This window comes from Streptomyces sp. NRRL F-5135 (genome assembly GCF_000719775.1).
GTDB lineage: Bacteria > Actinomycetota > Actinomycetes > Streptomycetales > Streptomycetaceae > Streptomyces > Streptomyces hebeiensis.
This window is the reverse complement of sequence record NZ_JOHR01000025.1, coordinates 1-113,784: the sequence shown is the minus strand read 5'-3', so window position 1 is coordinate 113,784 and position 113,784 is coordinate 1. Positions and strand designations below refer to the sequence as shown.

Sequence of the window (113,784 nt, the reverse complement as noted above, 5' to 3'; positions counted from 1 at the left end):
CATGTCGAGTCCGCTGCCGCCGGTGTTGGGGTACATGAACAGCTTGCCCGTCGACACCTGTACGGCCAGCAGGTCGTTCTTGCCGCCGCCGCTGAACTCACCCGCCGCCAGCTCCGTCATCCCCGGATCCGCGGGGCCGTCCTCGACGACCGACTTGTTGCGGACCGGGACGAAGGTGCCGTAGCCCGAGTAGTAGGGGTACGGGATCTCGCGGTGGTGCACCCCGGAGGAGGTGAACTCGTAACCCATGTACGTGGAGTGGTCCGAGTCGCTCCACTTCTCGAAGAGGACCACGTGGCCGGAGGCGCCGCTGGCCTTGTTCAAGAGCGCGTCACCCGGCTTCAGTTCGCTCTTGCCGATCCCCTCGGTGACACCGCGCGGGCCGAAGGTGTCCGTGGTGAGCGACGCGTCGAGCTTCCAGGCCATGGACACGTAGCCGGAACAGTCGGTGCGGTAACCCTGGTACGAGCCGCCCCAGTCGTAGTCGAGGCCGATGCCCACCCAGGCCTTGGCCCGCGCTATCACCTGGCTCCGGGTGATCTTCGGGGCGAGCGCCTGGATGCCCTGCTCGGCGACTTCCTGTCTGGATGGGTCGACCGGTGTGACCGGGCCCTGGCCGTTGCTTCCGTGGTCGTTGTCGGAAGCGGCAGCCGAGACCGTGGCCGTGGCCGGTACGGGGGCAGGCGCGGCCGACGCCGACGTGGCCGCGAGCGTGCCGCCCGTGACCGCGCAGACCAGAGCGACGGATATCGCGGAGGAGCGCAGCATGACGTTATGGGACACAGAGTTCTCCTGTGGTGTTCTCCGGCATGGCGAACAGGGTTGTCCGGCCTGTTGGCCAGCGGAACTGATGGTGTGTCAGGGGTATGGACAGGTGAATAGGCGGCCCTCGTCGGGCAGTGCCCAGGGGTGTCGGCCGACCAATGCGGAGCCCGTGAATCCGGGCTTCGCCTCGCATCGCGCGCGCCACCGGCCGGAGCCGGTATGGCGGAACGGAAGCCTTCTGTTTCCAAGGAGGCCCGCCCTGAATGGTTCGAAATCTAAGGCGGATGCGGTGTGTTGGTCGCGGTCACGGCCATAGCCTCCGCGATCTACCCGCGTTGAGCGTCATCCTTGAGGAGGGGGTGATCTCCAACCACCGGACGAGTCGTTGTCGTGCGTTTGGAGCACATGGCTGATTCTCGCTGTACCGTCAGGCGTAGGCGGAAAAGGTAAAGAGTGGGAAAGCGGAAGTGGAATGCCAACTCATGGAATTCGTCACTCCGGTGACACGCGTACCGTGTGTTCCGCGTGACGCGTCGGCCTCATTGATTTCCGGGCGTGTCGGTTCCGCGGGCAGCGGAATGCGCCTGGAGGGTGGAGTACACAGTCAATCGGACGCATGTGTTCCGCTCCGTGACGGACGGGTCCGCGTTCACCGCGCCGTGATGTGATGTGTGCCACTCCGCCATGCCGGTGGACGTGGTGCCGTCGTTGGCTGTGGGCGCGGCTAAACGTCTTGATTTACTTGAGTAAAGCAAGTAGCTGGTAGGGTGGTGTGCATGCCGACACCGCCACAAGCAGCCGCCCCCGTCTCGTCGCACGTGGTCGAGATCGAGCGGGCTCTGAACCGTATCGCCTATCTGACCAACCGGGTCAGGCAGCACGAACGGCTCATGGCGCTGGCCGGAGTACCGCTGGACCGGGCCGCCGTGGCGCTGCTGCGGCGGATCGCCGACGCGGACCCTCTGCGCCCCGGTGAGCTGGCCGTTCAACTGGGCGTGGAGGCGTCGCACGTCACCCGGCAGGTGCAGCAGTTGCAGAAGGCGGGTTATGTGTCCCGGGTCCCGGACCCGGACGACCGCCGTGCGCAGCGCATCCAGCTGGCGCAGGCCGGCCGGGACGCGGTCGACCGCATCAGCGAGGCGAGCTGCCGGGGGATGCAACTGGCCCTGTCGGAGTGGTCACCCGAGGAACTCCAGCAGCTCGCGACTCTGTTCCACCGGATGGTCGACGACTTCCTCCGCCACGCCGTCGACGACGAGGACACCGGGGCCCCGACCGGCGGCCCCGCACCCGAACGGCCGGTGGCCGGCGGTTGACCGGTTGACCCACCTGGCCCGCGCCCTCACCCCCTGTTGTGGGAATGCGGTGGCCGTGTCCGCTACGGCCGGTGTCGGTCGGGTAGTCCACCTGCGGTGGGCGGTGGCCCCAGCCGACGCGGACAAGGGGGCGGACAAGGGGAGCGTGGCCGATGCTGTTCCGGAAACGGCAGGCGAGGGCCGAGGCACGGGCGCGTCGGGCGGCGGTCACCGGATTCGTCGCGCTGGACCGCCGACTGCCGGTTTCCGAGGCCGTTCGGACGCTGCTGCGGAAGGCGTTTCCCGATCACTGGTCCTTTCTGCTGGGCGAGCTCGCCCTTTACAGCTTCCTGGTCCTGGTGGTGACGGGCAGCTACCTCACCCTGTTCTTCCGGCCCGGTACGGCGCAGGTGGTCTACCACGGCTCCTACGTCCCGTTGCAGGGCCTGCCGATGTCCGAGGCCTACGCCTCCACCCTGGACATCAGCTTCGCCGTGCGCGGCGGGCTGCTGATCCGTCAGATGCACCACTGGGCGGCCCTGATGTTCGTCGCGGCCCTGACGGTGCACATGCTCCGGGTCTTCTTCACGGGGGCGTTCCGCCGCCCGCGCGAGGCCAACTGGACGGTCGGGGTGACGCTCTTCCTCCTCGCGCTGCTGGAGGGTTTCGCGGGCTACTCGCTGCCGGACGACCTCCTGTCCGGCACGGGCCTGCGCACCGCTCACACGATCGTGCTCTCCATTCCCGTCGTCGGAACGTACCTGAGCGATTTCATGTGGGGCGGGGTCTATCCCGGGCAACTGCTCATTCCCCGGCTGTACATCCTGCACGTCCTGTTCGTGCCGGGGATACTCATCGCGCTGATCGGCGCGCATCTCGCTCTGGTCGTGTATCTCAAGCACACCCAGTGGGCGTTCCGGGGCAGGACGAACACGAACGTGGTCGGGCAGCCCATGTTCCCGCAGTTCACGGCGAAGTCCATGGGGCTGAGCGCGATGGTCTTCGGTGTGGTCGCCCTCATCAGCGGCCTCGCCCAGATCAATCCGATCTGGACCTACGGTCCTTACCGCACCGACCAGGTCGCCACGGACGCGCAGCCCGACTGGTACGTGGGCTTCCTCGAGGGGGCGCTGCGCCTGATGCCCCCGTGGGAGAGCGCGGTGGCGGGGCACACCTTCATGTGGAACGTCCTGATCCCGGCGGTGATCCTGCCGGGGCTCGTCTTCACGGTGCTCTACCTGTATCCGTACGTCGAGAAATGGGCGACCGGGGACCTGCGGGAGCACCACCTGTGCGACCGGCCCCGCGACAATCCGACCCGTACGGGCCTGGGTGTGGCGGCGATCGTCTTCTACGCCGTCCTCCTGCTGGCCGGGGGCAACGACGTCATCGCCTACTCCTTCCACGTGTCCGTCAACGCGCTCACCTGGATCTTCCGCGTGACGGTCGTCGTCGGACCGGTCGTCTCCTACGCGGTCACCAAACGCCTCTGCCTCGCCCTGCAGGCACACGACCGGCGCCTGCTGGAGGAGGGGACACCGACGGGCAAGGTCGTGCAGAGCGTCTACGGCGAGATCGGCACGGGGCACGCACCGGTCCCGGCCGAGCAGCGCTACCGCGTGCTGGTCCGTGACATCCCCGTACCGTTGGAGAGACCGGGCACCGAGGCGTCCCGTGGCGACCGGCTCCGGGCCGCGCTGAACCGCTGGTACTACGGGGAGCGCGTCGACATGCCGGTGTCGGACGAGGAGCGCGGCCAGATCGCGCGCCGGACACTGGACCCCGCGTCCCGGGCGGAGGTGACCGCCCGGCAGGAGACCACCGCCTCCTCGCCGGAAGCCGCCTCCTCGCGGAAGACCGCGTCCCCGACGGATACCGTCACCCGGCCGGACGAGGAGTAGCGGGGCGGAGCAGGCGGGGTGGCGGCGGGACCCGCAGGTCATCCCACGTATTTGCGCGCCGTGGACGTGCGCCGCGACCGCTCCAGGAGTGCCAGTCGGGCCTCGAGCCACGGCGGGACGGGGTCCCGCTGCCTGAGCACCCACGGCAGGCCCGCCAGCGCCCGGCCGAACGCCCGCGCCGACGCCAGGTCCCGGGGGACCGTCCGCGACAGATGACAGGTGCGGCGCAGGGCCGGTACGAGGGGACGGCGCAGCCACGTGAACCACAGGGTGTTGCGCAGCCCCAGGACGCGCCGCGCCGTGCTGTCCCGGACGGTGGAGGCGTGGTGGTGGATCGTCAGCCCCGGCACATAGCTCAGCCACCACCCCCGCCGCTGGAGGTCGGTGGCCAGCAGTTCCTCCTCGCCACCGAGCCAGAGTCCGGGGTGGAACCCGCCCGCTTCGACGAAGGCGTCCGTACGCATCACCGTCGCCGCCGCGAGGAACGAACCGAGCGCCGGTCCCGGCAGCCAGGCCGGGCCGGACAGCGGCGAGTCGCGCAACTCCGCGACGACCGGGTCCTCCTCCCCGGACGGCTGGACGACGATGCGCGCGGTGACGGCGGCCAGTGCGGGGCGCCGGTCGAGGAGGTCGGCGGCCAGCCGCAGCGAACCCGGCTCCCAACGGGTGTCGTCGTCGCAGAAGGCCACGTACGGGGTTCGGACGCGGCCCACGGCGAGATTGCGGCCGACCGCGCCGAGGTTCAGGGCGGCCCTGAGCAGTTCGACCTCGGGGAAGTCGCGGGCGACGGCCGCCGCGGTGCCGTCCCCGGAGGCGTTGTCCGTGACGATCACGTGCGGGCGCTCCGGGAGGTCGCGCAGGGCGCTCAGCGTTCGGAGCACCTCGGGGCGGCGGTCATGGGTGATGACCACGACGGTGACCCGGTCGTCCGGCCCGTCGCCGCCGGGCGCCGGACCGGACCCGGGTGACGACGGGTACGGGTGCGGGGCGCGGGCGGTCGTGCGTACGGCAGCCGCGCCCGCGAGGGGTGCGGCCGTGTCGGCGCGGCGCGCCCTGCCCTTCATCCTCGGCCCCTCACGCCTTCTCCCTCATGCCTCGTATCCCGTCGCACGTGACCCCTTCACCGTTGTCCGACGGCCGGCCTCCAGCAGCCGGACCGAGTGCTCCACTCGGGGCGGGAGCGGCCTTCGCCGGGCCAGCGCCGCCGGGAGCCGCGCCAGCGCGCCGCGCAGCGCCGCCGCGGCTGCGGGCTCCGCGTGCGCCGCCTCGGCGGCGAGGCGCGCCGTGTGGCGCAGGGCCACGGGCAGGGGCCGCCGGAGCCAGTCGGTGAGCAGCGCGTTGCGCCGTACGACGGACGTCCGGCCCGGGCGGTGGCCCGCTGCCGGGTGGTGATGGGCGATCAGCGCCGGTACGTACGCCAGGCCCCAGTCGGCCGCCGCGAGGTCGTAGGCCAGCAGTGTCTCCTCGGCCCCGAAGAAGAGCAGCCGGTGGTAGCCGCCCACGCCGAGGAAGGCGCGGCGGCGGACCACCGCGGCGCAGCCCAGGAACCCGAGGACCGGACGGCCGGGCAGATCGGGCTCGGGCGGCAGGGGCGAGTCGGCCAGCACCGCGTTCAGTGGATCGTCCAACCGCTCGGGACCGACCAGGGTGCGGGCCGCCAGCAGCCCGAGACGGGGGTGAGCGTCGAAGAGGTCGGCCGCGGTCGCGAGCGCGCCGGGTGCCCACCACGAGTCGTCGTCACTGAAGGCGACGTAGGGGGTGATGGCCTGCCGGACGGCGAGATTGCGGCCCAGCGCACCGGTGTTGCGCCCGGGGCACAGGGCTCGCGCGCCCACCGGATGGGCGCGTGCCGCGGCGGAGGTGGCGTCGGTGGAGCCGTTGTCGACGACGACGACCGCCGGCCGTTCGGGCAGGGCGGCCAGTCGGTCGAGCGTCCGCAGCAGGCTTGCCCGGCGGTCCCGGGTGATCACGGCGACGGTGACCCGTCCGTCCGGCTCGGGCGTGGCTCCGGCGCCGACGCCGGACCGTGCCTCACACGCGGGCAGGGAGTCGGTGGGCTCGGTGGAACCGGCGGGCGCGGCAGGCCCGGGAGATCCGGTGGGGCCGGCGGAGCCGGCGGGGGTGGTACGAGCGGCGGGCTCGGACCGATCAGCGGACATGGCCGAGGACCTCCGCCGCACCAGGCACTGTTCGGGTGTGGGACGTACCGCCTCCGGACGTACCGCCTCCGGACGCACCGTGTCGGGGTGTGCCGCCCTGTCCCGCGCGGTGGTCCAGCAGCCGGCTCACGGCGGCGTGGACCTCGGCGGCCCGGATACGCGACAGCAGAGGATCGGGGACGGTGGCGTGCGGATCGCCGGGCGGGCCCGGATGCCACAGGGCGACATGCCGCTCGTCCGGCGGCGGACCCCACAGGCGCGGCGGCACCGGGCCGAAGAGCGTCACCGACGAAGTCCCCAGCGCGACGGCCAGATGCGCGGGCCCGGTGTCCCCGCTGACGAAGACGGCGGCCCGGGCGATCAGGGCCGAGAACTCCTCGAAGGGCAGGCCACCGCACCGGACGTCGCAGCGGTCGAGCCCCGCGCTGTCCGCGATACCGGCCAGCAGGCCGTCCTCGCCCGGGCCGCCGGTCAGGACGGTCCGTACCCCCGTCGCGACGAGGCCGGCGACGACCTCCGCGTACCGGTCCGCGGGCCATCTGCGGGCGGCGGAGTCGGCTCCGGGGTGCACCACGACGGCTCCGGCCGCGGCCGACGGGCGGAGCGGGGGAGCGAGTCGCAGGTCGGCGGGGTCCGCCGGGATCCCGTACGCCCGCAGGAAGCGGCACCAGCGGTCACGCTCGTGCTCGTCGGCCCGCCACTCGGGCGGTGGCTCCCCCCGTTCACCCGGGGCCGCGAACGCCAGGAGCCGGCCGGGCCGCAGTTCGGCGAGCGCGTCCCGGCTCTCCGGGCCGTTGCCGTGCAGGTCGACGGCGACCTCCGGCGGATCGCCGGTCCAGTGTCGCAACGAGGGGACGGCACGGCCGGACGCCCGGGTCGGCAGGAGCGAGTCCACGGCACCGGTCGCCCGGGCCGCGTCGTACAGGGAGGCGGGCGCGGCGAGCACGATCTCATGCCCGGGGAAGGCGCGGCGCACCCCGCGCAGGGCGGGGACACCGGCGAGCAGGTCCCCGAGTCCGAGTGCGCGCAGCACCAGGACACGGGGCCGTCGCCGCGATGTCACGTGGCCGGACACCCCGTCACCTCCGCACGCTCGCGGGCGAGGTGCCGGGAACGCCCGCGGACGCGGCGTCCCGTCGCCCGGCCGCCCGCCGCGCCAGTGCCGTGGTGGAGCGGCCGTCCAGGTACGGCAGCAACACCACCTGGCCTCCCCAGCTCTCCACCAGGGCCGCCTCGGGCAGCTCGGCCAGGGCGTAGTCGCCGCCCTTGACCCAGATGTGCGGGCGGAGTTCGGCCAGCAGCCGCTCCGGAGTGTCGTCGTCGAAGACGGCCACGGCGTCGACACACTCCAGCGCCCGCAGGATCCGCACCCGGTCGGCCGCCGGGACCAGGGGACGGCCACCGCCCTTGCGCCGCCGCACGGAGGCGTCGGAGTTGACGCACACGAGCAGGCAGTCGCCGGTGCGCCGGGCGGCTTCGAGGAGCGCGACATGGCCCGCGTGCAGCAGGTCGAAGCAGCCGCCCGCCGCGACGACGGTGCCGCCCGCCGCACGCACCCGGGATGCGAGTCCGGCCGCGTCCGTCTCCCGGACGGCGACGGGCCGCCCGGTGACGCCCGTGGGCCCGGCGGGTCCGGCGGGCCCGGCTCCGGCTTCCGGGGCGCCGGCCGGGGCGAGACCTGCCGTCAGGCCGTGCGCGCCGCCGTCCGCCACGTAGCGCGTGGCGGCGTGCACGGCCCCCTGGACGGCGTCCTCGGGAAGCGCCTCGTCCGCCAGCAGCCCGGCGGCGGTGGCGGCGAAGCGGTCACCGGCACCGCAGGCGTCACCCTCCGCCCGCCAGGGCGTGGGTACCAGGAGCGGGGCCTCGCCGTGCGAGAGGAGGGCGCCGTGCCGGCCGAGTGTGACGACGACCGAGGTGACGTCCCAGGCCCGGATCAGCGCACGGGCGTCCCGGGCCGCGACGGCGAGTTCCCCGCCGGGCCCTTCGGGCGCTCCGGCCGTCCCGGTGGGCCGACGTCCACCGTCCACGGCAGCGGCCCCGGAACTCGGCCCGGGGACACTGCCCGGTTCGGCCGCGTCCGGTGCCGCGTCGGGCGGGGGGCCGTCGGCGGGGGCGCCGTCGGGCGAGGTGCCGTTCTCGTGGCCCGGACCGGGGTCCGCACCCGGCCCGCCGCCGTCCTCGTCCCGGGCGCCGGTATCCCTCTTCGGTACGCCGCCTTCGTATCCCCTGGTGCCCTGCCACGCGGCGACGAACCAGCGGGCCTCCGAGGCGGACGGGGTGGCGAGCCGGGCCCCGCGCACCGGCGGCCCGCCACGCGGATGCGGGTCCCAGACGACGGGCACCCGCGCGGCGGCCGCGGTGAGCGCCGCGCGCAGGACGTCCGCGGTGCCGCGCCCGTAGTCGGAGACGAGGACCGCGCGCGCGGTGGCCAGCGTCTCCTCGGCCTCCCGCGTCGCCCCGGCCGCCCGGCCGTCCCCGTCGTCGAGCCTGAGCAGCGGTCGGCCCTGGACCATGACCCGGGTCTTGGCCGGCATGCTTCCGGCCAACGGCAACTCCACCAGCCGTACGCGCCCGGCGAGCAGGGCGCGCAGTTCGGCGTCCGCCGGGCCGTCGCCGAGCGCCGTGACGAGGGTGACCGCGCGGCCGTCGAGGGCGGCCAGATACGCGGCGAGTGCGGCCCCGCCGGGCCGGGCCGTGCGCTGGAGGTGACTGACCACCGGCACGGGTGCGTCGGGCGCCAGCCGTTCGGCCCGGCCGGCCAGATCTTGGTCCAGCAGCGCGTCGCCGACCACCACCAAAGGCGTCAGCCCGCTCATGTGCCGTCCCTCTCCCTCACCGGTGCGCCGTTCACGGCCCCGTCGCCCGCCGTGTGACCCACTCGGTCGCTCACCGCGCCCGGCTGCCCGGTCCCGTCTCCCACCGCGCGCCCCACTCCGTCGTCCGCCGCGTCCCGCGCCGTATCCGCCGCCGACCGTCCCGCCGAGCCCGCCGCCACCGCCTGGTCGAACGCCTCGCAGAGCACGTGCACGGCCACCAGGTGGAGTTCCTGCACCGTGGCGGCGGCCGGGGCCCGTACGCACAGCGCCCGGTCGCTGATCGCCTCCAGCGGGTTGGGCGGCGGCCCGGTCAGGGACCAGACCGCCATGCCGATCCGGCGGGCCTGTGTGGCCGCGGTCAGCAGATTGGCGCTCGCGCCGCTGGTGGACAGCAGCATCAGCACGTCTCCGGGCCGGCCGTGCGCGCACACCTGCCGGGCGAACACCTCGTGCACGCCGTAGTCGTTGGCGATGGCCGTGGTGGACGAGGTGTCGGCGTGCAGCGCCAGCGCCGAGAACGGTGGCCGGTCGTCGCGGTAACGCCCCACCAGTTCGGCCGTCAGGTGCTGCGCCTGGGCCGCGCTGCCGCCGTTGCCCGCGACCAGCAGCCGGGCGCCCGCGCCCAGCGAGCCGGCCAGCCGCGTACCCCAGTCCTGGAGCACCGGGGCGGACTCGCGGAATCCGACGAGGGCCGCCGTCAGGTCGTCGCAGTGCCGGTCGGGGGAGCCGTCGCGGCATCGTCCGGGGGAGAGGAGTGTCATCGGGCACCTCCCGGGAGGGGGGAGAAGACGGGAGCGAGTTCGCGGTACACCCGTTCCACTCCGTCGGCCACCCGGTCCCAGGTGTAGAGGGCGAGGGCCCTCCTCCGGCCGGCGGCTCCGTACCGCTCCAGCCGGTCCGGGTCGTCCAGCAGCGCGCGGACGACGGCGCCCAGGCCGGAGCCACCGTCGTCCGGGTCCACCAGCGCGCCCGTCACCCCGTCCACGACCGTGTCGAGATGCCCGCCGACGGCGGTGGCGACCACCGGCGTGCGGCACGCCATCGCCTCGATCGGGACGATGCCGAACGGCTCGTAGTACGGGAGCGAGAGCACGAGGTCGGCACCGGACATCAGGCGGGGCATATCGGCGTGCGGCACACCGCCCAGCAGCCGCACCCGGTCCGCGACGCCGTACTCGGCGGCCGTCTTCCGCAGCCGCTCCGCCTCCGGGTCGGCCAGCAGCGGGTCACCGGGCGCGGGCCCGCCGGCGATGAGCAGTTCGGCGTCCGGCACCTCGGCCAGGGCGCGGACGGCGCGGTCGAAGCCTTTGCGCGGGACGAGCCGGCCGACGGCCAGCAGACGCCGCGGAGCTCCCGGGCGCCCGGGGGAGCGGGCGGTGCCCGGTACGGGTGCGAAGTGGGCGGGGTCCACACCGCACGGCACGATCGAGACCCGGTCGCGCCCCACGCCCATCGCGGCCAGTTCCGCCGCCTCCTCCGCGCAGGTGGCCAGGACCCGCGCGCACTCGCGGCCGATCCTCGCCTCGATGCCGACGCGCTCGGGCGGGCTGGTGTCGTCAGCCCCCTGATGACGCCTCTTCACCGTGCCCAGCGCGTGGTACGTCTGCACCACCGGCACCCCGAGGCCCCGGACGCCGTCGAGAGCGGCGAGGCCGGACATCCAGAAGTGCGCGTGCACGACGTGCGGCGGGGCGGCGCGCCAGGCGCGGGCGAGAAACGCGCCGAACTCCGGCATGTGGCAGAGCAGCCGGTCCTTCGGCACGAAGCCGGGCGGCCCGGCGGGAACGTGGACGACACGCACCCCGTCGGGTGTCGTCACCAGGTCGGGCGGGTCGGGGCTGTCCCGCCGGGTGTAGACGGTGACCTCATGACCCCTGCGGGCCAGTTGACGGGCCAGCTGCGCCACGTAGACGTTCTGTCCGCCGGCGTCGGGCCCGCCCAGGGCTGCCAGCGGACCGGCGTGTTCGGAGACCATGGCGACGCGCCCCTGGACGTGTTCCGCGTGCTTCATCGCGTGACCTCATCCCTCATCAGGTGTTCCCAGTCGTCCAGGAATCGGTTCACCCCGTACCGGGCCCGCGCGGCGGCCCGGGCCCGCTCGCCGGTCCGCCTGGCGTGCTCCTCGTCCTTGAGGAAGCCGCGCACCGCCTCCTCCAGGACGTCGAGCCGGTTGGAGACCACCCCCGCCCCCGGCGGCACGGCCTCGACGACCTCGGTGGTGGCCAGCGCGACCACGGGCATGCCCAGGAACATCGCCTCCAGCAGCGACAGGCCGAGCGACGTCCAGCGGACCGGGTGCAGATACAGCCTGCACCGGGCCATGGCCCGGTGCAGTTCGGCCTGCGGCAGGTCACGCGTGCGGCATCGGTCGCGAGAGAGCCCCAGGTGCGCGGCGAGTCCCTCGGTGCCCATGCCGAAGACGTCCAGCGCGGCGGTGCCCGCGAACCGTTCGAGCAGGTCGGTGCCGGTGGTACGGCCGCGCCGCAACGGCTCGTTGACCACGACCGCCGCCCGTGGTTCCGCCCCCGTCCACAGGGCGCCCGGATCGATGACGCCGTGTTCGATCACGGCCGTGGGGGCCCGGCCGTTGTCCCACATCAGGCGGTTGAAGTGGGTGACGTGGACGATCGGGATGTCGTCGCGGTCGGCCAGCGGGTGCCGGGTGCCCTCCGGGGTGCCGTGCGGGCTGTTGTGCTCGACGTAGACGGCCGGCACGTCCCGGCCGGGCCGGCGCCCGCTCCACTCCTCGGCGAGGCCCAGTTCGTGGGGCCGTTGCAGCACCATCACGTCGATGTCGTGGCCGCGCAGCTCGCCGGGAGCGACCTCCCGCACGGAGGCGGGCCAGTCCCAGGTCCTGGCGCGTCCGAGACCGTCGGGCCCCCGGCCGGGGAGGACCGGGACGAGACAGGTGTGCGGCCCCTGGACGAACGCGGTGAGCCATGAGCCGTGCACATGCCAGATCAGGACGTTCACGCGCACTCCTTCGTCAGCTTCTGCACGGCGCGCACCACGTCCTGGGCCGTGACCTCGTCCAGACACGGGTGCCCGGGCACCGGGCAGTTCCGGGCGCGGCTGCCCGCGCAGGCCGCCCGCTGGTCGCCCAGCAGGATGGCCGGCACGCCGTACGGACCCCAGCGCCCGGCCGGCACCACCGGCGCGAAGAGCGAGACGACCGGGGTGCCGACCGCCGCCGCGAGATGCGCGGGGCCGGTGTTGCCCGAGACCAGGACCTCGGCGCCGCGCAGCACTCCGGCCAGCCGCCGGGGGTCGGTCCGGCCGCCCAGGTCGACTCCGGTCTCCCCGCTGACGTACCGGGTCAGGGGCCGCTCCTCGGGTCTGCCCGTGACCACGACCCGGTGGCCCGCGTCGGAGAGCAGGGTCACCGCCTCGGCGCACCGGTCGGGGCTCCAGGCCCGGGCGGGGGCGCTGGCCCCGGGATGGACCACGGTGTAGGGGCCGTCGCCCGTCAGTCCCACCGTGTCGGGGGTGGGCAGGATCCGCAGCCGTCCGTCGTCCCCGGGCGCCGGGGTGAAACCCAGGGCGGCGGCCGTGTCGAGCGCGGCCTCGGCCTCGTGGCGGCCGGGCCGCCGCCGGTGCCGCACGTCCAGGAGCCGGCCCGGGTGATCGGTGCTGTCGGCCCCGATCCGGGCCACCCCGGCCATCCGCAGCAGCAGCGCCGTCGGCAGCGGGCTCTGGTGGAAGGAGGTGAGGACGAGCGCGACGTCGTACGCGCCGGCGCGCAGCCGCCGGACCGTGCCGTCGATGTCGGCCGCCTCGACCGGGGGCGGATCGACGCCCTCCCACGGCGCCTCCCACACCAGCACCGCGTCGACCCCGGGCAGCAGCCGGGCGGCGGGCTCGCCACGCGGCCCGCACACCATCGTCACGTGCCCGGCGTGCGCGGCGACGGCCCGTACGGCGGGCCCCGCCAGGATGACGTCGCCGAAGCTGTCGAGACGTACGACCAGTGCCCTCATGCCGACCGTTCCCTCCTGCCCGCCGCCCCGGCGGGCGCCGCGCCCCCGGCGCCGGACGGGCTCCCGGGCCCGTCCGGAGCGCTCGCCGGCCCGCCTGCCGCGCCGGCCGTTCGCACGGGCCGCCGAAGGGTCCCTCCATCAGACCGGCGGAACCTCCGGCCGGGCCGGCCGCCATGGACGCCAGCAGGCCTTCGACGGCGGTCAGCAGGTCGGGGGCCACCCGGGGCGCCGCCGCGATCTCCTCGGCCAGCGTCGCCTCCGTCGGCACCAGCACGCCCCGGGCTCCGGCCGCGTAGGCGGCCAGGACGTCGGCGCCGATGTCGCCGATCACGACGCAGTCGCGGACGGTCACCCCGAGCCGTCGCGCCGCCTCGACCACCAGCCCCGGCCGGGGTTTGCGGCACGCGCAGTCCGCGTCGGGGTGGTGCGGGCATACGGCCCAGACGTCGAAGGGGCCCAGGAGTTCGTCCACGCGCGCGTTGACCCGCCGCACCTGATCTTCCGTCAGGATCCCCCTCCCGATGCCCGACTGGTTGCTGACCACGCCGGTGGGGACACCCGCCTCCCGCAGCAGCCGCACCGCGTCCGCCGCGCCCGGCAGGGCCCGGACCCGGCCCGGGTCCCCGTTGTACGGCACGTCCTCGACGAGTGTCCCGTCCCGGTCGAAGAGCACCGCCGCGATCCGCCCGCTCACCGGGCACCTCGCCAGGCCATGGCCCCGCGGTGCCGGACCAGGCCCGCGAGCCGGTGCCCCACCGCCAGCGGCGGGATGAGAACGCTGGTACACAGCATGGTGGAGACCTCGGCCGTCGTACGCGGTCCCGGCGCGATGCGCGCGCGGGCGAACTCGGCGGTGCCCAGCACCCAGAGCGCGCCCGCGACGGCGGCGGCGCCCCGGCGGCCTGTGACCGCGAGGACCGGCGCGGCCACGGCCGCGCCCGTCACCACCAGGTGGGCGGGGAGCCGGCCGCGCGGCGCCCGGGCCCTGGCCCACCAGCCGGGCCCGTGCAGACGGGCCATCAACGCGTCGTCGGCGTTGCCGCGTTGGGCGCGCAGCGACACCCAGCGATCCACGGCCCTGACCGGGTGGTAGGTGACCCGGCTCCCGGTCCGCAGGGTCCAGCCCGCGTCCTGTACGCGCAGCGCCACGTCGGCGTCCTCGCGGAACGCGCGTCGGAAGCGTTCGTCGAAACCGCCCACCTCCTCGAGCGCGCGGACCCGGTAGGCCATGTCGGCGGTGGCCCACGCGGCGTGCTCCAGCCCCGCGGTGCCCCGCTCCCAGTCGGTGGGCCTGCGGTGAGCGGGCAATGGCACCCGTAGCCGGCCCTGGACGCCGGCGGTGCGCGCGGGCGCCGTGGTGAGGTCGGCGGCGAGCGCGTGCCCCCAGTCACCGCGTACCCGTACGTCGTCGTCCAGGAAGACCACCCAGGGCGTACCGGCCGTCCGTAGCCCCGCGTTGCGGGCGGCGGCCGGGCCGTGCCCCCACGTGGTGAGCGTACGGACCCGGGTGCGCAGCGCGCCCGCGGCGGCGAGCGGCAGCGCGGGCCAGGGCAGCGGGCGGTCGTCCACCACCACGACCTCGCGGGGCGGCGGCCCCTCGGCGGCGGCGAGGGCGCGCAGGCAGTCCGCCAGGCAGTCGCGGCCGAGGGTGGCGACGACGACGGTGTACTCGGCGTCGGCCGCGGGCCCCGCGGGCACGCCCCGGTCACCCGCGGGGCCGGGGCCGGGGCCGCCCGGCCGGCCGGGGGTGCCGGAGCCGTCGGGGGAGGTCATGCGAAGACCTTTCCCCGGCGTACCGCGAACGGTCCGAGGGCGAGCAGGTCGACGGGCGCCGAGGCGAAGCACTCCAGTGCGTCGCGTGGGTCGTCGGCCATGGGCCTGCCCGCGGTGTTGAGGCTGGTGTTGACGACGACGGGGAGCCCGGTGCGCCGCTCGAAGGCGCCGAGCATGCGGGCGACCAGCGGCTCCACCGCCGGATCCACGGTCTGGACGCGGGCCGTGCCGTCCACGTGGACGACGGCGGGGACGCGCTCGCGCCAGTGCCCGGCCACGTCGTGCACGAAGAGCATGTACGGGCTGGGCAGCGGGCCGTCGAAGATCTCCGCCGCCCGTTCGGCCAGCACCATGGGGGCGACCGGGCGGAACTCCTCCCGGCCCTTCACCGCGTTCAGCCGGTCCAGGTTCTCCGCCCGGCCCGGGTGGGCCAGCAGCGAACGGTGACCGAGCGCGCGGGGACCGAACTCCCCGCGCCCCTGGAACCAGGCGACGATCCCGTCCCGCGCGAGTTCCTCCGCCACGGTCTCCGCGATGTCCTCGGGCTCCTCGTACGGCACGGCGGCGCGCTCCAGCCAGCCGCGCAGCTCCTCGTCGCGCCAGCCGCGCCCGAGCGCCGGTGTGGGCATCGGTGTGGTCGGCTCCTTCTCGCCCGCGACATGCAGGGCCGCGCCGAGTGCCGTGCCCGCGTCGCCCGCGGCGGGCTGGACCCAGACCGTCCGGAACGGGCCCTCCCGGTGCAGCCGGGTATTGGCCACGCAGTTCAGGGCGACCCCGCCGGCGAGGCTCAGCACGGGCTCACCGGTACGGGCGTGCAGCCAGCGCGCGAGGCCGAGCACGACCTCCTCCAGGCACGCCTGGGCGCTGGCGGCGAGATCCGCGTGGTCCCGGTGCCACGGGGTGTCCGCCACGCGCGCCGGCACCAGGGACGCCCAGGGCACCACGTCCGCCCGGAACCCGCCGTCCTGCCGCACGTGCACGAACTCCCGGAGCCGGTCGAGGAAGCGCGGTGTGCCGTAGGACGCCAGCGCCATGACCTTGTACTCGTCGCTGCTGCGCCGGAAGCCGAGGTGTGCGGTGAGGTCTTCGTAGAACAGGCCCAGGGAGTCGGGGAGTTCCTGGGTGGCGAGCACGGTGAGCTTGCGGTCCACGTAGCGTCCCGCGAGGTGCGAGGCGCATTCGCCCCTGCCGTCGAGGACGAGTACCGCGCAGTCGGGATGAGGGGAGGCCGGTCCGGCCGACGCGGCGTGCGCCACATGGTGGGCGACGAACCGCACCTTCTCCGGCACGAGGCCGGGCAGGGCCTCGGCGAGGAATTCCGGGGCGCGTCGCGCGTACTCCTGGCGCAACCCGTCCCACGGGTCGTGCAGGCCCATCTCCGCAGTGGGGCGGGCGAGTTCGGGATCGTAGGAGTAGGCCACCACATCGAGGTCCGCGGGGCTCAGCCCGGCCTGGTCCAGGCACCAGCGGGCGGAGAGCTCGGGCAGCTCCCACGCGGAGAAGGGAAGCGGGCGTTTGCCGTGTTTGCGGCGGCTGAACCGTTCCTCCTCCGCCGCCGCCACCACCTGCCCGTCGATGACCAGCGCCGCCGCGGGGTCGTGGAAGAGGGCGTTGACACCGAGAACGCGCATGGGTCATACCTCCGGGCAGGTCTGCGGGGCCGGCTCTTCGGACAGGGCGACCGGGTGCGCCACGCCCGACGGCTGCGGGGCCGGTGCCCGCCGCCCGGGGGAGGACCGGGGCGCGAAGTGGGCGATGGTGCGCTTGAGGCCTTCCTCCCACGGCACCCGGGGCTCCCAGCCCAGGAGTTCCCGGGCGAGCGTCGTGTCGGGTCTGCGCCGCCCGGGATCGTCGACGGGGCGTTCCACGAAGTGGATCGGGGAGCGCGAACCGGTCAGCTCCAGCACCCGGCGCGCGATCTGGAGCACGGACACCTCGTCGGTGCCGCCGATGTTCACGGGCCGCACCGAACGACCGGCCGCCACCAGCAGTACACCGTCGACGGTGTCGTCGACGTAACAGAGGGAGCGGGTCTGCGTGCCGTCTCCCGCGACGGTCAACGGCTCACCGGCGAGCGCCTGGCAGACGAACGTGGGCACCGCCCGGCCGTCGTGCGCGCGCATGCGCGGACCGTAGGTGTTGAAGATCCGTACGATACCGGCGTCGGTGCCGTTGTGGGTCGCGTGCGCGGTGACCAACGCCTCGGAGAAGCGCTTGGACTCGTCGTACACACTGCGTGGCCCCACCGGGTTGACGTTGCCCCAGTAGTTCTCGTGCTGCGGGTGCACCAGCGGATCGCCGTAGACCTCGGAGGTGGAGGCGAGCAGAAGGCGGGCGCCGTCGCGACGCGCGACGGCCAGCGCGTTGCGCGTTCCGAGACTGCCCACGTCCAGGGTCTGCAGCGGCAGGCGCAGGTAGTCGGCCGGTGAGGCGGGACACGCGAAGTGCAGGACCAGGTCGTAAGGGCCGGGGAGGCTGTCCACGCACCCGGGCGCGCAGACGTCGTGCTCCAGGAACCGGAAACCCGGTCTCCCGGCCAACTGCGCCACATTGGCGGTCGCCCCGGACACCAGGTTGTCCACGCAGTCGACGTCGGTTCCCGCGTCGAGCAGCCGCTCGCACAGGTGGGAACCGAGGAAGCCGGCGCCTCCGGTCACCACGGCTCGTCGCCAGGCGGGTCGCGTCGTCGTGGGCGTCATGGGGCCGGCCTGCCTTCCCTCACGTCGAGTGACCGCGTGTGCCGTCGGGCCCCGTCGTGTGCCCGCCCTCGTGCCGAGTGGCGCACGGGGCGCGTGCGTGCCCTCCCCCGTGCACGGTGAGGGCCCGTGACGTGGCGCGGGACCGGGCGAACGCCGATCACACTCCCCGTTATAACGTCGGCCGACCGGTCCCGCGCGACGTGGCGGCCCGGCCCGCGCCGGGGCACGATGTCGGCGGGACCGCGGCGGCCCCGCCCGCACGGCCGGGGCGGACAAGCGTCCTCCGTCCCGTCCACCGGCGTCGAGGAGGCCCCGTGCACGGCATGCTGGAGCGGGCCATGGCCGAGCTGGGAAGGCCGCACGGCGGGGCGGGACGCATCCTGCTGACCGGCTGGTTCAGCTTCCGCGACGGCGAGGTGACGGCCGGAGACGCACTGGCGGCCCGGCAGCTGTCCGCCGCGTTGGACCGTTCGGGTCTCGCCCATGACACGGCGTGGAGCCCGGGCTTCGCGCCCGGGGAGATGTCCCTGGAGCGCGCCGACCCCACCCGCTACGCCCAACTCCTGTTCGTCTGTGGCCCGGCGCACGGTGCGCAGGTCGCGCGGCTGCACGAGCGTTTCGCCCACTGCCGCCGCCTGGCCGTCGGCGTCAGCGTCGTCGATCCCGCGGACCCCGCCGTCACCGGGTTCCACCGGGTCCTCGCCCGGGACGGCACGGCGGAGCCCCCGTGCGTCGACCTGTCCGCGACGGCGCCGCTGGGCCCCGGGCCGCCGCTGGCGGTCGTGGTGCTGACGCGGGGACAGGGCGAGTACGGCGTACGGCGGTGCCACGCCGAGGTGAGCGAGTCCCTGACGCGGTGGATCCGCGGCAAGGACTGCGCCCGCGCCGAGGCGGACACCCGGCTGGCCGTCGACGACTGGCGGCGGTGCGCCACTCCGGAACAGTTCCTGTCCCTGGTCGCACGGGCCGACGTGGTCCTCACCACGCGTCTGCACGGACTCGTGCTGTCCCTGCGGGCGGGCACGCCGGTGGTCGCCGTGGACCCGGTGCGGGGCGGCGCGAAGGTCTCGGCCCAGGGCCGTGCCCTGCGCTGGCCCGCCGTCGTGGCCGCAGAGGGGGTGGCGCCGGACACACTGGACCGGTGGTGGGGCTGGTGCCTGTCCGGGACGGGCAGGTCCGCCGCGGCACGCCGCGCCCGCCTGATGGGGAACCACGCCGCGTAGCGTCCCGTCCGTCGGTACGACCCGGCTCCCCGCCCGGGCACGTCCCTACCCGCCGGGCGGCCCGGCGGCCCCGAAGGGCCTGCCGCCGAGGGGGCGGCGCCTACCGGCGCGGCCCCCTCGTGAGGCGCCCGTGCCCGGGGCCGTGAAGCGAACCGTCACGGGTGCCCCGCCCTTGAGGAGAACCTTCACGGGCGCCTGTGAGCAGAGCCGCCACGGGCGCCCGTGGGGAGAGCGGTCACCGACCGGTTCCGTCTCACACGCCCGCGGGGAAGCGTTCCCACACCCGGTGGCTGCCCAGCAGCTCGGTGATCCCCGCCAGTACGTCGGTCCCGCCGGTCCCGGTCACGACACCGGGCGCGCCGGTGGAGATGCCCGCTGTTTCGAGGACCGTCTCGGCGCCGGCCCAGCCGCCGAGGGCCTTGCCGTGCCGGAACGCCTCGGCGAGCATCAGCAGGACCCGCGGGTCGGTGGCCGTGCCCGACGCCGGCGTACCGTTGCCGGCCTTGGCGTCCCGCGCGCCGTACGCGTCACTGCCCGGCCCGGGGACGCCGGCCAGCAGGATGGCGTCGTACTCGATGGAGCGGGCGGTGGCGAACGTGCGCTGCACCGTGATCGGCGAACCGTCCGCGTCGAGTTCGCCCCCGGACGGCGCGATCACCAACGGCACCATCCCCGCGTCGAGGACCGCCTGCCGTACGGACCGCACACCGCCCAGATCGCCGTCCCCGTCGGTGACGATCCCGATGACCCGTCCGTCCAGCGGCCAGGTCCGGCCCAGCTGGGAGAGCGCGGGGCTCGGGTCCAGGGCCAGCAGGGGCACGGTGGCCTCCGGCGCGGGCAGCCCGAGTCCCTTGGCGACCTGTTCGCACAGCTCGGGGTCGATGTTGGCGAGCACCCTCAGCGCCCGTTCCTTGATCGCCTGCTCGTAGCACTTGCCCAGCTCGAAGGTGTAGGCCGCGATGATGTGCTCGCGCTCGACAGGCGTCATGCTCAGCCAGAACAGCCGCGGCTGGGTGAAGTGGTCGGCGAAGGAGGCGGGCGCGTCACGGACCTTCCTGGCCTCCGGCACCTCGACCGGTACCTCGATGTACGCGCTCGTGTCGGCCCCCGCCTTGAACGGGCAGCCGCCGTCGAGGGAGTTGGGGCGGTACGGCGCGGCGCCCGCGTGCACGGCGGTCTGGTGCATGCCGTCCCGGAGCATGTCGTTGACCGGCGCGTGCGTCCGGTTGACCGGGATCTGGGCGAAGTTGGGGCCGCCGAGACGGCTGATCTGCGTGTCCAGGTACGAGAACAGCCGTCCCGACAGCAGTGGGTCGTCGGTGATGTCGATGCCGGGAACGAGGTGGCCGGGGTGGAACGCGACCTGCTCGGTCTCGGCGAAGTAGTTCGACGGGTTGGCGTTCAGCGTCAGCAGCCCGACCGGCTGAACGGGCGCCAGCTCCTCGGGGACGATGTTCGTCGGGTCGAGCAGGTCGATGCCCTCGAAGGTCTGCTCGGGTGTGTCGGGGAAGGTCTGGATGCCCAGCTCCCACTGCGGGAAGGCGCCGGCCTCGATCGCGTCGGCGAGGTCCCGGCGGTGGAAGTCGGGGTCCATCCCGTTGATGATCTGGGCCTCTTCCCACACCAGCGAATGCACCCCGAGCTTGGGCTTCCAGTGGAATTTGACCAGGGTGGTGGCACCTTCGGCGTTGACGAGGCGGAAGGTGTGGATGCCGAAGCCCTCCATCGTCCGGTAGGAGCGCGGGATGCCCCGGTCGGACATGTTCCACAGGGTGTGGTGGGTCGCCTCCGTGTGCAGGGTGACGAAGTCCCAGAACGTGTCGTGGGCGCTCTGGGCCTGCGGGATCTCCCGGTCCGGATGCGGCTTCGCGGCGTGGATGATGTCGGGGAACTTGATCGCGTCCTGGATGAAGAACACCGGGATGTTGTTCCCCACCAGGTCGAACGTGCCCTCGGAGGTGTAGAACTTCGTCGCGAAACCGCGCGTGTCCCGTACGGTGTCCGACGATCCGCGGGAGCCGAGCACCGTCGAGAAACGTACGAAGACGGGGGTGGTGGCCTCCTTGCCGAGGAAGGCCGCCTTGGTGACCTCGGAGGCCGTGCCGTACGCGTGGAAGACACCGTGCGCGGCGGCGCCCCGGGCGTGCACCACCCGCTCCGGGATCCGCTCGTGGTCGAAGTGGGTGATCTTCTCCCGCAGATGGTGGTCCTGGAGGAGAACGGGGCCCCGCGCACCGGCCTTGAGGGAGTGGTCGCTGTCGTACAGCCGAGCGCCCTGCGCGGTGGTCAGATACGGGCCGTGCTGCGCCACGCTCGCCCGGTCGACACCCGTGGCGGCGCCGGTGGGGGTGACGGTGTCGGGGCCGCTCTGGTCCGGTTTGGGCGGCAGCGGGTCGTGCGGCTCGACCGGCTCCTCGAGCGGCGGCGACTGCGCCGCCGGCTTGCCGGGGATCCCGTCCGTCGGGCCGGTGTCACGGCGCAGCGCGGCGGCTACCTTCTCGGCAGCGGCCGCGAGCGGATTGTTCTCAGCCATTACCTCTCCAACCAGGGGGCGACAACAACGCCACAGCCATGACCCCGGCACCGGGCATTGAAACGGGCCCGCGCCCCGCCATGGCCTCGGCGGTCCGGCCCCGGCCGCGCCTCCACGCGGCCAGGACGCTCCGCGTACCCGGGCCCCCGGGAGGGAAACAGACCGCTCCGGTCCACTCCACCGGCCTACCGCGCCCCGTCCCACCCCCCGGAGCCTGTCGCGGGAGCGGTCCGGCGGGAGCGCGAGCCTGTCGACAGTCCGGTCCGGTGGCGGGCTCGCGTGATCCGGGGGACGTTGGGCATACGCGTGCCTGGGCGTGCCGGACCGCCGGCACGCTCGCGGGACTCGGGACGGAGGGCGAGGATGACGACGGAGCCGGACCAGAAGGACGGCACATCCCGGGCACCGGTCGCCGTGATCACCGGCGCGGACTCCGGGATCGGCCGCGCCACCGCCGTACGGCTGGCCCGCGCCGGCATGGACATCGGAATCACCTGGCACGGCGACGAGGCGGGCGCACGCGGCACGGCGGACGAGGTACGGAGTCTGGGCCGGCGGGCCGCCCTCGCGCGGCTGGACCTCACCGAACTGCCGGACGCCGCGGGGGTGGTCGACACGCTGGCCGCGGAACTGGGCGCGATCGACGTCCTGGTGAACAACGCCGGCACCGGCACGTCCACCCCGTTCCTCGACATCGACCCCGCGACCCTGCGCGGCGTCGTCGACGTGGACCTGATCGGTCCGTTCCTCTGCTCCCAGCGGGCCGCGCGCAGGATGATCTCCCAAGGGACCGGGGGCCGCATCGTGAACATCACCTCCGTTCACGAGCACCAGCCCCGTGTGGGGGCCGCGCCCTACTGCGCGGCCAAGGGCGGTCTCGGGCTGCTCACCCAGGTGATGGCACTGGAACTCGCGGAGCACGGCATCACCGTCAACGCGGTCGCGCCGGGCGAGATCGCCACGCCCATGACGGGCCAGGAGGACGCCGACGTCCACGCGGCCCGCCGGCCCGGCATTCCACTCGGCCGTCCGGGGGACGCGCGGGAGGTCGCGGCCGTCGTCGCCTTCCTCGCCGGCCCGGAGGCCTCGTACACCACCGGCGCCTCCTGGGCCGTGGACGGCGGAATGCTCAGGATGGGACCCCAGGCCGGCTCCCACCTCACGAGCGACGACTGGCGGCGTCCCTGACCCTTGGCCGGTCGCCGGTCGCCGGTCGCCGGTCGCCGGTCGTCGGTCGCCGGTCGCCGGTCGTCGTCAGTCGTCGCGGCCCGCGAACTGGAAGACCATCCCCGTGACGCCCGCGACGGTGACGCCGAGGCCGATGAGGAACAGCCACAGACCGTAGACGACACCCAGCCCGAGGAAGGCCGCGCCGAGGGCCGTCATGGGCGGGTACGCGCTGTACGGCGGGAAGAAGTCCAGCGGCCCTGTCCGGTCCTTGACGTCGGCGTCGCGCCGGTCCTCGGGCCGCTCGCCCCTGCGACGGTGGTTCGCGGCGCAGAAGAACGAGATGACCGCCGCCATCAGGAAGGACACGGCCAGCGCGGCGGAGCCGGCGGGCTCCCGGGCGAACCAGATGTAGAACGTGTCCGTCACCAGGAAGAACAGGGCGACTCCCGCGAACAGACGGGCCTCGGTCTTCACGCGCTCTGCTTTCCGTGCGTGTCCGGTGTCGGCCTCTCGGCGCCCCGCTCTCCCCGTGGCAGGCTCATGAATTCCGGGTGGTGCAGGTCGAAGGCGGGGGAGTCCGAGCGAATCCGGGGCAGGGCGTGGAAGTTGTGCCGCGGTGGCGGGCAGGAGGTGGCCCACTCCAGCGACCGCCCGTATCCCCAGGGGTCGTGGACGTCCACCGTGGGCGCGTAACGAGCCGTTTTCCAGACGTTGTACAGGAACGGCAGCGTGGACAGGCCCAGCAGGAACGCGCCCATCGACGAGATGGTGTTGAGCGTGGTGAACCCGTCCGCCGCGAGGTAGTCCGCGTACCGGCGGGGCATCCCGCCCTCGCCGAGCCAGTGCTGGACCAGGAACGTCGCCTGGAAGCCCGCGAAGAGCGTCCAGAAGTGGATCCGGCCGAGGCGTTCGTCCAGCATGCGGCCGGTCCACTTCGGCCACCAGAAGTAGAATCCGGCGAACGTGGCGAAGACGATCGTTCCGAAGAGCACATAGTGCAGATGGGCCACGACGAAGTAGGTGTCGGTGACCTGGAAGTCCAGTGGCGGCGAGGCGAGCAGCACCCCGCTCAGGCCGCCGAGCAGGAACGTCACCATAAAGCCGGTCGACCACAGCATCGGAGTCTCGAAGGAGACGCTGCCGTGCCACATCGTGCCGATCCAGTTGAAGAACTTCACCCCGGTCGGTACCGCGATCAGGAACGACATCATGGAGAAGAACGGGAGGAACACCGCGCCGGTGGCGAACATGTGGTGCGCCCACACCGACGCCGACAGCATGGTGATGGCGATCGTGGCGCCCACCATGCCCATGTAACCGAAGGTCGGCTTGCGGCTGAAGACGGGCACGATCTCCGTGATCACGCCGAAGAAGGGCAGCGCGACGATGTACACCTCGGGATGACCGAAGAACCAGAACAGGTGCTGCCAGAGGAGCGCGCCGCCATTGGCCGGGTCGAAGATGTGCGCGCCGAACTTCCGGTCCGCCTCCAGGGCCAGCAGTGCGGCGGTGAGCACGGGAAAGGCCAGCAGGGCCAGGATGGAGGTGAAGAGGATGTTCCAGGTGAAGATCGGCATCCGGAACATCGTCATGCCCGGGGCACGCAGCGAGACGATGGTCGCGATGAAGTTCACCGAGCCCAGCGTGGTGCTCAGGCCGGCCAGGACGAGCCCCGTCGCCCACAGGTCGCCGCCCGCCCCCGGCGTGCGGACCGCGCTGTTCAACGGCGCGTAGGCGAACCAGCCGAACGACGCCGCGCCCCCGGGGACGACGAAGCCGGAGACGACCATCAGCCCGCCGAAGAGGAACAGCCAGTAGGTCAGCGCGTTGAGCCGGGGAAAGGCCACGTCCGGCGCCCCGATCTGCAGGGGCATGATCGCGTTGGCGAACCCGGCGAAGGTCGGCGTGGCGAAGAGCAGCATCATGATCGTGCCGTGAATGGTGAACAACTGGTTGTACTGCTCGTTGCTGACGACCTGGAGGCCGGGGCGCGCCAGTTCCGCCCGCATGAGCATCGCGAGCGCGCCCGCCAGCAGGAAGAACCCGAACGACGTCACCAGGTACATGCTGCCGATCGTCTTGTGATCGGTGGTGGTCAGATAGTTCCTGAGCCGGCTGCCCATGCTGATCCGGGTGTTGGCCGTGAGGGCCGGCGGCTCTCCCCGCAGGTCCTTCTCCAACTGCGACACGGCCCCTCCCGAGACGTACGACGACAGGCGACGGGACGCCGGGTGACGCCCCTGGCACAGGGCCCGGACCGCGTCGCACCGCCGCTGCTCTGTAGCCAGCCGGGCCGGTACGCAAACCGGCGCTGGGCCGAACGGCGGCCCGGTGGCGCGGCGCACCCCGCCGTACCGCGCCGGACGGCGCACGGCGTCCGCCGCGCCACCGGGCACGGCCCCTCAGGATCCCCGCGCACGGCCGGACCACGCCGAGGCCGCGGCGAGGTCGCGGGGATAGGTACGCAGTGCCGCCAGGCCGAGCAGCCCCGCCCCCACGAGCGGTGCCAGGCAGACGAGGAAGGCCCACTTCAGGCCGTCGTGGGTGAAGACGTCGGCGGCCAGGTACCCGAAGACGAGGGGAGCGGAGAACTCCCCAAGGGTGCGCAGCGTGGTCCTGACCGCCTCGGCCCGCCCCCAGATCCCCGGCGGGACGACATCGAGCCGGGCGGCGTCCAGGGGCGGGTTCGGGGCGGTGAGCAGTGCGGTGCCCAGCGCCAGCAGTGGTGCCGCGGCGAGCGCGGAGGTGGAGACGATGGCGGGTGCGAGAGCCAGCGGCGCCGCCAGGGAGGCCAGCACGGGCACGATGATCCGCGCGTTCACGTATCCGCGGTCCAGCAGCCGGTCGGCGGTGCGGCCGCCCAGGAACAGTCCGCCGACGCCCGCCACCCCGACGACCAGGATGAACAGCCCGGCCGAGGCCCGGCCGAGGCCGTAGTGCTGGGTCGCGAACAGGACGGCGAAGGTGCGCACGCCGGCGAAGAAGAAGTAGCCGAGGGCGGAGGCGGTGATGATGACGATGACGGTTCTGATCCGCAGCACCATGAGCACCGCCTGCCAGAACGACAGCGCGGCGGGGTCCGCGACTGGCGGTGCGCCGGGCCTCGGCCGGGCGCTCCCCGTGCCGGTCCCGGGGTGCGGCCGGGCGCCCGCCGGGCCGTGGCCGTTCCCGGGCGCGGCCCGTCCTCCGATGTACGGCGGCTGCCCGCCCCGGGCGGGTTCCCTGGCGCGCCGGACGACATGGGCGAGGACCAGGGCGGGAAGGGCGGGCCAGGCCAGGGACAGCCGCCACGAGCCCAGGGCCGCGACACCGCTGGAGACGAGGTAGCCGGCACCGGTGCCCAGCAGCTCTCCCGCGAGGACGTATCCGTACAGCCGGGCGCGTTCGGCCGCCGGGAAGTAGTCGCCGACGAGCGAGGCGACGGTGGGTCCGGCGGTGACGGTGACCGCGCTGAGCAGCACCCGCGCGGCGAGCAGCCAGGCGAAGGACGAGACCGCCCCGGACAGCGCCGTCGCCACCGCCCACAACAGGATGCTGGTGCCGAGCAGACGGACGCGGTTCACCCGGTCGGTCAGCGCGCCGACCGGGAGGGTGAAGACGGCCCCGGTGAGCGCCGTGGCGGACGCCAGCAGACCGATGCCCGCGTGACTGACGCCGAAGGCGTGCTCCAGGCTGCCCGCGTTCACCGCCAGGGTCGCCTTGTCCGCGCCGTCGAGACTCGTCACCGCGGCGAGCAGCGCGACACTCCTGAGCCGTTCCGCCCCGCCCACCTGGCGCCTGAGCGGAGCCAGTGGCTCGCGAAGCCACCGAGCGGCCCGGCCGGGCAGTTTCGGCCGGATCCTCGGAGACTTCGGGTTCTTCGGGTTCTTCGAGTACTTCGGGCCGCGTTCCCCGCTCTCCGCCACTCGCCCGCCCGCCCGTCCGGCAGTCGCTCAGGAGCCGTGCACGCGGTACGGCTCGGCGTCGGCCCACTTGACCTCCAGGCCGAGACCGGGGCGAGCGGGATCCGGTCGCAGGACGCCGGCGTCGGGGGACAGGGTTCCGTCGAACAGCAGTCGCTCGACGCGGACGTGGTCGTGGAAGTACTCCAGGTGGCGCAGCCTCTCGACCGCGCAGAACCCGTGGGCGGCGGGCAGCGTACGGAACAGGGGGAGGCCGAGCACGAGGGTCGTCGCCCCCCACTCCAGCGTGCCGTCCTGCTCCCTGCCGTCCGGGCCGTCGGTGGGCACCTCGAACGCGTGTACCCGTACCGACTCGACGGTCCGCCCGCGGCCCACGTCCGGGCTCCCCGTCCGCGCCATCGGACCTCCCTCACGGTGGGATGCTTCGGCTCCACCTGAGTGACCTGCGACGCGGCGCGGTAAACGGACCGCGGCCAGGGACCACCCGCCCGGACCGCCTCCCTCCGCGCCGTGGATCCGCCGTCGGCGCGTAAGCCCCCGCGAAAAGGGAAATGAATATCACTTGGAACGAGGACGGAAGATCGCGTACTCGAACGGAGGAGGGGCCTTGAGTGCAGCACTGCCTCTGTACCTGGAGCCGCGAACGGCGCCGCGCATGGCGGCGTTGCTCCGGGCGGAGGACTTCCTGCGCGGGCTCGTGGACGCGCTCGGGTCACCGCTGAACGTGGTGCTCCCCGACCAGATCGCCGACAACGTGACGGCCTTCCGGGCGATGTACGCCAAGCACCGGCTGGGCGGCCAGATCTGGTTCGCGCACAAGACGAACCGTTCCGCCGCCTTGATGCGCCGGCTCGCGGCCACCGGCGCCGGCGCCGATGTGGCATCGCTCGGCGAGTTGCAGCACGCTCTCGGGGCCGGGTTCACCCCGGACCGGATCATGGCCACCGGCCCGAAGACGCCGGAGTTCCTGTGGCTCGCGGCCCGTACGGGAGCGACGGTCCATGTCGACGGCCGTGCCGAACTGGACGACCTGGCGGAGCTCGTGCGCGTGTACGCATTACCCCGGGTACGAATTCTCCTGCGGCTGTCGGCGTTCGAGGCGCCCGGGGCCCGGGTGCTGAGCCGCACCAGCAGGTTCGGTTCGCCGGCCGGGGAACTGGACGGCCTGCTGAAGGCGGTGGCGGAGCACCACCAGGCCGTCGATCTGATCGGCGTGGGCTTCCACCTGGACACCACCAGCGTCGCGGAGAAGGCCGTGGCGCTCGAAGGAAGCGTCCGGGCCCTGGACGCGGTACGGGAGCGGGGACTGCGGCCCCGTGTCGTGGACATCGGGGGCGGGTTCGGCGTCAACTACCTCGCGCGGCGCGAGCAGTGGGAGCGCTACACGACCGAACTCACCAAGGCGGTCCTCGGGCAGCGCCCCGAACTGACGTGGCGCGGACACGGCTACGGACTGCGCGCCGAGGCCGGGACCGTGCGTGGTGCGCTCGGGCTCTATCCCGCGTACCGGCCGGCCGCGGGCGAGGAGTACCTCGACGAACTGCTGTCGGCCCCGGCGTCCTCCCTCGGCGGCCGTCCGCTGTCCGCGCTGCTCCTGGAGAACCTGTACGACCTCTATACGGAGCCCGGCCGCGCGCTGGCGGACCAGTGCGGGCTGACGCTCGCCCGGGTGCTGGAGGTGCGTCGCACGGAACGGGGGGACCACCTCGTACGCCTGGCGGCCAAGGCGGACGACATCGGCCTCGAGGACCACGGTGTCCTCATGGACCCGGTCGTGCTCGGGGACGGCGGGACCCGCCCCGCCGGGAGTGATCCGGCGGCCGGGGTCTACCTGGCGGGTGGCCTCTGTCTGGAAGCGGATCTCATATCGCGGAGGAAGGTCCACCTGCCGCGCCTGCCGGTCCCGGGCGACCTGCTGGGCTTTGTGAATACCGCCGGCTACTGCATGGACTTCCAGGCCAGTCGCGCCCAGCAACTGCCGGCCGCGCGGAAGGCCGCGGTGTGGCGGGACGGCGAGAGCTGGCGCTGGTGTCTGGACGAGCAGTACTGGCCGACGCTGTGTCGGGAGGGGAGCGCATGAGGTACGACAGCATCACCCAGGTCATCGGCAACACTCCGCTGGTGCGGATCGATCCGGCGGTGCACGGTCTGCGGCACATCGACCTGTACGCCAAGCTGGAGATGTTCAATCCCTTCGGCTCGGTCAAGGACCGGGCCGCCTGGAACATGGTCCGCCCGGGCCTGGCCGCCGCCAAGGAGCGGGGCAGCCAGATCGTGGAGCTGTCCAGCGGCAACACGGCGAAGGCCCTGTCGGTCCTCGCCGGTATGCACGGCCTGTCGTTCAAGAGCGTCACCAACAGGATGCGGGTGCCCGAGATCAAGGAACTGCTCCTGCTGCTCGGCGCCGAGATAGAGGAACTGCCGGGGCGGAGCGAGTGCCTGGACCCGACCGACACCGAGGACCCGCTCACCCTCTTCCACCGGGCCCTCTCCGATCCGGACAGCGCCTACCTGCACACCGATCAGTACTACAACGACCGCAACACGGAGGCACACGCCCTGGGGACGGGACCGGAGATCGTGAAGGACCTGGACGGGCGCGTGCCGGACTGGTTCGTCGCGTGCGTGGGCACCGCCGGCTCCTCCACCGGTGTCGCCAGGGCCCTGCGCGAGCAGGATTCCCGGGTGCGGGTCGTCGGACTGGTCGCGGACAAGTCCGACTTCATCCCGGGCATCCGTACCATCGACGAAGTGCACGAGGTCGGCCTGTTCGACCCGGCCACCTACGACACGATGGAGCAGGTGACCTCGGACGAGGCCATCGACGGGATGCTCACCCTGGCCCGCCGCTGCGGCATACTCGCCGGGCCCACCGGAGGTGCCGCGTACTTCGGTACGGTGCGGCAACTTCGCGCGGCGGACGAGGAACTGACGGCCGACGGGGAACGCCGGTCCGCCGTCTTCATCGTCTGCGACCGCATCGAGAGCTACCTCAGCTACGTCAAGCGGCGCCGTCCCGAACTGACCGGGCGGCCCGCCCGCAAGAACTCGCTGCTGGACGTGGCAGAGGCCGACGTCGCGGCCGTCACGACCGTGGGGGTGCCCGAGGCACGGGAGTGGATATCGCGGGAGCAACCCCTGGTGATCGACCTGCGCGGGCCGTCCGCGTACGCCGCCCTGCACATCGAGCACGCGATCAACATCACCGACGAACTGTTCGGGGAACTCGTGCGGGGCGGGCTGCCGTTCAGCAGGACGAAACCGGTGCTGCTGGCCTGCCCCGTCGGGGACAGATCGGCGCGCTACGCGGCCCTGCTGACCCGTATGGGACACACCGACGCCCGCAGCCTCGACGGTGGCATCATCGCCTGGCGCGATGCTGGCGCCCCCCTGGTCCGGGACTGACGAGATGACCGAGGAGGACGTCTCCCTGATCCGCGAGGAATCGTTCCCGGAGGACCTGAGCCGATGGCAACGCCCCCTGCGCGCCATGTTCCCGATCATCGCGGAGCATCCCGAACTCGTCTACCTGGACAGCGCCGCGACGTCCCAGAAGCCACGCGCGGTCCTGGACGCCGTCCAGACGTACCTGACCACCGTCAACGCCAACGCGGGCCGTGGTACCTATCCCTGGGCCAACGCGTCGACCGCACTGCTGGAGGACACGCGCGCCAGGATCAAGTCCTTCTTCGCAGACCCGGCGCCGGAGCGGTCGGACGTCTTCTTCACCAGCGGAACCACCGCGGGGCTGCGCTCGGTCGCGCTCGACTGGCTGCCCGGTGTCCTGACCGACGGTGACGAGATCGTCGTGCCGTTCGCCGATCATCAGGCGAATCTGGTCCCCTGGCTGGACCTCCAGAAGCTGCTGGCCGCCAGGGGAGTGCGCGTGACGGTGCGCGAGATGCCGTACCAGGCGGCCTCCGGCGACTACGACCCGGCGGCCCTCGCCGAGACGGTCGGGCCCCGGACCCGCTTCGTCGCGGCGACCCATGTGCACCACGTCTACGGTGCGGACATGAACGTCCAGCGCATTCGGCGGGCCGTCGGGCCGGAGATACCCATCTGCCTCGACGCCGCGCAGAGCGTGGGGCACCTGCCGGTGTCCGTCGCCGACCTCGACGTGGATTTCGTGGTGTTCTCCGGGCACAAGGCCTTGGCGCTGCCGGGCTCGGGCGCCGTCTGGGCGCGTCAGGCGCGCGGGCCCCGGTTCGCCCCCGGCGGATGGGACGGCACCCCCAACACGGCGGGCGCCGCCGGGCTGTCCGCCGCTCTCGACTGGCTGGAGGCGGCCGGGACGGACCGGATCGAGCGCTGGACCACGGCCCTCGCGCTCCGGCTCACCGACGGCCTGCGGAAGCTGGCCCCGTACCAGGTGCTGGGCTGTCAGAAGAGCCTGGACCCGGGCAGCGGGGTACAGCCGCGCTGCGGCATCGTGACCTTCCGGCACCGCGACATCGGCGCGCACGACATGGGCTTCATCCTCTTCAGCCACGGCTTCATGGTCCGTACCGACGACCACTGCCAGTCGGGTGCGGGCGAGAAGACCAGTTCCGTGCGGGTCAGTGTGCACGTCTACAACACACCGGAGGAGATCGACCGGCTCCTCGACGTCCTGCGCACGCTGGAGTGACCCACTCGGAGAACGCGCTCGCGATGCACAGCGCGTAACGGGAACCGTTTTCAGTTACGGTAGATTGGGGTCACCGGTCGGGTACGGGAACGAGTGAGGGCGGCACGGTCGATGGGGCTGAGCATGGCGGCGGCTGAATCGTGGGTGCGAAGGTGGGAGCGGCAGCAACTGCGCTACGCCGTCGACCGCGAGGAGCGGTTCACGGTGATCGCCGATGTCGTCGAGCACGTGACGGAGGGGCAGCCGTGCCCGCAGATCCTCGATCTCGGGTGCGGCCCCGGGTCCCTGGCGGCCCGGCTGGCCGCGCGCCTGCCGCGGGCGGAGATCGTGGCGGTCGACATGGACCCGCTGCTCCTGGAACTGGCCCGTACCCACCGCTCGGACGCCGCCCGCTATGTCGACGCCGAGATCGGCGCGGCAGGATGGACCGACGCCCTGGGGCTGCGGCGGCCCGTCGACGCGGCTGTCTCCACGACGGCCCTGCACTACCTCTCCGAGGCGGCGCTGCGGCCCACCTACGCCCAACTGGCCGCGATGCTGCGCCCGGGCGGCGTGCTGATCAACGCCGACCACCTGTGCCAGACCGGCGCCCGGCACGCCCGGATCGCCGCACACGTGGGCCGCTGCCGCGCCCGGCGGCAAGGGGTCTCCGCCCACGAGGACTGGGACACCTGGTGGGCGGCGGTGGGCGAGGACCCGGAACTCGCGGACCTGCTGGAGGAGCGCGAGCGGCGGGGCCCGATCACGGAGGCGGGCGAGGCGATCTCCCTGCCCCGCCACGTGGAGCTGCTGCGCCGGGCGGGCTTCGAACACGCGGCGCCAGTCTGGCAGTTCGGCGACAGCCATGTACTGGTGGCGACCCGAGCGGGCTGACGGCGCCGACGCCGCGGGGGCAGCCCCGAGCGCGGCGGTTCCCGCCGGGGCGCAGGGCTCGGTGGCCGACGCGCGCAACGCGCCCGAATCGCACGGGAGCGCGCGTCGCGGGACGCCCTGCCACACGCCGTTCACACTGCCGCAGCACTACGGCCCTACGGTCGTGGGCGGTACACCCGTGCCACGGACCGTGTGGTCGCGCGTCGGCCCGGCGGAGGAGAGGAAAGGCCATCATGAGAGACGTCTCCCGACCCGGCCCGGCCGATGAAGTCGCCTACGACCGGCTGCGGTCGGGGCAGTGGCTCGCCGGCGCGGCCAGGGCGGACGGGATGTCCCGCCGTCACCTGCTGGCCCTGCTCGCCACCGTAGCCACGGCAGCGGCTCTGCCGTCCGCGTCACGGGCCGTCGCCGCGTCGACAGCCGGCTCCGGCGCCGCGTCCACCATCACGTCCGCCACCGTGTCCGCCGGCGGAATCGTCAAGCCGCTGCCCGCCGAGTGGTTCACCGTACGCGGGACCAACGCCGAGACGCGATGGCAGGCGCTGCGGGAGACCGGCTATCTGACGCCCGCCGACCGTTTCTTCGTCCGCAACCACACCACCACTCCCGTCATCGATCCGGCGCGGTGGCGTCTGAAGCTGTGGGGAAGCGGATTGCGCGGCGCGCCCGGCCTCGACCGGGCCGTCGAGTTCGGCCTCGACGACCTGCGGGCGCTGCCTGCCGTCCGGCACACGGCCTTCGTCGAATGCGCGGGCAACGGCCGTTCGCTGTACGCCACTCAGCAGGGGCAGTCCGTCTCCGGCACGGCGTGGACCCTGGGCGCCGTCGGTGTCGCGCGGTGGGGCGGTGTCCGGCTGTCGGAGGTGCTGCGGCGGGCCGGGCTCGACCGCAGGGCGGTGGACGTCATGCCGCGTGGCCTGGACGACGAGTATGTGACGGAGGGGGTGAACCTGGGGCGGGTGCGCCGTCCCCTGCCGGTCGCCAAGGCGCTGGACGACGTGATCCTGGCGTACGAGATGAACGGCGAGCCGCTGCCGTACGACCACGGTCACCCGGTGCGGGTGCTGGTTCCCTCCTGGGTGGGCATCTCCTCGGTCAAGTGGGTCGGCGACATCGAGGTCTCCGCCGAACCGCTGTACTCGCCCTGGAACACCGACTTCTACCGGCTGTTCGGCCCCGCTCACCCGGAAGGGGGCGGGCCACCGCTGACCCGGCAGACGCTCAAGAGCGCCTTCGAACTCGCGAGCGGGGAGACGTTCGACGCGGGCCGCGAGTACGTTCTGCACGGCAGGTCGTGGTCCGGCGCCGGGGGAGTACGGGAGGTGTCGGTCAGCACCGACGCGGGTGCCACCTGGCGCCCGGCCCGTGCGCACGACGCCCCGCGCCGGGACGGCTGGACACGCTGGAGCGTCCCCTGGCGCCCCGGCACACCGGGCAGGACCGAACTGCTGGCACGCGCCACGGACACGGTCGGCCGGACGCAGCCCGTCGAGGCCACGCACAACACGCAGGGCTACTTCTTCGACGCCGTCGTCCGGCACCCGGTCACCGTCGTGTGAGCGCCACGGCGCGCCGACGACCGCGACAGAGGGCCGTGGCCGAAGCCGGCCGGTGGCCGAGCGCGCGGCTCAGCCGCCGGCACCGGCCGCGTCGAGAAGGATCCGCGCCAGCTCGCGTGGGCGGGAGAACATCGGCCAGTGGCCGGTGTCCATCTCGACCAGGCGCCAGCGCTCCCCGGTCAGCAGCGCGGCCACGTCCGCGCCCGGCTCCGGGCCGTCGAGCAGGCACTTGACGTACGTCGCCGGAATCTCGCCGAGCGGGCGCGCCAGGACGGCCGGCTCGGTCAGCGTGGCGCCCGGGTGGGGTGTCGCTCCGCCGACGATCCGCCCGATCTGCTCGTCACTCAGGCCCTGGCCCTCGTAGTCGGACGCGGACAGCGGGGGCCAGAAGCCCCCGTTCTCGGCTATCGACGCCTCCACCATCGCCCGGCCGTCCGGCCAGCCGGACACGAACGACTCACCGTCCGCCGGGATGTTCGAGTCCACGAAGACCACGCGGGCCAGCCGGTCACCGATGCCGGCCGCGGCCTGACCGACCGGAATGCCCGCGTAGCTGTGCCCGACCAGGACGACCTCGCGCAGATCACGGCGCTCGATCTCCTGGACGATGTCCCGCACATGGGTCTGCTGTCCGGCGGGCGCGTCCCGCTTCTCGCCGAGGCCCGACAGCGTCAGCGGATGAGCGTCGTGCCCGGCCGCACGCAGCTCGTCCACCACGTCGTCCCACGCCCACGCCCCGAGCCACGCGCCTGCCACCAGTACGAAGGAAGTCATGGCGCCAACGTAACCGAGAGGTCGGACAGTCGCGCCGGGGCCGTCGCCGGGGCCCCCGGCGGGTCGGCGAAGGCGTCACCGGACGGGTCATCGACGGCGTCCGGCCGCACCGCCGTCGCCGTCATCCGGTGGGCAGCCGTACGCCGACGGGGAGCCAGGACGACGCCCCCGCCGTACCGCCGCGCCGCTCGATCCGTTCGACGAGACGTTCCGCGGCCACCCGGCCGAGCAGTTCGCCGTCCACGTCGATGGCGGGTACCCGGGTCATGCCGAGCGCGTCGAGGACCGAACGCTCCGCGCTGACGAGCACCTGGCCCGGCACGTCGACCCCGCGCCGGGCCAGGGCCGCCATCAGGCCCAGCGCCACCGACGTCGCGTACGGGACCACCGCGCTCGCCCCGCTGTCGAGGACCGCGTCGACGCTCTCCACACCGGCGGTGAACGTGGCCGGCACCGGTCCCAGCATGCTGAGTTCGGCCCGCCCGAGCGCGGCGCGGTGCACCGCCTCGGAGCGCCGCAGGCTCTGCCACGAGCCGTGCGGCCCCCCGAGGTAGGCGATGCGCCGGTGCCTCGCCCCGGCCAGGTGCCCGACGACCTCGCCGAAGGCGCGGGCCACATCGGCGGAGACCGAGGTGATCCCCTCCACCTCGCGGTCGATGAGCACCGTGGGAGCGAGCCGGGCGACGGCCCGGACGCTGTCGTCGTCGCCGCGTGGCGCGGTGAGGAGGAAACCGTCGACCTGGCGGGCGAGGCGGGCCAGGGCCGGGTGGTCGTCCGGTTCGTGCACCGCCACCGTCAGCTGCGATCCGGCCTCGGCGGCACGCGCCTGGGCGCCGTTGATGATGGGCGTGAAGAAGGTGTTCTCCAGCGTGGGCACGACGAGCGCGATCAGGCCGGTACGGCCGTGGGCCAGGGCGCGCGCCACCCGGCTGGGCTCGAAACCCAGTCCGACGGCGGCGTCGTGGACCCGGGCGATGGTGGCCGGGGCGACGAGATCGGGACGGCTCAGCGCCCGGGACGCAGTCGACTTCGACACGCCGGCGCGCCGGGCGACATCGTCGAGCGTGGGCACGGGCCGGCCGTCGGGACGCTCGTCGTCGGTGGGTTTCACGTCACCCTTTCCTTTCCGCCTTACCGGCGGGGTCCGCTTTCCGTCGGCTGGACGGATCAGGATTTACGCGATGTTTACATATGGGCCTGTGGCGCTCGGCCCGCTACGATCTAAGCTCCCTGGAACCGGTTGCACAACCGGTTGCAGCGATGATCTTCGTCGCTCGGCCCAAAGAATCGAACTACCCATTGATGAACAATCGTCCGCGCGCCGGCGCGCTCCTCCTGCTCCCGGGGCTGCTCCTCATCGTGTTCGGCTTCGCCGTGCCTTCCGCGGTGATGCTCTTCTCACCCCCGGGAGTGACCCCGTCCGACGTGTTCGTACGGCTCGGCGAGATGCTCTCCGACCCGTACGACCTCGGCATCATCGGCCGCACCCTCGGCCTGGGGCTCGTCGTCACCGCGCTGTGCATCGTCCTCGCCTTTCCCATCGCCTGCCTGCTGGCCCGCTCCACCTCCCGCTGGGCCGGCATCTGGCTGGCGCTCGCGGTCTTCCCGCTGCTCCTCAGCAATGTCGTACGCACCTTCGGCTGGCTGGTGATCCTCGGCTCCAACGGCTTCGCCGGCCGGCTGATCACGGGGCTCGGGTTCGCCGACGAGGCGCCCCAGCTGCTGTACACCCCGCTCGCCGTCGTGCTCGGCCTGGTCCAGCTCTTCCTCCCGCTCGCCGTCGTGGCCTGCTACTCGGCGGTCGCCCAGGTCGACGCGGGACTCGACGACGCCGCCCGCGGACTCGGCGCGAGCCGCCTGCGCACCCTGTGGAGCGTGGTCGTACCGCTGTCCCTGCCGGGTGTCGTCGTCGCCGCCACCCTGGTCTTCGCCGGCAGCATCACCGCGTACACCACCCCGTACCTCCTCGGCGGATCCTCCCAACGCATGCTGGCCACCCAGTTGTTCTCCTATTCGAGCGTCACCGTCAACTGGGCCGCGGCCTCCGCGACGGCGCTCGTCATGACCGTGCTCGTCTTCCTGGTCTCCGGGCTCAGCTCGGCCGTCGCGCGGGCGAAAGGACGAGTGCAGTGAAAGCACGCCCGATCGCAGCGGCCCTGGCCGTGCTCGGCTATGTGGTCATGCTCGTACCGATCCTCTTCGTGGTCGGCGGAGCGTTCACCGCCGGCAGCACCCTGAAATTCCCGCCCGAGGGATTCTCCGTGCGGTGGTTCGGCGAAGCCGTCGCCAACGAGAGCTTCAGCCAGGCGCTCACCTCCAGCCTGCTGCTCGCCGTCGTCTCGACGGCACTGGCGCTCGCCGTCGGCGTGCCCGTCGCCCTGGCGCTGCACCGCGGCCACATCCCCGGCCGTTCGCTGCTCGAAGGACTGTTCCTCTCGCCGCTCGTCATCCCCGAACTCGTCATCGGGCTCGCGCTGTACCAGCAGCTGATGATCGGGCTCAAGCAGACGTCCTTCCTCGCCCTGCTCGTCGGGCACACCGTGCTGCTGATGCCGTACGCCGTGCGCGTCACCGGCGCGTCGCTGGCGCTCGCCGACCAGTCCCTCGAAGAGGCCGCGCGCGGCCTCGGCTCCTCGCCGTGGCACGCCTTCCGCACGGTCACCCTGCCGTTGCTGCGCCCCGGCGTGATGTCCGCCGGGCTGCTCGGCTTCATCACCTCGTTCAACAACGTGCCGCTCTCGCTGCTCCTGCAGAGCCGGGACTTCGGCACCCTGCCGGTGACGATGCTCGACTACATCCAGCAGTCGTACGACCCCGTCATCGCCGCCATGTCCACACTCATCCTGGCCGGAACCGTCGTCATCGCCGTCATAGCGGAACGGACCGTCGGATTCACCAAGATCTTCGGGGGGATCAACTGATGACCGCCGCCTCACCGACCGCCGCGCCGTCCACCGCATCGACCACCGCCGCCGCCGCCGAATTCATCGACATACGCCAGACCTTCGGGGACTTCACCGCGGTCGACGGCCTCAACCTCACCGTCGAACAGGGGAAGATCACGACCCTGCTCGGTCCGAGCGGATGCGGCAAGACGACCACCCTGCGCATGCTGGCGGGCTACACCACCCCGACCTCGGGAACCATCCGCATCGCCGGCGAGGACGCCACCCGGCTCCCGCCCGAGAAGCGCAACCTCGGCATGGTCTTCCAGTCCTACGCGCTCTTCCCGCACATGACGGTGGCGGACAACGTCGGGTTCGGGCTGAAACTGCGCCGCGTCCCGGTGGAGGAACGCCGCAAGCGCGTGGCCGACACCCTCGACCTCGTCGGACTCGGCCACCTCGCCGGGCAGCGCCCCAAGAAGCTGTCCGGCGGGCAGCAACAGCGAGTGGCGCTCGCCCGCGCCATCGCGATCCGCCCCTCACTGCTCCTCCTCGACGAGCCGCTCTCCAACCTCGACGCCCGCCTGCGGGTGCAGATGCGCGCGGAGATCCGCCGTATCCAGGCCGAGACGGGACTGACCGTCGTCCTCGTGACCCACGACCAGGACGAGGCCCTGGAGATGTCGGACGCGATGGTGCTCATGCGCGCGGGGCGCGTCATGCAGAGCGGTTCACCCGCCGAGGTGTTCCCGCGCCCCGCCAACCGCTTCGTCGCCGAATTCCTCGGATACGAGAACTTCGTCGAGCGGGACGGCCGCCTGCTGACCGTGCGCCCCGAGCACCTGGAGATCTCCACCGGGCCCGCGACGGAGGGCGCCCGGCTCGCGCTGCCCGCCACCGTCACCCGCGTCGCCTACCGCGGTGTCGACCGGCACATCGCCCTGACGACCCAGGGCACCGGCGACGAGCCCGTACCGCTCATCGCCGCGCTGCGCGCCGACGAGACCGGCCCGGACCCGCGCCCCGGGGACCAGGTCACCGTCGTCGCCCGTCCCGACCGCGTCGTGGAACTGGCCGGCTGACCCCGGCGGAGACACGCACCCCCCGCACCCCGTCCCCCGTACCCCCCCCGTACCCGTCCCGGCCCACGCCCCGTCGGCACCGACCGTGCTCTCGCCCACCGCGGGTACGAAACGGTCGTGCGCCCATCCGGCCCCGACCCCCTACGTTCCCACCCGCGTCGCGTACGCGGACGTCACCGCTCCCGGAAGGAGCCCCTCGTGCCCACCACCGTCCAACGGCGGCACCGCGCACTCGCCACCGTCGTCGCCACCGTGCTCGGCGCGGCCCTCGCCGGCTGTTCGGCCGGCGACAGCGCCGACGACAAGAACACCCTCGTCGTCAGCACCTTCCCGTTCGGCTCCAAGGAGCTGACGAAGGCCGTGATCGAGCCCTTCGAGAAGAAGACCGGCTACAAGGTCAAGCTCGACACGGGCAGCAACTCGGACCGGCTGACCCGGCTCCAGCTCGCGGGCGGCGACCCCGGTGTGGACGTCATGCTCATCTCCGACTACTACGCCGCGCTCGGCCAGTCCAAGGGCCTCTTCCAGCCCGTTCAGGCCAAGGACGTGCCCAACCTGGACAAGCTCAGGGACTTCGCGGTCGACGACAAGTACGCCGGCCCGGCCTACACGTACCAGCTCAACGGCACCCTCTACCGAACCGACAAGCTCGACGCGAAGGCCGCCGCCGACTGGTCGGTCTACGGGGACAAGAAGTACGCCAAGAAGACCGCCCTCCCCGACATCTCCGTCACCGCGGGGCAGCTGACCGTCTCCGGCATCGGGAACGTCTACGGCAGCGGCCCGTTCGACATCGACAAGGCCTACGGCAAGCTCGGCTCCTGGGCGCCGAACACGCTCCAGTTCTACACCTCCTCGACCGAGGTGACGAACCTCCTGACGCAGGGCGAGATCGTCGCCGCTCCCGGGATCAGCGCCTTCGCCACCCAGCTGATCGAGTCGGGCGAACCGGTCAGCTGGGTCGCGCCGGCCAAGGGCAAGTACATGGCGACCAACCGCATGATGATCCCCAAGGGTGCCAAGAACCAGAAGGCCGCCAACGAGTTCATCGACTACTACCTGTCGGCCGAGGCCCAGACCAAGGCCGCCGAGGTCATCGGCGACATGCCCGTCAACCCGGACGCCAAGGTCCCCGACGTGCTCGGAAAGGTGGCGGGCAAGGCCGCGACCGACCCGGTGGCCGCCGGCTACGAGACCCTCGACCCCGGCCCGGTGGTCGAGGGCCGTGACGAGTGGGTGGACCGGTTCGCCCGCGAGGTCAGCTCGAAGTGACCGACGCGCGCCGGGGGGCGGCCGGCTTCGCCTCCGCCCCCCGGCGCGCCCGCCGATCCCGTATCCGCCACCACCCGCATCGGACACCATGACCAGCACCATCAGCACCACCAGCACCACCAGCACTGTTGACCTCACCGGCACCGACGGCTATCTCCAGCGGCTGCCGAAGACCGACCTCCACTGCCACCTCATCGGCACCGTACGGGCCACCACCTTCGCCGAACTCGCCGGCCGTGCCGGACTCGACCTCCCCGCGAGCCCCGAGACGATCTACCGCGACGTCAATTCGCTCCCGCCGGACCCGAAGCTCTACGAGAACACCCGTATCCCGGTCCCGCGGGGGCGCGCCGCCGACGAGCCCGAGGTCTCCTACTCGCTCTTCCAGGTGTCCCGGTGGATCGTCGACGCCCTGCGCGACGCCGACGACCTCACCCGCATCACCTACGAAGCCTTCGAAGCGGCCCACCGCACCAGTTCCGTACGGCATTTGGAAGTGTCCTTCGACGGCGTCCCCCCGCACCTGAGCACCCTCGGCTACCGGGGCGCGGTCGAGGCGTACGCCGAGGGCATCCGCCTCGCCGAGCGCGACTTCGGCATGAGCGGGCGTCTGATCGCCGCCGTGGACCGCAGCACCTCGGCCGACGAGGCGCTCGCGAGGGTGCGCGAAGTGGCCGACAACCCCCACGAGTACGTCGCGGGCATCGGCCTCGACAACCTGGAGACCGCCGGGCCTCCGGAGCGCTTCGCCGACGCCTACCGGCTGGCCGGGGCGGCGGGGCTGCGCCGCACCGCGCACTCGTCCGAGCACGCGCCGGTCGCCCACAACACCATCACCTGCCTCGACCTGCTCGGCTGCGACCGTATCGACCACGGCTACTACGTCCTGGAGGACGACGCGGTGGTGGCACGCTGCCGGGAGGAGCGTGTGCCCTTCCTGGTCGCGTTCACCACCTCGCGCCGCTCCTGGCGGCCGTGGCGGCGGGCGTCGATCGCCGCGATGATCGACGCCGGGCTCAATGTCGTCCTCGCCGACGACGACCCGGGGCTGTTCCCGACCACGCTCACCGACGAGTACCGGATCGCGGCGGACGACCTCGGCCTCGGCCGGGCGAAGCTGCGCGCGATGGCGCTCGCGGGGGTCGACGCCTGCTGGCTGCCGGACGGCGAGAAGGCGGCGCTGCGCGACCGGTTCGTCGCCGAACTCGACGCGCTGGACGCGGAGGGGGCGGGGGAGACGGCCGCCCGTACGGACGCCGCGGTCGACGGGGACGCGACGGCCTGACCTGACCTGGCCCGAACCGGCCCGGCTCGGCCCGAGCCGGGGCAACGGGTGAGCAAGGAGCAGTTCGGTACGGCCTACCGCGGCCTCCTGCGCACTGTCCGCGCCGCGTACCCCCAGGCGTGGATCTTCGCGCTGGGGACCTTCCGGGGGAGGTTCGTGCCGGAGACCGAGGCCGCGGTCAGGGCCGCGGCCGACGGCGGGGACGCCCGGGTGCCCTTCGTCGACACCACGGGCCGGCTGGCGGCGGGCGACCTGTCGGACGCGGTCCACCCCAACGACCAGGGGCACCGGGCCATCGCCGACCGGCTGGCCCCGGTCATCGCCGCCAGGATCGGCGGGGCCTGACGAGCCGGGCGCCGTCACGGGGCCGTCCCCCGTCCGTGCCCCGTCGGTCCGCGCCGTGCCGCCGGGGCCTGACTCCCGCCGTCACCGAGCGGGGCGGGCGGCGCTGATGGCCTGGACGGGGCAGGACGCGACCGCGGTGCGGACCGCCTCGTCGTGCCCGGCGCCCGGCTCGTTCTCCAGGAGCACCACCTTCCCCTCGTCGTCCTGGTCGAAGACCTCCTCGTCGGTCATGACGCAGTTGCCGGAGCCGATGCACCGGTCGCGGTCGACGTGGACGCGCATGACGGGATTCCCTTCTGCCGTCACCAGGTCACGGGGAGGGACTCGAGGCCGTGGACGACGGAGTACATACGGAAGCGGATCTCCTCGAACGGGACCGCCGGACGCAGGGCGGGGAATCGGCGCAGCAGCGCCGGGTAGGCGATGCGCATCTCCATGCGGGCCAGGGGTGCCCCGAGGCAGTGGTGGATGCCGTGGCCGAAGGCCAGGTGCGAGACCTTGCGGCCGGGGTCGAAGCGGTCCGGGTCGGCCGTGAGAGCGGGGTCGCGGTTGGCGGCGGGCAGCGAGCAGACCACCAGATCGCCCGCTTTCAGCGGCTGCCCGGAGATCACCGTGTCCGCGCGGACGACGCGGGGGATGACCGTGTGGACGATGGACAGGTGGCGCAGCAACTCCTCGACCACCGCGTCGATGTGCTCGTCCTGGCGTGCCCAGGCCAGGTGGCCGGGGTTGCGCAGCAGGAAGAGCGTGCCCAGGCCCAGCATGTTGGACGTGGTCTCGTGCCCGGCGATCAGCAGCAGATCGGCCAGCCCGGTCAGCTCCTCGTCGCTGATCTCGTCGCCGTGCTCGCGCACCAGCATGCCGAGCATGTCCTCGCCCGGCCGCTTCCGCTGGGCGGCGACGAGACCGGCCATGTATTCCTGGGCCTCCCGCATCGCCGCCACGCGCCGGTCGAGACCGAGCGACAGGTCGAGGCGGATGTTGCTGCGGTGCTGGAAGTCGGCCCGGTCGGTGTAGGGGACGCCGAGCAGTTCGCAGATCACCAGGGAAGGGATCGGCAGCGCGAACGACTGCACCAGGTCCACGGGCGGTCCGGACCGCTCCATGGCGTCCAGGTGCTCGGTCACGATGGCCTCGATACGGGGCCGGAGCCGGCGCATCCGCTTGACGGTGAACTCCCCGGTGACAAGACGCCGCAGCCGGGTGTGGTCCGGGGGGTCGTAGGCGAGGAGGTTGCCCGGGCTCCACAGTCGGGGCACCTCGGCCTCCGCGTCCGGGACGCGCAGGGGCGGGGCGCCGGCGGGCCGGCCGTCCTCGCTGTTGCCGAACCGCCCGGAGTCCCCGAGCACCTCGCGCACGTCCTCGTAGCGGGTGACGAGCCAGGCCGGGGCGCCGGTGACGAGTCGGACCCGGGAGACGGGCTGCTCCGTCCGCAGGCGGCCGAGTTCGGGGGCCGGTTCGAACCGGTCGCGGCGGATGTGCACCGGCATGTCGGGCGTCCGCGTCATCACTTCCTGCCTCTCGTCGCGGTCGCGGACATCCCCGTCGACGTCCGCTCACCACGGTCAGGTCATCACGCCTCTACCGCCATCATCGTCCACCACGTCCGTGATCGCGCCCTTCTCCACGATCGAATGACCCTTTGTCCCGTTCGCGCGCTGAATAATCACCCCATGGAGAATCCCGAACCCACCGTGACGGCGTCCGGGACGGTCATCCGTGGCGCGCGCCCCGCGGACCTGAAGGCCGTCGGCGAGATCTACGCCCACTACGTCCACCACACCGTCGTCACCTTCGACGAGAGCCCGCCGGCCGGCGAGGAGTGGCGGCGCCGGCTGGACGACCTCACGGGCCGCGGCCTGCCCTTCCTGATCGCGGAGGTGGACGCGGACGTGGCCGGATACGCCTACGCCGCCCCCTGGCGCCCGAAGCCCGCCTACCGGTACACGGTGGAGGACTCGGTCTACCTGGCCCCCGAGCACACGGGCCGGGGGCTGGGCGGCGCACTGCTGGGCGCCCTCCTCGACAGCTGTGGCCGGGCAGGGGTACGTCAGGTGATCGCGGTCATCGCCGACACCGGCAGCGACACGTCGGCCGCGCTGCACCGGCGTTTCGGCTTCACCGACGCCGGCCGGCTGGCCGGCGTGGGGCACAAGCACGGACGCCGGATCGACACCGTACTGATGCAGCGGTCCCTGACGGACCCGGCCGGTTCCCCGCGAGTTTCCCCGTAACTCACTCCCGGCCTCGAGGACTTGGCCTTTTACACTCCCCACAGGTGATTGACGCCTAAACTTCGCCGAGGGTCGACCGGCACCCGGGATCCGGGCGGGGACCGCTCGCGCGAACGCACGTACCGGGAGGAGAGATGGTGGCATCACAGGACGGCTCGCCACAGAACCGCATCAACACGGGGACGGCCCACTCGGCCCGTGTCTACGACTACATCCTGGGCGGCAAGGACAACTATCCGGTGGATCAGGAAGCCGGTGACGCGATGTGCCGCTCGTGGCCGGCGCTGCCCGTCCATATGCGTGCGAACAGGAAGTTCATGCACCGGGCGGCCCGTCATCTCGCCCGGGAGCAGGGCATCCGGCAGTTCCTGGACATCGGCACCGGCCTGCCGACGCCACCCAACGTGCACGATGTCGTCCAGGGTGTCCGTCCCGACTCCCGGGTCGTCTACGTCGACAACGACCCGATCGTGCTGGCCCACGCGCGGGCCCTGCTGACCAGCGCGCCCGAGGGCCGCACCGCCTACGTCGACGCCGATATGCGGGACCCCGACGCGATCATCAGCTCCCCCGAGTTCAAGGAGCTGCTGGACCTGCGGCAACCGGTCGGCCTGATGGTCATCGGCATCCTCCACTTCATCCTGGACGGCGACGACGGCCACGGCCTCGTGCGGCGGCTGCTCGATCCGCTGCCCGCGGGCAGCTTCCTGGCCATGACGATCGGCACCGCCGACTTCGCCCCCGAGGAGGTCGGCCGCGTGGCGCGGGAGTACGCCGCGCGCGGTATGCCCATGCGTCTGCGCACCCACGCGGAGGCGCTGACGTTCTTCGACGGCCTGGAGCTGGTCGAGCCGGGACTGACCCAGGTCCACCGCTGGCGACCCGACGCGGATCAGGAGCCGGTGGACGACCGGGACATCGCCATGTACGGGGCGGTCGCCCGGAAGACGGCCTGACACGCGGGTCCACCGCTCCCGGCCGGGCCGGTGACACGCGGGCTCACCGCTCCCGGCCGGGCCGACTCCCGGTCAGTGGCGCCAGTGGCCCCCGCGCCTGCCGTCGGTGGCGGCCCGGACCGCGACGCCGAGCAGCCACAGCACGACGATGACCACCCCCAGCCACCACAGGGCGTGCAGAACGAAGCCCAGCCCGAAAACGATCAACACGAGAAGAAGAATGAGCAGAAGGGCGCCCATGGCTCTCAGCCTCCAGCCGATCGCGCCTTGAGACCGCGCGGTGTGCGTCGTGCGTGCAAGCAGGTGCGCAGGGGCCGCCTGCTTTTCATGCTACGCCCGCGCGCCGGGCCCGGGACGGGGGCCCGCACACCCGCTCGGCGCCTGCCGGAGCGGCCCGGAGCGGCCCGGCCCAGGCCGTACCCGGATGCGCGGCGCCCCTGCCCACGCCGTACCCGGACGCGCGGCGCCCCGGTACGGCGCGGTCACTCCGCCGACTCGGACGTCGCCGCCTGCCTGGCGATCTGGCCCAGCACGTCCTTGGGGCTCTGGCCCGGCTCGACCGCCTTGCCGATGTTCCGCTTGATGCTCTCGCTCACGCTCGCCCAGGACGTCTTGCCGTACGGGAAGAGCTCCGACTCGGCCAGCGCGGAGCGGAACACGCTCACGTTCTCGTAGGCCGCGTTCGCGGCCATCTTCTCGGTCGCGGTGTAGGTGACAGGCAGCTGGTCGTAGTTCCCGACGAAGGTCATCATGTTCTCGTCCTGGAACACGAAGTCCAGGAATTTCCCGATCTCCGCCCGGTGGCCGTTCTGCTTGAACGCCATCATCCAGTCGGCCGACCCCATGGACGCCTCGGCCTTGCCGTCCACCCCGGGCAGCTTCACCGTTCCGACGTCGATGCCCTGGTCCTGCGCCACGGTCAGCAGCCCCGGATGGCCGTTGAGCATGCCGACCTTGCCGGCGGCGAAGGCCTTGTACGCGGCGGCCCGGTCCAGCTTCCCCGGCGCGACCGGGCCCGTGAGACCCTGGGCGACGAGGTCCTTGAGCCACGCGAACGTCTTGACGTTCGCGGACGAGTCGATGTTGTACGACTCGTCCGCCGTGTCCGTGTAGCCGCCCCCGCCGCTCAGCAGCCACATCAGCGTCTCGCTCTGCGCCTCCTCGGGCCCCAGCGGCAGCGCCAGCGGCGTCGTCACGCCCTGCTCCTTGAGCGCCTGCGCGTCCCCCTTGAGGTCGGCCCAGTCCTTGGGGGCGCCGATGCCGGCCTGGTCGAACAGGTCCTTGTTGTAGAAGAGCAGCCGGGTGGAGGCGGCGAAGGGCACACCGTACTGGATGCGGTTGACCTTGCCCGCGTCCGACAGCTGCGAGAGGAAATTCGCCTGCGTCGGTACGGACATGATCTCGTCGGCGGTGTAGAGCTGGTCCCGCTTCGCGTAGTCGGCGTACGAGCCGCCCTGCGCGAGGTCCGGCGCCTTGCCCTCCTCGACCATCGCGGCGACATCGCTGTCGATGGTCTTCTGCGGACGTATGTCGATGTCGATCTTGACACCCGGGTGCTTGGACTCGAACTCGGTGGCGAGCGCCAGCCAGTACCGCTCCGAGCTGGATTCCGGGGTCGTGCCGTATTCGGCGGCAACGAGTCTGAGTGTGACCTTTCCGGACGAAGCTGTGCTGCCGCAACCGGACAGCGCAATCGTCATACTCAGGGCGGCTATCGCCGCCGTCCCACCCAGATACCGCTTTCGCACAGCTCAGCTCCCCGTCCTGGACGACAATGTGATCAAGCTGCGATTCTGCCCACTCGGCACGGCCGAGGTCCATGCCGGGCCGGTTTCGCTTCAGCAACGCCCGTCGCGGCCCCAGTGTGCCCGAGGCCGTCCGCGCGACGCGTACGAGGGGTGGAGCCGGCGGGGGATGCGGAGCGGGCTCAGTCGGGCTCGGCCGCGGGAGCCGCCGACGCCCGTGTGAAACCGGAGTCCGTGGCGAAGTCGCCTGTGTAGCCTAGCCCCCACGACATCGTGCGGGCGGCCCGCAGCACGATCTCGGTGGCACGTGTCCGCTCCAGCGGATCGCGCATGCGGTGGCCGGCCGCGGCGAGCGTGACGCTGGAAACGGTCCGTGAGGTGGAGGTGAACACGGGAGCCGACACCGCCCACACGTGATCGTCCAGTTCGTCGTCGCACACGTCGTACCCCCGCGACCGCACCTCCGCGAGATGGGCCGGCACCTGGTCCGCCGTGTGCGGGGTCTGCGGGGTGTAGGCGGTCAGATCGTGGTCGCCGAGCACGAGGCCGACGGTCTCCGGCGGCTGGTACGCGAGGATGGCGCGGGCCGAGGCCGCCGCGTGCGGAGGCATGTTCTGGCCCACCCGTACGAACAGGCGCAGCGGGTGGCGCGACTCGACCAGCGCGACACAGACCAGGCGCAGACCGATCAGTTCCGTCAGGAACACGGTCTCGCCGCTCGCACGCGCCGCCTCCTCCATCGGGGCGGGCGGGGCGAGGACGCTGCCGAGGGGAACCGAGGAGACCGCGGCCAGTTCGGCGGCCGCCGGGCCGAGGAAGTAACGGCGGTTGACGGGCGACCTGGTGACGTACCGCTCCTCGGTCAGCGCGGCGAGCACGCGGTGCATGCTGCCGATGGGCACCGAGAGTTCCTCGTGCAGCTGTTGCAGGGTCATGCCCTGGCGGCTGGCCGCCAGGGTCCGGATGACCCGGAGACCCCGTGAAAGTACCTGCATCGCTCAGCAGTCCGTCCCTTGAACCGAGTTGTCGTTGCGTGACCCGCGCCCGCGCCCCGGACAGGCCGGGGTCGTCAGGTCCGGGCCTGTCGTGGTGTGCCGGCCGGCAGCCGACGACACCGCGGACGACGGCCCGTCACGGCCTGTGCCGTCAGCGCCTGCCTTTCCCCGGGCCCCTCGTCACATCCGGCTCCGGTGTGGCCGAGAGCGCCGCCGCGCTGCGCACCGCCAGTCGCAACATGGCGAGTTGCGCGGGCCGGTAGTCCTCCAGCCAGTCGTCCGTGGCGCGGTTGGCGTGCGCCACCAGGACGGCCCCGGCCCGGATCCCCATGGCCCCGGCCACCGCCAGGACGGTCTCCGTCTCCATCTCCACCCCGTCCGCGCCGAGTTGCCGGAGCTCGGCCATCCGGGCGGCGGCCCGCCCCTCATGCCCCGGCAGCGGCCGGCCCTGACCGAGATAGTACGAATCGGTCGTGGCGACGGTGATCTCGGTGAGTTCGATGCCGAGGGCCGCGGCCCCCTCGCGCAGGCCGGCCAGCACCGCACCGTCCGCCTCGCGCCCGCCCGTCGGGGCGGCGTAGTGCGCGGCGGCCCCGCTGCCGGGCAGGGCCCGCGTGACGGCGCACACGGAGCCGGGCGCGATCCGCTCGGACAGGGCGCCCATGCCGCCGGTCCGCAGCACCGTCGTCACGCCGAGCCGCGCCAGCTCCACGACGGCGATCTCGGTGGACGGGCCGCCGATACCGGTCGAGCAGACCGCGACCGGAACGCCACCATTTGCCCGGCCCACTCCGATCCTGAACTCTCTGTTCTGGCCAACTATCTCGAAATCGCCGAGCACTTCGGAGGCGAGATCAACCCGGGCCGGGTCACCGGGGAGCAGGCAGACCGGCGGCAACGTGCCCACTTTGGCCGGAAGATGTGGAGGTGTGCCGTCCTGCCAGGGGTCCTGGGCGCTTCGGGCCATCGGGGAAACCTCCATATGTGGATTGCCACTTTCCGGATGTGGAAGTCTCCATCACCCGCGAATGCTCCGTCAACCACCCGGTACCTGACTGGTTCTTGCCATTTGTCGAGCGGGTTTTCGCGGCAAATAACGCGTCATATCCGGAATGCAAGATACCTACGAGATCTTGACTGTGGCCGAAAAGCGGTTCAGGCTACGACCCTCATCGCCGGAATGTGGATTTCCATCTCTGGAAACCGAACGCGGTGCCGTCGTGACGGTCCGTGTCAACTCCGGCGTGGATACGGCCCGGACCGGGATCCGTAGCGATCTAGGAGTTCTTCGTGCAAGACCACCCCATACGCGTCGGCGACGGCCGGCGCCGGTGGACCGGAACCTCCCGGTCCGAAGCGGCGGGAGCGATCACCGCATGAGCGCGTTCCTGTCAGTGCGCGGCATCAGCAAGACCTACACCGCCGCGAACGGGTCGAAGGTGGTGGCCCTGGACGACGTGGACCTGGACGTGGCGGAAGGTGAGATCGTCGCCCTCATCGGCCCCTCGGGCTGCGGCAAATCGACACTTCTGCGCATGGTCGCCGGGCTCGACACCGATTTCGGCGGTGAGCTCGCCTGGACCGTCGAGCCGCGGCCCGGCAAGGACATCGGCTTCGTCTTCCAGGAGCCGGCGCTGCTGCCGTGGCGGACGGTGCGGCGCAATGTGTCCCTCGGCCTGGAGGCCCAGGGGGACAAGTCGCCGAAGGGCCGTGAGCGGGTGGGTGAACTGCTCGACCTCGTCGGCCTCACGGACTTCGCCGGCTCGTTCCCGAAGGAGCTCTCCGGCGGCATGCGCCAGCGCGCGGCCATCGCCCGCGCCCTGGCCTACGACCCGCGGATCCTGCTCATGGACGAACCGTTCGGGGCACTGGACGCGATCACCAGGGACCGGCTGCACGACGACCTGCTGCGCATCTGGGCGACGACGCGCAAGACCATCATCCTGGTCACCCACAGCGTGGAGGAAGCCACCTACCTCGCCGACAAGGTGGCCGTCATGACGGCACGCCCGGGCCGGATCAAGGCCGTGCACGAGGTGCCGCTCGACCGGGACCGCACGCCGAGGACCAGACAACTGCCGCGGTTCGCGGAGTTCGCCGGCATGCTCCGCCAGGAGCTGGAATGAGCACGGGCACGGTGACCCGCGGCCCGGCGCCCCGCGAGGAGCGGGACCGGGCGGGCGGCGGCGCCCGAGCGCGGAACCGGCCCGCCCGCGGATTCGCGGTACGGATCCTGACCACGGCCGCCTACCTGGCCGTCATCCTCGCCGCCTGGTACCTGTACGTGACCCTGGCGGACGTGCCGAGCTTCCTGCTGCCCGAGCCGGGCGAGGTCTGGGACGCCGGGCGCGAGCTGGTGACGGAGGGTCAGCTCTGGCCCCACCTCGGCTACACGCTGCGCAACATCGCGCTGGGCTTCGTCGGCGGCTCCCTGGTCGGCATCCTGCTGGGCTGGGTCCTGTGGGCGTCACGCACCGTCCGTGAGATCTTCGCGCCCTACATGGTCCTGCTCCAGGCCGCCCCCAAGATCGCGGTAGCCCCGCTGCTGGTGCTCTGGTTCGGCCTCAGCCTGACGTCGCAGTACGCGCTGATCCTGCTGCTCGTGTTCTTCCCGATGACTGCGGCCACGATGCTGGGCCTGCGCGACGTTCCCGCGGACGTCTCCACCCTGGGGCGGCTGCTGCACCTGTCCCGGTGGCGGTACCTGCGGACGATCCAGCTTCCCGCGGCCATGCCCGCCCTGCTGGCGGGCGCCAAGATCGCCGTCATCGACGCCATGACCGGCGCGTTCCTCGCCGAGTACCTCTCGGCCGACCGCGGCCTCGGCTACCTCATGGTGCTCGGCAACACCCAGAACGACACACCCCTGCTGATCGCCGCCGTCGTCCTCACGGTGGCGGTGGGCCTCCTCGGCTTCGGTCTCGTCTCGCTGGCCGAACGCCGGCTCCTGCGCTGGAGCCGGTGACCTCGTGCACGTATTAACCGTTCATTCCCTCACTAGGAGAAGCATGAAGAAGCTCAACCGTTCCGCGGCCTGCCTGGGTTCCGCCGCGCTGGTCGTGAGCCTGGTCAACGCGTGCAGCCCCGCCGACTCCGCGAAGTCGGAGTCGTCCGGGCCCAAGAAGGTCACCATCCAGATCGACGGCGCCGCGGTCCCGTACTACGCACCGCTCTACGCCGCCAAGGAGCAGGGGTACTTCGCCAAAGAGGGCCTGGACGTGAACTTCACGTACGCCCAGGGGTCCGACATCGTCAAGAACGTCGCGGCCGGCAACATCGACTTCGGTTTCCCGAACGGTGACTCCGTCGTCACCGCCTACGGCCAGGGCATCAAGACCAAGGTGGTCCACACCACCTACCAGCAGGGCATCGGCGCCCTGCTCTCCTCCGCGGACGCCAAGATCGAGTCCCCGGCCGACCTGAAGGGCAAGACCGTCGCGGTCACCGACCTCGGCAGCCCCAACTACATCCAGCTCCAGGCCATGCTCAAGAGCGCCAACCTGACGACCAACGACCTGAAGGTCAGGACCCTGGGCACCGGGGTGATCGTCGACGCGCTGAAGAACGGTCAGGTCGACGCGATCGTCTTCTCGCGGCTGCGCTACTACGCGCTGAAGTCCGCGGGCGTGGACGTCAAGCAGCTGCTCAGCGACTCGTACCTGCCGTCCTTCGGCAACGTCGTCGTCGCGAGCGAGGACACCGTCAACGACGACCCGGACACGGTCAAGGGGTTCGACAAGGCCCTCAACCAGGGGATCGAGTACACGATCAAGAACCCGGACGCCGCGGTCAAGATGTCGGTGGAGAAGTACGCCCCGTCGTTCAAGGGGCAGGAGGCGGACATCACGACCGTCATCAACGACCTCTTCGCCAAGAGCCTGTGGCAGTCGGACACGACCAAGAAGGACGGCCTCGGCGCGCCGGACGTGGCCCGCTGGCAGAAGGCGATCGACTCGCAGAAGGACTTCAAGCTGCTGGACTCCTCCTACAAGGCGGACGACCTGGTGGTGAAGCCGAATGACCTCGGCTAGCGTGTCCGCGCGCCCGGAGGAGGGCGTGGCCAGGACCGTCAGACCGCTGGTCGTCGGCGCGCTCTCGCTGCTCGGCGGGTTGGTGCTGTGGTGGCTGGTGACGGTGCTGTTCGACGTTCCCGCCTACAAGCTGCCGAGCCCGGGCGCCGTGGCGGCCCATGGCTGGACGCTGTGGCAGAACGGCGCGCTCACCGTGCACATCCAGCAGACGCTCGCCGAGGTGGTGCAAGGCGTACTGATCGGAAGCGTGGCCGGGGTGGTCCTCGCCATCGTCTTCGCCCGACTGCCCTGGGCGGAACGGGTGCTGATGCCCGTCATCGTGGTCGCACAGGTGACCCCGAAGATCTCCATCGCGCCCCTGATCGTGCTGTGGCTCGGACTCGGCATCGGCTCCAAGATCGCGCTCGTCGCGCTGGTGTCCTTCTACCCGGTCCTGATCAACATGATCACGCGGCTGCGCTCCGTCCCCACCGGCGTCGACGACCTGGCCAGGCTGCTGAAGATCGGTCCGGTGGCCCGCGCCATCAAGATCGACCTGCCGTACAGCCTGCCCGCCATCGCCGTCGGGCTGCGGCTCGGGGTGCTCCAGGCGGTGACGGCCGCGGTCATCGGCGAGTTCATCGGCGCCGAGGCCGGCCTCGGCTACCTGGAGAAGCAGGCGCAGGACAACGACGACATCCGGCTCGTCATGATCTCGCTGGGCCTGCTCTGCCTGCTGGCCTGGGCGCTGTACGCCCTGGTCGGACTGGTCGAGCGCAAGCTCACCGCCCGTTTCGGCGGCTGAGACCTTCGCGGCCGTACCGGGCATACGCCCCCGTACCGGGGATGCCGGTCACCGCACGGTGACCGGCACCCCCGGCCGACGTACCCGGGCGTGACCGACGCCGCGTGACCGGAGCCGCGGACGCGGCCCGTTCGTACCGTACGGGCCGCGTCGCCGTCCGCCGGTGCTCTTATGATCACGCCATGACCGACGCGGACCAGACCGGCCGACGGCACGCCGCTCCCTCGTCCCACTCGTACGCGGCGAACACCCCGACTGGCCGGGGGAACTGGTCGCCGAGTTCCACGGCCACCATTTCCCCTACCCGCAACGGATGATCCGGGACGACCGCTACAAGCTGGTGGTCAACCCCGAGTCGGTGAACGAGCTCTACGACCTGCTCGCCGACCCCCCATGAACTCAGCAACCGCCACGAGCACCCCGAACTCCGAGGCGGACCTCAAAGTGACCGGATCCACCGGCGCGGCGGGCCACGTGGTGGCCTGGCTCGACGTGTCCTGGCCCACCCAGGACGCCGAACCGCACCTCGGCGACAACACGGCCTCCGTGCTCGTACGGGACGCCCCGCGCGACGACTACACGGTCGAGACCAAACTCCGGTTCACCCCCGGCAAGGCCGCACAACAGGCGGGCATCGTCCTGTACGAGAACGACGACCGCCGGCTGAAACTCGTCCAGGCGGGGCTGCCGTTGGCAGGCGGGGACGGGACGCTCCTGCGCCTGTACGGACCTACGCCGGGCGCGGCGGCTGACACCGGGCCGGGGAACGGGCCGTCACGACCCGCCCGCTCCCCGGGCGTCGCCGCAGCCGAGGCCGGCCGGGCCGTCCAGGCTGTCCAGGTCGTCCAGCAGTTCGCCGGCCGTCGGGGTCGCGCGGGTTTCCGCCCCGAGACGCGCGGCCGCCGTCCGGTACGACGGCTCCTTGAGCACCGCCTCGACGGCCTCCCGGATCCGGGGGATGTCCGCCGGGCCGAGCGGCGCCGCCTCGGCCTCCGCGCTGCCCGTGGGCTCGACGGCCACTCCAGCGCCCGCCTCGGCCACCAGCCGGGCGTTCGTGGGCTGGTCCGCGAAGAGAGGGACGCAGACCAGCGGCACCCCGGCCGACAGGGCGCCGAAGACCGTTCCCGAACCGCCGTGGCAGACCACGGCGGAGGCGCCCGCGAGCACCTCGGCCTGCGGGACCCAGCGCTCCACCCGGACCTGGGGCGGGAGGGGCCCGAGTCGCGACACGTCGGTGCCGGAACCCACCGTGACGAGCACGCGCACGGGCAGTGTGCCGACCGCGTCCAGCGCCGCCCGGTACAGCGCGGGCGCGTTCGGCATGCCGCCCGCCTCGGTGCCGAGGGTGAGGTAGACCAGCGGGTCCCCGTCGCCGCCCCACCGGTCAGCGGACGGCTCCGTGCCGGGGGCCGCGGGCTCGTGGTAGCGCCGGGTCACCGCGTACGCCGAGGGGTCCACCGACGCCGGAAAGCGGGTCAGATACGGCGAGGCCCGCAGCTTCTCCAGCAGGTCCGCGCCGTACGGCTCGAGCACGGACGGCAGCACGGCATCGGTGAACAGCGAGAACCGCGCCGCCGTGACCGCGACGCGGGCATGCGGTATCCCATGGCGTTCCGCGGCCACCACCGAGGCGTACTCGTACGACTCGTGGAGCACGAGGTCCGGCCGCCAGCTCCGGCACGCCTCCTCCACCACCGGCAGCATCGAGGTCAGGTGCAGGCCCCCGAACACCTCCCGGGTGGCCACGATCACACCGGGGTTCACGGGGAGTGTCAACACGCGGGTCATCACGGGGCCCAGCACGGCCGGAGGCGGCTCCGGGCAGACACGGTAGGGCTGTTCACGGGCGGCCAGCACCGCTTCGAGCCGCGCCTGCGCGACGACGAGAACCTCGTCCCCGCGCGCCGCCAGCGCGTCGATGAAGGGTACGAGAGGAGTGAAGTGGCCCGAACCACCGGTGGACGCTAAAAGTACACGCATGGGCCGGAGGGTATGGGATCGGCCGTGCGGCCACAGGGCCGCATTCCGCCGAATTCCCGCGCCCCGGAGCCGGCCGCAACGCCCGGGCCCCGGGCGGCGCGTTCCCACCGCGGAGACGCGCCGCCCCGCGGCCCGGTGACGACCGGCGGCGTCAGTGCGCGAGCCGCTCGTTCATGAGCAGGAAGGCGCCGAGGCCGTGCAGGTCGTTGGTGTTGCGCCGACGGCCGAAGTAGTAGGCCAGGTCACCGACGTTGGTGCCTTCGCTGATGTCGGTGATGTCGGTCAGCCCGTCCGGGCCCGTGGTCACCTTCTCGAGGACGCCCGCGTAGCCGTCGCGTACCGCTCTCTTGTAGTGCCGCCCCGAGACGTACCCGTGCCGCAGCGCCGCGTGCAGCATCAGGGTGTACATGCTGGAGGCGGACGTCTCGGTCCAGTTGCCGGGGTCGGATCCACGGTCCACGACCTGGAACCAGCGGCCGCTGGACGGGTCCTGGTAGCGGACGAACCCCCGCGCCAGGTGCCGTACGTGGGAGACGAGCCCGGCCCGGGCGGGATGGCCGGCGGGCAGCAGTTCCAGCACCTCCACATGGGTCAGGGCGGTCCAGCCGATGGCCCGCGCCCAGAAGAAGGCGGAGGTCCCGGTGGCCGGATCGGGCTTCCACGGAGCGTCGCCGTCCGCGTCGTAGGCGTGGTACAGGAGCCCGTTCGAGGCCTTGAGGCGCGTGAAGTACACCGCGAGGTTCCGGGCCACCTCCTCGTAGGCGTAGTCCTCGTCCCCGTACGCGATGCCGTGGCGCAGCAGGAACGGCTGGGCCATGAAGACGCCGTCCGCCCACAGCTCGTTGGTCTTGCTCGTCGCATGCCACATGCCGCCGTCCGACGTGCGCGGATACGTGGTGATCCGGTCCCGTATCCGGTCGGCCGCCGTCCGGTACCGCGGATCGCCGGTCTCCCTGTGGAGGATCAGCAGCAGATTCCCGGCCTGCATCGCGTCCAGGTTGTTGAAGGTGCGGTCCATACCGCCGTCCTCGTCGACGAACCGGTCGACCCAGCGCTTGATGTAGGCCAGGTACGAAGGGTCCCCGACCCGCTGGTACACCCGGTACACGCCGTAAAGGAACAGCCCGCACGTGTAGCCCCAGCCACCGAGCGTCGCGGGGTCGGGATGCCGGGCGATGGCGGAGTCCACCACCGCCCGGGACAGGTCGGCGACGGCTCCCGCCGCGCGGACGGCGTCCGGGCCGTCCGCGCGCGTGGCGTCCCGCACGCCCTGGGCGTGCGCGGCGGCCAGCGGTGGCAGGAGGGCGCCGGTGAGGCCCAGCGTGCTCGCGATGACGGTTCTGCGTCCGATCACTGGATCTCTCCTTGGGGATCAACGCTCATGTGGATGGTGCCCGTGGGCCGGTGGCACCGGCCGGTGTCCGTGGTGCGGCGGTACGGCGTTACGGAGGTACGGCTTTTGTGACAGCGCGACGACGCGGACATCGGCCCGTGTGCCGTCGGCGCGTCGACGGCGGGCACGACAGGTGTGCAGCGGCCCCACCGGCCGGTGGGGCGGCCGGTGCACGCATGGCCCATAGCGTAGGGATCTCCGAGCACGGGCACAGGGGCGCGTTTCCGCCTAACTTCGCGCGCTTCCCCGCGGGCGGCGGAGGGCGGTGGGCACGAGGCCGGCGGACGGTGGGGCAACGCTCCGGGAGCGCGCTCTCGCGGCACAGCCACTGCCGCCCGCCGACCCCACGCAACCGGGCCACCGGTGAACTCTCCGTACAGTGCCGTCTCACACGTTCGGCACCTTCAGCTTCTCCCAACTCGCCTTGCCCGGAATCCCGTCCGCGTCGCCTCCCGAGTAGCCGAGCTTGCGCTGCCACGCGGCGTACGACGTACGGTCGGCCTCCGTCCACTCCGGGCCGGGACCGACCTGGTAGCGGCCGCAGCCCTCGGCGACCAGCCGCTTGCCCATCGCCGTGATGACGGCACTGCGCCGGCCGGTTGCGAAGAACGCGGCTCCCGGGAACGGCTCGTACCGCGCCGGGGGCTTCGGCCCGGCCGGCGGCGGGCCGTCCGGCCTGCGACCGAGGCGCCCCGCGATTCTGGCGCGCATCGAGTCCATGGTGAAGCCACGCGGATCGATCTTCCCGGGCTGCCATTCCTTGTGACCGATCACCGAGCGCTGGGTCCAGCCGTGTGCGCGGCAGACCGCCGCGGCGGCCTTCTCGATCGCCAGCAGCTGGGCGGCCGGCCACGGGTCCTTGCCGTCGCCCAGGTTGACGCACTCGAAACCGTAGAAGTGGCGATTGCCGTCGGTGTTGGCCTCGTTGTCCGCCGGCAGCGCCGATTCGTTGATCACCGCGCGCAGGACGTCGTCGTCGCCGAGGCCGGCGTGGTTGGCCCGTCCGTTGCCGACGAGATGGACCGATCCGTCCTTGACGATCACGCCGTGGCACAGCGGGCCCGGCAGAGTGGAATGGCCGTTGTAGCAGAGTTCCACCGAACTCCGGGTGCCCGAGGACACGGTGTGATGGATCATCACACCGTTCACCGGCCCCCACGCACCCTTGTGGTTGCGGTTGTGGGTGCGCCAGCTTCGGTGCTCGACGACCCTGAGCCCCTCGTCGCGCAGGGCTTTGAGCAGTTTGTCGGCGGTCAGGGGCGTTGCCATCGTGGTGGCTCCTTCCGAGCGTACGGTGCTGTGTCAGTTCGCGGGCCGCTGTCCGTGCCGTTCGCCTCCGGGGACGGCCGGCTCGGAGTACACGAGGACACCGTCCTCCAGCGGCAGCCACCGGCCCTCCACGACGCGCGCCGCGCCGTCCCACCGGCGGATCGGGCTCTCCGATGAGCCGCACGCGCCGCCCCCGGCGGTCGAATTTCGACCCGCGGCAGCGGCAGCGGCTCGCCCCGGCTCAGGGAGGCCGTGTCGGCGGACCCGGCCAGGTCGCCCACGTTCAGGTACGGATTGTCGTCACTGCCGAGGGGAGCCAACTCCTGCCGGGTGACGCCGAGTTCGTATCCGGAGAAGGTCACCGACCCGTTCGGCCGCCGGGAGCGCGCCGCCATCCGCGCCGTCGGGGCGTGCGCCGTGACCCGGGCGTCGAACGCGACGCGGACCTGGTCCTGCGGCGGGCCGGCCGACTCGTGAGCGCCTCCCGCGAGTCTGTTCTCGAGTCAAGGAAGGGTCAAGGTGTCAATCTGGTCATTGAGTGATCACTTGTTCCGAGATGCCGGGGAAAGGCGTTCGGTAGGGTCGACGCATGTGCTGCCCGGGGGCGGGGCGCGGGCGAAGACGGGGTTCCCGGAGTGCCCCGAGGGCCGCGTCCGACGCTCCGGCCCCACGGATATGCTGGTGGTCGCCGCCGTCCGGTGACGGCTCGTCGGCGGCCGGCAGTCGTAGGGGAGAGGACCGTCGAGCGCATGAGGACCGACGAGGACGAGCGCCGGGCGCACGCCGTCTACCGGCACATGGCACTGGTCGACTTCGCCGACGACCTCCGGCTCGGACTGAACCTGGGCTTCTACCGCACCTTCGCCGTACCGTCCATCGCCGCCGTGCTGACGGGCACCGGCAAGATGGTCTCCCGGCCCCGGGTGCGGGCCAAGGCCACCGGCGAGCTGATGTACACCCTGATCGAGCACGGCCTGGACACACTGCGGGGCCGCGCCGCGATCGACGCGCTGAACCGGCTGCACGCGCGGCTCCCGGTGGGTCAGGAGGAGTTCGTCTACGTCCTCGCGGCGTTCTGCGTCGCCCCACTGCGGTGGATCGACGGCCACAGCTGGCGCCGCACCACCGAGGAGGAGAAGGACGCGGCCCACCGTTTCTACGCCGGACTGGCCGAACGGATGGAACTGACGGGGGTGCCCGGTTCGTACGCGGACTTCGCCCGGTGGATGGACGACTACGAAGAACGCGTCTTCGCCCGCACCGAGGACGGACAGCGGCTGTACGGCGCGACACAGGCACTGCTGACCGACCGGTTCCCCGGCGCGCTGGCACCCGTGGTGCGGATGGCCTCGAACGCGCTGCTGGACGACCGGCTGCGCGCGGCCTTCGCCGCCCGGCGGCCCGCCTGGCCGGTACGGGGCCTCGTCGGCGTGGGCCTGGCCCTGCGCCGGGCCGGGCTGCGGCGCGCGGCACGCGCGACGGCCCACCGGAGGCCGACGATTGATCCGGCGGCTCCTTCCTCCACGGACAAGGCCGCCTCGGACAGGGCCTGATGGCCGTCGGCCCGGCACACCGAAGCGGAGCGGTGTGCCGGGCCGACGTGTGCCGGGCCGACGGGCCGCCACCGGGACCACCGACGGCCTGACGCGCGTGGTCCGGGCCGTGGCGCAGGAACCGGGAACCGGCGCGGACGTTCGGGCAAGGGCCTGTGGGCTCCCTCCTGCGAAGCCCCGTCACACGGACCGGTTCGACGCCGAATCCCCTGACGGGGCCCCGTCCTACGAGGTCTCGTCCTTCCGGTCGCTCTTCCGGTCGCTCTTCCGGTCGCTCTTCCGGCCGGCGCTCGGCGCGCCGTCCTGACTCGTGTCCTGATCGGCGGACTGGTCGTCGCCCCGTCCGTCGTCCCGTTCGCCGTCCTCTCAGTCGTCCTCGAAGTAGGCGTCGAGAACCGCGTCCAGGTCCGCCGTCCATTCCTTGAGCAGACGCCTGGCCGGTGCCTCGACATCGGCCTCGTACCACCGGCGGGGCCCGGTGTAGACCGTGACGGCGAACCGGCGCCCGAATCTGGGCGTGTCGACCTCGACCGCGCCGATCTCGTCCCAGCCGAACTCGGCCTCCTCGCCGTCCAGCCGGAAGGTGACGCCGGTCCGGTCCGCGATGATCGCGGCGCGCCGGTCGGAGACCTCGAAGGCGGGCCCGGTGCCCTCTTCCGCGCCGGATTCCTCGCCGCGGGACTTCTTCCCGTCCGGCTCGGGCTCCCCGGGCTCCTGTCCGGGGCCGTCCGCGCCGCCGGACCGCTCCTCGGCGCCGGGATCCTGCTGGGCGGGCTCTTCCCGTTGAGCCTCGTGTGTGTCGCTGTCGTCGGGCCGCCGCTCGGCCACCTCCTGTTCGGGGTCCGGTTCCGGCACCGCGGCGGGGCGCGGTGCGGTGAGGCCGGGGATGTACGCGGGATCGGTCCCGGCGCTGTGCAGGGGCGGGGTGATAGGACCTATGCTCTGCTCCACGACAGGCAGTATGGCCGATGAAGCTGTGCCGTCGCCGCCGGGTGGGTACGGCGAACGGCACGCGGCGGGCGGTGCGCGGCGGATGAGACGCGGCGGGTGGAGCGCGTCCGCCGCTCAGTTCTTACGGGCCACGCCCACGTACAACGGCAGTTTCTCGTCACCGCTCTTGACCGAGCCGGGCTCCGGGTGCCACAGCGGGCCGACCGTGACGCCCGGTTCGAGCAGTTCCAGGCCGTCGAAGAAGCGCAGGAACTCCTCGCGCGAGCGCACCTGCGCCGGGGTTCCGGCGTTGCGGTAGATATCCACGATGCGGGCCCAGATCTCCGGTTCGAAGTCCCCGGTGACATGGGAGAGCACGACGTAGCTGCCGGGGGCCATGGGCGTGAGGAGTTCGTTGACGATCCCGATGGGGTCGTACTCGTCGGAGACGAAGTGCAGCAGGGCCACCAGGGACAGCGCGACGGGCTGCTCGAAGTCGAAGAACTCCCGGGCGGCGGCCAGGATCTTCGCGGGCTCGCGGACATCGGCCTCGACGTACTCGATACGGCCTTCGGGCGTGCCCCGCAGCAGAGCCTCGGCGTGCCGCAGGACGATCGGGTCGTAATCCGTGTACATGACCCGTGCGGCGGGCGCGACCCGCTGCACGGTCTGATGGAGGTTGGGCTGGGTCGGGATACCGGTTCCTATGTCGAGGAACTGCCGCACCCCCAGGCCGGCCAGCCTGCGGGCCGCACGGTGCATGAACGCCCGGTTGAGCCAGGCGCCTTCCTTGATGCCCGGGTAGAGGGACACGACCTGTTCCGCCGCCTCCCGGTCGACCAGGTAGCTGTCCTTGCCGCCCAGGTAGTAGTCGTACATCCGGGCCGGGTGCGGCCTGCTGGTGTCGATCCGGTTCGAACCGTTTCCGTCGCTCGCCATGTCAGGCCTCCAGCTGGTGTTTCCCTTGCCGACGCGGGCGGCACCGGGCTCCGCGTCCGGCCGCGCGTGATCTGGCGACAAGTATGCGGTACGGCATGGGAAGCCGCCGATTCGGCCCCGCCGCCTACGAGTTGACAGGGCTCTGCCGCGCGCGCAGCTCCCGGACTCCGGCCACCGCCAGCACGAGTGCCGACGCGCCGAGGGACCACAGCAGCTGCGGGCGTGCCGTGTCGTCGGTCAGCATCAGGACGAAGACGACGGCCATCGCGGCGAGAGTCAGCCAGGTCAGTCCCGGGAAGAACCACATCCGGAGGACCAGCCGCTCCGGGGCCTCCCGTTCGATCCGCCGCCTCAGACGCAGCTGGGAGACCGCGATCAGGGCCCACACGAACAGCAGCACCGCCCCCACCGCGTTGAGCATGTAGAGGAAGACCGAGTCCGGCCACTTCAGGTTGAGCAGGACGGAGACGAAGCCGAAGGCCACGGACGCGAGGACCGCCTGCCGGGGCACCCCGCTCACGCTCACCTTCAGCAGGAACGCCGGCGCCTCGCCGCGCTCGGCCAGCGAGAAGATCATGCGGGACGATCCGTAGAGGTTGGCGTTCAGCGCCGACAGCAGCGCCACGAACACCACGATGTTCATGATCTGCCCCGCGGAGGGCACACCGATCCTGTCGAGGACGGTGACGTACGGGCTCAGCCCCGCCTTCTGTGCCGTCCAGGGCAGGGCGGTCACGATCACCAGCATCGAGCCGACGTAGAAGAACAGGATCCGCAGGACCGAGCTGCGCACCGCCCGGGCCACCGAGCGCACCGGGTCGTCGGACTCGGCCGCCGCGATCGTGACGACCTCCAGTCCTCCGAAGGCGAAGATCACGGCGAGGACGCCGGAGACGACGCCCTGCCAGCCGCCGGGCAGGAAGCCACCGTGATCCGTGAGGTTGGCGAGGCCGACCGGTTCGGTGTCGGGCAGCACCCCGAAGATCGCGAGCAGCCCGAGGGCCAGGAACGCGACGATCGCGAACACCTTCAGCGCGGCGAACCAGAACTCGAACTCGCCGAAGTTCCGCACGGCCGCCAGGTTCGACCCGGTGAACAGCACCATGAAGCCCAGTACCCACGCCCACTGCGGAACGGCCGGGACCCAGCCATGGGCGATCTGCGCCGCGCCCGTCGCCTCCACGGCGAGTACGACGACCAGCAGGAACCAGTACAGCCAGCCCACGCTGAACCCGGCCCACCGGCCGAGCGCCCGCTCCGCGTGCACCGAGAACGACCCCGACGCCGGCATCGCGGCCGACATCTCGCCCAGCATGCGCATCACGCACATCGCGATCACGCCCGCGATCAGATACGAGACGACGATCCCCGGCCCGGCCAGCGCGATCCCGGCCCCGGACCCGACGAAGAGCCCGGCCCCGATGACACCGCCGAGTCCGAGCATGGTCAGATGGCGCTGTTTGAGCCCGGCGGCCAGTGGCTCCTCGGCCGTCCCCCTTCCAGGGGCGGCCTTGGCTGATGTGTCGGACGGAATCTGGTCATGCATGAGGGGGCAGGCTGCTTTCCTGGGTCGCGAGGTGTGGATGAACGCCTCAGTGTCCCCGGGGGCTGCCCTGCCGGGCAAGACGGCCCTGTCCTGCGGCGCCGGGGCCCGTGGGGCCGTGGCAGCCCGGCCCGAGGCCCACGGGGCCCCTCCCGGGCCCGGCCGGTCGAGCAGGCCACCGGCTGGGTGGGCCCGGGTCCGATGGGCGGAGCCCACGCGGCCCCGGACCGGCCGGGCTCGGCCCCGGACCGCCGGTCCGCCCTGCCCCGGCTCGGTCCGCCCCGGTCCCCAGCCCCGGCTCGGTCCGTCCACCCGGCGCTGGTCGGGTCCACCCTGGTCGGGTCCGTCCCGTACCGTCCGCCCTGGTCGGGTCCATCCCGGCGCGTCCGGTCCCGGCCCGTCCGGCCCCGGTCCACTCGGCCCTGATCCGGTCCCGCCGACGCTCGGGGAGTGGTCCCCGGGTCGGTGAGCCCCGCGCCGGTTGGTTCCCGGCCCGGTCGGCCCTGCCCCGGCCGGCGCGCGCGGCCCCCGGCACACACGGCCCCTCGGCGCGTGCGGTCCCGGACGCGGCCCCGGCACGGCGGCACCGCGTTCCGTCATCGCGCCGGGCGCCCCGCCCGGCCCCGCACCGCCCCCGTACGGGCCAGTACGGCGCGCGGCGGCCCGGAAACGCGGCTGCAATGGACGGGTGACCGCGCCCCCGGACGACTGCCTCGCGCGCAACGAGTGGATCTGTGGCGCCTATCTCACCAGCCGCCGCGGCGTCCTCCGCGACGCCGTGCTCCAGCACCTCCAGCTCACCTCGGCGGCCCTCGCCCTCGCCGTCGTCATCGCCCTGCCCCTCGCACTGGCCGCCCGCCGCTGGAGGGGACTGGCCGGGCCCGTGCTGGGGCTCACGACCGTCCTCTACACCGTCCCCTCGCTCGCCATGTTCTCGCTGCTGCTGCCGGTGTACGGGCTGTCCGCCTCGCTCGTGGTCGCCGGGCTGGTCCTCTACTCCCTGACTCTCCTCGTACGCAATCTCCTGGCCGGACTGCGCGCCGTGCCCGAGGAGATCCGGCAGGCCGCGCGGGGCATGGGCTACGGCCCCCTCCGGCTGCTGCTCGCCGTGGAACTGCCGCTCGCGCTGCCCTCCGCCATGGCGGGGCTGCGGATCGCGGCGGTCTCCGCGGTCTCCCTCGTCACTCTGGGGGCGATCGTCGGCTACGGCGGACTCGGGAACCTCATCTACGCCGGCATGAACACCTTCTTCAAGGCGCAGGTGCTCACCGCCACCGTGCTCTGCGTCCTCCTCGCCGTCGTCGCCGACCTGCTGCTGCTCGCGCTCCAGCGGCTGCTCACGCCCTGGGCGCGGGGCGCGCCGCCGTGACCGTGCTCGGCGCGGCCTGGTCCTGGCTGACCACCGCGGCGCACTGGGCGGGCGAGGACGGCATCGGGCACCGGCTCGTCGAGCACCTCCACCTCACCGCCGTCTGCCTCGCCCTCAGCTGCGCTCTCGCGCTGCCCGTCGCGCTCGTCCTCGGCCATCTCGGCAGGGGAGGCGCGCTGGCGGTGACCGTGTCGGGCGCCGGCCGGGCCGTCCCCACGTTCGCCGTGCTCGTCCTGTTGCTGCTCACCCCCCTCGGCGGGTACGGCCAGTGGCCCACGGTCGTCGCGCTGGTGCTGTTCGCGATCCCCCCGGTGCTCGCCAACGCGTACGCCGGGATACGAGGTGTCGACCGCGAGGTCGTCCAGGCCGCCCGCGGGCTGGGTATGACGGCACGTCAGATCGTGGTCCGGGTCGAGGTGCCGCTCGCCCTGCCGCTGATCCTCACCGGCGTACGGATCGCAGCCGTCCAGCTGGTGGCCACCGCGACCATCGCGGCCCTGGTCGGGGGCGGCGGCCTCGGCCGGATCATCACCGCGGGGTTCCGTCTCGCCGACACCGCTCAGGTGGTCGCCGGGGCCGTGCTCGTCGCGCTGTTCGCGCTGCTGGTGGAGGGCGTCTTCGAGGCTGCGCGGGGGCTCGCCCCGCGCCGGGCCGGTCCGGGCCCGGCCGGCCGGAGGGCCGGGGGAGGACCGGGGTGAGGGGGAGGCCACCGCGGGTCCGTACCGTCGTCGCGTGCCTGCTGCTCGCCTGCGCCGCCTGTGCCACGGGCCCGTCCCTGGAGAACCGGGGCGAGATCACCGGGTCACCCGGCGACAGCGGACATCTGACGATCGGCTCGGCCGGATTCACCGAGAGCGATGTCCTCGCCCAGCTGTACGCGCTCCTGCTGAACCGGGCCGGCTACCACACCCGCCTGCTGTCCGTCACCAACCGGGAGATCTACGAGCCGGCTCTGGAGAGCGGCCGGATCGACGTCGTGCCCGAGTACGCGGCGACTTTCGCCGATTGGCTGAACGCCAGGACCCACGGCCCCGACGCCGCGCCCGTCGGCTCGCCGGACCTGGCCACCACGATGCGGGCCCTGCGCGCGCTGGCCGCCCCGCGCGGACTGACCGTCCTCCCGCCGGGCCGGGCGGTCGACCAGAACGCCTTCGCCGTCGCCGCCTCGTACGCGCGCGAGCACCGGCTCAGGACGCTCGGCGACCTCGGCCGCTCGGGGCTGCCGGTACGGCTGGCCGCGGGCGACGAATGCGTACGGCGGCCCTACTGCGCGCCCGGCCTGCGAAAGACGTACGGCATCCACGTCACCGCGATCGATCCGAAGGGCGTGGGCACCACCCCGGCCAAGAAGGCCGTGCAGGACGGTCAGGACCAGATGGTCCTGACCACCACCACGGACGCGACGCTCGACCAGTTCGGCCTCGTGCTCCTCGCGGACGACCGGCATCTGCAGAACGCCGATCACATCGTGCCCGTCGTCAACCGGGCCCGCGCCGGGAGCAAGGGCGTCACCGGGGCACTGGAGCGGCTCAACACCGAACTGACGACCCGGGACCTGGCCCGGATGAACGAGGAGGTGGACGGGTGGCGGCGGCTGCCCGAGGACGTCGCCAGGGGCTATCTGGAGGCCAAGAGGCTGATCCCGTCCGGCTGATCCCGTCCGTCTGATTCCGTCCGGCTGAGCGCTTCGCGCGGGCGCTCGTACGAGGTAGGGGGAGGCGCCCGTGGTGACCGGCCCCGCGGCCGGCCCCGGACGGGCGGCGGCGGGGCCGGGGTGCGGGGGGCGTCGCGCCGTGAGCGGCCGTCAGGTCCCGTGACGGCGCACAGCCGGGCGTCCCCGGGGCGGGCATGCCTTCCCGGAGACGGTGCTCCGTGGTAGCAAGCGCTTTCCCTGCCGGAAACCTAGAGTTGGTGCGGCGCTCCGGTCAAGTGCCGTGCACGGCCGCGACGGTGATCCGCCCCGGGGGGCTCAGGCGGTCAACCTCCCTGGCAGCCAGTCCAGTTGGACGGCCTGCTGGAACGGTCCGCCGCCCTCGTGATCGTTGAAGTCGTACACCTCGATCGACTTGTCCTGGTGCGGGTAGGCGTTGAAGGCGCCGAAAACCGTGGAGGGCGGGCAGGTCAGGTCCTCCAGAGCCGTCGAGAACAGCGCGGGAGCCAGGCCGCGCGCCGCGAAGTGCACGCCGTCGAAGTAGCTCAGCGTGCGCAGGGCGGTCTCCGTCCTGCCGCGGTAGGTCTTGAGGTAGTTGCCGATCTCCCGGTAGGGGGGACGGTCCGTGATCGCGGTCGCCCGGGGGAAGTCGCACAGGAACGGCACGTCCGGGGCTATGGCCGCCAGGTCCGGCACCAGACCGCCCACCGCGAGGGTGATACCGCCGCCCTGACTGGTGCCCAGCGCGGCCGTGCGAGAGGCGTCCACGAGCGGATGGGAGCGGGCGGCCTCCACGGCGCGCACGGCGTCGGTGAACAGCCGCCGGTAGTAGTAGGTGTGCGGATCCTCGATGCCCCGGGTCATGAAGCCGGGGAAGGACGACGCGCTGCCCACCGGGTCGGGGGTGTCCCCGCCGTTCCAGCCCGCGCCCTGTCCGCGCGTGTCCATCACGAAGTGCGCGAAGCCGGCCGAGGCCCAGAGCAGGTGCGTGTGCGGCAGGCCGCGGCCGCCGCCGTAGCCGAGGAACTCGACGACCACCGGCAGCGGTTCCCGGGCGCCGGCGGGCAGGACGAACCAGCCCTTGACGGGGTGCCCGCCGAACCCGGCGAACGTCACGTCGAACAGCTCGACCGTCCGCAGCGCCGTGGGCACGCGCTCGAACCGGGCGCCGAGGTCGTGTCCGCGCGCCTCGGCGAGCGTCTTTTCCCAGAACTGGTCGAAGTCCTCCGGCTCCACGGATCGGCTCCGGTACGCGCGGAGTTCGTCGACGGGCAGGTCGAACAGGGCCATGCGGGACCACCTCGGTCGGAAGAAGAGCGGATCGCCGGAAAACACAGGGCGGATGTCACCGTACGACCGCCCGGCGGGGGCGCAGAAGACCGTGGTGGGCCCGCAGGGGCGAGGGGGGCGCGAGGAAGCGGGACCCGGCCGCCGCGCCGGGTCCCGCTGGACTACGGGTGCCCCCGGCCGGCCGCCGCAATCCGCGGACCCGGCCCAGGGGGGCCTACGCGTCCGACACCGAGTCGAAGTCGACCTCGTCGCGCCCGACGCCCCGGGCGTCCGCGTCGACCGAGCGGCGCAGCGCCTCGTGCAGCTTCGCCGGCGTCAGCACCCCGAGGAAGCGCGCCCCGTCGAGCACCGCCACCCATCCCGCGTCCTGCTGGAGCATCTCGCCGAACGCCTGCTTCAGCGGCGACCCGAGCGGCACCCACGCGTCCATCCGCCGGGCGAGGCCCCCCACCGGCCCCCGCTCGCCCGCCCCCGCCAGCGCGTCCGCCGAGACCCACCCGTGCAGTTCGCCGCTGTCGCTGAGCACCACCGCCCAGCGGGCCCCCTCCGCGCGCATCCGCGCCGCCGCCTCCCGCGCGGGCTCGCCGGTCCTGGCGACCGGCGGTTCCTCCAGGTCGACCGGTTCCACTGCGGTGACCGAGAGCCGCTTCAGGCCCCGGTCCGCCCCCACGAACCGGGCGACGTACGGCGTGGCGGGCGCGCCGAGCACCACCGCCGGCGTGTCGTACTGCTCGATGCGTCCCTCGCCGTACACGGCGATACGGTCACCCATCCGTACCGCCTCCTCGATGTCGTGCGTCACCAGCAGCACGGTCTTGCGCACCGTCGCCTGGAGCCGCAGGAACTCGTTCTGCAGCCGCTCACGCACCACCGGGTCCACCGCGCCGAACGGCTCGTCCATCAGCAGCACCGGCGGATCGGCTGCCAGGGCGCGCGCCACCCCCACCCGCTGGCGCTGCCCGCCGGACAGCTGCGCCGGGTACCGCGGCCCGTACACCGCCGGATCGAGCCCCACGAGGTCGAGCAGTTCGGCGGCGCGGGCCCGGGCCCTGGCGCGCTTCCAGCCGATGAGGGCGGGCACGGTCGCCGTGTTGTCCAGCACCGTCCGGTGCGGGAACAGCCCGCCCTGCTGGACGACATAGCCGATGCCGCGGCGCAGCAGGACGGGATCGGCCCCGCGGACGTCGCGGCCCGCGACGAGGACGCGCCCGGAGGTGGGCTCGATCAGCCGGTTCACCATCATCATCGTGGTCGTCTTGCCGCAGCCGGACGGGCCCACCAGCGTCACCAGCTCGCCCTCGGCCACCTCGAACGACAGGTCCCGCACGGCCGTCGTCCCGTCCGGGTAGACCTTGCCGACCTGCTCGAACCGGATCATGGCCTCACGCTAGGAGCGGCCCCGGTGCCGCGCACACGGGCGGGACCGTCCGAGTCACGCGTCCGGCGGCCGGGCGCCGTACGGACAGGGCGGGGTGCCGCCGGCCCGCCCCCGTGTGCTGAACTGTCCGGGTGCCGGCGCCCCCACCGGGGCGGACCAGAACAGGAGCAGCATTGACCAGCTACCGCCAGCCCGGCGTCGTCCTCACCGACCACTACTTCGAGGTGCCGCTGGACCACGACGACCCGACCGGTGAGCACATCGAGTTGTACGCGCGCGAGGTCGTCGCCAGTGCCAAGGCGGACGCCCGGCTGCCCTGGCTGGTGTACCTGGAGGGCGGGCCCGGCTTCGGCGCCCGCCGCTTCATCGGCCGGCAGGCCTGGCTGGGCCGCGCGTTGCAGGAGTTCCGCGTGCTGCTGCTCGACCAGCGCGGCACCGGCCTGTCCACCCCGGCGGACCGGCAGACCCTCCCGCACCGCGGCGGCCCGCGCGAACAGGCCGACTACCTCGCGCACTTCCGCGCCGACTCGATCGTGCGCGACTGCGAGAGCATCCGCCCCCGGCTGACCGGCGGGGCGCCCTGGACCGTGCTCGGCCAGAGCTTCGGCGGCTTCTGCGCCACCCGCTACCTCTCCACCGCGCCCGAGGGCCTGGAGACCGTGCTGATCACCGGCGGACTTCCCTCGCTGGACGCCACGGCCGACGAGGTCTACCGCGCCGCCTATCCGCGCATAGCGCGCAAGGTGGAGGCCCACTACGCGCGCTACCCGCAGGACATCGCGCGGGCCCGGCGGATCGCCGAGCACCTGACGGACCACCGCACCGTGCTGGCCGGCGGGTACGTCCTCACGCCCGAGGCGTTCCAGTCCCTGGGGATCATGCTCGGCGGCGGTGACGGCAGCCACCAGCTGCACTACCTGCTGGAGAACGCCTTCGTACGGACCCCGGGCGGCCCCGCGCTCTCGGACGCCTTCCAGGAGGGGGTGGCGGCGGCGCTGTCGTACGCGGGCCATCCGCTGTACGCCGTGCTCCACGAGGCGATCTACGCCCAGGACGCGCGGCCCACCCAGTGGGCCGCCGAGCGGATCCGCGGCGAGTTCGCCCGGTTCGACGCGGCCAAGACGCTGGCCGGCGAGGCACCGCTGTACTTCACCGGCGAGAGCGTCCACCCCTGGCACTTCGAGACCGACCCGGCCCTGCGCCCGCTGCGCGAGACCGCGGACCTGCTGGCCGCTCGTACCGACTGGGCACCGCTGTACGACGCGGCCCGCCTCGCCGCCAACGAGGTGCCGGTCGCGGCGGCCGTCTACCACGACGACATGTATGTCGACACCGAGCACTCCCTGCGCACCGCGCGGGCGATCCGGGGACTGCGCACCTGGGTGACGGACGAGTTCGAGCACGATGGGGTGCGGGCGGGCGGCCCGCGCGTTCTGGACCGGCTGCTGGCCCTGGCCAGGGGAGAGGACTGACGTCCGCGGACCGGACGCGTACGACGGCCCGGCACCACGGTCGCGCGCGGCGCCGTCGTACGCGTACGGCCGTCCGCGGCGTGCGGATGCGGCGACGGGGGAGCGGAGCGACAATGCCTGGTGGGGGACTGGCGTCACGCTGTCCGCGACGGCTCGCCGCCCACGGCGCCCCACCGGTCCCCGGACACGCCGTCCTCGCGACCCGGGCCCGTGAGACCCGGGTGTGCGAGCGGAGACGAGTCGGGAAGTGGTGCACATGCTGCTACCGGACAGACACCTGGTCGCCGATCTGCTGGGCCGCTACCGGTCCTGGGAGCGACTGGTGCTCGCCGACCCGCTGGACGAGCCCACGCGCAGACGGTTCGAGGACGTGGCGTACACCCTCTGTGTGCTGATGGGGCAGCGCACGGCGCGTGAGGCGATCTGGCAGGCCGAGACCTATCTGCGCCGCACCGGGCCGGAGCCGGCCACGTCGGAGCGGACCGCTCCCGAGTCCCCCGCGCCCGAGCCGAACGCGCCCGGTCCGGCCGCCTCACGAGGGGCGGAGCCGGTGGCCCCGGGCGTACGGGACGAGCGGTAGGGACACGGGCGACCACAGGGGTGGAGGGGTGGGTAGAGCTGTTCCCCGCGCGGCAAGCGACCGCTTAGTATCCACACCGGTACCGATCGACGTGGTGTGGAGGCCCCCAGATGCAGGCATGGCGAGTGCACCGGAACGGCGAACCGGGCGAGGTGATGCGGCTCGAGGACGTGGAGCGGCCGGCGCCCGCCGAGGGACAGGTCCGGCTGCTGGTCAGGGCCGCGAACGTCAACTTCCCCGACGCCCTGCTCTGCCGGGGCCAGTACCAGGTCAGGCCGCCGCTGCCGTTCACGCCGGGCGTGGAGGTCTGCGGTGAGACGGCGGACGGCCGCAGGGTGGTGGCCACCTGCGCGCTCCCGCACGGCGGCCTGTCCGAGTACGCCCTCGCCGACGCGTCGGCCGTGCTGCCGGCCCCCGACGCGCTCGACGACGCCGAGGCGGCGGCCCTGCACATCGGCTACCAGACCGGCTGGTTCGCCCTGCACCGACGGGCCCGCGTCCAGCCCGGCGAGACGCTGCTCGTGCACGCGGCGGCCGGCGGCGTCGGCAGCGCCGCCGTGCAGCTCGGCAAGGCCGCCGGGGCACGGGTCATCGGTGTCGTCGGCGGCCAGAACAAGGCCCGTACCGCCTACGAACTGGGCTGTGACGTGGTGATCGACCGGCGCAGCGACGACATCCCCGCCGCCGTCAGGGAAGCCACCGGCGGCCGGGGCGCGGACGTCGTCTACGACCCGGTCGGCGGCGACGCCTACGCCAAGTCCGCCAAGTGCGTCGCCTTCGAGGGCCGCATCGTGGTCGTGGGCTTCGCGAGCGGCACGATCCCCGCCCCCGCCCTCAACCACGCGCTCATGAAGAACTACGCGATCCTGGGCCTGCACTGGGGCCTGTACGCCACCCGGCGCCCGGCGGACGTGGCGCGCTGCCACGAGGAACTCACCGCGCTCGCGGCCCGGGGCGCGGTCAAGCCGCTCATCAGCGAACGCGTCCCGATGAAGGGCGCGGCCGACGCCGTGCAGCGCGTGGCCGACGGCACCACCACCGGACGCGTGGTGGTCCTGCCGGGGGCCGATCCCCGATGACCGCGCTCGACGGCGCCGGGCTGCGCTCCCGTGTCCGCCGGCTGCTCGCGGACCATCCGCCGGCCACGACGGACCGCGACGACTTCCTCAAGGCCCGCTTCGACGCCGGTCTGGCCTGGGTGCACTACCCCCCGGGACTCGGCGGACTGGACGCGCCGCGCTCCCTCCAGGCGGTCGTGGACGCCGAACTCGCCGCCGCGGGCGCGCCCGACAACGACCCGCGCCGGATCGGGATCGGCCTCGGCATGGCGGCGCCGACCATCCTGCGCTTCGGCACGCCGGAGCAGAAGGAGCGCTTCCTGCGGCCCCTGTGGACCGGCGAGGAGGTGTGGTGCCAGCTGTTCAGCGAGCCGGGGGCCGGCTCCGACCTCGCCGCGCTCGCCACCCGCGCCGTCCGCGACGAGTCCTCCGGCGACTGGATCGTGAACGGACAGAAGGTGTGGACCTCCAGCGCGCATCTCGCCCGCTGGGCCATCCTCATCGCCCGTACCGACCCCGACGTGCCCAAGCACCGGGGCATCAGCTACTTCCTGTGCGACATGACCGATCCGGGCGTGGAGGTACGGCCGCTGCGCCAGATCACCGGCGAGGCCGAGTTCAACGAGGTCTTCCTCACCGACGTCCGCATCCCCGACGCACACCGTCTCGGGGAGATCGGCGAGGGCTGGAAGATCGCGCAAACCACGCTGATGAACGAGCGCGTCTCCATCGGCGGCGCCCGGCTGCCGCGCGAGGGCGGCATGATCGGCCCGGTCGCCCGCGCCTGGCGGGAGCGGCCCGAGCTGCGCACGCGCGACCTGCACGGGCGGCTGCTCACGCTCTGGGTGGAGGCCGAGGTCACCCGGCTCACCGGGGAGCGGCTGCGCCAGCGGCTCGCCCAGGGACAGCCCGGCCCCGAAGGCAGCGGGATCAAGCTCGCCTTCGCCCGGCTCAACCAGGAGATCAGCGGCCTGGAGGTGGAACTCCTCGGCGAGGAGGGCCTGTTGTACTCCGACTGGACCCTGCGCAGGCCGGAGCTGGTCGACTTCACCGGACGCGACGCCGGCTACCGATATCTGCGCGCGAAGGGCAATTCCATCGAGGGCGGAACCAGCGAGGTACTGCTCAACATCGTCGCGGAACGCGTCCTCGGGCTGCCCGCCGAGCCCCGCACCGACAAGGACGTCGCATGGAAGGACCTGGCCCGATGAGCGCGCGCCCACCCGCCGACGCCTCGCCCGACCTGCTCTACTCCGACACCGAGGACGATCTGCGCGCGGCGGTACGGTCCTTGCTCACCGACCGCGCCGACGTGTCCGCGGCGCTCGCCCGCGCCGAGTCCGGCGACCCCTACGACACCGGGCTGTGGACCTCGCTCGCCGCCGGCATCGGCGCGGCGGGGCTGCTCGTTCCGCAAGAGCTCGGTGGCCAGGGGGCGAGTCACCGCGAGGCCGCGGTCGTCCTGGAGGAGCTGGGGCGTGGCGTCACGGCCGCGCCGTACCTGACCAGTTCCGTGGTGGCGACCGAGACGCTGCTGGGCTGCGACCCGGGGAACGCGGCGCACACGGACATCGCGGGCCTGCTCACGGCGCTCGCCACCGGCCACCGGGTCGCCGTGCTCGCCCTGCCGCTCACCACGGCTCCGGACGCGAAGCTGCCGGTGGGCGGCCCCGGCGTGACCGGGGTGGCCGACGCCGTACGCGCCGACGTGCTGCTGGTTCTGAGGGAGGACGGGCTGTACGCGGTCGAGACCGCGTCGCCCGGGGTCACCGTGGACCCGCTGACGCCGCTCGACCTGACCCGGCCGCTCGCCGACGTCACCGTCGAGGAGCCGGCGGGCCTGCGGATCGCCGCACCGCCCGTGGCGGAGGCCGCCGTACGGCGCGGACTGCTGGCCGGCGCCGGACTGCTCGCCTCCGAACAGCTCGGCCTGGCCGAGTGGTGCCTGGAGGAGACGGTCCGGCACACCCGCGCCCGGCACCAGTTCAACCGCCCCGTCGGCTCCTTCCAGGCGCTCAAGCACCGGATGGCACAGCTCTGGCTGGAGGTGGTCTCCGCCCGGGCCGCCGCCCGCAACGCCGCCGACGCCCTCGCCGCCGGCAGCCCGGAGGCACCGCTCGCGGTGGCCCTGGCCCAGGCGTACTGCGGCCGGGTCGCGGTGCACGCGGCCGAGGAATGCGTGCAGCTGCTCGGAGGCATCGGGATGACCTGGGAGCATCCGGCTCATCTGGCGCTCAAGCGCGCCAAGTCCGACGAACTGGCGCTCGGTTCCCCGGGCCGCCACAAGGAGACCCTGTCCGCCCTGGTGGGCCTGCCGGGCCCCGAGTGACGAGGCCGGCGCGTCCGCCGGCGGGGGCGGTCGGGTCGGGCCGGTCCCGCTCGGCGGCCTCGCCATTCGCCCGGGCGAGGGCACCCGGCATCAGGGAGACGAGGACGCCGCCGGGGCGGAGCACGCCCACGGACCGGGTGGCGGTCTCCCCGCCGAGGGTGTCGAGGACGACGTCGTAGCGCTCCTCGGTGCCGGTGAAGTCCGCGGAGCGGTGGTCGACGAAGGCGTCCGCGCCGAGCTCGCGCGGGAAGCCGTGCTCGGGGGCGCTCGCCGTCCCGGTGACGTGCGCGCCGCGCTCCTTGGCGAAATATCGAGACGCGGTCCGGCCGGCGGCGACCGGCGCCGCGGTCCCGTGGGTGACCGCACGACGCGGCTCACCGTCCCGCATGTCTGAACCATGAACGTCACCTCGGCGAACTCTGCGCGCAGGCCTGCCGATCCGGCCCCGGGACGGCCCATACTCACCGGGACCGTGCCCTCTCGCGCCCCTCCCGGAGGCATCATGGCCCTCACCACCCGCCGCCGCGCCGTCGGTACTCTCGCCGCCGCGCTCGCCGGTGCCGTCGCCGTCCCCTCGTACGCCCGGGCGGACTCGCCCCGGCCGCGGCCCCGGGCCGTCCGGCCGCTGCGCCAGGCGCACGCCCACAACGACTACCTCCACCCACGGCCGCTCCACGACGCGCTCTCCCACGGCTTCACGAGCGTCGAGGCCGACATCTTCCTCGTCGACGGCGAGCTGCTGGTCGCCCACGAAGCCACCGAACTCGACCCGGCCCGTACCCTGCGCGCCCTCTACCTCGACCCGCTGAGCGCACTGGTGCGCGCGGGGCACGGCTCCGTGTTCCCCGGCCACCACCGCCCCCTGCAACTGCTCATCGACCTCAAGACCGACGGCGCCACCACCTACGCCGAGCTGCACCGCCAACTGACCCGCTACCGCGCGATGCTGAGCAGCTGTGTGCGCGGCACGGTGCGGCTCGGCGCGGTCACGCCCGTCATCTCCGGTGACCGCGCGGCCCGGGAGCCGATGGAGGCACAGCGCGTACGTCACGCCTTCTACGACGGCCGGCTCGACGACCTCGGCTCCCCGGCCCCCGCCTCCTTCGCGCCGCTCATCAGCGCCAACTGGACCCAGACCTTCGGCTGGCTGGGCACCGGCGCGTTTCCCGCCGCCGAACGCGCGGAGCTGCGCCGTATCACCACCGCCGCCCACGCGCACGGACAGCGCGTCCGCTTCTGGGGCACTCCCGACACGCCGGGGCCCGCCCGCGACGCCCTCTGGAACGAGCTGCTCGCCGCCGGTGTCGACCACATCAACACCGACGACCTCGCCGGTCTCGCACACTTCCTGCGCGCCCGCGGATAGCGGCCCCCGCGCCACAACCACCCGTACGGCGGACGCGCCAGTCGGCCGTACGGACCTCCTCCTCCGCCACACTGGCCGCCGGACGCCGCCCGTCCGGTGCGGCGGCGGAGGAGGTTGGCATGGCCGTTTCCATTTCAGTGTTGCTGCTTCTCGTGGTCCTCTCGGTGGTCTTCCTGCGCAGCGGAGGACTGAAGATCTCGCACGCGCTGGTCTGCGTACTGCTCGGTTTCTTCCTCGCGAGCACGAGCGTCGCGCCGACCATCGCCGACGGGATCGCCGTCACCGCCAGTGTGGTGAGCAGCATCAACCCCTGACGCCAGGCGGGACCGGCCGGGCGGCCGCGCCGTTCCCGACCACCCGCGACCGGATCAGGAAGCGCACCCCCTCCGGGGCCTCCAGCGAGAATCCGCTGCCGCGGCCCGCCACCACGTCCACGACGAGCCGGGTGTGGCGCCAGAGCTCGTACTGGCTCGCGGACATCCAGAAGGGGACGGGCTCGGCGAGGCCCTCCACGGCCAGCGACTCCAGCAGCACGTCGGAGCCGCCCGTGCGGAACTCGCCCGCCGGGAAACACATGGGGGCACTGCCGTCACAGCAGCCGCCCGACTGGTGGAACATCAGTGGTCCGTGGGCCGCCCGCAGCCGCCGGATCAGCTCGGCGGCCGCGGGGGTCAGCTCCACGGTCGGAACGTGCGGGTCCACGGTGAGACTCCCCTCGCTCGGTACGTTCCTTTGTACCGCGGCCATCCTCGTCCGTGCCCCGGGTGCGCGCACCGGACGTGGGCCGGGCGCAGCTCCGGGAGGCTGTTGACCGAAACACGCCTGTACGGATCCGGCCGTCGGCACGGACCATCGATTCATTGCTCTTCCGGCACCCCGGGCGATCGCGACGGCGTGGTGCTGCGCACCGTACCGAAGCACCGGCCTACCCCTGGAAGGCGGACATGGCCCCTTCGCGCACGAGCATCCTCCTGACCACCGCGGCCCGCGACGGCGACAGCCGGGTGCCGACCGGCCGCACCCTGATGATCCACCCGCCGTACGTGCACGACAACTACCTCGCCCGGGACGTGCCCTTCACCCCGGACCGGCTGCCGTTCCTGCCCGTCGCCCCGCTGTACGCGGCCGAACTGATGGAGCGCCACGGGCTGGCCGAACCGGACCTCTTCGACTGCCAGTTGCACGATCTGCGCGAGGCCGACGGCCTGGAGGGGTACGACTCCTTCGGCATCGCCGCCATGGGGGCCCAGAACATCGCACCGGCCGCGCACGTCCACCGCTACCTCACCGCCGACCGCCGGCTGCCGGCCGACCGGGTGTACGTCGGCGGGCAGGGGGTGGAACGGCTCTCCCGGGAGGAGTTCGCGCGGATCTTCCCCGGCGCCCACAAGGCGGACCGGCACTGGCTGTCCGCGCTGCCCGGGGGCATGGACATCGATCTGGGCGGGCAGCTGGCCAAGCTCACCGAGTCCGACCTGCGCACCTACCTGGCGCACGAGATGACCCTGCCGTTCAGCCAGGGCTGCATGTTCGGGTGCAGTTTCTGCGGGGCGCAGACCCGCAAGCGCGAGACGTTCTTCAACGTCCGGGCGCATCTCGACGCCGCCTGCCGCCTCGCGACGCGGTTCGAGTTCCCCACGCTGAACCTGTACTGCACCTCGCTGGACTTCTTCCAGCAGGCCCTGCCGGGCGGGGACCTCGGGCTGCTCACCGCGCGACTGGAATCCGTCGTCGAGACCCGCGAGCGGTACCCGGACATCGACATCACCCTGCACGCGCTCACCCGTGCCGACTCCTACAACGCGGCGATGCGCTCGGACGAGGTGCGCGACCTGGTACTCCGCGCGGGCTTCAACCGCTTCGGCTTCGGCGCCGACGGCGCGGCATCCGTCGAGGTGCTGCGCGCGATGCGCAAACACGCCGACACCCTGCGCTCGGACCTGATCACCGCGTTCGAGCACATGGAGGAGAACGGTCTGGTTCCGGAGATCCTCTACGTGTTCGGAGTCCCGGAGGAGACCGCCGGAACGCTCGCGGAGACGCGCGCCCTGTGCGGCCTGCTGCTGGAGACCTTTCCCTCCTCCGAGTACCGGGGCTTCCCCGCGAAGAACGAGATCCCCGGCAACGCCAACTGGAACCGGGCGGGCTGGAAGGGATCGGCCGCCCACAACCTGCTGCTGGACGAGCCGGACCACTTCCTGAACCTCGGCTTCGAGACGCTCGCCAACGAGATCTCCCACCCGGACCCGGCGACCCGGCGGCTGGTGAACCACTACGCCGTCGACATGAGCCGGCACGCGCACGATCTCGGCCGGGTCCGCAGCTATCTGACGCTCCCCGTCGCCACTCCCGGAGCGTCGATCATGGATGAGCGCACGCTGGACGGATTCCGTGAGATCGCCGCCCACTACGCCCCGGACCTGGCCGCCGATCTGAGCGCGGACAACCTCGCGGAACGGCGCGCCGCCCTCAACTCCGCGATACCGAAGGACTATTAGGGTCCTGCTCGCGAACGGAAGAAGCGGCTGACGGCAACCGCGAGGCCGCGAAATCACCTATGAGGCGTATCCCGGGCAGGATCGGTGGAGCTTCGGGCGCGGACGCGATGTCATACGGGCATCCACCGCTTCCCGGTGGCACGCCGTGCTCGCGCACTTCGCCGTGCACGCCGCAACCGGCCCCGCGGGGCCGGTTGCGGCAGCGGGCGCCCTGCATCAAGGAGTTGCGTACATGCCTTCTCGCGCGACCGTTCTCGCCTTCGCGGCGGCCATGAGCCTGTTCGGCGCGGTCGGCGCCGCCGACGCGCTTCCCTCCTCCGCGGCCGCCATCGAATATCACACGTACCACAATCTGGCCACGGGGAAGTGTCTGGACATCCGTGGTGCCTCCCAGAACGAGGGGGCCGTCGTCCAGCAGTTCACCTGCAACAGCAAGGACCATCAGGAGTTCACCCAGCTCGCGGCGGCGGGCGGCACCTTCACCCTCGTCGCCCGCGTCGGCAAGAAATGCGTGGACGTGCAGGACGCGTCGACCGCCGATGGCGCGGGCGTGCGGATGCACACCTGCTCCGGTGCGGCGAGCCAGCGGTGGACGGCGACCCCGGTCGCCACGGGGGCCTACCAGATCCAGAACGTGCACAGCGGCAAGTGCCTGCAGGACGCGGGCATGCCCTCCGGCAGCAGGCGCGAGGTCCGGCAGGCGACATGCGACGGAGCTCCGGCCCAGGTGTGGCAGAAGACGCTCCGTTAGCGCCTTCCGGGCTGCTCGGTCCGCCGGCCGGGCCCGAGCCGGTCCGTGGGCCGCGGAGGATGGCTCAGCCGCTCCCGGCGTGGCCGAAGAGGAGGTCGTACCCGGCGGGCAGCTGGAGCAGGATCCGGCTCAGCAGGTCCTCACCCGCCGCGTCGGCCGCCACGCTGAGCACCGCGCCGACGTCCCAGGGCGCGGTCTGCTCGGTGGCCCCCTCGATCCAGGCCGCCGTGGCCCGTACGAACCGCTCGGGCGTGAGCGGCTCGGCCGCGGGCAAAGGGTTGAGCAGTATCAGGGAGAGGGTTTCCGGCAGGCGCGCGGCCAGTTCGGCACGTACCTCGCCGACCAGATGCGCACCGAGCAGGGCGAGCACGACACGGGCCGCGCGCTCCGCCTCCTGCGGGCTGCCGTACTCACCGCGCTCCTGGATCTTCTCCAGAAACGCCTCCCATCGCATGGTCATCTCGGCGGTCTCCTTTCTGCCCCCGCACGAAAAGGATGACCACGGGAAAGGCGACGCAAGCGCGGGTGTCCGGAAGAGGCCGTTTCTCTTCCCGGGACGTCGGCGCGGCGCCTCCCCTCCCGCCGGCTCCGGCGGGAGGGGAACGGTGGTGCGTCAGCGCGGGGCGAGGACCATCCGGAAGCGGGCGGCGCCGGAGAGCATCTTCTCGTACGCCTCGGCGACATTTTCCAGCGGAACGGTCTCGATCATCGGACGGATCCGGTGCAGCGCGCTGAAAGCCATGGTGTCCTGGATGTCCTGTGCCGTCCCGGACGGGTGCCCCCGGACGACTCGGCCGTTCATGAGCAACTGGTTCGGGCTGATGCCCAGTGGGGCGGCGTCCGCGCCGATGACCACCAGCTCACCGCGCGGGGACAGCCCGTCCACCGTGGCCGTGATCGCGTCGGAATTGGCGGCGGTGGCGAGGACGGCTCTGGCCCCGCCGAGGGCCTGGAGCGCGTCCGCGACGGGGGTACCGCCCGTGCTGTCGACGTAGTGGTGGGCGCCGAGCCGTTTGGCCAGGTCGGCCTTGGCGGACCCGCGGGCGATGGCCACGGTCTCGAAGCCCATCGCGACCGCGAACCTCACGCCCAGGTGACCGAGGCCACCGATGCCGAGCACGGCGACCACGTCGCCCGGCCGGGCGGAGCTGCGCCGCAGCCCGTTGTACGTGGTGACTCCCGCGCAGGCCAGGGGCGCCGCGTCGACGGCCGCCAGCTCGTCGGGGATCCGGGCCAGGGCGTCCGCCGGGACGATCACCGCCTCGGCATAGCCCCCGTCGTACGCCCAGCCGGGGACCTTCAGGTTCTCGCAGACGACGAAGTCGCCCCGTCGGCACGGTGTGCAGTGGCCGCAGCTGCCGCCGAACCAGCCCACCGCCACCCTGTCGCCCACGTGCCAGATGTCGGGCGTGCCCTCACCGATCGCCTCCACGCGCCCGGCGATCTCATGCCCGGGCACCAGCGGAAACCGCACACCCGGCAGCGCGGCGGCCACGAAGAGGGCATCGCTGTGGCATATGCCGCAGGCGTCCACGGCGACGCGGACATGGCCCGGCCCGGGCCGCGGCACCTCGCGCTGGACGATCTCGAACGAGCCACCGGCGGTGGCGACCTGTGCGACGCGGCACGCAGTCATCTGAATCTCCCGGAAACGAGAACGCGAACGGGAACGGGCAGGACGGCCCCTGAAACCAGCACACCAGGTCCGGCCCGATGACGCGCGCCGGACGGACGTGGTCGGCCGGCACCGAGCACCGCGCGGCCGGGCGTCGTGACCGTGGCCGGGACGCGGGCACGGCATCGCACCGGCCTTCTCACACGAGCTCCGAACAGGCAGTTCCCGGAAAAACACCGCGTGCGCCCGGACGGAATCGGTGGACGGTGTCATCAAGGCCGGGCCAATCGGGTATAGGGCTGATGAGCGCACGAACGGCGAGCGCGCGAACGGCGAGGGGCCGTGCCACGCGGAGCCGTGGTGGCCCGGGGCTCCTCCGCTCCACTCTGACGCGCGGAGCACCGCGGACGCCCGGCCGGCGACGGCCCGTCGCCCGCACGGCGGTGTACGTCGGTGTCCCGCGCACACCTGCCGTCCGTGCGCCGGCCGGCGTCCCGTGTATCGCGGAAGCGCGGTACCGCCATGGGAGGAGAGCGCGATGGCACGTGCAGTGGGTATCGACCTCGGTACGACGAACTCGGTGGTCTGCGTGCTGGAGGGCGGCGAGCCCACGGTCATCGCCAACACCGAGGGCGCACGGACCACACCGTCGGTAGTGGCCTTCGCCAAGAACGGGGAAGTGCTGGTCGGCGAGATCGCCAAGCGCCAGGCAGTGACCAACGTCGAACTCACGGCACGGTCGGTGAAGCGGCACATGGGCGACGCGCAGTGGCGCTTCCCGGAGTCCGGTGGTGTGGACGGCAAACGGTTCACCGCGCAGGAGATCTCGGCACGGGTGCTGCAGAAGCTGAAGCGGGACGCCGAGGCGTACCTGGGCGAGGACGTCACGGACGCCGTGATCACCGTGCCCGCGTACTTCAACGACAGCCAGCGCACCGCGACCAAGGAGGCCGGCGAGATCGCGGGTCTGAACGTGCTGCGGATCATCAACGAGCCGACGTCCGCGGCCCTGGCCTACGGACTGGACAAGGAGAACGATCAGACGGTCCTGGTCTTCGACCTGGGCGGCGGCACGTTCGACGTGTCCCTGCTGGAGATCGGCGAGGGCGTGGTCGAGGTCAAGGCCACCAACGGTGACACGCACCTGGGCGGCGACGACTGGGACCAGCGGATCGTCGAGTACCTGGCCAAGCAGTTCAAGAACGCCTACGGTATCGACCTCACCCAGGACAAGATGGCCACGCAGCGCCTGCGCGAGGCGGCCGAGCGCGCCAAGATCGAGCTGTCCTCGGCAACCGAGACGGCGATCAACCTGCCCTACGTCACGGCCTCCGAGCAAGGGCCGCTGCACCTGGAGCAGAAGCTCACGCGGGCCCAGTTCCAGCAGTTGACGGCCGACCTCCTCGAACGCTGCAAGGCCCCGTTCCACAACGCGATCGAGGACGCCGGAGCCAAGCTCTCCGACATCAACCACGTGATCATGGTCGGCGGGTCGACGCGGATGCCCGCGGTGACCGACCTGGTCAAGGAGCTGACCGGCAAGGCAGGGCGAGCGCGAGATCGCCGCGTACAACAAGAAGCTCGGGATGTTCGAGCTGACCGGTCTGCCGCCGGCCCCGCGCGGGGTGCCGCAGATCGAGGTCACCTTCGACATCGACGCCAACGGCATCATGCACGTGGGCGCCAAGGACCTCGGCACCGGCAGGGAGCAGCGGATGACCGTCACCGGCGGCTCGGCGCTGCCCAAGGACGACATCGACCGCATGATGCGCGAGGCCGAGCAGTACGCGGAGGAGGACCACAGGCGCCGCGAGGCCGCCGAGACGCGCAACCGGGCCGAACAGCTCGTCTACCAGACGGACACATTGCTGGCCGACAACGGAGACAAGATTCCCGGTGAGGTGAAGGGCGAGGTCGAGACCGCCCTGGGCGAGCTGAAGGAGGCGCTCAGGACCGAGTCCCCCGAGGCCGGCGACACCACCGCTCTGCGGCGCGCCACCGACAAACTCGCCGCCGCGGCCCAGAAGGTCGGCACCGCCCTGTACGCCCAGGCACAGGGCCAGGGCGCGCCCGCGGGCGCCACCGGCGAGACGGGAGCCTCCGGCGGCGAGGGCGAGGAGGACGTCGTGGACGCGGAGATCGTCGACGACGACAAGCGGGAGGGACGGGACGACGACAAGCGGGAAGGCACGGGATGAGCGCCTCCGAGCGGAGGCGCCCCTCCCGACCGCGACCGGCCCGGTGCCGTTCCGCCTCGGTCAGCCGACGAAGCGGTACGTACCCGAGCCGGTGGCGAACACCGCGCAGCCGTCCTCCCGCCGCAGGAACCGGGCGGTCCCGTGCGCGATGTCCGTGCCGTCCGCAGCGGCCCCGGCGGGTATCCACACCTCCCCGGTGGTGTTGGCGGGGAGCGAGACCGTGAGCCGGAAGCCCGCGGAGTCCGTCTTCCAGCGGGTGGTGACCGGCCCGTAGAGCGAGTCGAAACGGCCCTCGGCCCGCGTCACCCCCCCGCCCGGGCGGGGCCGGACGACGACCTTCTTGAAGCCGGGGGCGCCGGGCGCGATCCCCGCGATGGCGGCGTACATCCACTCGCCCACCGAGCCGTACGCGTAGTGGTTGAAGGAATTCATGCCGGCGTCCTGGAAGCCGCCGTCCGGCGTGATGGAGTCCCAGCGTTCCCACATCGTCGTGGCCCCGCGGTCGATCTGGTAGCCCCAGCTCGGGAAGGTCCGCTGGAGCAGCAGCCGGTACGCGACGTCGGTGTGGCCGGTGGCGGTGAGCACGGGGAGCAGCCTCGGTGTGCCCAGGAAGCCCGTCGACAGGTGCCAGTCCTTGGCCCTGATGAGCTGGACGAGACGGTCGGCGGCGGGCCCGCGGTCGGCTTCCGCCAGCAGATCCATGGAGAGGGCCAGTACGTAGCCGGTCTGGGTGTCGCCCTTGATCCTCGCGCCGGCGGAGACGTACGCCGCGCGGAAGGCGTCCCGGACCGCGCGGAACAGGGCGGTGTACGGGGCGGGGTCCTTCCCCAGCGCCTCGGCCGTCCGCGCGACCAGATCGGCGCTGTGCGCGAAGTAGGCGGTGCCGATGACGTCCTTGGGGGTCTCGTCCGCGACGTTGAGCCAGTCGCCGTACCCCTCGGCGGGGCGTACGTAGCCGCTGCTGTGCCGCTCCAGGTAGTCGAGCCACCGCACCATGGACGGCCAGGACTGCTCCAGCACCCGGGTGTCCCCGTACGCCTGGTACAGCGCCCAGGGCACGGTGACCCCGGCGTCCCCCCAGCCCGCCACGCCGTGGCCCAGATCGCCGACGTGCGGCGCCACGTCGGTGAACGCGCCGTCGGCGGTCTGGCTGTCGCGCACGTCCCCCAGCCACTTGGTGAGGAAGCGCGCCGACTCCATGGTGTACGCGGCGGTGGGGGCGAACACATTGATGTCGCCGGTCCAGCCGAGCCGCTCGTCGCGCGCGGGCGTGTCGGTGGGTACGGACACGAAGTTGCCGCGCTGGCCCCATGTGATGTTGTGGTGAAGCCGATTGAGCATCGGGACGTTCGTACGGAAGTCCATCGTGAACGGTGCCGCGGTGTGGATGACCCGTCCCACGACCGCGCCGAGCGGCGGCCGGCCCGGGTAGCCCGTCACCTCGACGTAGCGGAAGCCGTGAAACGTGAAGCGTGGCTCGTGGATCTCGGTGCCGGCACCCTTGAGTGTGTAACGGTCGGTGGCGCGGGCGGTGCGCAGGTTGTCGGTGTAGAGCATGCCGTCGGGGCCCAGCACCTCGGCGTGACGCAGCCGTACGGTGGTGCCGGCGGCGCCCGAGACGGTCAGCCGGACCGTGCCGACCATGTTCTGCCCGAGGTCGAAGACGAAGACACCGGGCCTGGGCTCCGTCATCCGGAGGGCGGGGAGTTCGCGTTCCACCCGGGAGGGTCCGCCGACCTCCGCCACGAGCGAGGCGGTGACGCCGTCGACCGCCTCGGCCCCGGCCCAGCCGGCCGCGTCGAAGCCGGCGCGGGTCCATCCGTCGGTCTCCAGCCGGGCGTCGTAGTCCTCGCCCGCCATGAGATCGGCGCCGGTGACCGGCCCCGTGGCGGTGCGCCAGTCGGTGTCCGACAGCACCCGTTCGGTCGTCCCGTCGGTGTAGGTGACCTCCAGCTGTGCCAGCAGGGCGGGCCGGGTGCCGTACTGGTGGGGGCCGTACCACCCGACGGAACCGGCGTACCAGCCGGTCGCGAGGGTGACGCCGAGCGCGTTCCTCCCCGGTACGAGCAGGCGGGTGACGTCGTACGTCTGGTACTGGACGCGCTCGCGGTAGTCGGTCCAGCCGGGCGCGAGCCGGTCCTCGCTCACCCGCGCTCCGTTGAGGTACGCCTCGTACAGGCCGAGAGCGGTGGAGTACAGCCGCGCCCGCGCGACGGTCCCGCGCTTCAGCCGGAACTCGTGGCGCAGCTGTGCCACGGGGGAGTACGGAACCCGCACCGTGCCCCAGGGCCCCGCGCCCCACGCGGCGAGCACCTGGGCCGGCGACCAGGAGGAGTCCTCGTAGTCGGCGGACCGCCAGTCGCCCGCGGGTTCCCGGTCGGTGGTCCGCCACGCGGCATCGGTGGCGAGGGTGCGCGTTCCGTCCGCGGTGGTCAGCTCCAGCAGGCCGAGCAGCCCGGCCGGCCCCGTGGTGGCGTTGGTGGCCGACACCGCGATGACCCCCGTGCCCCGGCGCAGCAGGTCGGTCACCTCCACGACCACGGGGCGGCGCCAGTTCTCCGCGCGGCTGTCGGCCTCCGTGTGCGCCACCTGGACGCCGTTCACATGCACCGTGCAGCCGTCGTCCGCCGTCATGACCAGGCGGGCCCGGGTGAGGCCCGCCGGTATGCCGGACACGTCGAGAACGCGGCGGAACCAGCGGGTCGCGGCCGGTGCGCTGCTCGCGGGGTCGCCCTCCGGGAACCAGATCCACGAGGCGCCTTCCAGGGCGGGCGCGCCGACGAGCGCGGTGGGCGCGGCGATCCAGCGCGCGGACCAGTCGGCGGCGGTGAGTCCGGTCTCCCACCAGGACGGCGCGCTCCAGTCGGAGGGGTTGCCCTCGGCGTCCCAGACGCGCACCGACCAGTGGTAGCGCGTACGCGGTGCGAGTGCCGGGCCCGCGTACGGGACGAGGACCGACTCCGAGGAGGAGACCTTCCCGCTGTCCCAGACATCGGGCCGGGGCAGCCTCTCCGGAGCGGTGGCGACGCGGATCCGGTACGCGCTCTGGCTCTGGCCGGTCCCGTCGGCCCGGCCGGCCGCGAGGGGCCAACTCAGCCGGGGGCGGGCGGTGTCGAGGCCCAGTGGATGCCGGACGTACTCGACGGTCGGCTCGGTGACGCGCGGGGGAGCGAGGCCGCCGGGGCCCGGTCCGGCGGCCCGGGCGGCAGGCAGCGGCCCGGCCGTCAGCGCGGTTCCCAGGGCGGTGGCGGACGTACCGAGCAGCTGTCTTCTGCTGATCACGATGCGACTCCGTTACGACTCGGCAATGAATCGTTTCACTCGGCGGAAGGTAGGGAGGCCGATGTGACCTGTCAAGGTTTCCCGTCGAGGTGGCCGCGCGGTGTGACCCCGAACAAACCCCTTGATTTCAGGGTGAGTTGGGAGGGATGGTTCCCCGCCGGGCCGTCCGGGGATCAGACGGGAGGCTCCGGGTCGTACTGGATTCCGCGTCGGACCTGGCGCGCGCGCTCACGCGACGCGAGGCGGGCGACCAGGTGGAGGGCCATGTCGATACCGGCCGAGATGCCCGCGGAGGTGATGATGTCTCCGTCGTCGACGAACCGGTCCTCGCGCCGGACCTCGATGGTCGGATCGATCTCCGCGAGTCGGTCCAGCGACGCCCAGTGGGTCGTGGCGGGGCGGCCGGCCAGCAGCCCGGCAGCCGCGTATACGAGAGACCCGGTGCACACGCTCGTCATGAGGGGCACCGACCCGCGTTGGCCGCGGACCCATGCCAGGTGCCCGGCGTCGTCGAGCTGTGGCCGGGTGCCGCGGCCACCGGGGTGCACCAGGACGTCGAGCGCGGGCAGCTCTGCCATGGAGTGGTGGGCGGCGACGGTGAGTCCCTTGGCGCAGGTCACGGGATTTCCGTCGGCCGAGACGCAGAACACCCGCCACCCGTCCTCGGGGAAGTTCCGCGTCCAGTACGACAGCACTTCCCACGGGCCGACGGCGTCCAGCTCCTCGACGTCGGGGAACAGCAGGATGCCGATGTTTCGGGTGCCCTCGTCGCTCATCGCGCCATCCAAGCACAGGTGCACCGGGGCGGGCCGCGGCCGTTCAGCTCACGTCGGCCAACCCGGTGGCCCGGCCCTGCTCGTCCCACGCGATTTCCAGGATCCGGGTCACGGCGTCGCGGTCGACGGGACCGTACACATGAGGGAAGACGACGCTCTCGGCGACACCGGGGGGCGGGACGGGCGCCGCCTTCTCCCATGCCACCCGGACGCCCAGCCGGTCCTCGTCGATGACCAGGGCGAGCAACGGCTTCGGCGCCGTCCGGTAGAAGGCGTTGACGATGGCCAGCGAGGTCTCCTCGTCGGGGGAGCAGTGGACGAAGCCGTCATCCGTGAGGGACGCGGGCGCGTACGGGTGGTCGGGGCGGGCCTGCCACTCGGAGCGCGGAACGATGTGATAAATCATGCCCGGGTTATACCCGGCGGCCAAGTGACCTACCGCGGAACGCCGTCGGCGCGGAGGCTGGACCGGGCGGCATTCGAGCGGGAATCCGGCGGCGTTCGAGCGGGGATCCGGCGGTACGGACGCGGAGGGGGTCACCGTACCGGACGTCGCCGTGCCCGGCCTGACGCGGACGGCCCGCCCCTCCGGGAGGGGCGGGCCGGCTGGCAGGTCACATCCACGCCGTCGAGCCGTCGGGGCGCACCGGGACCTTCCGTTTCCAGGTGACCCAGTCGTCGGTCGTGAGCGCGGCCTCGTCGATCTCGATGCCCCATCCCGGGCGGTCCGGTCGCAGGAGGAGGTGCCCGTCGACCGGGAGGTAGGGGTCCGGGCACCACGAGACGTCGTCCGGTTTGTACTCGAGGACGGCGAAGTTGGTGGTCGCGGCCGCGAAGTGCACGTTCGCCGCCGTCGCCAGCGGCCCGAGCGGGTTGTGCGGCGCGACCGGGACGTAGTGCGCGTCGGCGATGGTGGCGATCTTCGTCATCTGGGTGAGGCCCCCGACCACGCAGATGTCGGGCTGCACGATGTCGGCCCCGCCCGCGGCGAGCAGCGCCAGGAACTCGTGCGGGGAGTACAGGGACTCCCCCGTCGCCAGCGGCACGGCGATCTCGGACCGGATCCTGCTCCAGGCGGGGATGTGCTCGGGGCGCAGGGGTTCCTCGAGGAACAGCGGCTGGTGGGGAGCGAGCGCGGCGCCGAGGTCGACGGCCTGCCGTGGTTCCCACAGGCAGGCGTGCGCGTCGAACGCGAAGTCCCATTCCTCGGGGTGGCCGGCACGGACCTCTCCGAAGTACTCGCCGAGTTCCCGGACCACGAGCCCGAACCGGGTCCGGTGCAATTCCTTGCGGTAGGGGCTCAGCTTGAACGCTGTGAAGCCGAACCGGTCGTGCAACGCCGCTGTGGTGTCCCGCAGTTCGCCGACGTCCGGCGCGGAGTACAGGCCGGCGTAGACCCGGACCCGGTCGCGTACCGCGCCGCCGAGCAGCTGGTAGACCGGTACGCCGAGGGACTTGGCGGCGATGTCCCACAGGGCGTGGTCGATGGCGGCGATCGCGGCCAGGCCCAGCGCCCCCTGGGGGAAGCGGCTGGACTGGAGCAGGAACTGGTTGACCCGGCCCGGGTTCCGTGCGTCCATGCCCTTGATCTGCTCGAACAGGTAGTCGAGCAGGGGTGGGTAGGCCAGGTCGGGGCCGTGGTTGTACACCTCGGACCACCCGTCGAGGCCGTCCTCGGTGCTTATCCTGACCAGCACCCTGGGCCGGTCGCCCACCCGCTGGCGGAAGGTCTGGAGCGACGCGATCCTCATGCCGCACGCTCCCCGGCCGCCTCGGGAACCGTGGAGCGCCACGGTGCCATCGACTCGGTGACCTCGCGCGCGAGCGCGTCGGGCAGCGGGTGGCTGGGCGGCCGGACGTCCCGCCGGCAGAGGCCGAGCTGGTGCATGGCCTCCTTCACCACCGACACGTTGTTGGCCGATCCGTCGCGTGCCCGCAGTTCCTCGAAGTGGCGGATACGCCGCCAGACGCGTCCCGCGGCGTCGTGGTCACCGCGCCGCAGGGCCGCGAGCAGTTCCAGGGACACGGCCGGGGCGACGTTGACCAGGCCCGAGGTGAAGGCCCGGGCCCCCGCCTGCCAGTAGGCCGGGGCGTACGACTCCGCCAGGCCCGCGATCCACAGCAGCCCGTCCGGGGCCTCCGCCCTGGTGGCGGCGAACACGACGGGGTCGGGAACGGAGTACTTCAGCCCGACGACGTTCGGCGCCCGCTCCACCAGGCGTGTGATGTGCCCACCGGTGACCGCGCGGTGGGTGAGATAGGGCAGCACACCGACATCGGGTACGGCCGCCGCGACGCTCGCGTTGTACTCGACCCAGCCGTCCGCCGTTAGATAGGGCACGACCGGCTGGTGCACCATGATCGCGTCCGCCCCGGAGTCGCGGGCGAAGCGTGCGTCCGCGACGGCCGTCGTGAGATCGAGCCCCACCCCGGCGACGATCGTGGTGGCGCTCTCGCGCGTGGAGACGACGCTCGTCAGGACCTGGCGGCGTTCGTCGGGGGAGAGGGCGTAGAACTCACCGGTGTTGCCGTTGGGCGTCAGCGCGGTCACTCCGTTGCGGATCAGCCGCGCGGTCAGTGCGGCGGTCAGGTCGTGGTCGACCGCGCCGTTCTCGTCGTACGGGACGACGGGGATCCCGACGACGGTGCTGAGCCGCTCGATCAGGCGGGCGGCGTTCAACGAGGTGGTCACGAGGTGGTCCTTTCACCGTGCTCGGCGGGTTCCGCCGGGAGGTCGTGGTGCGGTGTGAGGGGCTTGACGCGCACCCAGAAGAGATAGATCGCCGCACTCGCCAGACAGCACCCGGCGGCGCCGACCAGCGGCCCCACGTACGACCCGTCGCTGGAGGCCAGGAACAGTCCGATGACGATCGGACTGAGGAGGTTGCCCACCTGGGAGCCGAAGTTCTGGAAGCCGGCCACCGCCCCGACGCTCTCCGACGAGCGCGCCACTTCGGCCGGCAGACTCAGGATCGCCGCGCCGGCGAACGAGTGCGCGGCACTGCTGACGGTGAGTATGACCATCAGCGCCGCATTGCTCTCCACGAAGGGGGCGAAGCCGATGCAGGCGCTCAGGCCCAGCCCGGTGACGATGGGAACCTTCCGGGCCAGGTTGGTCGAGAGCCCGGACGCCAGCATCCGGTCGGAGACGACGCCGCCGAGCACGGTGGAGCCGATCGCGATGAGCGAGGGGATCCAGCCCACCATGCCGAAGTCCGCCTCGGAGAACCCGCGGTCGTCGAGCAGATAGCTGGGGTACCAGGTGAGGAAGAACGCGCCGGCCAGCGAGCGGAACACATAACCGGTCATCAGCGCCCATACCTGGGAGTCGCCCAGCAGCTCCCGCCACGGTGTGTTCGCGCCGACCGGTTCCTCGCCGGCCGCCGGCCCCTGATCGGAGCGGATGTGGGCCAGTTCGGCCGCGGAGACGCGCGGATGTTCCCCGGGCTCGCGGTAGACGGTCACCCAGCCCACGATCCACAGCAGTCCGGTGACACCGATCACGATGAACGCCAGCCGCCAGCCGCCGAACAGAGCGAGCGCCGTCACCACCGGGATCGACAGCGCCGTTCCGATCTGCTGGCCCATGTCGAACAGACTGGACGCGAAGGCCCGCTCCTTGCGCGGGAACCACCGCGAGACGACCTTGATGTTCGCCGGCTGCACCGGCGCCTCGCCGATGCCCAGGCCGAGCCGGAACACCATGACCGAGCCGACGCCCTGCGCGAGGGCGGTCAGCGCCGTCCAGATCGACCACCAGCCGACCGCGACGGGATAGATGACCCTCGGACCGAAACGGTCCAGCAGCCACCCGGAGGGAATCTGGAACAACGCGTACGTCCAGAAGAACGCCGACAGCATCACGCCCTGCACGGCGGAGCTGATGTGGAACTCCTTGGACATGTACGGCATCGCCACGCTCAGCGCGGCCCGGTCGAGATAGGCGATCGTCAGACCGAGGGCCGAGAAGCCGACGATCGTCCACCGCATGCTGCTGCGCTGCCGGGCGGGTGATCTCCCGGCTTTGGACGAGGGCACGTTGGAAAGGGGCGGCACCACTGCTCCCGAAGGGTAGGCTCCCCCGTGAGGGAGTGTCGGAACTCTCTGTCGCGGCCCGGGAACTTGGCGGTGAACGGGCCGCGTCTCGCATCGTGGGTCAATGAGCGGTGGATGGTCCGTCGGTGATCCGGCCCACGAGCTGACCCTCAAACGGGCATGCGGAACAAGGCGCTACCAATATGGACACAACGGCCTCTCGTATATGACGTACGATGCGCGACGCGATGAAGGTAGGAGCGCTCCGGGAGATTAGTCAACGCTTCTGACAAAACCTGTTGTTCAAGAGGAACGTCGCTGTCCGCCTCTGCTCCCCGCGCCGATCGACGCCGCCGCGCCCCTTTCCCGGGCCCGGGCGGGGCGCTAGCTTCCCATCCGGCGCTTACATCGATGTAACGCAAAGGAGCTGCTCATGCGTGCAGGCCCGCGCGCGACCCGTCGCGCGGCACTCGTCGCCGTCCTCCTGTCCCTCCTGCTCGGCCTTGTCTTCGTACCGCAGTCCGCCGCCGTGGAACCCGAGTCCACCGCCGCACGACCGGTACCGGCCGCCCCGGGCCCGGCGCCGGCCGCCGCGGGGACCACCTTCCGAAACCCGCTCAACCCGGGCCCCGATCCGTTTATGACGCACTGGCGGGGGGCGTACTACCTGACCACCACGCAGGGTGGCAGCATCCGTATGTGGCGCTCGCCCTCGCTGGGCACCCTGCTCGCGGCCGAGCCCGTGACCGTGTGGATGGACACCGACCCCAGTCGCAACCGCAACATCTGGGCGGCGGAGTTCTACCGCTTCGGCGACCGCTGGTACCTCTACTACACGGCCGACGACGGGGTCGACGACCATCACCGGCTGTACGTGCTGGAGTCCGAACGCGACGATCCGGCCGGGCCCTACCACTTCAAGGCGAAGCTCACCCCGCCCAACCACGCCTCCGACTTCGCCATCGACCCGGGGGTGTTCCAGCACAACGGGCGTCTCTACCTCGCCTACAGCGGCATCAACCCGTACCAGCACAACGGCCTCAACATCGCGCCGATGTCCAACCCCTACACCGTTTCGGGCGATGCCGTCGCCATCGACGCGGACGGCGGCTGCCCCGAGGTCCGCGAGGGACCGGAGTTCCTGAACCGCAACGGCCGCACCTGGATGACGTACTCCACCTGTGACACCGGCAAGCCCGACTACCAGGTCTGGATGCTGTCCCTGCCGGACGGGGCCGATCCGCTCGTTCCGCGCAACTGGACCCAGCACGCGGGCCCGGTGTTCTCCCGCGCCGACGACCGCGGGGTCTTCGGCCCCGGCCACCACGCCTTCTTCCGCTCGCCCGACGGCACCGAGGACTGGATCGTCCACCACGCGAAGACAACCTCGGTGAACACCTACACCAACCGCACCACCCGCGCCCAGAAGATCACCTGGAACGCCGACGGCAGCCCGCGCCTCGGCCGCCCGCTCGCCCTGGGCGCGACCCAGGACCTGCCCTCCGGGGACCCGGGGGCCGGCACCTACTGGATCAACGACGACGGCCGCTCCAGTGGCGAGGGATCCGTCGCGTACACCGGCACCTGGAACTCCGGAACGGGCTGCGGCAGCCAGTGCTTCTGGAGCGACGACCACTGGAGCGACAAGGCCGGCGACACCGCCACCTTCACCTTCACGGGGACCCGGATCGCCCTGCTGTCCGTACGGGACACCGGCAACGGCATCGCGGCCCTCAGCGTGGACGGAGGAGCGGAACAGCGTGTCGACTTCCACGGGGCGATCCGCGTCGGCGAGACCCTGCAGTACCTCAGTCCCCGGCTCCCGTTCGGCAAGCACACACTGCGGATCCGTGTGACCGGTGAGCACAACGCCCAGTCCTTCGCGTCATTCGTGAGCGTGGACCGGGCCGAGGTGTACACCAACTGACAGTGTGTGCCGGCCGCCAGCGGGTGTTCGAGGTCCGCTCACTCTCGCGTGGGACGTTTCATGTACGAGCAACGTGCTTTACATGTACCGGTGTCACACTGATGGACCATGGCCCACTCAAGGACCTCGAGCACCCGCATGAGCCGTCGGCGCCTGCTGGCCGCCACCGGCGCCCTCGCGCTGACCGCCGCCTGCGGCTCCGACACGGGGCGCGACGGCGCGGCGGGCGGTGGCGGCCCCGCCCTTGACCACTGGTACCACCAGTACGGCGAGGCCGGCGCCGAACAGGCGGTGCGACGCTACGCGTCGGCGTACCGGAAGGCGAGGGTCACGGTCCAGTGGCGGCCCGGCAACTACGACCAGCAGACCGCCGCGGCACTGCTGACCAGGAACGGGCCGGACGTGTTCGAGGGGGGCCCGACCCTGGACCAGATCCGGGGCGGCCAGGTCGCCGATCTCACCGACCTCCTCAAGGACGTGCGCGACGACTTCCACCCCGCGGTCCTCGCGCCCAAGACGTACGAGGGCAGGATCTACGGGATCCCGCAGGTCATCGACGCGCAGCTGCTCTACTACCGCAAGAGCCTGCTGGCCGACGCGGGCCTGCGACCACCGGCGAGTCTCGACGAACTGGTCGACGCGGCAAGGGCGTTGACGACACGGGACGTCAAGGGGCTCTTCCTCGGCAACGACGGCGGTGCCGGCGTCCTGGCCGGCACCCCGCTGCGCGCGGCGGGCCTTGACCTGGTCACCGCCGAGGGGGAGATCGGCTTCGACGACCCGCGGGCCGCCAGGACCCTCGGCAAGCTGCGCGCCCTCCACACCGACAGGTCCCTGCTGCTCGGAGCCCCCACCGACTGGTCCGACCCGTCGGCGTTCACCCAGGGTTTGACGGCCATGCAGTGGACGGGATTGTGGGCCCTCCCGCTGATCGAGAAGGCGCTGGGTGACGACTTCGGGGTGCTGCCCTTCCCCGCGGACGGAGCGCACGGCAGGCCCGCGGTCCCGGTCGGCGCCTATGGGGCGGCGGTCAGCGCGCGCAGCGGCCACACCGAGGCCGCGAAGGCGTACGTGAAGTGGTTGTGGGTGGAACGCACCGACTACCAGTCGGACTTCGCGCTCTCCTACGGCTTCCACATCCCCGCCCGGATCTCGCTGGCGAACAAGGCCACCCCGCTCACCGAGGGAGCGGCGGCCGGGGCCGTACGTCTGACGACCGAGTACGGAGCGGCCCAGCCCCTGCTGTGGACCGATCGGAGCCGGACCGCCTACCAGGACGCGCTGAGCCGGATCATCACCGCGGGCGCCGACCCGGAAGCCCAGGTCAAGTCGGTCGTCGCGACGACGAAGGCCGAGCTGAAGCGCGTGCGGTCGTAATCATGCGGACGCCGGAAGCCGCCCGTACGCGGACGCCGGAAGCCGCCCGTACGCCGCTCATGCGGCGGCTGCTCGGGCCTGAGAACCGCTATCTGTGGTTCTGGGTCTTCGTCGGTCCCTTCGCCGCCGGACTCGCCCTCTTCACCTATGTCCCGCTGGTGTGGAGTGTGTGGCTCAGCTTCTTCGACGCGCACAACACGGTGACTCCGACCGACTTCGTGGGGCTGGACAACTACGCCGAGATACTCGGCGATCCGTCCTTCACCGCGGGCCTCACCACCTTCGCCGGCTTCTCGCTCTTGATCGTCCCGGCGACCTACGCGCTCTCGCTCGCCCTCGCCCTGATGGTGAGCCGGCTGCGGTTCGCCCAGGCGTTCTTCCGGTCGGTCTTCTTCCTGCCGACCGCCTGTTCCTACGTCGTCGCCGCGATGATCTGGAAGCTGTCGATCTTCAACGGGGTGCGCTACGGGCTGGCGAACACGGTACTGGGGTGGTTCGGCGGCTCCGACGTCGCCTGGCTGTCGACCACCAGTCCGCCCTGGTACTGGCTGGTCATCGTGACCGTGCGGCTGTGGCTCCAGGCCGGCTTCTACATGGTGATCCTGCTGGCCGGGCTCCAGCGCATCCCGGCCACCCTCTACGAGGCGGCGGCGGTCGACGGCGCCCACCCCGGCTGGCAGGTCTTCCGGCACATCACCTTCCCCCAACTGCGCGCGACCTCCGTCGCCGTCGTCCTGCTGCTGGTGATCAACGCGTTCCAGGCCTTCGACGAGTTCTACAACCTGCTCTCGACGGCACGTGGTTACCCGCCGTACGCCAGGCCGCCGTTGGTCTACCTGTACTACGTGGCGCTGGGACAGGGGCAGAACCTGGGCGTGGGCAGTGCGGGGGCGGTGATCCTCGCACTGATCATCGCCGTGGTGACGGTGGTACAGGCGCGCTGGTTCGGTCTCGGACGCCAGGAGGACTGACGACCCGTGCGACGGTATCCGACCGACGATCCGACGGCGTACGCCCCGCCCCGCGCATCGACCCCCGCCCGGATCCGCGCCGCGGCCCGGCCTTCGGTCCGGCCCCCGGTCCGTTCCCCGGTCCGCGCCCCGGAGCGGGTCGGGCGCGCACTGCGGTCGGTCCTGCTGATCGTGCTCGCCGCACTCTTCCTGGTCCCGTTCTACCTCCTGGTCCGTAACGGTCTGGCCACCGAGGCGGACATCACCGGGACCGACTGGACGTTCTTCCCGCACAGCCTGAAATGGAGCAACCTCCGGGAACTGTTCGACGACAGCAGCGTTCCCATGGTGCGCGCCCTGCGGAACTCGGCCGTGATCGCCGTTCTCACCACCGTCGGCACCCTGCTGCTCGCCTCACTCGCCGGGTACGGACTGGCCCGCATCGAGTATCCGTACGCCAACCGCGTCTTCTACGCGTTCCTGGTCACGCTGATGATCCCGTCGGCCGTCACCTTCGTCCCGAGCTTCGTCCTGGTCTCGTCGCTCGGCTGGATCTCCACCTTGCGCGGACTGATCGTCCCCACCCTGTTCAACGCGTTCGCCGTCTTCCTCTTCCGCCAGTACTTCCTCGGCTTTCCCCGTGAGTTGGAGGACGCGGCCAAGGTGGACGGGCTCGGCCACTGGCGCACGTACTGGCGGATCGTGGTGCCCAACACACGGCCCGTCTTCGCCGCTGTCGGCGCGATCGTCTTCATCGGCTCCTGGAACTCGTTCCTCTGGCCGCTGGTGATCGGTCAGGACCGCGACGCGTGGACCGTCCAGGTCGCCTTGGCCACCTTCACCACGGCCCAAACCGTCAACCTTCACGAGCTGTTCATCGCCGCGGCCGTCTCGATCCTGCCGCTGCTGGTCGTCTTCGTGGTGCTCCAGCGCCATATCGTCGCGGGCGCCGAGCGGTCCGGCATCGACGACTGATGAGACGAAACACGCTCGACGAACCACACCTGACGAAGCACCCCCTGTTGACGCCCGGGGATCGCGGGAGGACCATCGCTACACGTTTACAGTGAGTGTAAATGTGTGCATAAAACGCTCGTAGTGGGGCGAGTATGCCCATCGCGAGGCAGAGGGGCTGTACACATGACACGGATGTCCAGCGGTGGCCGGCCGACGACCGTGCCGATCACGGAGAGCGCCACTGCCCGCGTCCCCTCGTCGTCCGCGTGTCCGCTCCGCCTGTGACGGCCAACAGCTGAGAACACGAGGTCGCCATGAGTGTCACCCCGTCCCGGGCCGGTGCTGTCCCGGACAGCCGCGGAACCCCACCGCCCCGGACACCGGCCCAGCGCAGGCGGGCGCTCGGTCTGGACCGGAGCGCCTGGTTCCTGCTCCTTCCCGCGCTGATCCCGGTCCTGGTCCTCAGCGTGGGTCCGCTCCTGTACGGTGCCGCGCTCGCGTTCACCGACGCGCAGGCCGTCCGGACCTCCGACACCCGGTTCATCGGCCTGACCAATTTCCTCGACCTGCGCTTCGACTCCCTTTTCTGGGATTCCTTCGGCATCGGCCTGACCTGGTCGGTGTGCGTGACGGCCGGACAGTTCGCGCTGGCCCTCGGCCTCGCGCTGCTGCTCGATCAGAACCTCCGGCTGCGCTGGCTGGCCCGGACCCTGGCGCTGGTGCCGTGGGCCATGCCCGAAGTGGTGGTCGGCGTCATGTGGCGTCTCGTCTACCACTCCGACGCCGGAGTCCTGAACAAGACGCTCACCCAGCTCGGCCTCCTCCACGAGAACCACGAGAAGATCGACTGGCTCGCCGGTCTCTCCTACGCCCTGCCCGCGGCCATCGTGGTCGGCGTGTGGGCGGGCATGCCCCAGACGACCGTGGTACTCCTCGCCGGACTGCAGAGCGCCCCACCCGAACTGCGCGAGGCGGCCCAACTCGACGGGGCGGGCGTGTGGCGCCGCTTCACCGCGGTCACGTGGCCGGCACTCAAGCCCGTGGCTGTCGCCATCACGGCCCTCAACTTCATCTGGAACTTCAATTCCTTCGGCCTCGTGTACGTCCTCACCCGGGGCGGCCCAGGCGGGCAGACCAGGCTGCCGATGCTCTTCGCCTATGAAGAGGCCTTCAAGTACGGCCAGTTCGGTTACGCCGCCGCGATGGGACTGGTCATGGTGGCGGTGATCGCGGTCCTGCTGACCCTGTTCCTGCGCGCGAAGCTGAAGGAGGAGGCGGCGTGAGCGTCCCGTCCCCGTCCCGATCCCGGTCGCCGTCCTTGTCCGCGCCGACGCCGCCCGCGCCCGGCGCGCCCGGCATGAAGGGCGCGCGGGCCATGAAGCGCACGCCGGCCAAGGTGCGCGCGCTCCGCCTCGCCGGCGGCGCCGGACAGTACCTGGCTCTCGCCTGCTACCTGATCTTCCTGGGCTTTCCGCTGCTGTGGCTGCTGTCGACGTCGTTCAAAACGGCGCGGGAACTCGGCTCCCTGGACCCGGCCTGGCTGCCCCGGCATCCCGGTCTCGACAACTACCGCGCCGCGTTCGACGCCCAGCCACTGCTCCGTTCGGCCCTCAACAGCCTCGTCGTGGCGTGCGCGGCCTCGCTGATCTCGGTCACCGTCGCCGTGCCCGCCGCCTATGCGCTGGCGCGGCACCGCTCCCTGGTCGGCAGGGCGAGCTCGGTGTGGATCCTGGTCAGCCAGACGTTCCCGTTCGTCCTGGTGATCATCCCGCTGTTCCTCGTCCTGAAGAACCTGCGTCTGATCGACAGCATCGCCGGCCTGATCGCCGTGTACGTGGTGTGGAACCTGCCGTTCTCCCTCTGGATGCTCCAGGGGTACGTCAAAGCGGTGCCGCCGTCCCTGGAGGAGGCCGCCGCCATCGACGGCGCGGGCCGGGTGCGCACACTCGTCAGCGTGGTCCTGCCCCTGCTCGCACCGGGCCTGGTGGCCACGCTGATGTTCTCCTTCGTCACCGCCTGGAACGAGTTCTTCTTCGCCCTGGTCCTGCTCAAATCCCCGGAGAACCAGACCATGTCCGTGATCCTGACCCGCTTTTTGGGCGCCGAGGGCGTCGCGGACCTCGGTCCCCTGGCCGCCGCCTCGGTGCTGGCCACCATCCCCGGGCTGGTGTTCTTCGCACTGCTCCAGCGCCGGCTCGTGGGCGGCATGCTCGCGGGGGCGGTGAAGGCGTGAGGAGCCCGAGGCGGAGGAGGCGGACCAACACACTCGTGCGGACGCTCCTCCCCGGCGCGGCCACCACGCTCGCCCTGAGTCTCCTCGCCGGATGCGGCGCCGCCCCGGACACGACGGCCGACGGCGAGATCCGGCTCGAATTCCTCAGCCTCGCCTGGCAGAAGGAGTCCGTCGAAGCCAACAAGAGACTCGTGCGGCAGTGGAACGAGGACCACCCCGGCGTCCAGGTCCGCTACGTCCAGGGGAGCTGGGACAGCGTCCACGACCAGCTCCTCACTTCCTTCCTGGGCGGTGAGGCACCGGACATCATCCACGACGACGCTTCCGACCTCACCGACTTCGCCCACGGGGGCTATCTCGCCGACCTGACGCCCTATCTGCCGAAGAGACTCCGCGACGACATCCCCCAGGAGTCCTGGGAGACAACGTCGTACGACGAAGGCGTCTACGGAGTCCCGTTTCTCCAGGAGCCGCGCGTCCTGATCGCCAACACGAAACTGCTGAAAGGGTCCGGTGTACGCCTGCCCACCGCACAACGCCCCTGGACCTGGCAGGACTTCGAGGACATCAGCAAGAAGCTCACCCGCGACGTCGACGGCGACGGCAGGACCGACACCTACGGAGTGGCCTGGGCCATGAAGGAGCCGGTCGCCCAGTCCGTCAACCTGGCCCTGTCCACCGGCGGGAAGGTCTTCACCAAGGATGGGGACGGCAAGAACAGGATCCGCTACGACACCGCCGAATCCTCGGTCCCGGAGCTGGTCCGACGACAGGTCAACGAGGACCGTACGGCACCCAGGAACGGCCTGGGCATGTCGGGTTCGGACACACTGCCCGGCTTCTTCGGCGGGCGCTACGCCATGCTGCCGCTGAACTTCTCCTACCGGCAGCAGGTGCGGCAGCAGGCCCCCGAAGGCTTCGGCTGGACGGTCCTGCCCATGCCGGGGGACAGCACGGGCCTCACACAGGGTGTCGCGCCACAGACCCTCTCCGTCTCCCGGGACAGTGCGCACAAGAAGGCCGCCGTCGACTTCATCGCCTACCTCAACCAGGCGGACCACCAGGTCGAACTCGCCACCGGTGACTGGCTGTTGCCCACCAGTCGCGAGGCGCTGAAGGACCCGGCGGTCAACACGCGCAGGTACGGATGGCGGACGGGCGTGGACATCGCGGCAGGCCTCCGCCCGTCGCCCGTGCTCGGTGTGCTCGGCTTCGCGGAGTGGAAGGACAAGATCGCCACCCCGGCCTACCAGGAGTACTACAACGGCGCCCTCGGCACGGACGAACTCCGTACACGCCTCGTGGCGGACGGCAACCGGATTCTCGACCGGTACCAGCGCTGAGCCGCCTCCCGCCGCCCCACCCGCGTCGCTCCCACCTTTCTCGCTTCCCCCGGAAGGGATCCCGGCATGACCGCCAGCACCACCCCTGTCCCGTCCCTGGAGGAGCGCGTCCCCGGCGTCCCCGTCGGATCCACCGCGAGGGACCCGCGCGGCAGGGGAGCGGCACCCGAGGCCCGTGTCACCCGCGAGATCCACGCCCTCGACGTGGCACGCGGCCGCGCCCACCACGCCTCCTCCCTGATCGCGGGACAGTGATGCTGCGCCTGACCTGGGTCCAGCCCGAGGACCTGATCGGGCACGAACTGCGCCAGGCGGCACAGGACGGCCGGGACGCCTCGGCGGTGGAGCTCCGCTGGCGTCGGGCGGGCGGCCACCCGGCCCCGGACCGTGCCGGTGTGTCGATGCAGCCCCCCGCCCCACAGCTGCGGTCCCTGGCGGAGGAGTTGTTGGACGAGCTCGCGGCGATCCCGGCCCCGTCGGCGACGGACGAACCCACGGACCTGGCCGCCATTACCTCCCTGTGCCCGGGGTACGCGTCCGAGCCCGCGGCCCCGCCCGCACCGGCCGACGCCTCCCGCCTGCACGCCGCCTGGCTCGGCCGCGCCGTCGGCTGCCTGCTCGGCAAGCCCGTGGAGAAGCTCCCGCTGGAGGGCATCAGGGCCATTGCCGCGGCCACCTCCAACTGGCCGCTCGACACCTGGTTCACCGAGATCGGCCTGGACCCGGCCGTCGCGGCGGCCCACCCCTGGAACCGACGCTCACGGTCCACCTCCCTCGCCGAGAACATCGACGGCATGCCGGAGGACGACGACCTCAACTACCCCCTCCTCGGCCTGCTCCTCCTCCGCCGCCACGGCCACTCCTTCACCACCGAGGACGTCGCCCGGCTCTGGCTCGACGCGCTCCCCGCCGGCCGCACCTTCACCGCGGAGCGCGTCGCCTACCGAAACCTCCTCGACGGACTGGAGCCCCCGCACACCGCCACCCACCGCAATCCGTTCCGGGAGTGGATCGGCGCGCAGATCCGTGCCGACGTCTTCGGCTGGACCCACCCCGCCCGCCCGGCCCGGGCGGCCGGGCTCGCCCACAGTGACGCCACACTGACGCACACGGCGAACGGCGTGTACGGCGAGATGTTCGTGGCGGCCGTCCTCGCACACGCGGCCGGGCCCGCCACCTCCGTCCATGAGGCCCTGGAAGCGGGCCTGCGGTTCATCCCGCCCCGCTCCCGTTACGCACAGGCGATCCGCTTCGGTGTCGAGGCGGCCCGGGCCGAGCCGACCGGCACCCGGGCCGGCTTCGCCACCGTCGTGGACACCCTCCACGCCCGCTACGCGCCCGGCCACCACTGGGTGCACGTCCTGCCGAACGCGGCCCTGCTGGCCGCGGCCCTCACCCACGCGGACGGCGACTTCACCGGCTCCATCTGCCGAGCCGTCTCCGGAGGCTGGGACACGGACTCCAACGGCGCGACGGCCGGCTCCGTCGCCGGGCTGCTCGCGGGATCCCCCGACGCGATCGACGACCGCTGGACCGCTCCGCTGAAGAACCGCCTGGCCACGACGGTGGCGGGCTTCGACGGCATCGGCTTCGACGCACTGGCGCGGCTGACCGCGGAGGTGTCCGCATGACCACCACACCACCACCGCGCTCCCGGTCCCGCTCCGGCTCCCGGTCCCGCTCCGGCCCGACCCTGTGCCCGCCTCCGCTCACCGAGTACGGCGCGGCCGACATGCACCCGGTCGCCTACGTCACTCGCGCCTTGTGGCGGGGGACAATGCCCGCCCCCGGATCGACGCCTTCTCCGAGCAAGTACGAGGAAGCACCATGAACGATCACCACCGGCCCCCCGCCCCTCCCCGTCCCGAGGGCCCCCTGCGGGGCCTGCGCGTCATCGACCTGGCCACCCTGTTCGCGGGGCCGCTCTGCGCCACCATGCTCGGCGACTTCGGCGCCGAGGTCATCAAGGTGGAGCACCCGCGCAGGCCCGACCCCTCCCGCGGCCACGGACCCGCCAAGGACGGCGTCGGCCTGTGGTGGAAGCTGCTCGGACGCAACAAGAGGAACATCACGCTCGACCTCTCCACGCCCGGCGGCCGGGACGTCCTGCTCCGGCTGGTGGCCGACGCCGACGTCCTGATCGAGAACTTCCGGCCCGGGACCCTGGAGAAGTGGGGCCTGGGCTGGGACGAGCTGTCGGCCGCCAACCCCCGCCTGGTCCTCGCCCGGATCACCGGCTTCGGCCAGTACGGCCCGTACGCGCGCCGCCCGGGATTCGGCACGCTCGCCGAGGCGATGAGCGGTTTCGCCGCGATCACCGGAGAGCCGGACGGGCCACCGACGCTGCCGCCGTTCGGCCTCGCCGATTCCATCGCCGCGCTCTCCGCCTCGTACGCCGTGATGGCCGCGCTGCGCGGCCGGGACACGACGGGCCGCGGCCAGGTCGTCGACATGGCCATCATCGAGCCGATGCTGATGACCCTCGGGCCGCAGCCCATCTGGTACGACCAGCTCGGCTACGTCCAGCCACGCACCGGAAACCGCTCCACGAACAACGCCCCACGCAACACCTACCGCACGAGGGACGGCAAGTGGGTGGCCGTCTCGACGTCCGCGCAGTCGATCGCCGAGCGGGTGCTGCGGCTCGTCGGCCGCCCCGAATACACCGACGAGCCCTGGTTCACCACCGGATCGGGGCGCGCGGCGCACGCCGACGAACTGGACGAGGCGGTCGGCTCGTGGATCGCGGCGCACACCCGCGACGAGGTCGTCGCGGCCTTCGAGAAGGCCGAAGCGGCCATCGCGCCGGTCTACGACATCCGCGACGTCATGGCCGACGAGCAGTACCTGGCCCTGGAGACGATCACCGAACTGCCCGACCCGGACCTGGGCACGGTGCGGATGCAGAACGTCCTCTTCCGGCTGTCCGAGACCCCCGGCGCCATCCGGTGGACGGGCCGCCCGCACGGTGCCGACACCGCCGAGGTTCTGTCCGGGCTGGGGCTGACCGGCGCGGACATCGCGTCCCTCCACGCGGAGGGCGCGCTCTGACGGGCCCGGCCCCTCGCTCGGCTCCCTCTCTCCCTCGGCCCCTCCCTCGGCCCGGACCGGGGATGCCGAGGTGTCACGAGGGACTGCCCGGCTCGAGCGTCAGCAACACCGGCCCGTTCACATCGGCATACGGTGGGGGAGCGTATGGCGTGGGGTGAGTGCCGCGAAGATCGAGCGACACGATCGGCCCGTCGGCCGGGCCGAGGGCGAGGTGGTGGCCCGCGGCGTCCAACAACAGGAGGCGACAGGCGAGTTGGCGTGCCGTGAATTCCGCCAACGTCTCGATGAATCCGGCATTCGTCGTGTCGCTGTCGACCAGTCGGGTGAGCAGCAGACGGAATTGCTGCGTTCGCGTCAGGCCGGCGTCCCGCACCGACAGCTGATCACCTTGCAGTACCGCCTGAAGGTATTGGTCCGACGTCAGCTCCACGTGTAGTGACGTGAGTGTGGTCACAGGGATTTTTTCGTGTGCCGACAAGAGAGGTCCCGTACCGGGGACCGCGGTTCCACCGTCGGACACGCTTTTCGTCAGCGTGGCGTCCAGCCAGGTGACGAGCGCTTCGGGCGTGGCGGCTCCGGGGCCCGCGGCCAGCAGCTCGGGAGCATGCCGGCCCAGCGCGGTGACGAGCAGCTGAGTGAAAGTCGCCGCGTCCATCCGCAGAGCGGCCCGGTCGAATTCTCTGTCCGTCGATTCCACGTCGACCGGTTCCGCCGTGCGACTCTCGCTCGACTCCGACTCCGACTCCGACTCCGACTCCGACCCCAGCCCCAGCCCCGGGGCCGGGGCCGCGCCCACGTCCGACGTGGGGGGCGTCTCCGGCTCCGTGTCGGCGGAGCTGTCCGCCGCGGTCGGCCCGGCGGCGCCGGCGGGGACCGGCGGAACGCCCAGCCCCTGCCGTAGCCGGTTCGCCAGGTCGATGCCGGAGACCGCGTCCCGCCCGTGTACGGCGAGGTGTTCCGCGACCTGTCGTACCGCGTCGCGGAACGCAGCACCCGCGTACCGCGAGTCCACGAGGACGGGGTGGAGTTGCGAGGGCAGGACGAGCGACACCGCCCGCCACCACACCTCGTCCGGGTCGGTGTCCGCCGGCACTTCGGAGGCCCTGGCCGTGGCGAGTGCGAAGTCGTCGTGGGCGGAGCGCCAGGTTCGGCGTGAGGCATGTGCCGCGATGGAGTCGAGCGTGTCGTCCCAGGGTCCGGGCCGGACCATCAGCAGTCGTACGTGGTCGGCGGGGTCGAGCCTGCTGTCCCGTACGGGGAGGGAACCGTTGAGAGCGGCCTGGAGCGCGGGCCCCTCACGCAACATGACCCCGGCGGCGTCCAGTTGGGCCGTGGTGATGGTGTCGTCGGGCGCGAGGCGCGGCGGGTCGTCGGGCAGGTCGTCGGCTGAGACCAAGGCGGCGGTGAGCCCTCGTTCGGCATCCGTACGGTCAACACGCGGGACGATCGCCGCCACCGCGGCGTCGGCGGCATCGGAGTCGAGACCGCGCAGCCGGTCCAGGGCGTCGTCGAGCCGCCGCTGTGCCTGCCCGGCCTCTTCCCGTGCGTCGCGGAGCAGCAGGACGTCCTCATCGCTCCCCTCGCCCGCCTCCACGCGCTGATTGAGAAGGGCGACGGTCCGCGCGGCCCGGTCGAAGGCGGTGATCGCCTCCTCGTGATCGACGCGTGCGCCGGCGATCGCGGCGTCCGCGGTGGACTCGGCCGTGGGTCCGGTCGTGGCTTCGGCCGGGGGAGCCGTCGGGCCGGGGGCGGTGGTGGTGCCGACCGGGGCGGACGGGGCGGGCGGAGTGGCGATAACCGTCTCGGCGGGCTGTTCCCGGGTCTGACCCGGGTCCTGGGTCTGCCTCTTGGTCCCGTTGTGATCCTGGGTCTCTGTGTTCGAGGTCGGGGCCGGAGCCGGGGCCGGGGGCGCCGGCAGGGCGGCCTTGGTCTTGACCGGGTTGGCCACGACCGTGGCCCCCAGCCGTTCGGCGAAGAGCTTCGCCACGTTCTCCAGCCAGGCGGTCGCCTGCTCGGGGTCCACGTCCGGCCGGACTTTGTCGCTCATGTAGCGGCCGGACTTGTCGTTCACCGTCCACGCGTTGAGTTCCTTGTCCCACCGGAACTCGCCCGACACCCGGGCCATACCCGCCGCCGTACGGCCGCTCGCTTCGCCGAACCCGGCGGCGACACCCGTGTGCCCGAGCCCGTCCAGGCTGTCGCGCAGCGCCTCCGCGGTCAGCCCCGGATCCTTCTCCCGCATACCGGCCAGCAGCCGGTCGAACTGCTCCTGCTCGATCAGCGCGGACGGCTGCTCACTGCCCAGGACCACCCGTCCGTCCCCTGTGACCGTGTACAGCCACACACCGTCCCGGCTCCGGGTCAGGACCTCCGCGTTGAACTCGTCCAGCGGCACCCACAACGGATTGAGCCGGACGTCCCCGGCGTCGTCCCGCTCCTCGTCCTTGACCCGCTTGGGGGCGACCGTCGCCCCGAAATCCCGTTCCCGGTCGATGGGAGTGGCATCGCTGCCGTCGTAGTGGTTGTCGCCCGAGTAGTAGACCTCGGTCCGTCTGGGGGCCGTCTCCGGCCCCACGGTGGTGAGCAGCCGGGTGCCGGGTCCGTCACCGCCGACCAGGACGTCCACCCGCAGGTCGAGGGCCTGGGCCAGCAGAGGTACCAGGATCTCGCCCTCCGGGGAGTTCCAGCGGCTGGACCAGTTCGCCACGGTCCGGCGCAGCGCCGCGTACTCGTCGCCCTCCAGAGGCGCGTCGCTGACCGGGTAGGACCGCTCGAGCAGGGTGCGCAGCCCGGTGGTCCCGAGGGAGGTCACCGGCGGCAGCAGACCGCGATCGTCGAGGTAGGCGAACAGGTCACGGCTCTCCGCCGTACTGGCGACGGTCCGGATGTCCGCGTCGCTCATCCCGTCCTCGGGGTGCGCGGTACGGGCGTTCACGTAGGCCATCCGCAGTGTGGCGTCGCCGAGGGCTTCGAGCGTGACGGCCGTGACACCGTGATGGGCGAGTTGGGCGAGAAGCTGGTCACGGTCGAGTGTGTCGAACCGGCGTGACAGGTTCCCCGCCCGGTGTCCCCGGAACTGCAACCGGGTCATACGGTCCAGCCCCGTACCGCTCTCCTCCGCCCGCCGGAGGTGGTCCAGTACGTGTGCGCGCATGGCCCCGGCCACGACGGGACACTGATCGGTGGGCAGGGGATGCCCGGTGCGCCGCCGCAGGTCGTCGTGCACGGCCTCCGGCACGGAGAGCCACGCGTACGCGGCGGGGTGTCTCTCGGAGAGATCCGGCAGGCGGTCACGGATGTGCAGTGGAGCACTCGCCATGAACGAGGACAGGACGCATTCCCCGTCCAACGGAACCGGCACCCGCCGCCCACGCCCCGGCCTGGCCCCGGACCCGGACACATCCGTTTCGGTACCGGCGCCGGTGTCCTTACCGGTCTCCACGCTGGTGTCCTTGCCGGTCTCGGGCGTGTCTTCGGGCCGCGCCTCCGTGACCGGCTCGTCCGTCATCGGCGCGCCCGTGGCCGGCGTGTCCGTCACTGGCACGTCCGTGACCGGCGACTGCGGGGCGTCCTGGGGGGCCGTGCTTGGCCCCTTGGGCGGCGTCACGGTGTCCTGAACCGTCGTGTCCGTGTCCGTGACCGTGACCGGGAGCGCGAGCTGGAAGTGTTTGTCCGTCAGGCTCAGCACGACATGTGGGGGCGCGGGGCTCGGCTCGACGTCGAGGTCCGTCTCCAGCGTCCCGGCGTTCCGGCCGGAGCCGGCGGGCGGCGCGAAGTCCTGGAAGCTCCCGTCCGCCCGCACGACGGTGACCCGCACGCCGAATGCCCGGGCGGCCAGCCCCGGCAACAGGTCCGTCGCCGAGTTGTTCCAGCCCGCTTCCCCTGCCGCCCCACCCGCGCGCCCGAGCTGGGCAGCCGCCAGCCGGGCCCGGGCGTCATCGCTCAGGTCCACGGCGTGCGGGATCACACCCAGCGCGTCGAACTCCCTGCGCGCCGCTGTGTTCTCACCGAGCACCAGCCCCGCTCCGGCCACCTCGGTCGGGGTGAAGGTGTCCGTTCCGTCCACCGTCACGAAGCCGCTCAGACCGCTCTCGGCCGGGTCGCTCAGCCGTGCCGCCAACACGTCCCGCAGCCGTGCCACCGCCGCGTCCCGCGACCCGGACAGGTCGATGCCGGCCGCCGTGAGCAGATCGCCCCGCCCGGCCCGCTCCAGCCCGTCCAGCAGCGCGTGGAAGAACGCGTCGCCGTCCCTGGGCACATCGTGGAGCGCGTATTCCACCGGCTCCGTGCGTGCGAAGGCCCTCAGCCCCGAGTTCCCGGCCGCGCTCTCCTCGACGACCGGCGCGGTCAGGCGGGCTTCCGCTCCCTCGCCGGACCGCGTGTAGCGGGGCGGGACCGCCTTCTCGGGTTTCTTGACCGGCTCGTACGTCACCGCCGGGGGCTCGGCGCGGCCGTCGAGTATCGTGCGGCCCTCCTCCGTGGCCATCAGCTGGTGCCAGCGGGTGAGCTGGTCGGTGGCGTGGCGCAGCCGGTGGTACTCGGCCGCCAGACCGTTCGCCGCGTCCAGCAGCGGCACCAGCTCCCCGCGCAGCTTCTCGCCCGCCTCCTCGAAGGCTCTGGTCGCGTCCGCCACCCGCTGTTTCGCGCTGTCGACCGCACGCCGGGCTCCGGCCAGCCCCTCGACCGCCGCCGCCTCGCGCGCTCTGGCGTTGATCACACCCGGATCGGCCGACGGATCGGCCGACGGACCAGCCGAGCGGCCGATGGAGGGATCAACGGAAGCGGCGATGGACGCATCGAGGGAAGGATCAACGCTGGGAACCGTGGAGGAACCGCCCGTCGAGGCCACCTCGGCCGGGACCGACGCCGGGGCCACCGCCGCCGGGGCCGGCTTCGCGGCGGGCGCCGTCGCCAGCGCCATGGCCGCCTCGACCTCCGCCCGCGCGGTATCGAGGGTCCGTCGCGCGGTCTGTACCCCCTCGTTCGCCCGGTCCAACTCGACCAGGGCAGCGGTCCGCTCGTCCCGGAGCGCCGTGCCCTCGCGGCGCTTCTTCCAGTACGCCTGGTCCGCCGCCACCCAGTCCGCGCTGACCTTCTTGACCGCGTCCCACGCCTTGCCGACGTGCGCGGGGAAACTGGTGTCGCTGATCAGCATCAGTTCGCGGGCGATGTCCTCCCGTATCCAGGCGACGACGTACGCCTCGGACGTCATCGCCTGCGGCCCCGGCCTCGCGCGGCCGAACGTACCGCCGACCTTGTCCGCCGCCTTCGAGTCCACCAGTCCACGGTGCACGGCTCCGGTGCTGAGCCACGTGGCGGGCACCGCGAACAGGAACGACCGCCCGGTGTTCGGCTTGAGGTTGCGGGACGTCAGATGGTCGTCGCCGACCGGGATCCCGTCGGCGTCCAGGTCGTTGGGCCCCGGCCCGGAGACCCCCACCTGGTTGAGGCCCGCCTGGTCGGGGGAGTTGTACAGGAACCCGCCGCCGAAGGACGAGGACTGGGAGTGCTCGTCCGCCGATGAGGTGCTCGCGTTCTCGCCGTGCCGTCTGAGCACCTCGAGCTTGTTGCCGTCACCGACGGTCAGCAGCACCGCGCGGCTGAAGTCGGGCGTGGAACGCAGGGTCAGTTCGCCGACATCGGTGGTGAACATCAGGTGCTTCTCGGTCAGCCCCGCCACCTGGTAGCCGTCCGTCCCCAGGGTGCGGGGGAAGAACGCGGTGAGCGCCATGTAGCCGGTGCCGTCCTCCAGTGCCTGCGCCGGGCCGCTGCCCACCCGTGTCAGCCCGGTCCGCTTGGTCCGGCGCAGGAGTTCCGTCAGGACGTCGGCGTCGGGTCCGTCCTCGGCCCCCAGCGCCTCGATCGAGAAGCCGGCGTCGTAGGCCCGTGTGAGGAGGAGGTCGTTCGCGGCCCGGATGTTCTCGATTCCGACGATCGCCTTGGGGTGGATGCCGTTCTCGGGGAACGTGAACGGCCGCTCGACACCGTCGCCGTACCGGACCAGGACCGTCCTGTCGGCCGCCGGGAGGGGCGCGGGCCGAGGGGCCCTGGCCAGAGCGGGGTCGGCTCCCGGATCCGGCGCCGGCAACGGGGGCAGCGCGGCCTCGGACCCGGACTCGGGCATCACCGGTTCCATGAGGCTCAGCGGCACGTGCTCGTGCAACTCGCCTACGTCGTGCTCCTCGACGATCCGCTGCCTGCCCCGGAAGCGGTCGAACGCCGTGGCCGTTTCCTCTCCCGGCTTCGCCCGCCGCCCCGCCGGGCCGGAAGTGTCCGGAGTGTCGTCCGCCTCCAGCGTGATGCGCATCCGGTAGGGGGTGACCACCTCCGCGTACGGTTCTGTGGACGCTGCCCGGTAGATGGTGATCGACGTGGTCGTGTGGCCCGACGTGACCGTCTTCTTGTGGGAGCCGCCCTCGCTGTAGCTGGGCCCGGCTCCCACCACGTCCGGATTGCCGGTGTACACCATCTGACTGGTGAGGAAACCGACGTCCGCCCCGGACGAGGAGTCCGAGCCCTCCTGGACGGTTTCCATGGCCCGGCGGTTCTCCTCCAGCTCCACACTGTGATCGAGACCCTCGAAACGGGGCGTACCGGGGACCAGTTCGACCCGCGCCCGCACCCACCGGCCCCCGATCCACATCCCGCCCCAGCCCCAGGCGCCGACCGAGACCGGCGTCGCGGGAGCGGTGGTCGTCATCTCGCCCTTCAGAGCCCGGGTGGCCCGGCCCGACACCAACTGCCGGACCCGCTCCCGGCTCGCCTCGTCCAGCCCCAGCTTGCGGATCCGCTCCTCGAACGCGGTCAACGCCCGCGTGGGATCCAGCGCGTTCACCGCGTACGTGCCGAACGAGGTACCGCGCATCCACGGCTGTGGCGCCCACGCCTGCCGCGCGTACCGGGGGACCTCGCCCAGCCCGTCGTCCAGCAGCCCCAGCCGGTGCGCGTTCTTCTCGGGGAGATGCCCCAGCAGGCCGCCCGGTGTTGTCACGGTGAGCCCGGCCGCTCCGGCGAGCAGTCGTGGGACGAGTGAGCTCGCCGCCGCCGTGGTTCCGACCCGGCCCATCCCGAGCCGGCTCGTCACCATCGCGAACCAGTGGTCCACGTTCCCGGCCACCAGCACCTGGTTGGTGAACCCCTTGCGGTTCATGTCGGCGACGACGGTCCGGACGACGCTGCGGCTCCGTCCGTTCGAGAGGGAGACCGGGTTGGCGACGAGTCCGTAGGTGCCCATGACACCGTGCCCGGGGTGCCGGGGAGCGGCGTACACCAACTGGCCGCCGAAGACGAAAACAGTGCTGTTACTCGCCTTGCCGCCGGCCTGCCTGGTCGCGCCGAGCGTCATCTCGGTGTCCATCGACATCGACGGGGTGAGGGCGCGCAGGCCGGCCACGGTCGTCGCGTAGCGGAAGGTGCCCCACAACTCGCCGGCGGGCCCCTTGCCCAGCAGCCCGCTGCTCGCCAGCCCCAGGGGGCCCGAACTCTGGTCGAAGCTCGCCGTCAGATACTGGGGGGTGAAGGCGCGGACGACCGCGTCACGGGTGGGCGCGCCCTCCTTCATGAGTTGCCAGGCGCCGCCCGACGCCTCCGAGAGGACCCGGTCGACGCCGGCGAGCAGTGTGGGCGAGAGCACCATGCTCACGATCACGAACGGGTGCTTGCGCAGCTCCCGGAACAGTGCGGACCCACGGTCGGCCAGCCGGCCGCCGTCCGCGCCGTCGGCCCCGGCGGGCAGAACCAGGTCACCCTTGGCCAGCGCGAGGGCGCGTTCCGGTGCCATGGGGACGGGAGCCGGTTCGACGGCCGTGTACGGATTGAGCGCCCCGTCCGCGTGCGGGTCGACGGCGGGAGCGTGCTGGCTGGGAACGCTGATCAGTACCTGTCCGGTCACCGGGCCGCCGCCCTGCTGGAAGCCCCTCACCGACCGGCCGAAGAGCACATTGACCGGCTCGTCGAGCACCAGCAGGCCCGGCAGCCCGAGGCCCAGACCGCGGACGAGGCCACGGGGGCGCCAGTAGCCGCCCAGGACCGCCGTGAGCGCGATGTTGAAGCGGTACAGGTCCATGGGCTTCGTGGTCACCGACATGGGCTCGTTGCCGACGGTCGAGCCGAACGCACTCTCCGCCTCCCGCTGCCACCCCTTGCGCGCTCCCAACGTCAGCCCGAGCGTGTTCTTCCGCATGTCGGCGCTGTCGACGTTGTTGTCACGGCCCGACAGTGTGCCTTCGAAACCGATCTCCATGCCGCGCTTCGCGCTCACCTGACCGTCCAGCCGGTCGATGCCCTGGGCGCTGAAACGCATCCCCTCGTCGATGTCCCTGCCCTCGTAGGTCCGCCCGGTCAGCTCGCCGTGCACCCAGACGTAGTAGTACGTCTGCCCGACGGTGTCCGGGTCGACGAGACGGATACGGAGGCCGATCGTGGTCAGCGCCTCCAGGCTCGCCGTGACGTTCTGCTGGGACAGCACACCGAGGATCTGCAGGGTGTTCTGGAGCGCCGTCCGGTACTTCGCGGGGTCGGACCACTGCGGGGGCATCGGCCGGCTGCGCGCCGCCTTGAGCAAAGCGCCCGGATTGTGTTCGAGCAGGTCGTTGAAGCGGGCACGCCAGCCCTTGGGCGGGTTCGGCGGCAGGAGTTGGTCCAGCGGTGCCACCAGGCCCTGGCGGCGCGCGGCGACGGCGGTCACCACCTGGTCGGCGAACGCGTCCAGCAGCGTACGGCCGACCGCGTCCGTCGCCGTCGGCGGGGCGTCGGTGCGCCGCCCGTCGGGGAAGGTGAACTCCTTCACCCGGTGCATGCCCAGGGTGCGCGGCCGGTCCACGGTCAGGTAGGCGGGGACGCGCGGCGGCCCGCCGTGGCGCAGGGCGAGCCGCGTGCCGTCGTCCCAGCCGGCCAGTCGCCGCGCCTCGGCGCTGGTCATCCGGTCCAGGCTCCAGGTGAGGAACTGCCGTGGCGGGCCGCCGTCCCCGCTCCGTCGTACGTACACCGATTTCACGACCACGTAGAGGGCGGTTCTGGGACCCTTCACATGGCCCGCCGACTTGGTGGTCCCGGCGCCGCCGAGGCCGGTCGAACGAGTCGTCGCGTAGGTGTACTGGCCGGTCGGGCCGGCCTGCAACCGCAGGTCGAACGCTTCGCCCAGGGGGTCGGCGAAATTGACGGCGGGTCCGCCGGCGGCCTGCACCGTCAGGCTCTTCCCCTCCGCCCGGTTCCGCTCGCTGCGAATGGTGGAGGTGTTGATGTCCCGCATCTCGGCTTTGTCCGTCTCGCCGAACAGGATCGCCGCGCGCGGGATCACCTCCTCCACCACGAAGACGCCGAGCGGTGACTTCCGCTTGTCGTCGGCGAACAGCGGCGGGGTGGTGATCCGGCCGCGCGCCATCGTGCCGCCGTGCCGCTGGAAGCTGTCGCCCGAGAAGAACGTGTCCAGTTCGTGATAGGCGGAGCTGCCCGGCAGGGCACCGATCCGCGCGGCGGCCCAGTCCCGGATCGCCGCGACGGGGCCGAATCCCTCGATACGGACGAAGCGGTACTGCGCGTCACGGTCCAGCGTCATCGACCGCGGGATCCGGCCCGGCGTCGGCAGCTTCGTCACACTGTCGGGGAGGCGCACCAGCAGCCCGTGGCGAACGGCAAGGCCGAAGAGCGCCTGCTTGCCGGTGACGCTGCTCGTGTCCTTGGCGGTGTCAGCGTCTTTGGCGGTGTTCGAGTCCTGGACGGGGTTGGTGCTGACGACCGCGCCGGTCTCGGTGTTGTGCCCGGTGGCCGTGTCGGTTCCGCTCCCGAGGCCGGTGACGACGTGTCCGGCGGCGTCGGTGACCCGTACCTCGTAGTACACGCTGTCCAGATACGCCTGGGAGCCGTCGAGGGTACGGGTCTCCATCTGGTTCATGCGCTGGTCCGTCAGCGTGTAGCCGACCTTGTTGATGAAACCGAACCGGACGGCGAGGCGCCCGAATCCACCGAACATGGTGGTGCCGGCGGGACCGATCGGGCCGCCCAACCCCCACTGCGAGTTCGCCTGCATGTTCTTCACCAGGCCGAACGTGGCGGCGGCCCGGTGCATGCTGTCGATCTTCGCGGGATGGCCGAAAGCGTCCTTGAAGGAACTCCACGTGCCGTAGTGACGGGCGGTGATATGGAGAACCCGGACGTTTCCGTCCGCGTTGACGTACGGGAACGGGCGCCCGCCGTCGGTGAACGTCTTGGGCTTGTCCCGGAGCGTCCGACGGATGTCGGTCAGCAGTTGAGCGGCACCCTTGCCGGGCTTCGCGCCGGGTCTGCGCCCCAGCTCGTTCTCGATCACCTCCACGACCTGATCGATGCCGCGCAGGTGGACGTTGCTCTGGCCGAAGGTAGCGGGAGTCGCCAGGAGCTGAGCGCGCTCGGCGTCGGTCAGGCTGTCCGGCAGGAGCGCCTGGAGGTCGTCGAGGTATGCCGGAATGCTGTGGCCGTCCTCGAACTGCGCCGGGCTGCGGCGTTCTCGGGACGGGGGCGGCATGTCACGGTCCACCTCCGGTGGATGGCTCGCGGCGAGCAGGTCCGTGATCCACCTCTTGGCGGTGCCGGGCGCCTTGGGCGGTGAGGTGTTCGTGGACGGGGTGACGACGGCGGGAGCGGGCGGCCCGGTGGTGACCGCCGGAACCGGAGCCGTGATCGGCCCTTCGGTCTCCGCGTCGGTCTGCCGGTCGGTCGGCGGGGCAGTCTGTTGGCCGGCGTGCGGGGTCGGCTCCTGCCGGCTCTGCCCTTTCGGCTCCTGGGAGGGCGCGAACGGATCGGTGGACACGACGGACAAGTGCGGAATCGGAGGCCTGATGTGGTCGTGGTCGTCGTCGTTGTCGTGCTGCGGTGCGGGGGCGGGTGTTTCGGCCTGGGAGGGCGGGTGGACCGGTGGGCCGTCGGCGGGGGCCAGCATCCGCGGCGCGCGTGCGGGGTCGTCGATGCCGCTGGGAGGCCGGGTGCCCCGTGCGGAGAGCGGGTGGTCGCGGAGGACGGCGCCGGTGTCGATGACACTCTCGACGGTGCGCAGGTAGTGGAGGGGAACGGCGGCCCCCGCCGGGTCGGGCAGTCGGCGGTGGTCGGCCATGAGGCCATAGCTGTCGCTCTGCCGCACCAGCCGGCGGAAGAGCGCCTTGGCCGACCGGCCCCGGTCGGGTACGCCCGCGTAGTGAATCAGCTCGTGCAGGGTGGTCGCGTCGTCGCGTTCCCGCTGCTCGTCGCGAGCCTCGGGCGAGAGGGACGGGTCGTCGGTGTGGAGGCGCAGATGCAGCTGGTCGGAGTCGTCCGGCCGGGGCGTCCGGCTCAGTTCGATGGCCTCGGGGTGGTCGGATGCGGGAGTGAGCGTGAGGTCGAGGTGAAGCTGATCGCCCGACTCGGGAAGCAGCAGTCCGTTGTTGATGTGCGTGGTGAGGAGGCTGTTGATCCGTTCCTGGTACGCGGTGAGGCCGGCGGGGTCGAAGCCCTCGCCGAACCGGACCGGCAAGTGCAGGGATACGTTTCGCACCCAGCGGCCGTCGTCGGCCTGGATCCGCTGGACCCACATCCGGACGAGGGTGTCCCTGCCGTCGAGCAGTCCGGGCCCCGGCGGGTTCTGGCCGGGGTCCAGGGCCGGGTCGAACCGTTCGGTCCGCACCGGGACGGCCGGTGCGTCGTGGCGGCCGGCCCGCCACTGCTCGGGCCGTACCGGATCGGCGACGGGCACGGCGGGCTCCGGTGTCCGTGCTGTGGACGCGTCCGCGACGCTGTCGGTGTCGGTGTCCGAGTTGCTATCGGCGTTGGTATCGGTGTTGGTGCTGTCGGGCGTGGCGTCACCGGTCGGTGCGTCGCCGCCGACGGTGGCCGTGCGCGGTCCACCGGTCAGGTCCGTGCCGGCCGGCTGCGGTGGCGCGGGCGGCGCGGGCGTTCCGTCCAGTCGCGGGGCGTCGGAGGACGTGCGCAGTCCCGGCGGCGGGGCCGGGGCGCCGTCGGGCCCGGTCGTGTCCGTGTTCGTGTTCGTCCCGGGGGCGGTGACGGTGTCGTCCGTGACGCCCGGGGGTGGCGGGGTGAGCGACCGCTCCGTAGTCGGTCAGGTCGGTCTGGGAGGACTGCTGCGACTGGTTCCCCGTGCCGGACGTGCCCTGCGGCGCACCGGGCGGTGTGCCCTGTGTTCCGGGTGCGGGCGCCGCGGCGTTCGGGCCGGTCGAGGTGCTGATGGGTGCCGGCGGTGCGACGGAGCCCGGTTCGGCCTCGGACACCGGCGGGGCGCCGTGCACCTGCTGGTCGGGGCTGTCCTCCAGGCCCGGCTGTCCGGTCGTGTTCCGGCCGGGCGTGCCGCGTGCGGGCAGGTCGTCCTGTCCGGTGGCATCGTTCTGGACGTCGCGCGTCCCGTCCTGGCCGGTCCCGGTCGACGCGTCGTCGTCGAGGCCGGTCTCCAGGCCCATATCGCTGAGACCGTCCGTGGTGCTCAGGTCCGGCGTGGTGGTGGAACTCTTCGGTGCCGTGATTCCTTGCGGAAGGTCGCTCGGCGACCTCGACAGGTCCGGAGTCACACCGGGCGTCAGGTCGGGCGTGCGGTCCGGTGTGAGGTCCGGCGTGAGGTCCGGCGACACATCCGGCGTGAGGTCGGGGGTGAACTCGGGTGTGAAGTCGGCGTTCGAGCTGGACGAGGGCCCGGCGTTGCGCGCGGCGGTCGGTCCGGACGTCAGCGGGTTGGTGTCCGGCAGGGACGAGGCCGGGGAGTTGGAGGGCGAGAGCGACGGCGAGTTTGGCGACGACGAGGGCGGCGGCAGATACGGGACCTGCGACCCACTCGTGTTGTTGAAGTTGTCCGTGTTGTTGAAGTTGTTCGTGCCGCCCGTGGTGCCCGTGCCGCCCGGTGTCCGTGTGCTGAGGTCAGGTGGTCCGGACAGCGCGTCGGAGCCCCGGGTGGGCAGTGTGTTCAGTGTGTCCGGGGACGAGTACGCCGGCGGCGGAGGCGAGTACGGGGGCGGCGGAGGCGTGTTGAGACCGCTGCCGATCCCGTCCGGGAGATCGGACGAGACGGTCGTGTT

At 72.2% G+C, this 113,784-nt stretch carries 87 protein-coding genes and 5 pseudogenes; 46 read left to right on the top strand and 46 right to left on the bottom strand.

Annotated features, from left to right (window positions below; genetic code table 11):
* Positions 1-783: NlpC/P60 family protein (locus IG02_RS43240; RefSeq protein WP_234314990.1), on the bottom strand; the 783-nt coding region annotated here is incomplete at its 3' end.
* 758 nt (positions 784-1,541) lie between these two features.
* Here IG02_RS43240 and IG02_RS37165 point away from each other — a divergent pair.
* On the top strand, positions 1,542-2,081 hold the full coding sequence (locus tag IG02_RS37165) for a MarR family winged helix-turn-helix transcriptional regulator (protein ID WP_030756005.1): 540 nt from the start codon (positions 1,542-1,544) through the stop codon (positions 2,079-2,081).
* A gap of 152 nt (positions 2,082-2,233) precedes the next feature.
* The gene (locus IG02_RS0132215; RefSeq protein ID WP_078855003.1) at positions 2,234-3,961 is read left to right on the top strand and encodes a cytochrome b; all 1,728 of its coding nucleotides are present in this window, start codon (positions 2,234-2,236) and stop codon (positions 3,959-3,961) included.
* 38 nt (positions 3,962-3,999) lie between these two features.
* Here IG02_RS0132215 and IG02_RS0132210 read toward each other — a convergent pair whose 3' ends face one another.
* From IG02_RS0132210 to IG02_RS0132150, 12 genes and pseudogenes are all read right to left on the bottom strand, one after another.
* A complete protein-coding gene (locus tag IG02_RS0132210; protein WP_078855002.1) occupies positions 4,000-5,025 on the bottom strand; it encodes a glycosyltransferase family 2 protein in 1,026 nt (341 codons plus the stop codon).
* Between the two features lie 24 nt (positions 5,026-5,049).
* Positions 5,050-6,120 (bottom strand): glycosyltransferase family 2 protein, encoded by a 1,071-nt coding sequence (locus tag IG02_RS0132205; protein ID WP_107055753.1) that lies wholly within the window; start codon positions 6,118-6,120, stop codon positions 5,050-5,052.
* Positions 6,110-7,183, bottom strand: coding sequence for a glycosyltransferase family 9 protein (locus IG02_RS0132200; protein ID WP_234314989.1), 1,074 nt, complete (start codon positions 7,181-7,183; stop codon positions 6,110-6,112). Before IG02_RS0132200 ends, IG02_RS0132205 begins: the two co-directional genes overlap by 11 nt.
* A 16-nt stretch (positions 7,184-7,199) precedes the next feature.
* Positions 7,200-8,936 (bottom strand): D-glycero-beta-D-manno-heptose 1-phosphate adenylyltransferase, encoded by a 1,737-nt coding sequence (gene rfaE2 / locus IG02_RS40055; RefSeq protein ID WP_037804891.1) that lies wholly within the window; start codon positions 8,934-8,936, stop codon positions 7,200-7,202.
* On the bottom strand, positions 8,933-9,697 hold the full coding sequence (locus tag IG02_RS0132185) for a D-sedoheptulose-7-phosphate isomerase (RefSeq protein ID WP_078855000.1): 765 nt from the start codon (positions 9,695-9,697) through the stop codon (positions 8,933-8,935). The genes rfaE2 and IG02_RS0132185 overlap by 4 nt, the downstream gene beginning before the upstream one ends.
* The gene (locus IG02_RS0132180; protein WP_030755987.1) at positions 9,694-10,947 is read right to left on the bottom strand and encodes a glycosyltransferase; all 1,254 of its coding nucleotides are present in this window, start codon (positions 10,945-10,947) and stop codon (positions 9,694-9,696) included. The genes IG02_RS0132185 and IG02_RS0132180 overlap by 4 nt, the downstream gene beginning before the upstream one ends.
* Entirely contained in the window at positions 10,944-11,909 is a 966-nt protein-coding gene (locus IG02_RS43235; RefSeq protein ID WP_030755984.1) for a glycosyltransferase, read from the bottom strand. The genes IG02_RS0132180 and IG02_RS43235 overlap by 4 nt, the downstream gene beginning before the upstream one ends.
* The gene (locus IG02_RS43230; protein ID WP_030755981.1) at positions 11,906-12,913 is read right to left on the bottom strand and encodes a glycosyltransferase family 9 protein; all 1,008 of its coding nucleotides are present in this window, start codon (positions 12,911-12,913) and stop codon (positions 11,906-11,908) included. Before IG02_RS43230 ends, IG02_RS43235 begins: the two co-directional genes overlap by 4 nt.
* Positions 12,914-13,178: 265 nt before the next feature.
* Positions 13,179-13,550, bottom strand: a pseudogene (locus IG02_RS43225) (D-glycero-alpha-D-manno-heptose-1,7-bisphosphate 7-phosphatase); the annotation flags it as partial.
* A gap of 53 nt (positions 13,551-13,603) precedes the next feature.
* Positions 13,604-14,686 (bottom strand): glycosyltransferase family 2 protein, encoded by a 1,083-nt coding sequence (locus IG02_RS0132160; protein ID WP_078854999.1) that lies wholly within the window; start codon positions 14,684-14,686, stop codon positions 13,604-13,606.
* On the bottom strand, positions 14,683-16,317 hold the full coding sequence (locus IG02_RS0132155; protein ID WP_030755975.1) for a carbamoyltransferase: 1,635 nt from the start codon (positions 16,315-16,317) through the stop codon (positions 14,683-14,685). The genes IG02_RS0132160 and IG02_RS0132155 overlap by 4 nt, the downstream gene beginning before the upstream one ends.
* Before the next feature lie 3 nt (positions 16,318-16,320).
* A complete protein-coding gene (locus IG02_RS0132150; RefSeq protein WP_078854998.1) occupies positions 16,321-17,385 on the bottom strand; it encodes an NAD-dependent epimerase/dehydratase family protein in 1,065 nt (354 codons plus the stop codon).
* 323 nt (positions 17,386-17,708) lie between these two features.
* Here IG02_RS0132150 and IG02_RS0132145 point away from each other — a divergent pair, with 323 nt between their 5' ends.
* Complete coding sequence (locus IG02_RS0132145) at positions 17,709-18,608, top strand: polysaccharide pyruvyl transferase family protein (protein WP_037804920.1); 900 nt, start codon at positions 17,709-17,711, stop codon at positions 18,606-18,608.
* Positions 18,609-18,861: 253 nt separating this feature from the next.
* Here IG02_RS0132145 and IG02_RS0132140 read toward each other — a convergent pair whose 3' ends face one another.
* A complete protein-coding gene (locus tag IG02_RS0132140) occupies positions 18,862-21,141 on the bottom strand; it encodes a catalase (protein WP_030755967.1) in 2,280 nt (759 codons plus the stop codon).
* Between the two features lie 363 nt (positions 21,142-21,504).
* Here IG02_RS0132140 and IG02_RS0132135 point away from each other — a divergent pair, with 363 nt between their 5' ends.
* Positions 21,505-22,329: an SDR family oxidoreductase gene (locus IG02_RS0132135; RefSeq protein ID WP_051766007.1), complete on the top strand. Its 825-nt coding sequence runs from the start codon at positions 21,505-21,507 to the stop codon at positions 22,327-22,329.
* Positions 22,330-22,395: 66 nt separating this feature from the next.
* On the opposite strand, the gene IG02_RS0132130 is transcribed toward IG02_RS0132135, so the two are convergent.
* The 4 genes and pseudogenes from IG02_RS0132130 to IG02_RS40045 form a co-directional block, all read right to left on the bottom strand.
* A complete protein-coding gene (locus tag IG02_RS0132130; protein WP_030755952.1) occupies positions 22,396-22,785 on the bottom strand; it encodes a cytochrome c oxidase subunit 4 in 390 nt (129 codons plus the stop codon).
* Positions 22,782-24,434, bottom strand: coding sequence for a cytochrome c oxidase subunit I (gene ctaD, locus IG02_RS0132125; protein ID WP_078855007.1), 1,653 nt, complete (start codon positions 24,432-24,434; stop codon positions 22,782-22,784). Before ctaD ends, IG02_RS0132130 begins: the two co-directional genes overlap by 4 nt.
* Positions 24,435-24,713: 279 nt before the next feature.
* Positions 24,714-26,216: an MFS transporter gene (locus IG02_RS0132120; RefSeq protein ID WP_051766006.1), complete on the bottom strand. Its 1,503-nt coding sequence runs from the start codon at positions 26,214-26,216 to the stop codon at positions 24,714-24,716.
* 27 nt (positions 26,217-26,243) lie between these two features.
* A pseudogene (locus tag IG02_RS40045) lies at positions 26,244-26,441 on the bottom strand (mandelate racemase); the annotation flags it as partial.
* A 427-nt stretch (positions 26,442-26,868) separates the two neighbouring features.
* On the opposite strand from IG02_RS40045, the gene IG02_RS0132110 reads away from it, so the two are divergent.
* The 5 genes from IG02_RS0132110 (at position 26,869) to IG02_RS0132090 (ending at position 33,275) form a co-directional block, all read left to right on the top strand.
* Positions 26,869-28,293 carry an alanine racemase gene (locus IG02_RS0132110; protein ID WP_051766001.1) on the top strand — a complete coding sequence of 475 codons (1,425 nt, stop codon included), beginning with the start codon at positions 26,869-26,871 and terminating at the stop codon, positions 28,291-28,293.
* Positions 28,290-29,618 carry a pyridoxal-phosphate dependent enzyme gene (locus IG02_RS0132105; RefSeq protein WP_030755940.1) on the top strand — a complete coding sequence of 443 codons (1,329 nt, stop codon included), beginning with the start codon at positions 28,290-28,292 and terminating at the stop codon, positions 29,616-29,618. The genes IG02_RS0132110 and IG02_RS0132105 overlap by 4 nt, the downstream gene beginning before the upstream one ends.
* Before the next feature lie 4 nt (positions 29,619-29,622).
* Complete coding sequence (locus IG02_RS0132100) at positions 29,623-30,843, top strand: aminotransferase class V-fold PLP-dependent enzyme (protein WP_051766016.1); 1,221 nt, start codon at positions 29,623-29,625, stop codon at positions 30,841-30,843.
* A gap of 111 nt (positions 30,844-30,954) precedes the next feature.
* Positions 30,955-31,716 (top strand): class I SAM-dependent methyltransferase, encoded by a 762-nt coding sequence (locus IG02_RS0132095; RefSeq protein WP_030755935.1) that lies wholly within the window; start codon positions 30,955-30,957, stop codon positions 31,714-31,716.
* Between the two features lie 233 nt (positions 31,717-31,949).
* Complete coding sequence (locus IG02_RS0132090; RefSeq protein ID WP_030755933.1) at positions 31,950-33,275, top strand: sulfite oxidase; 1,326 nt, start codon at positions 31,950-31,952, stop codon at positions 33,273-33,275.
* Between the two features lie 69 nt (positions 33,276-33,344).
* Here IG02_RS0132090 and IG02_RS0132085 read toward each other — a convergent pair whose 3' ends face one another.
* Positions 33,345-34,049, bottom strand: a complete 705-nt coding sequence (locus tag IG02_RS0132085; RefSeq protein ID WP_030755930.1) for an alpha/beta fold hydrolase — start codon at positions 34,047-34,049, stop codon at positions 33,345-33,347.
* Positions 34,050-34,170: 121 nt separating this feature from the next.
* Entirely contained in the window at positions 34,171-35,160 is a 990-nt protein-coding gene (locus tag IG02_RS0132080) for a LacI family DNA-binding transcriptional regulator (protein ID WP_199814125.1), read from the bottom strand.
* Between the two features lie 191 nt (positions 35,161-35,351).
* Between IG02_RS0132080 and IG02_RS0132075 the strand changes: the two genes are divergently transcribed.
* From IG02_RS0132075 to IG02_RS0132050, 6 genes are all read left to right on the top strand, one after another.
* Positions 35,352-36,182 (top strand): ABC transporter permease, encoded by an 831-nt coding sequence (locus IG02_RS0132075; protein WP_030755924.1) that lies wholly within the window; start codon positions 35,352-35,354, stop codon positions 36,180-36,182.
* The gene (locus tag IG02_RS0132070) at positions 36,179-36,970 is read left to right on the top strand and encodes an ABC transporter permease (protein WP_030755920.1); all 792 of its coding nucleotides are present in this window, start codon (positions 36,179-36,181) and stop codon (positions 36,968-36,970) included. Before IG02_RS0132075 ends, IG02_RS0132070 begins: the two co-directional genes overlap by 4 nt.
* Positions 36,970-38,016 (top strand): ABC transporter ATP-binding protein, encoded by a 1,047-nt coding sequence (locus IG02_RS0132065; protein WP_051765999.1) that lies wholly within the window; start codon positions 36,970-36,972, stop codon positions 38,014-38,016. Before IG02_RS0132070 ends, IG02_RS0132065 begins: the two co-directional genes overlap by 1 nt.
* A gap of 198 nt (positions 38,017-38,214) precedes the next feature.
* Positions 38,215-39,288 carry an ABC transporter substrate-binding protein gene (locus IG02_RS0132060; protein ID WP_037804890.1) on the top strand — a complete coding sequence of 358 codons (1,074 nt, stop codon included), beginning with the start codon at positions 38,215-38,217 and terminating at the stop codon, positions 39,286-39,288.
* Positions 39,289-39,376: 88 nt separating this feature from the next.
* Positions 39,377-40,573 (top strand): adenosine deaminase family protein, encoded by a 1,197-nt coding sequence (locus IG02_RS0132055; RefSeq protein WP_051765997.1) that lies wholly within the window; start codon positions 39,377-39,379, stop codon positions 40,571-40,573.
* Between the two features lie 48 nt (positions 40,574-40,621).
* Positions 40,622-40,918 carry a hypothetical protein gene (locus IG02_RS0132050; RefSeq protein ID WP_030755910.1) on the top strand — a complete coding sequence of 99 codons (297 nt, stop codon included), beginning with the start codon at positions 40,622-40,624 and terminating at the stop codon, positions 40,916-40,918.
* A gap of 81 nt (positions 40,919-40,999) precedes the next feature.
* On the opposite strand, the gene IG02_RS0132045 is transcribed toward IG02_RS0132050, so the two are convergent.
* Positions 41,000-41,200, bottom strand: coding sequence for a ferredoxin (locus tag IG02_RS0132045; protein WP_030755908.1), 201 nt, complete (start codon positions 41,198-41,200; stop codon positions 41,000-41,002).
* 20 nt (positions 41,201-41,220) lie between these two features.
* Positions 41,221-42,426 (bottom strand): cytochrome P450, encoded by a 1,206-nt coding sequence (locus IG02_RS0132040; RefSeq protein ID WP_030755906.1) that lies wholly within the window; start codon positions 42,424-42,426, stop codon positions 41,221-41,223.
* Positions 42,427-42,591: 165 nt separating this feature from the next.
* Here IG02_RS0132040 and IG02_RS0132035 point away from each other — a divergent pair, with 165 nt between their 5' ends.
* Entirely contained in the window at positions 42,592-43,152 is a 561-nt protein-coding gene (locus IG02_RS0132035; RefSeq protein WP_051765995.1) for a GNAT family N-acetyltransferase, read from the top strand.
* Positions 43,153-43,286: 134 nt separating this feature from the next.
* Complete coding sequence (locus IG02_RS0132030; protein WP_030755900.1) at positions 43,287-44,108, top strand: SAM-dependent methyltransferase; 822 nt, start codon at positions 43,287-43,289, stop codon at positions 44,106-44,108.
* Positions 44,109-44,180: 72 nt separating this feature from the next.
* On the opposite strand, the gene IG02_RS0132025 is transcribed toward IG02_RS0132030, so the two are convergent.
* The 4 genes from IG02_RS0132025 to IG02_RS37155 form a co-directional block, all read right to left on the bottom strand.
* Complete coding sequence (locus IG02_RS0132025) at positions 44,181-44,348, bottom strand: hypothetical protein (protein ID WP_030755896.1); 168 nt, start codon at positions 44,346-44,348, stop codon at positions 44,181-44,183.
* 242 nt (positions 44,349-44,590) lie between these two features.
* Positions 44,591-45,808: an ABC transporter substrate-binding protein gene (locus tag IG02_RS0132020; protein WP_051765993.1), complete on the bottom strand. Its 1,218-nt coding sequence runs from the start codon at positions 45,806-45,808 to the stop codon at positions 44,591-44,593.
* A gap of 227 nt (positions 45,809-46,035) precedes the next feature.
* Entirely contained in the window at positions 46,036-46,848 is an 813-nt protein-coding gene (locus IG02_RS0132015; protein WP_078854997.1) for an IclR family transcriptional regulator, read from the bottom strand.
* Between the two features lie 151 nt (positions 46,849-46,999).
* Positions 47,000-47,815: a nucleoside phosphorylase gene (locus IG02_RS37155; RefSeq protein ID WP_078854996.1), complete on the bottom strand. Its 816-nt coding sequence runs from the start codon at positions 47,813-47,815 to the stop codon at positions 47,000-47,002.
* A gap of 409 nt (positions 47,816-48,224) precedes the next feature.
* Between IG02_RS37155 and IG02_RS0132005 the strand changes: the two genes are divergently transcribed.
* From IG02_RS0132005 to IG02_RS43220, 5 genes and pseudogenes are all read left to right on the top strand, one after another.
* Positions 48,225-48,974 (top strand): ABC transporter ATP-binding protein, encoded by a 750-nt coding sequence (locus tag IG02_RS0132005; protein WP_030755885.1) that lies wholly within the window; start codon positions 48,225-48,227, stop codon positions 48,972-48,974.
* The gene (locus IG02_RS0132000; protein WP_030755882.1) at positions 48,971-49,813 is read left to right on the top strand and encodes an ABC transporter permease; all 843 of its coding nucleotides are present in this window, start codon (positions 48,971-48,973) and stop codon (positions 49,811-49,813) included. Before IG02_RS0132005 ends, IG02_RS0132000 begins: the two co-directional genes overlap by 4 nt.
* A gap of 43 nt (positions 49,814-49,856) precedes the next feature.
* Positions 49,857-50,879, top strand: a complete 1,023-nt coding sequence (locus IG02_RS0131995) for an ABC transporter substrate-binding protein (RefSeq protein ID WP_030755880.1) — start codon at positions 49,857-49,859, stop codon at positions 50,877-50,879.
* Complete coding sequence (locus IG02_RS0131990; RefSeq protein WP_030755876.1) at positions 50,866-51,663, top strand: ABC transporter permease; 798 nt, start codon at positions 50,866-50,868, stop codon at positions 51,661-51,663. The genes IG02_RS0131995 and IG02_RS0131990 overlap by 14 nt, the downstream gene beginning before the upstream one ends.
* Before the next feature lie 217 nt (positions 51,664-51,880).
* A pseudogene (locus IG02_RS43220) lies at positions 51,881-52,091 on the top strand (sulfatase/phosphatase domain-containing protein); the annotation flags it as partial.
* 346 nt (positions 52,092-52,437) lie between these two features.
* Here IG02_RS43220 and IG02_RS0131975 read toward each other — a convergent pair.
* The 3 genes from IG02_RS0131975 to IG02_RS0131965 all read right to left on the bottom strand — a co-directional run bounded on the left by IG02_RS0131975 (position 52,438) and on the right by IG02_RS0131965 (position 56,305).
* Positions 52,438-53,643, bottom strand: a complete 1,206-nt coding sequence (locus IG02_RS0131975) for a glycosyltransferase (protein WP_063756878.1) — start codon at positions 53,641-53,643, stop codon at positions 52,438-52,440.
* Between the two features lie 151 nt (positions 53,644-53,794).
* Positions 53,795-54,997 (bottom strand): glycoside hydrolase family 88/105 protein, encoded by a 1,203-nt coding sequence (locus IG02_RS0131970; RefSeq protein WP_030755870.1) that lies wholly within the window; start codon positions 54,995-54,997, stop codon positions 53,795-53,797.
* 426 nt (positions 54,998-55,423) lie between these two features.
* Positions 55,424-56,305, bottom strand: coding sequence for a peptidoglycan-binding protein (locus IG02_RS0131965; RefSeq protein WP_030755862.1), 882 nt, complete (start codon positions 56,303-56,305; stop codon positions 55,424-55,426).
* A 749-nt stretch (positions 56,306-57,054) separates the two neighbouring features.
* On the opposite strand from IG02_RS0131965, the gene IG02_RS0131950 reads away from it, so the two are divergent.
* Positions 57,055-57,858, top strand: coding sequence for an oxygenase MpaB family protein (locus IG02_RS0131950; protein ID WP_234314988.1), 804 nt, complete (start codon positions 57,055-57,057; stop codon positions 57,856-57,858).
* Between the two features lie 366 nt (positions 57,859-58,224).
* On the opposite strand, the gene IG02_RS0131940 is transcribed toward IG02_RS0131950, so the two are convergent.
* The 3 genes from IG02_RS0131940 to IG02_RS0131930 all read right to left on the bottom strand — a co-directional run bounded on the left by IG02_RS0131940 (position 58,225) and on the right by IG02_RS0131930 (position 61,273).
* Entirely contained in the window at positions 58,225-58,809 is a 585-nt protein-coding gene (locus IG02_RS0131940; protein WP_030755855.1) for a hypothetical protein, read from the bottom strand.
* A 114-nt stretch (positions 58,810-58,923) separates the two neighbouring features.
* The gene (locus IG02_RS0131935; RefSeq protein ID WP_030755853.1) at positions 58,924-59,727 is read right to left on the bottom strand and encodes an SAM-dependent methyltransferase; all 804 of its coding nucleotides are present in this window, start codon (positions 59,725-59,727) and stop codon (positions 58,924-58,926) included.
* A 124-nt stretch (positions 59,728-59,851) separates the two neighbouring features.
* Positions 59,852-61,273 carry an amino acid permease gene (locus IG02_RS0131930; protein WP_030755851.1) on the bottom strand — a complete coding sequence of 474 codons (1,422 nt, stop codon included), beginning with the start codon at positions 61,271-61,273 and terminating at the stop codon, positions 59,852-59,854.
* Between the two features lie 685 nt (positions 61,274-61,958).
* Here IG02_RS0131930 and IG02_RS0131925 point away from each other — a divergent pair.
* From IG02_RS0131925 to IG02_RS0131915, 3 genes are read left to right on the top strand one after another with little or no spacing between them, the layout of a single operon-like run.
* Positions 61,959-62,639: an ABC transporter permease gene (locus tag IG02_RS0131925; protein WP_030755848.1), complete on the top strand. Its 681-nt coding sequence runs from the start codon at positions 61,959-61,961 to the stop codon at positions 62,637-62,639.
* Positions 62,636-63,337 (top strand): ABC transporter permease, encoded by a 702-nt coding sequence (locus tag IG02_RS0131920; protein ID WP_051765991.1) that lies wholly within the window; start codon positions 62,636-62,638, stop codon positions 63,335-63,337. The genes IG02_RS0131925 and IG02_RS0131920 overlap by 4 nt, the downstream gene beginning before the upstream one ends.
* A complete protein-coding gene (locus IG02_RS0131915) occupies positions 63,334-64,293 on the top strand; it encodes an ABC transporter substrate-binding protein (RefSeq protein ID WP_030755842.1) in 960 nt (319 codons plus the stop codon). The genes IG02_RS0131920 and IG02_RS0131915 overlap by 4 nt, the downstream gene beginning before the upstream one ends.
* Before the next feature lie 315 nt (positions 64,294-64,608).
* On the opposite strand, the gene IG02_RS0131910 is transcribed toward IG02_RS0131915, so the two are convergent.
* Together IG02_RS0131910 and IG02_RS0131905 are read right to left on the bottom strand one after the other, a co-directional pair.
* Positions 64,609-65,580, bottom strand: coding sequence for an acetylxylan esterase (locus IG02_RS0131910; RefSeq protein WP_030755840.1), 972 nt, complete (start codon positions 65,578-65,580; stop codon positions 64,609-64,611).
* A 214-nt stretch (positions 65,581-65,794) separates the two neighbouring features.
* Positions 65,795-66,958 carry an ABC transporter ATP-binding protein gene (locus tag IG02_RS0131905; protein WP_030755838.1) on the bottom strand — a complete coding sequence of 388 codons (1,164 nt, stop codon included), beginning with the start codon at positions 66,956-66,958 and terminating at the stop codon, positions 65,795-65,797.
* Positions 66,959-67,131: 173 nt separating this feature from the next.
* On the opposite strand from IG02_RS0131905, the gene IG02_RS0131895 reads away from it, so the two are divergent.
* The 5 genes from IG02_RS0131895 to IG02_RS0131875 all read left to right on the top strand — a co-directional run bounded on the left by IG02_RS0131895 (position 67,132) and on the right by IG02_RS0131875 (position 72,397).
* On the top strand, positions 67,132-68,430 hold the full coding sequence (locus IG02_RS0131895; protein WP_030755835.1) for an alpha/beta fold hydrolase: 1,299 nt from the start codon (positions 67,132-67,134) through the stop codon (positions 68,428-68,430).
* Positions 68,431-68,686: 256 nt separating this feature from the next.
* Entirely contained in the window at positions 68,687-69,010 is a 324-nt protein-coding gene (locus IG02_RS38520) for a DUF5133 domain-containing protein (protein ID WP_078855005.1), read from the top strand.
* A gap of 110 nt (positions 69,011-69,120) precedes the next feature.
* Positions 69,121-70,089 (top strand): NADPH:quinone oxidoreductase family protein, encoded by a 969-nt coding sequence (locus IG02_RS0131885; RefSeq protein ID WP_078854995.1) that lies wholly within the window; start codon positions 69,121-69,123, stop codon positions 70,087-70,089.
* Positions 70,086-71,279 (top strand): acyl-CoA dehydrogenase family protein, encoded by a 1,194-nt coding sequence (locus IG02_RS0131880; RefSeq protein WP_030755828.1) that lies wholly within the window; start codon positions 70,086-70,088, stop codon positions 71,277-71,279. Before IG02_RS0131885 ends, IG02_RS0131880 begins: the two co-directional genes overlap by 4 nt.
* Positions 71,276-72,397, top strand: a complete 1,122-nt coding sequence (locus tag IG02_RS0131875; RefSeq protein ID WP_030755825.1) for an acyl-CoA dehydrogenase family protein — start codon at positions 71,276-71,278, stop codon at positions 72,395-72,397. The genes IG02_RS0131880 and IG02_RS0131875 overlap by 4 nt, the downstream gene beginning before the upstream one ends.
* On the opposite strand, the gene IG02_RS43560 is transcribed toward IG02_RS0131875, so the two are convergent.
* Positions 72,303-72,785: a zinc-binding dehydrogenase gene (locus IG02_RS43560; RefSeq protein ID WP_030755822.1), complete on the bottom strand. Its 483-nt coding sequence runs from the start codon at positions 72,783-72,785 to the stop codon at positions 72,303-72,305. The genes IG02_RS0131875 and IG02_RS43560 overlap by 95 nt on opposite strands.
* 114 nt (positions 72,786-72,899) lie before the next feature.
* On the opposite strand from IG02_RS43560, the gene IG02_RS0131865 reads away from it, so the two are divergent.
* Positions 72,900-73,763, top strand: a complete 864-nt coding sequence (locus IG02_RS0131865; RefSeq protein WP_030755819.1) for a phosphatidylinositol-specific phospholipase C/glycerophosphodiester phosphodiesterase family protein — start codon at positions 72,900-72,902, stop codon at positions 73,761-73,763.
* A gap of 119 nt (positions 73,764-73,882) precedes the next feature.
* A complete protein-coding gene (locus IG02_RS0131860; protein ID WP_030755817.1) occupies positions 73,883-74,077 on the top strand; it encodes a hypothetical protein in 195 nt (64 codons plus the stop codon).
* Here IG02_RS0131860 and IG02_RS0131855 read toward each other — a convergent pair.
* Positions 74,067-74,465, bottom strand: coding sequence for a DUF779 domain-containing protein (locus IG02_RS0131855; protein WP_051765989.1), 399 nt, complete (start codon positions 74,463-74,465; stop codon positions 74,067-74,069). The two genes, IG02_RS0131860 and IG02_RS0131855, sit on opposite strands and share 11 nt — an antisense overlap.
* Before the next feature lie 242 nt (positions 74,466-74,707).
* Here IG02_RS0131855 and IG02_RS0131850 point away from each other — a divergent pair, with 242 nt between their 5' ends.
* Positions 74,708-76,261: a hypothetical protein gene (locus tag IG02_RS0131850; protein ID WP_030755811.1), complete on the top strand. Its 1,554-nt coding sequence runs from the start codon at positions 74,708-74,710 to the stop codon at positions 76,259-76,261.
* Positions 76,262-76,493: 232 nt separating this feature from the next.
* Positions 76,494-77,012 carry an RICIN domain-containing protein gene (locus tag IG02_RS0131845; RefSeq protein WP_051765987.1) on the top strand — a complete coding sequence of 173 codons (519 nt, stop codon included), beginning with the start codon at positions 76,494-76,496 and terminating at the stop codon, positions 77,010-77,012.
* A gap of 64 nt (positions 77,013-77,076) precedes the next feature.
* On the opposite strand, the gene IG02_RS0131840 is transcribed toward IG02_RS0131845, so the two are convergent.
* Both IG02_RS0131840 and IG02_RS0131835 read right to left on the bottom strand, forming a co-directional pair.
* Entirely contained in the window at positions 77,077-77,472 is a 396-nt protein-coding gene (locus tag IG02_RS0131840; protein ID WP_030755805.1) for a DUF2267 domain-containing protein, read from the bottom strand.
* 153 nt (positions 77,473-77,625) lie between these two features.
* Entirely contained in the window at positions 77,626-78,648 is a 1,023-nt protein-coding gene (locus tag IG02_RS0131835) for an alcohol dehydrogenase (protein WP_030755803.1), read from the bottom strand.
* 517 nt (positions 78,649-79,165) lie between these two features.
* Between IG02_RS0131835 and IG02_RS37150 the strand changes: the two are divergent.
* Positions 79,166-80,825: pseudogene (locus IG02_RS37150) on the top strand (Hsp70 family protein).
* A gap of 60 nt (positions 80,826-80,885) precedes the next feature.
* On the opposite strand, the gene IG02_RS0131825 reads toward IG02_RS37150, so the two are convergent.
* The 6 genes from IG02_RS0131825 to IG02_RS0131800 all read right to left on the bottom strand — a co-directional run bounded on the left by IG02_RS0131825 (position 80,886) and on the right by IG02_RS0131800 (position 88,873).
* A complete protein-coding gene (locus IG02_RS0131825; protein ID WP_030755801.1) occupies positions 80,886-84,107 on the bottom strand; it encodes an alpha-L-rhamnosidase in 3,222 nt (1,073 codons plus the stop codon).
* 173 nt (positions 84,108-84,280) lie between these two features.
* Complete coding sequence (locus tag IG02_RS0131820; RefSeq protein ID WP_030755798.1) at positions 84,281-84,883, bottom strand: DJ-1/PfpI family protein; 603 nt, start codon at positions 84,881-84,883, stop codon at positions 84,281-84,283.
* A 43-nt stretch (positions 84,884-84,926) separates the two neighbouring features.
* Positions 84,927-85,289, bottom strand: a complete 363-nt coding sequence (locus IG02_RS0131815) for a DUF952 domain-containing protein (RefSeq protein ID WP_030755794.1) — start codon at positions 85,287-85,289, stop codon at positions 84,927-84,929.
* 208 nt (positions 85,290-85,497) lie between these two features.
* The gene (locus IG02_RS0131810) at positions 85,498-86,634 is read right to left on the bottom strand and encodes a mandelate racemase/muconate lactonizing enzyme family protein (RefSeq protein WP_030755791.1); all 1,137 of its coding nucleotides are present in this window, start codon (positions 86,632-86,634) and stop codon (positions 85,498-85,500) included.
* On the bottom strand, positions 86,631-87,575 hold the full coding sequence (locus IG02_RS0131805) for a dihydrodipicolinate synthase family protein (RefSeq protein ID WP_234314987.1): 945 nt from the start codon (positions 87,573-87,575) through the stop codon (positions 86,631-86,633). Before IG02_RS0131805 ends, IG02_RS0131810 begins: the two co-directional genes overlap by 4 nt.
* Positions 87,572-88,873 (bottom strand): MFS transporter, encoded by a 1,302-nt coding sequence (locus tag IG02_RS0131800; protein ID WP_037804885.1) that lies wholly within the window; start codon positions 88,871-88,873, stop codon positions 87,572-87,574. Before IG02_RS0131800 ends, IG02_RS0131805 begins: the two co-directional genes overlap by 4 nt.
* A 478-nt stretch (positions 88,874-89,351) precedes the next feature.
* On the opposite strand from IG02_RS0131800, the gene IG02_RS0131795 reads away from it, so the two are divergent.
* The 10 genes from IG02_RS0131795 (at position 89,352) to IG02_RS0131750 (ending at position 100,756) form a co-directional block, all read left to right on the top strand.
* The gene (locus IG02_RS0131795) at positions 89,352-90,845 is read left to right on the top strand and encodes a glycoside hydrolase family 43 protein (protein WP_030755783.1); all 1,494 of its coding nucleotides are present in this window, start codon (positions 89,352-89,354) and stop codon (positions 90,843-90,845) included.
* 138 nt (positions 90,846-90,983) lie between these two features.
* Positions 90,984-92,222 (top strand): ABC transporter substrate-binding protein, encoded by a 1,239-nt coding sequence (locus IG02_RS0131790; protein WP_051765985.1) that lies wholly within the window; start codon positions 90,984-90,986, stop codon positions 92,220-92,222.
* 59 nt (positions 92,223-92,281) lie between these two features.
* Positions 92,282-93,193 carry a carbohydrate ABC transporter permease gene (locus tag IG02_RS0131785; RefSeq protein ID WP_030755778.1) on the top strand — a complete coding sequence of 304 codons (912 nt, stop codon included), beginning with the start codon at positions 92,282-92,284 and terminating at the stop codon, positions 93,191-93,193.
* A gap of 150 nt (positions 93,194-93,343) precedes the next feature.
* On the top strand, positions 93,344-94,147 hold the full coding sequence (locus IG02_RS0131780; RefSeq protein ID WP_030755776.1) for a carbohydrate ABC transporter permease: 804 nt from the start codon (positions 93,344-93,346) through the stop codon (positions 94,145-94,147).
* 296 nt (positions 94,148-94,443) lie between these two features.
* Complete coding sequence (locus tag IG02_RS0131775) at positions 94,444-95,412, top strand: carbohydrate ABC transporter permease (RefSeq protein ID WP_030755774.1); 969 nt, start codon at positions 94,444-94,446, stop codon at positions 95,410-95,412.
* Between the two features lie 92 nt (positions 95,413-95,504).
* Positions 95,505-96,362, top strand: a complete 858-nt coding sequence (locus IG02_RS0131770) for a carbohydrate ABC transporter permease (RefSeq protein WP_030755771.1) — start codon at positions 95,505-95,507, stop codon at positions 96,360-96,362.
* A gap of 35 nt (positions 96,363-96,397) precedes the next feature.
* A complete protein-coding gene (locus tag IG02_RS0131765) occupies positions 96,398-97,705 on the top strand; it encodes an ABC transporter substrate-binding protein (protein WP_030755767.1) in 1,308 nt (435 codons plus the stop codon).
* A 66-nt stretch (positions 97,706-97,771) separates the two neighbouring features.
* A complete protein-coding gene (locus IG02_RS0131760; protein ID WP_030755762.1) occupies positions 97,772-97,960 on the top strand; it encodes a hypothetical protein in 189 nt (62 codons plus the stop codon).
* Positions 97,960-99,336, top strand: coding sequence for an ADP-ribosylglycohydrolase family protein (locus tag IG02_RS0131755; protein ID WP_030755759.1), 1,377 nt, complete (start codon positions 97,960-97,962; stop codon positions 99,334-99,336). Before IG02_RS0131760 ends, IG02_RS0131755 begins: the two co-directional genes overlap by 1 nt.
* A gap of 196 nt (positions 99,337-99,532) precedes the next feature.
* Complete coding sequence (locus tag IG02_RS0131750) at positions 99,533-100,756, top strand: CaiB/BaiF CoA transferase family protein (RefSeq protein ID WP_030755756.1); 1,224 nt, start codon at positions 99,533-99,535, stop codon at positions 100,754-100,756.
* A 73-nt stretch (positions 100,757-100,829) separates the two neighbouring features.
* Here IG02_RS0131750 and IG02_RS0131745 read toward each other — a convergent pair whose 3' ends face one another.
* Positions 100,830-112,457 carry a hypothetical protein gene (locus IG02_RS0131745; protein WP_030755753.1) on the bottom strand — a complete coding sequence of 3,876 codons (11,628 nt, stop codon included), beginning with the start codon at positions 112,455-112,457 and terminating at the stop codon, positions 100,830-100,832.
* Positions 112,458-112,563: 106 nt separating this feature from the next.
* A pseudogene (locus tag IG02_RS0131740) lies at positions 112,564-113,784 on the bottom strand (hypothetical protein); the annotation flags it as partial.

Bases quoted from the DNA above. Each gene is read 5' to 3' on its own strand.
- IG02_RS0131750 (WP_030755756.1), top strand. From the start codon at position 99,533: ATGAACGATCACCACCGGCCCCCCGCCCCTCCCCGTCCCGAGGGCCCC.
- IG02_RS0131905 (WP_030755838.1), bottom strand. From the start codon at position 66,958: ATGATCCGGTTCGAGCAGGTCGGCAAGGTCTACCCGGACGGGACGACG.
- IG02_RS37155 (WP_078854996.1), bottom strand. From the start codon at position 47,815: ATGGCCCGAAGCGCCCAGGACCCCTGGCAGGACGGCACACCTCCACAT.
- ctaD (WP_078855007.1), bottom strand. From the start codon at position 24,434: ATGGGCAGCCGGCTCAGGAACTATCTGACCACCACCGATCACAAGACG.
- IG02_RS0131860 (WP_030755817.1), top strand. From the start codon at position 73,883: ATGGCCGTTTCCATTTCAGTGTTGCTGCTTCTCGTGGTCCTCTCGGTG.
- IG02_RS0132140 (WP_030755967.1), bottom strand. From the start codon at position 21,141: ATGGCTGAGAACAATCCGCTCGCGGCCGCTGCCGAGAAGGTAGCCGCC.
- IG02_RS0132090 (WP_030755933.1), top strand. From the start codon at position 31,950: ATGAGAGACGTCTCCCGACCCGGCCCGGCCGATGAAGTCGCCTACGAC.
- IG02_RS0131760 (WP_030755762.1), top strand. From the start codon at position 97,772: ATGACCGCCAGCACCACCCCTGTCCCGTCCCTGGAGGAGCGCGTCCCC.
- IG02_RS0131810 (WP_030755791.1), bottom strand. From the start codon at position 86,634: ATGAGGATCGCGTCGCTCCAGACCTTCCGCCAGCGGGTGGGCGACCGG.
- IG02_RS0132145 (WP_037804920.1), top strand. From the start codon at position 17,709: ATGCTGGAGCGGGCCATGGCCGAGCTGGGAAGGCCGCACGGCGGGGCG.
- IG02_RS0132185 (WP_078855000.1), bottom strand. From the start codon at position 9,697: ATGACACTCCTCTCCCCCGGACGATGCCGCGACGGCTCCCCCGACCGG.
- IG02_RS0131845 (WP_051765987.1), top strand. From the start codon at position 76,494: ATGCCTTCTCGCGCGACCGTTCTCGCCTTCGCGGCGGCCATGAGCCTG.
- IG02_RS0132005 (WP_030755885.1), top strand. From the start codon at position 48,225: ATGAGCGCGTTCCTGTCAGTGCGCGGCATCAGCAAGACCTACACCGCC.
- IG02_RS0131935 (WP_030755853.1), bottom strand. From the start codon at position 59,727: ATGGCGAGCGACGGAAACGGTTCGAACCGGATCGACACCAGCAGGCCG.
- IG02_RS0132020 (WP_051765993.1), bottom strand. From the start codon at position 45,808: ATGACGATTGCGCTGTCCGGTTGCGGCAGCACAGCTTCGTCCGGAAAG.
- IG02_RS0132035 (WP_051765995.1), top strand. From the start codon at position 42,592: ATGGAGAATCCCGAACCCACCGTGACGGCGTCCGGGACGGTCATCCGT.
- IG02_RS0132180 (WP_030755987.1), bottom strand. From the start codon at position 10,947: ATGAAGCACGCGGAACACGTCCAGGGGCGCGTCGCCATGGTCTCCGAA.
- IG02_RS0132040 (WP_030755906.1), bottom strand. From the start codon at position 42,426: ATGACGCGGACGCCCGACATGCCGGTGCACATCCGCCGCGACCGGTTC.
- IG02_RS0131950 (WP_234314988.1), top strand. From the start codon at position 57,055: ATGAGGACCGACGAGGACGAGCGCCGGGCGCACGCCGTCTACCGGCAC.
- IG02_RS43560 (WP_030755822.1), bottom strand. From the start codon at position 72,785: ATGCGGGACGGTGAGCCGCGTCGTGCGGTCACCCACGGGACCGCGGCG.
- IG02_RS0132210 (WP_078855002.1), bottom strand. From the start codon at position 5,025: ATGAAGGGCAGGGCGCGCCGCGCCGACACGGCCGCACCCCTCGCGGGC.
- rfaE2 (WP_037804891.1), bottom strand. From the start codon at position 8,936: ATGAGCGGGCTGACGCCTTTGGTGGTGGTCGGCGACGCGCTGCTGGAC.
- IG02_RS0131965 (WP_030755862.1), bottom strand. From the start codon at position 56,305: ATGGCAACGCCCCTGACCGCCGACAAACTGCTCAAAGCCCTGCGCGAC.
- IG02_RS38520 (WP_078855005.1), top strand. From the start codon at position 68,687: ATGCTGCTACCGGACAGACACCTGGTCGCCGATCTGCTGGGCCGCTAC.
- IG02_RS0131930 (WP_030755851.1), bottom strand. From the start codon at position 61,273: ATGCATGACCAGATTCCGTCCGACACATCAGCCAAGGCCGCCCCTGGA.
- IG02_RS0131790 (WP_051765985.1), top strand. From the start codon at position 90,984: ATGAGCCGTCGGCGCCTGCTGGCCGCCACCGGCGCCCTCGCGCTGACC.
- IG02_RS0132110 (WP_051766001.1), top strand. From the start codon at position 26,869: ATGGCGGCGTTGCTCCGGGCGGAGGACTTCCTGCGCGGGCTCGTGGAC.
- IG02_RS0132215 (WP_078855003.1), top strand. From the start codon at position 2,234: ATGCTGTTCCGGAAACGGCAGGCGAGGGCCGAGGCACGGGCGCGTCGG.
- IG02_RS0131820 (WP_030755798.1), bottom strand. From the start codon at position 84,883: ATGAGCGACGAGGGCACCCGAAACATCGGCATCCTGCTGTTCCCCGAC.
- IG02_RS0131975 (WP_063756878.1), bottom strand. From the start codon at position 53,643: ATGCGTGTACTTTTAGCGTCCACCGGTGGTTCGGGCCACTTCACTCCT.
- IG02_RS0131795 (WP_030755783.1), top strand. From the start codon at position 89,352: ATGCGTGCAGGCCCGCGCGCGACCCGTCGCGCGGCACTCGTCGCCGTC.
- IG02_RS0131815 (WP_030755794.1), bottom strand. From the start codon at position 85,289: ATGATTTATCACATCGTTCCGCGCTCCGAGTGGCAGGCCCGCCCCGAC.
- IG02_RS0131865 (WP_030755819.1), top strand. From the start codon at position 72,900: ATGGCCCTCACCACCCGCCGCCGCGCCGTCGGTACTCTCGCCGCCGCG.
- IG02_RS0132100 (WP_051766016.1), top strand. From the start codon at position 29,623: ATGACCGAGGAGGACGTCTCCCTGATCCGCGAGGAATCGTTCCCGGAG.
- IG02_RS0131850 (WP_030755811.1), top strand. From the start codon at position 74,708: ATGGCCCCTTCGCGCACGAGCATCCTCCTGACCACCGCGGCCCGCGAC.
- IG02_RS0132105 (WP_030755940.1), top strand. From the start codon at position 28,290: ATGAGGTACGACAGCATCACCCAGGTCATCGGCAACACTCCGCTGGTG.
- IG02_RS37165 (WP_030756005.1), top strand. From the start codon at position 1,542: ATGCCGACACCGCCACAAGCAGCCGCCCCCGTCTCGTCGCACGTGGTC.
- IG02_RS0132155 (WP_030755975.1), bottom strand. From the start codon at position 16,317: ATGCGCGTTCTCGGTGTCAACGCCCTCTTCCACGACCCCGCGGCGGCG.
- IG02_RS0132075 (WP_030755924.1), top strand. From the start codon at position 35,352: ATGAACAATCGTCCGCGCGCCGGCGCGCTCCTCCTGCTCCCGGGGCTG.
- IG02_RS0131990 (WP_030755876.1), top strand. From the start codon at position 50,866: ATGACCTCGGCTAGCGTGTCCGCGCGCCCGGAGGAGGGCGTGGCCAGG.
- IG02_RS0132205 (WP_107055753.1), bottom strand. From the start codon at position 6,120: ATGTCCGCTGATCGGTCCGAGCCCGCCGCTCGTACCACCCCCGCCGGC.
- IG02_RS0131995 (WP_030755880.1), top strand. From the start codon at position 49,857: ATGAAGAAGCTCAACCGTTCCGCGGCCTGCCTGGGTTCCGCCGCGCTG.
- IG02_RS0131910 (WP_030755840.1), bottom strand. From the start codon at position 65,580: ATGGCCCTGTTCGACCTGCCCGTCGACGAACTCCGCGCGTACCGGAGC.
- IG02_RS0132030 (WP_030755900.1), top strand. From the start codon at position 43,287: ATGGTGGCATCACAGGACGGCTCGCCACAGAACCGCATCAACACGGGG.
- IG02_RS0132135 (WP_051766007.1), top strand. From the start codon at position 21,505: ATGACGACGGAGCCGGACCAGAAGGACGGCACATCCCGGGCACCGGTC.
- IG02_RS0131885 (WP_078854995.1), top strand. From the start codon at position 69,121: ATGCAGGCATGGCGAGTGCACCGGAACGGCGAACCGGGCGAGGTGATG.
- IG02_RS0132065 (WP_051765999.1), top strand. From the start codon at position 36,970: ATGACCGCCGCCTCACCGACCGCCGCGCCGTCCACCGCATCGACCACC.
- IG02_RS0132160 (WP_078854999.1), bottom strand. From the start codon at position 14,686: ATGACCTCCCCCGACGGCTCCGGCACCCCCGGCCGGCCGGGCGGCCCC.
- IG02_RS0132045 (WP_030755908.1), bottom strand. From the start codon at position 41,200: ATGCGCGTCCACGTCGACCGCGACCGGTGCATCGGCTCCGGCAACTGC.
- IG02_RS0132055 (WP_051765997.1), top strand. From the start codon at position 39,377: ATGACCAGCACCATCAGCACCACCAGCACCACCAGCACTGTTGACCTC.
- IG02_RS0131800 (WP_037804885.1), bottom strand. From the start codon at position 88,873: ATGCGGTGGACGATCGTCGGCTTCTCGGCCCTCGGTCTGACGATCGCC.
- IG02_RS0131785 (WP_030755778.1), top strand. From the start codon at position 92,282: ATGCGGCGGCTGCTCGGGCCTGAGAACCGCTATCTGTGGTTCTGGGTC.
- IG02_RS0131770 (WP_030755771.1), top strand. From the start codon at position 95,505: ATGAAGCGCACGCCGGCCAAGGTGCGCGCGCTCCGCCTCGCCGGCGGC.
- IG02_RS0131755 (WP_030755759.1), top strand. From the start codon at position 97,960: ATGCTGCGCCTGACCTGGGTCCAGCCCGAGGACCTGATCGGGCACGAA.
- IG02_RS0132150 (WP_078854998.1), bottom strand. From the start codon at position 17,385: ATGACGCCCACGACGACGCGACCCGCCTGGCGACGAGCCGTGGTGACC.
- IG02_RS0131775 (WP_030755774.1), top strand. From the start codon at position 94,444: ATGAGTGTCACCCCGTCCCGGGCCGGTGCTGTCCCGGACAGCCGCGGA.
- IG02_RS0132025 (WP_030755896.1), bottom strand. From the start codon at position 44,348: ATGGGCGCCCTTCTGCTCATTCTTCTTCTCGTGTTGATCGTTTTCGGG.
- IG02_RS43230 (WP_030755981.1), bottom strand. From the start codon at position 12,913: ATGAGGGCACTGGTCGTACGTCTCGACAGCTTCGGCGACGTCATCCTG.
- IG02_RS0132000 (WP_030755882.1), top strand. From the start codon at position 48,971: ATGAGCACGGGCACGGTGACCCGCGGCCCGGCGCCCCGCGAGGAGCGG.
- IG02_RS0131880 (WP_030755828.1), top strand. From the start codon at position 70,086: ATGACCGCGCTCGACGGCGCCGGGCTGCGCTCCCGTGTCCGCCGGCTG.
- IG02_RS0131875 (WP_030755825.1), top strand. From the start codon at position 71,276: ATGAGCGCGCGCCCACCCGCCGACGCCTCGCCCGACCTGCTCTACTCC.
- IG02_RS0132015 (WP_078854997.1), bottom strand. From the start codon at position 46,848: ATGCAGGTACTTTCACGGGGTCTCCGGGTCATCCGGACCCTGGCGGCC.
- IG02_RS0131840 (WP_030755805.1), bottom strand. From the start codon at position 77,472: ATGACCATGCGATGGGAGGCGTTTCTGGAGAAGATCCAGGAGCGCGGT.
- IG02_RS0132095 (WP_030755935.1), top strand. From the start codon at position 30,955: ATGGGGCTGAGCATGGCGGCGGCTGAATCGTGGGTGCGAAGGTGGGAG.
- IG02_RS0131835 (WP_030755803.1), bottom strand. From the start codon at position 78,648: ATGACTGCGTGCCGCGTCGCACAGGTCGCCACCGCCGGTGGCTCGTTC.
- IG02_RS0132085 (WP_030755930.1), bottom strand. From the start codon at position 34,049: ATGACTTCCTTCGTACTGGTGGCAGGCGCGTGGCTCGGGGCGTGGGCG.